The sequence below is a fragment of the Leptospira bandrabouensis genome, from assembly GCF_004770905.1.
Lineage (GTDB): Bacteria > Spirochaetota > Leptospiria > Leptospirales > Leptospiraceae > Leptospira_A > Leptospira_A bandrabouensis.
This window is the reverse complement of record NZ_RQHT01000015.1, coordinates 53,347-168,689: the sequence shown is the minus strand read 5'-3', so window position 1 is coordinate 168,689 and position 115,343 is coordinate 53,347. Positions and strand designations below refer to the sequence as shown.

Here is a 115,343-nt window from a genome sequence, read left to right as displayed (position 1 = left end):
ATTATTAATATCTGATTCAAAAGGAAACGACTATGAAATCCGTCCCAATAAAGGTGAATATTTCCGATTAAACAAACAACTTCCCTATGAAACTTTAGTTTATCCTTTGCCCATGAAGACTTCTACAGCATTGGGTGTTCATTATACTTTCCATTTGGGGGGAGATGCATACGCAGGCCCCAATTCAAATTGGGCTTCTTCAAAAGAAGATTATTCGATCAATACTCAAAGAAGTGTTTATTATGAGTCTTTGCGAAAGACCATAGATTTTTATAAAGAAGAAGATTTGAGTGAGGGATACGTAGGGTTACGGCCTCGATTGTTTTTGAATGGGGACGCAGTGAAAGATTTTGTGATTCATAAAGAATCTAATTGGATCCATTTATTAGGGATTGAAAGCCCTGGGCTTACTTCTTCTCCTGCGATTGCAGAGGAAGTAGTAAGGATGGTAGGTTAGGATAGGTTTGTGAAATTCTCTAGGTTGATTTTAGATGAACTATATCTTAGTTTTTGGAGTTCAATTAAGCCTCGCAGAAAACATCAATTATTTTTATTGTTCGTATTAATCATATTCACATCTTTTGCAGAAATTTTTAGTATAGGTGCAGTCGTACCTTTTTTAGCTGCTCTTACCAATCCCACTCAGATTTTTAAATTGGAAGAACTTCAGTTTTTGTGGAGGGTATTGGAAGTAAATGACGCTTCTACTGTATTAGTTTATGTGACTGCTGGGTTTATACTTGCTTCTTTGGTTTCTGGAGCAATGAGACTTTTATTAATTTACGCCACCACTAGATTGTCTTTTGGGATTGGTGCAGACATCAGTTACGAAATATACAAAAGAACACTTTTTCAACCTTATTATGTGCATATTAACCGTAATAGTGCAGAGGTGATCACAGGAATTACGTCAAAGGCCAGTAGCGTCGTTACTCAGATTGTTACTCCCATTCTGACTCTGCTTTCTTCGGTAGTTATTTTATTATTTATCATTGTTGGATTGTTGGTGATAGATACAAAGACTACTTTGATTTCTTTTTCGTTTTTTATAATACTCTATATTTTTGTTGCATTGTATTCAAAAACAAAACTCCAAAAAAATGGAGAAATTTTAACAAAAAATTTAACAACTGTTCAAAAATCTCTCCAGGAAGGTATGGGTGGGATCCGCGATATTTTGTTAGATGGAACACAAAGTTATTTTTTGAACACCTACCGTGTTTCAGATTCACTTTATAGAAAAGCTTCTGCGGAAAATTATTATTATAGTGCCAGTCCTCGGTATGTAGTGGAATCATTGGGAATGGCTTTGATTGGAATATTTGCATATCATTTCGGAAGATCAAATGATTCACTAATGTCTGCACTTCCGATTTTGGGATCACTAGCCATTGCTGCGCAAAGGGTTTTACCTATATTACAACAAAGTTATTATTCTTGGTCAAATCTTAGGTCTGGTCGGGAAAATTTGTCGAATGTGGTAGAGCTTTTGAATCAACCGATCAAGACGGCGAATTCAAATCGACCAATTGGAAAATTAGCTTTCAAACAAAATATAAAAATTGATAACATAAGTTTCGCGTATGAGGAATCTAAGAAAGATGTAATTTCAAATGTGAGTTTAACAATTCCTAAAGGAAGTAGGGTTGGAATTGTTGGACAAACGGGAAGTGGAAAAAGTACACTTATGGATTTACTGATGGGGCTTCTTGTACCTTCCAAAGGTAATATTCATGTAGATGGAATTGAGTTGAATGAAGAAAATCTAAGACTCTGGCAAAACAACCTAGCACATGTTCCACAAAATATCTTTTTGTCAGATTCTTCCATTGCCGAAAATATCGCCTTTGGTTATAGAAAAGAAGAAATCGATTTTGAAAAATTAAAAATTGCAGCGAAGAAAGCGCAAATTTCTGAGCACATCGAGCAGTTACCAGATGGTTATGATACGTTTGTCGGAGAGAGAGGTGTAAAACTATCCGGTGGACAAAGGCAACGAATAGGGATCGCAAGAGCATTATACAAAGATGCGGAAGTGATTTTTTTAGACGAAGCAACAAGTGCATTAGATAACGACACGGAAAAAGCAGTTATGGAATCAATTGATTCGTTAGATAAATCGATTACGATATTTATAATTGCACATCGGTTGTCTACGATAGATGGATGCGACCAAAAAATTGAATTATCCGAAGGGAAAGTGATCCAACAAACATGAAAAACCAAATACCTTATGGAAGACATAGTATTGATCAGTCAGATATCGATGCAGTAGTATCGGTTCTAAAATCTGATTTTCTCACGCAAGGACCACTTGTGCCGTTGTTTGAAAAGATGGTATGCGAATACGTAGGTGTAAAAAATGGAATTGCCGTTAATAGTGCCACCTCAGCCCTTCATCTGGCTTGTTTAGCACTGAATGTTGGCCCTGGTGATATTGTATGGACTAGTCCCATTTCCTTTGTTGCCAGTTCCAACTGTGCCTTGTATTGCGGCGCAGATGTTGACTTTGTCGATATTGATCCTGTTTCCTATAATATGTCTGCTGATGCACTTTCTTTGAAATTAGAAAAAGCTAAGTTAGAAAACAAACTACCTAAAGTGGTAATCCCAGTTCATTTTTCTGGTCAAAGTTGCGACATGGAGAAAATTTTCGCATTAAGTAAAGAATTTGGATTCCGTATTATCGAAGATGCTTCCCATGCAATTGGTAGTAATTACAAAAATCATAAAGTAGGTTCCTGTGAGTTCAGTGACATTACTGTGTTTAGTTTTCATCCTGTGAAGATTATTACCACTGGGGAAGGTGGTATGTGTACAACAAGTGATGACGAATTGGCAAATACCATTTACCGACTGAGAAGTCATGGAATCACAAGAAACCCTAAAGAAATGACAGAGCCACCCGATGGTCCTTGGTATTACCAACAAATCGATTTGGGTTATAATTACCGAATGAATGACCTGCAAGCAGCTTTAGGTGTTTCGCAATTAAAAAGGTTAGATTCGATAGTTCAGAGAAGGCAAGAAATTAAAAAATATTATGATAAGATATTAAATGATCTGCCTTTGATTTTACCAAAGCAAATGGAATACAATCATTCCTCCTTACATTTATACGTGATTCAGGTAAAAGAAAAAGAAATGTTAGCCGATCGCAAAGTAGTATTTGAAAGATTGAGAGCAGGGGGGATCCTTGTAAACGTACATTACATTCCGATTTATCGCCAACCTTACTATCAGAAAAAATATTCGTTTCTGCCTTCTTCTTTTCCGAATGCAGAATCTTATTATAATCAATGTATCAGCCTTCCCATATATCCAGAGTTAACGAATGAAGACATGGACCGAGTGAAAGAAACTTTGATTACTCCCATTGGGCATCAGGTATTGTTTTGACGAATATCTGTATCATTCCTGCGCGTGGCGGGAGTAAAAGAATCCCTCGCAAAAATATCAAATTGTTTCATGGAAAACCCATGATTGCCTATTCGATAGAAACTGCCATCCAATCGAAGTTATTTGATAGGGTGATTGTATCAACAGATGATTTAGAAATTGCAGAAGTATCCAGGCACTACGGTGCTGAAGTTCCATTTATGAGACCGAGTGAGTTGTCTGACGATCAGACAGCAACGATTCCTGTGATTGCTCATGGCATTCAATGGATGATAAGGGAAGGCATAACCACCGATTGTGTCGCTTGTATCTACGCAACTGCCCCATTTATTTTGAAAAATGATTTGATCAATGCTGAAAAGAGTTTCCGTGAAGGGGGATGGGAGTATGTATTTTCTGCCACCTCCTTTGGATTTCCTATCTTTCGAGGATTTAAAAAAGATACAGATGGAAATATAGAAATGTTTTTTCCGGAACATTTTGGTACTCGGTCTCAGGATTTGCCAGAAGCCTTCCATGATGCCGGTCAGTTTTATTTTGGAAAGCCAAGTGCTTGGCTTGAAGGCAAAAGGATATTTGACAATTGGTCTTCCATTGTTGAACTTCCGAGATGGAGAGTACAAGATATAGACACACAGGACGACTGGGAAAGAGCAGAAGTTTTATATAAGATGATTAGCTGTATGAACTAACTTTTGCATTGATCATTCAAAATATATCACAATGGCTACTTTGATTTTCACGGAAGCACTCCTTACCACGGGACTTGGTCATTTGGGAAGGTGTACGGCACTTGCCGAAAAACTTTTGGAAGAGGGTGAGTCTTCCATTCAAATGATCTTACATACAGATCATACATCTTCAAATTGGAGTTTTCCATGCCAGGTCCAGTCCATCAATTGGAAAGAAAAAAATCAGTTAAAAGAATTTCTGGATGAGTATAACCAAACAACAGATCTAAGTGGTTTCATTTTTTACGTCGATTCTTATTTAGCGGAATTAGAAATTTATAATACATTAAAGGATTATTGCTCTGAACTGATTTGTATTGATGACGACTGCCGTCTTAAGTATCCCGTCGGATCCACAATTTTAAATCCCGGTTATCCTGGCCTTTATTTAGAATACAATACTGAAAAATACAAAATTTTAACAGGTAAAGACAGGGTTTTACTGAGAAAACCATTTCGAGAGAAATTTGAAATACCAAAGAGAAATATTCCCCCCCAGAAGATTTTGGTGACACTTGGTGGGAGCGACCCACATTTATTTTCCGAAGAGATTCTTTCTCTTTTCGTGAAAAACTTTCCCGCACTAGAGAAACATTTGGTTGTTGGACCTGGTTTTACGAACGAAATGAAACTAAAAGAGTTATCTGATAAAAATACATTCTTTTATAAAAATCTTTCTGCCATTCAAATGCGGGACTTAATGGTTCAAATGGATTTTGCGATCACCGCAGGTGGGCAAACCACTTATGAATTGGATCGATGTAAAGTTCCGATGGTGATGATTAAAACCGCAGAGAATCAAGAAGGAAATATTCGTGGTTTTGTGGAGTTTCAAAAAGGCCAAGTCATAAGAGAACCAAATGAACTCTTAGAGATACTGAAAAACAACTTCTTTCACACAACGGATATCGATTAGGTATAAAAATTGGACCTTCACCTTCGACCTGTTTCCACTAGTGACAGCGAACTTCTATTTGGTTGGGTTAACGAACCTGAAGTTAGAAAAAATTCGTTTGATTCGAAGCCGATCGAATGGAAGAATCATCTAGTTTGGTTTGAAAATAAAATTAAAGATAAAAATTCAATAATACTTATTTTAGAATTTGAAAAAAAGCCAATCGGTCAGATCCGATTTGATAAAGAGAATAAAACAAAAACTTATAGAATTGACTTTTCAGTAGATGCAAGATACCGGGGCAAAGGATTGGGAAAGCATATAATTAAATTAGGATGCGAGTATTTAGAAAATCAGTTATTGAAGAACAAAATCTCTTTAATTGGAGAGGTTAAAACAGAGAATATTGCATCTCAAAAGAGCTTCCTTTCAAATGGGTTTAAAATTAACTCTAAAGGCTCGAATAAGATAGTATTTGAAAAAAATATTTAAAGCGGAAGAATACAGATATGAAGAAGACTATACTTACAATAGCCGCACACCCTGATGATGAGATTTTGGGCTGCGGTGGTACAATGGCTAGGCTCTCGGAGGAAGGTCACAACGTTCATATTTTAATTTTGGCAGAAGGATTGACTAGTAGGCAAGTAATTCGTGATAGAAATTCCAAAGTTACGGAGTTAGGTGATTTAGCTATTTCAGCAAAAAAATCTGCGGAAGTCGTAGGAGCAAAATCAATTGAATTGTTGGATTTTCCCGATAATCGAATGGATTCAATTGATAGATTGGATGTTATAAAGGTTATCGAAGAAAAATTAGATGAATTGAATCCATCGATCGTTTTTACCCACTTTGGAAATGACTTAAATATTGATCATAGAGTTGTTAACGAAGCTGTCGTTACAGCTTGCAGACCAATTCCAGGTCATTCGGTAAGAGAACTCTATTTTTTTGAAGTTCCTTCTAGTACTGAGTGGCAAATTCAGAATGGTATATATTTTCAACCTAATGTATTTTTTGAGCTAGGAAATTCACATTTTAAAAAGAAAAAAGAGGCACTTTTGTCTTACGATTCCGAAATGCGGAATTTTCCACACGCTCGTTCAATTGAAGCTGTTGAGGCTCTGGCAAAGTGGCGAGGAGCTTCAATTGGAGCAAATTTTGCCGAAGCGTTTATTGCAGGAAGAGTTATTAAGTAAACTATGTCATCATATTTGGTAGCAAGTGTTGGGAGCTGGAACAGGGAGCTTTACGAAAAATATTCTTCTAACATAGATGGAAATTGGCGATTTGTAGACACACCAGATAAATTAGTAACCGAACTTAAGGATTTCAGTCCAAAATTCATTTTCTTTCCCCATTGGCGCTGGATTGTCCCTGAGGATATTATAAATAATTATGAATGTGTTTGTTTCCATATGACTGATGTTCCATACGGTAGAGGAGGTTCTCCTCTTCAAAATTTGATCTTAGCAGGAAATCAAAATACTGTTTTAACAGCATTGAGGATGGAGAAAGGTTTAGATTCAGGACCAGTGTATCTCAAACTGCCACTGAGTCTAGATGGTTCTGCTCGGCAAATATACTTAAGAGCATCAGAGCTAAGTTGGGAAATTATTAAAAAATTAGTGACAGAATCACATCAGCCTTTTCCTCAAAAAGGTGAACCTACATTTTTTAAGAGAAGAAAGCCAGAAGAAAGCGAGTTACCTAGTGACTTAGATATTGGTAGACTTTATAACTTTATCAGAATGCTTGATGCAGATGATTATCCTTATGCATTTATTAACTATGGTAATTATAAGTTGTGCTTCAATGAAGCCGACTTTTCGAATGGCAAACTAACCGCAAAAGTAGAATTTGTTTTAAAAGGTAGTAACGATAAATGAGTCAATTTTCAATAGGGAAACATATCATAGGAAGTAACGTAAAACCATTTGTCATTGCAGAAATGTCGGGAAATCATAATCATTCAATTGAACGAGCATTTGAAATCGTTGATGCTGCCGCAGAAGCTGGTGCCCATGCGTTAAAAATTCAAACTTATACATCTGATACTATGACGATTGAGAAATCGGATGGAGATTTTTTTATTTCTGATCCAAAGAGCTTATGGAGGGGGAGTTCGCTATATGATTTATATAAAATAGCATATACTCCGTGGGAATGGCACAAGCCGATTATGGATAGATGTAAAGAGAAAGGAATTCTCTGTTTTAGTAGTCCCTTTGATTTTACCGCAGTTGATTTTTTGGAAGAATTAAATGTGCCTGCTTACAAAATTGCTTCTTTCGAAAACGTGGATCTTCCTCTCATCAAAAAGGTAGCAAACACCGGTAAACCGATTATCGTTTCTACTGGAATGGCAACTGTGCAGGAAATTGCTGATGCAGTGGAAACTATTAGAAGCACTGGGAACGAACAAATTATTCTTTTAAAATGTACGAGTACGTATCCTGCAACTCCTGAGACTACGAATATACTTACAATCCCGCACTTACGTGAATTATTCGGATGTGAAGTTGGTCTTTCCGATCATACAATGGGGATTGGTGTTTCTGTTGCAAGTGTTGCCTTAGGTGCGGTTGTGATCGAAAAACATTTTACCATAAGAAGAGAGGATGGAGGAGTCGATTCTACGTTTTCGATGGAACCAGCAGAGTTGAAAGCCCTCGTCATTGAGACGGAAAGAGCCTGGCAGGCAATGGGTAAAATTAATTACGGACCTACCGAAAAAGAGAAAGCATCCTTAGTGTTTCGAAGGTCTTTGTATGTCGTGGAAGATATAAAAGCTGGCGACGTGATCACTGAAAAAAATGTGAGGAGCATACGTCCAGGTTATGGATTGCCACCAAAATTTTTTGATGTCGTGATGGGTAAGAGAGTGAACCAAGATGTAAAGAGGGGAACTGGTTTAAGTTGGGAGATGTTGGGGTGACAAGAAATTTATTGAATGCGAGCTTAAACTAATATGAAGATAAAGATTCTAAATTTTATAGATAACTACTTTCGGAAAAAAGATACCAACCTTTTTTATGGAGATTTTTTAGCGGGTGCTGGAAATAAACTGGAAATCTTTCTTTTGGATTTACTAAAGAAAGAATTCTATAAAATCCATCTAAAATATTCCAGAAGAAAAACCTTTAAGAAAGTTGCACTAAATTCTAAACTTTCTAAGAAAGAATACGATTCCTATTTAAATGAATTTAAATCTAACGGTATTGTCGTTATAAAATCATATTTCTCACAGGAGGCCGAAGAAATCCTGAAAAACTATGATTATTTCTTCAAAAAGATTGAAAAAGACGATAAGGACTATAAGCGGATCTTTTCACTTTCGATTAAGGAACCTTTATTTCAAAGTGTGCTTGATTCAAATATTTTGCAAATGTTATGTGAATATACTGGCACCCAACAATATCTAAGGGCATCACCAGCATTAAATATTACTTATCCAGGGTTTTCTGACATTACATCTAAAAATATTGGAGAAACTAAATATAAAGATGGAGGTTTTGCAAACTTTTATCATCTAGATACTCCAAACTTAAGACAGTATCATATTTTGCTAAAAGATGTGGGAATGGATGATCCACACATGTTATTTGCAAGAAAGTCCAACAAAAAATATTTTGGACTTCATTACCGAATAGCTAGTGAAGAATATGTGAATGCAAATTATGAGATAACACATTGTATCGGTCCCAAGGGAACTGTTTATGTTTTTGATGGTGGCAGTGGGCTTCATCGAATGTATGCAACTGAAAAGAACTATAGAATGACTATGGATATAATGTTTACACCGGGTAATTCTATATTAAAGGATTCCTGCCCGATTGTCAATCTTGGTGAAATGAAGTTTGAAGGCTTCGATGATTTACAGAAAGAATCTCTTAGGTTTCTAAAATAAGTTTTGTGAAATTAGTTTTTTTTGATACAGAATTTACCGGGGAGAGAGCCGACACTACTTTGGTTTCTATTGGATTGGTCACTCTTTCAGGAGAAAGTGCATACTTTACTCTGAATGATTATGACCAATCCCAGGTTAGTGATTGGCTAAAAGAAAATGTCCTCTCGATGATCGATAGTTCTAAAAGCGTATCAAGTAAGGAAACCGCCGAAGGTATTCGTGTGTGGTTAGAGAAACAAGCTGGCGATGATAAAATATCCCTAGTTTCTTTCGGTAAAACAAACGATATTATTTTATTGTTTAATCTTTGGAAAAATTTCAAAGAGGATCCTTCTCAATTCCATTTCCTTTATGATCTTCCACCTTATCTAAATCATGCTGAACATATTGATTTTTGTACTCTACTTGTGGCAGCCGGAGTATCTTTGTCATCCTTTGATAAGGAAAAATATGCAATGTTAGATAAAGTAGGGAAAAAGCATAATGCGTTATATGACGCAGAATTGTTGAGAAGTTGTTTTTTAAGGTTAGTTTTAGAAAGCGATATTCTTTATCAATTTAGGAAACGAATCGGTTTGGCTTTGTTTGACGGAATTATTTTTTCTGAAGAAACGAACTTAATTTTCACCGCAAGTCACGTGGAGAATGAACCGCAGTTTTCTAATGCCATAGAAAACTTTTTATCGAATGATCCATTTTCTATTAAACAAATTTCCAAACAGAACCAACAAAGCTCTGTTTATATTGTAGAGCAGAAAAATCAAAAATACATTCTTAGGTCATTTCCTTTAGCTGAATCAAGAATAGTAGAAACTCAATCAGAATTGTTGAATTTCCTTCCGGAAGATATTATGATTCGGCCACTATCAGTATCAGGAGAGAAACATTATGTTTTTAATACTTCTGATCTTAGTTTTATAATGTATCCGTATCTGGACGGTCAGCCATTTAATGGACGGCCTGAAAAATTAACAAATATTATCGATTCAGCGATGAATCTATTTGAGTTACTTAATAGTATGCATTTGGATTCCAAATTGGTTACTTTAGACTATTCGGTATGGAATGTAGATGTTCTTAAACTCTGGAAAGATAAGGCCTTTTTTCTCGATATGATTGTAAGTGAAGTATCAGCTCCCATCGGAAATTATATAAAAACCTATTATGATGAAATCATCTTTGAATTGGAGAAGGTCATTGAAAATAGTGATAAATTCTCTTCGAATGCTTTTGTTCATGCTGACTTAAACCATTCTAATGTGATTGTTGATGATTCAAAAGTTAGGTTTATTGATCTTGAAGATCTTTGTTTTTCGAATGTAGGGATTTCTGTAATTCACTGTGTCTTTAAAATTTGTCGTCATAGTATTTTTACGAAACAAATGAATTTAAGTGAATTTAAGCGAAAGTTTGAAAGTGAGATTAGACCAATTTTAGAAAAAAGGAAAATATCGCAAGATATTCTGCTCGATTTTAATCTTTATGGTATTGCTAGGATTTATTTCGATTTATTTACAATTACCGAATATTTTTTCCTTAGAAGAGATAGAAGATATATGTATGATTTAAATAAGAAATTTTCGAATCTAATTGAGTTTAAAAGGATGTTTTATTAATGGATCTTGGTTTGAAAAATAAAAAGTGTTTTGTAATGTCCTCAAGTAAGGGAATTGGAAAGGGGATTGCAACTGCTTTAGCAGCAGAAGGAGCAAATGTTACAATTTCTTCTTCCAATAAGGCAAATTTAGAAATTGCATCTAGTGAAATTTATTCAATAACAAATATCAGGCCTAGTATACTAGAAGCTGATGCCAAAAATATAACTGAATATTTAAAGAAAGTATCGGATTTGTTCAATTCCTTAGACGGAGTAGATATCCTGATCACCAATTCACCGGGTCCTTCTCCGATTCCTTGTGAACAAATGACTGAGGAAAACCTGCAAGGCTCGTTGGATGTAAATTTGAAGATCCAGATTTTAACTTCACAATTGGCCTTACCCTTTATGGTCAAAAAAAAGTGGGGCAGGTTGATACACTTAACTTCTACTACCGCAAGAGAACCAGAAGAAGGTATGATTCTTTCCAATTTAACTAGGGCTGCTGTTGGTGCCTATAGTAAGACAGTTTCACGCGAGTATGGAAAACACGGAATCACCAGTAATTCTATACTAACTGGTGGTGTTTTAACTGATCGCACATATGAATTATCAAAGAGGGAGGCAATCGAGAAAAATGTATCAGTTGATGAAATTATCAATAATTCAAATCAGCTTTTCCCAACGGGTTATTTCCCGAAGCCATTAGAGTTTGGAGAAATTATTGCATTTTTATGTTCACCAAATGCCGGCTTTTTAAATGGTTTAAGTCTTCCTGTTGATGGGGGGCTTTTGAGGAGCCACTGATGACGTCTATGGTCGATCAAAGAAATAGCTTTTTCCAGTTTCGTCCTTTTGATGAAGAGATAGAATATAAATTTCATTCTGCTGGTTTCGATACGAATGAGTATTTTAGGACGTTGAAAAATGAAATTGTTCGGTTTGGGTTAACACAAGTAGATACTTTAGATGAGTTGCTTCATTCCATTGATAAGAAGCTAACTGATGAACCATACCAGAATTATATGAATCATCCGATTCGTGTGACAATGTCTTATGTTTCTCTAATATCAGAGCCTACGATTCAAGACGTTTTGTTTGGGTTAAGCCATAATGTAATTGAGTTACAAATCCAAGATGGCCTAAACATTAGTTCAGAAAATTTGAAAAAAATTCAAACTATTTCAATAGATAGGAAACGGGAAAAAGATAAAGAATATCGAAAAGAATTCTACGATCAAATTGAGTTTTATTCCCCTGAACTGCTATTGTTTAAAGCACTCGATAAATTAGATAATACATTGAGTTGGGTTTTCCTCGATCTTGAACAATATCATATAGATGTTGTGATAGATGAAGTATGTCCTAGACTACATAAGTATAATGAAAAGGTTTCAAGTTATTTAGAAAAACTAGTGTATTATACAATAGATGAGAAAAATAAAAAAAGGTTTAGATTGAAGTATGATAAATAATAAATCAGTTGTTTGTATCATCACAGCGAGAGGTGGGTCGAAGGAAGTTCCAGGTAAAAATATAAAATCGATACAAGGAAAACCTTTAATTGCTTGGACAATACTGGCTGCTATGAAATCGAATTACATTGATAGAGTGGTTGTAACTACGGATTCTGAGGAAATTATAAAAGTTTCGAAGGAGTTCGGTGCTGATGTACCTTTTAAGCGGCCAGATAATATTTCCGGTGATAAAGCAAAACAAGAAGATGCAATTTTCCATGCAATGGAATATTTCGAAAAACAAGAGGGGGTTAAATACGATTATATTGTTATTCTCACACCTACCCATCCATTACGGGATGAAATCGAAATTGATTTAGTGATTGAGGCTTTGTCTAATAATCCAAAAGCAAAAGCTTATGTAACAATGATGGAAGCAAAAGCAAATCCTCTTCATTGCAATACGATTCCTGAAAATAAGTCTTTGGCTGGTTTTTTATCCGAGGACGTAAAGTTAAAGAACCGTCAAGAATTACCGACATATTATCAACCTAGTGGTTCAACGTCGGTGATTGAATGGGATTGTTTTGCAAAGAATGGATCTATATTTACAGATGATTCCTATGCTTATCTTACGGATTCTATTTCGGGACATGATATTAATTCGGTGATTGATTTCAAAGTTGCTGAAGTTCTTATGAAAGAAAAATTTCACACATTATGAAATTTTGTAAATCTTGCCTACAACCAGATACAAGACCAAATTCTGTCTTTCATAGTGATGGGATCTGTCCTGCATGTAAATACCATGAATCGTTAAAAGACGTAGATTGGGAAGACCGTAAAAGTGAGTTGGAAGCGATTGTCAGCTTTGGTAAGGCAAATAATCATTCTGGATATGATTGTATCATTGGTGTTAGTGGTGGGAAAGACAGTCTAAGGCAAGCACTCTTTGTTAAAGAAACCTTAAAAATGAAGCCACTCCTGGTTTCGCTAGGTTATCCTCCGGAACAGGTCACACAGCGAGGAGTCGAAAATATATCCAATATGATTTCTCATGGTTTTGATTGTGTTACTATCAATCCTGCACCTGGGATTTGGAGAGACCTAAAGCGAAAAGGTTTTCGGCAGTATACCAATAGTTTTCGATCTACGGAATTAGCTTTATTTAGCAGTGTTCCCAAATTTGCGATAGCCTACCAGATCCCACTTATCTGGTGGGGGGAGAATTCTGCCTTACAATTGGGTGAAACAGCAATCTTAGGAAAAAGCGGAAGTGATGGTAACAACCTTCGAAAAATGAATACATTGAATGGCGGTGATATAACTTGGATTATTTCAGAGGAAATCAAAAAAAATCAAATCCTCCAGTATTGTTATCCGAGTCCTGAAGAAATGGAACAAGCTAACTTACGAATTACTTTTCTAGGTTATTTTTGGAAGGATTGGTCACTTGTCAATAATGGAATATTTTCAATGTTACGCGGTTTAGAAATAAGAGATGATAAACCTTGGGAAATTGGAGATCCGTATGGAGTTACCGCTTTAGATGACGATTTTGTGACTTTTAACCAAATGATAAAATATCTAAAATATGGTTTTGGTAGAGTGACTGATTACGTGAACGAAGAAATACGAAATGGATTAATGACTCGGGAAGAAGGCATTTCATTGGTTCAAAAATATGATGGAACCTGTTCTCCTTATTATATTGAAAAGTTTGCAAATTACATTGGCATCACTGTTAGGGAATTTTGGGAACAGCTGGATCAATCAGTGAATAGGGATCTATTTGAAAAAGTATCACTGGGTGAATACAAACCTAAATTTACGGTAGGTGTGGGACTTTGAATACCAAATTAAAAATTGGTATCATTGACTACGGAGTCGGCAATACCTGCTCCATTTTCAATGCACTTTCTTACTTAAATTATTCGAAAATATCGATCACAGACAAGGAAAGTGAGATTGAGGCAATGGATGCTCTCATCTTTCCTGGAGTTGGTGCTTTTGATGAGGCGTGCAAACAGCTTGCAAAGAGGCAATTAGCACCGGTTTTGAATGAACAAGTATTGGTGAAGAAAAAACCAATTCTTGGAATTTGTCTCGGTATGCAACTCTTTGCAACAAGTTCAGAAGAAAATGGACTTCATGAAGGTCTTAACTGGATTCCAGGACAAGTGAAAAAAATAGATACAAACAATCAATTTCCAATTCCACACGTAGGTTGGAATGATATAAATATCGCAAAGGAAGAGCCAATATTTAAAAATAATTCCGATCATGTTCACTTTTATTTTGATCACAGTTATCATTTCGAATGCGAATCGAAATTTATTTCTTCCTGGTGTGATTACGGAGCCAAGATCACAGCATCTGTTCAAAAGGATAATATATTTGGTGTACAATTCCATCCTGAAAAAAGCCATATCAGTGGTTTGAAACTTTTTAGAAGTTTTTTATCTTCCATATAAAACATGCTTAAAAAACGAATCATAGCAGTAGTCATCGTGAAGGACGATATCGTAGTACAGAGTATCGGCTTTCGTAAATATTTGCCTATAGGCAAACCAGAGATAACATTAGAATTTCTAACCTCATGGGGTATTGACGAAATCGTTTATCTCGATATTTCAGCAACAAAGAATCAAAAACTGCCGAATTACGAAATGATCCGGAGGGCAGCAAAAAAATGTTATGTTCCACTTACTGTTGGCGGTGGGATCAGGCGAATGGATCAAGTTCATGAGTTGATGAGTGCTGGTGCCGATAAAGTTTCCTTGAATCAGATTGCTTGGAGTGAGATTTCCTTCGTTAAGGAAGTTGCCTTAGCTTATGGAAATCAATGCGTAGTGGCATCAGTTGATGTCCTTAAAACTTCAAATGGCTATAAGGTTTACGATTACACAAAAAAACAAGCCACTGGAATGGATCCTACTGATTACGCAAAGAAACTTGCAGACTATGGTGCTGGTGAAATTTTTATAAACTCAGTGGATCGAGATGGAACTTATCTAGGTTATGATTTAGATTTGATTCAGTCGGTTACAAATTCAGTCCATATACCGGTAATTTGTTGCGGTGGTGCGAGAAATGCAGCAGATATGGTTCAAGTTTTTTCAAAAACAAATGTTTCTGCTGCAGCTGCTGCTAACTTTTTTCATTTTACCGAGCACAGCGTTAATGTTTCAAAATCTATTGTTTACAAAAATGAAAATATTCGTTTAGAAACTCATGCAAATTATTCAGAGAATACATTTGATTCTGATATGAGACTCACTAAAAAAGATGATAAGATTTTGGAGGAAATGCTTTTTCTCCGAATTGAAAAAGAGACTATATGAAGATTTGCAGTCGTTGTTTATATTCGGAGCTTCATCCACTCAACATTACATTTGATGAAGAGGGAGTCTGCAGTGGGTGCCGAATCCATGAAGAAAAAGACTTACTCGATTGGAATGCGAGATTTCAAAAATTAAAGCAGATAACAGAGAATTACCGTAACCAATCTGGAAATAACTATGATTGTATTGTTCCGGTTAGCGGGGCAAGGGATTCTTATTTTATCGTACACACTGTAAAAAATGTACTAGGTCTTAATCCTTTATTAGTTACATACAACAAACACTACAATACGGATCTGGGAATTCGCAACTTAGCCAATCTTCGAATCAAATTTAACCTTGATATCATGACACTTACTGTAAGTCCAGAGACGGTAAAAAAGATTACTCGTGGCACACTTCGAAAAATGGGAAGTATCTATTGGCATTGTATTGCGGGCCAAACTGTTTATCCAGTGCAGGTCGCAGTAAAATTTAAAATCCCACTGATCATTTGGGGTGCCCACCAAGGTATCGATCAAGTGGGGATGTTTTCTCATCTTAATGAAGTCGAGATGACTCGAAAATACCGAAAAGAACATGATCTAATGGGTTTCGAAGCGGAAGATCTAATTGATGAATTTGATGGAATTGAAGAATCAGATATTGTTCAGTTTCGATATCCACATGATAAAGAAATTGAGCGAATCGGGGTTCGTGGAATTTATCTAAACAACTATATCCGCTGGGACAGCAAAGCGCAACATGAGAAAATGATTGAGCTTTATGATTATGAAACTGGTGAACAAACACGAACCTTTGATACGTACAATGATGTTGATTGTTTTAATTATTCTGATGTTCACGATTATATAAAGTTTATCAAACATGGATATGGAAAGGTGACAGACCATGTTTGTCGTGAAATACGACTTCGCAGGCTAAGCAGGGAAGACGGAATTAAGTTAATAAAAGAATACTCAATAAAAGAACCTAAAAATCTGAATCAATTTTTAAATTGGATTGGAATGACTAAAAATGGTTTCAAATTCATTTTAGACCAACACCGAAGTCCTAAAATATGGTTTAGGAATGAAAATTGGGAATGGGAACTAAAGAATCCAGATCCATTTCAAAATGAAAATAGGAGAAAATCTGAAGTAGATCAGGTTAGATTGGCTCTCGTTGAAAACGAATGTAAGTTCCGGCATACTCCTAATAAAAGAACAGATTTTCAAGATGAAAAATACATTCTTATTGGAAAAGGATACTATCAGTAATTGTTCCATTTCTCATACGATATTATTTTTTCGGAACTGACCTATGTTAGTTCTTTCTTTGCAATACTAATCAGAGTTTTTTTTCAAAAGGTTTACTATGTAAAACTTACTAGTGGAAAAAGAGAAACCTTTGCAATTTTTCTGAGAAACGTTGGAATAAATCCCTTACCGGTTGCAGATTTAAAAACGATTTCAACTTTCGCAGATGCAGATAGTGACCCCAAAGGATACTCCTGGACCTGGTTAGATAAAAAAATAAAACACTTTCAATTTGATAAGTTGGGAAATTTATTTCCTGGTGTAAAAAATCTAGATGAAAAGGTATGTATATATCTCTTGGATTTTGTTGCATTAAAGCTTACTTCTTTAGGTAGTAAGTTGATTTTTTGGCATGAAAACTTTCCCGATAGAAAAATCATTTTTATTAGTTTCTCTGTTGATGATCTGTCGATTCCTAAACTTCCTGATAACTGTTTAAGGCTAGTGATACCAATTCCAGGTATTCTCGATTTTTTTCGTTTAGTTTTTAAAGTTGTCGTTCGTATCTTTTTAAAAGTTCGAAGTTTGGTTTCATTTAAACCAAAGTTACAAGAAAAATTACGTTCGGAACCTCATTTTGACTGGGGAAAATATGAACATGCTTATGTGACTCATTCTGGTTTAAAATATGGGAGTTTGTATGAAAAGAGTTTATACTATAGTGGAACAGATTCCTTTTTTGAGCCAAAAAATTTAGTTCATTTTGACTATTCTGGATGTAATTCACCTTCGGAAGAACTACCTTGGTTTCAGCTGACACCTGCGAAGAAATTAAGTTTAAAAGATGTGGTTTCCATTAGTCTTAAGTTGGTATTCGCACTAAATTTTCTATCAATAGAATTATCTTCTCTTCCTTTAAAGATTCGAATATTGATTCTTAGTTTAAAATTTCACGCGCATAGAAAAGATCTCTCCCATTTTAAACAACTGAAAAGAGCTTATATTGATTATGATATAGTTTGTCCAAAATCATTAATTTTGGCTTTTGAGTCGTATGGTGTTCTTACGATCGGAGTACAAGAGAGGTTTGTTTATACATATTATAAGTCAGCGACTGTTGTTTTAGACCATTATCTCGTATCCTCTAACGAGAGTCGATTGGTTATGGAACAATCAAGGAATTATTGGTTCACAAACTCTTTACCGGTTGGGCAATACAGAACAGATGAGTTTTTTAGAAAATTTCCCAAGATTACGAATGAAGATTCTGTAGGTGTTTATAATAAAAGAGTTCTGGTGTTAGGTTATCATAGCGACATGACTTGGGTAGAAAGCCAAGTTAACCCTCTTTTGAACTGGCAAGCCCAGGAGCATTTTTTAAATGAGATTATGGAACTTGCAGGTGAATTTAAGGATTCGCTTTTTACTTTAAGATATAAAATGATAGATTGGTTGGAGTTACCATATTTTTCAAAATTGAAATATAGGTTAAAGGAATTTCCTAATATCCAAATATCCCACGAATATGGAATCTCATTTTATAGTTACTATTTAGTGCAGAATTCAGATATAATCATAGGGAAACACACTTCGCTTTTGGATGAAGCGATTTCTATTGGAAAACCTGCATTAGTTCATGACTATTCTCATAACATTAAGTCGATTATTGGTGATACCTTTGATTATTTCGGATCGCGAGTTATTTGTAAAAACTTTGATAGTTTTAAAGAGCGGTTTAAACTTTTGTTAAACGGAGACTTGGATCTAGAACTTGAGATAAAGGAAGTATCCACAAAACTTTACGGTGACTTATCTGATGGTAAAGTGAAAGAGCGGGTTCATTCAGCTATCAAATCTATAAATTAGCCAAACTATGAATATTTTAGCTTTTATACCAGCAAGAGGTGGATCCAAGGGGATACCAGGAAAGAACTTATACCCAATAGCAGGGAATCCATTACTTTTTTATACCATTGATTTGGCAAAAAAATTAGATAAAAATGTCATTCCGTTTTTATCAACGGATGATAGCGATATTAAAGCTTATGGAAGATCCTTAGGTTTGAACGACGATTATCTTAGGCCAAAGGAATTAGCAAGTGATTCCTCCGCTACGATTGATGCGGTGATGCATGCTTTAGAGTGGTTTCAGAAATCGAATGAGGTGCAAATTGATTCTGTCTTACTATTACAACCTACGTCACCCATTCGAATTTTATCAGAAGTGCAAAGTGCTATCCTTAGGTTCAAAGAAAAAAAAATGGAGAGTCTTGTTAGTGTGACTTTAATGCGAGAACATCCATTTGAATGTATTAAGGCAGGTGAGGATTCCTGGTCTTTTTTAGAGAAACCTAGTGGAAAAGTTACGGGAAGACAGGGTTATACAGGAAATTATTACTTTCTGGATGGTTCTTTTTACTTAGCTTCCGTTGATTTTTTAAAAAACAATAAAGCTTTTGTAGTGGAAGGAAAAACCAAACTGTTTGAATCAGAGCTACGTTATTCGATAGATATTGATGAATTAGAAGATATGAAAATTGCCGAAAGCATTTTAGAAAGGAAACTAAAACTATGAAAAATATACTGTTAATTGGTGGAGCAGGGTACGTTGGATCAGTGATTACTGATTTTTTGCTTAGAAATGGCTATAAGGTTACTTGTTTTGACGGATTTTTGTATGATAACCAACGAACTGTACTTCCTTACATTTTGAATGAAAACTACAAATTTATTTGTGGTGACCTCTGTGATGAAGATGCAGTGAAGCAAGCATTAGTTGGTGTTGATTCTGTTGTATTACTAGCCGGATTAGTTGGTGATCCAATTACCAAAAAATATCCCGATTTATCTAAAAAAATAAATGATGATGGGATAATGAATCTTTTCCAAATTATGAATGGAAAGGGAATTGAAAGACTTATTTTCATTTCAACTTGTTCTAATTATGGACTGATTCAAAACGATGAGCTTGCAGATGAAAACTTTGAACTTTCTCCGCTTTCTTTATATGCAAAAGCGAAAGTTGCCGCTGAGAAAGAACTATTGAGTGAAAAAAATAATTTTGATTTTTCTACTGTCGTTTTGCGATTTGCAACTGCCTTTGGATTATCTCCAAGGATGAGATTTGATCTTACCGTTAGTGAGTTTACTAAGGATTTAATTTTAGGAAAAGAATTACTTGTATACGATGCTCATACATGGAGACCATATTGCCACGTAAAAGATTTCGCAAGATTAATTGACATCGTTTTGAAATCCCCTAAAGAAAAAACTCATAAAGAAGTTTTTAATGCAGGTGGCGAAATCAATAATTTTACAAAACAAGGAATTTTGGATATTATCTTAAAGTATCTTCCCAATTCAAAAGTTAGTTTTAAAGAACATGGAAGTGATCCGCGTAATTATAAAGTTAATTTTTCAAAAGTGAAGTCAGTTCTCGGTTTTGAACCTAAATACACAGTGGAAGATGGTGTAAAAGAATTAATTGAAGCGTTTCAATTGAACCTTTTTAAAAATTTAGAACAAGATATCAACTTTCATGGGAATTATACAATAAACTATCCATGATAAAATCGTTTTTAGATCTAGTTAGAGTTCATTACAATTCAGCTGATGAATTCATTCCCCTCCATGCGCCTGTATTTCGTGGGAATGAAATCAATTATGTGACTGAAACCATTAAGTCCACCTTTGTTTCTTCCGTTGGTGCTTATGTAGACCAGTTTGAAGTGATGATGAAATCGATCACTGGTGCGAAATATGCCATTGCAACAGTAAATGGAACAGCCGCACTTCACATTGCACTTCATAGTCTAGGAGTCAGTTCAGGTGATGAGGTCATTACCCAAGCTTTGAGTTTTGTGGCAACGGCTAATGCCATCAGGTATACAGGAGCAGATCCTGTTTTTCTTGATGTTGATTTAGATTCCATGAGCCTTTCACCAGTGGCTTTGTTAGCTTTTTTAGAATCTGAATGCGAATTTAAAGACCAAATTGTAACAAACAAACGAACAGGAAAACGAATCAAGGCCATTGTTCCTATGCACACATTTGGAAATCCTGGTAGGATCGAAGAAATTTGTAAAATAGCAGAAAAGTTCCGATTAGATGTTGTGGAAGACTCAGCAGAATCTCTGGGAAGTTATGTGAATGGTAAACATACTGGATCTTTTGGTCGTTTAGGTGTTTTCAGTTTTAATGGCAATAAAACCGTAACTTGTGGTGGTGGTGGCGCTGTGGTTACTGATGACGAAAGTTTAGGAAAAAGATTAAAACATATTACCACAACTGCAAAAGTTCCACATCCTTGGGAATATTCTCATGATGAATTGGGATTCAATTATAGGATGCCCAATCTAAATGCTGCACTTGCATGTGCACAGTTGGAGCAGTTAGATGATTTTTTAAAAGAGAAAAGAGAACTTTCTTTAAAGTATATTCAGTTTTTTGAAAATACAATGGTAACTTTCAAAAAAGAATTAAAAAATTCTGTTTCGAACTACTGGTTAAATACAATTGAATTTCAATCAAAATCAGATAGAGACAAGTTCCTAGCTGAAACCAATGGGGCAAAGGTTATGACACGTCCCTCCTGGAATCCACTGAACACATTACCCATGTACCAAAACTGTTTTTCTGATTCGTTAAAAAATACGAATCACATTGCAGATCGCTTAGTGAATATTCCCAGTGGAGTGAAATGGAAGGAATCATACTAATCGGAGGAGGCGGTCACTGCAAATCAGTGATTGATGTCATTCGAAAAGAGGGTAAGTTTGAAATTTTAGGAATTGTTGATTCCAATTTACCAGTTGGTCAATTGGTTTTGGATGTGAAAGTATTGGGAAAAGATTCCGATTTAAGTGAATTATCTAAAAAATGCAAAAACTTCCATATAACAGTGGGACAAATCCAATCAAACATAGTTAGGAAAAAAATAGCCAATGAATTAATGGCATTGGGCGCAGAACTCCCTAATATTATCTCTCCCAGTGCTATCGTTTCCTCCTATTCAAAGTTAGGTCAAGGAATCACAGTTATGCACCAGGCAACGATCCAAGCAGATGCTATGATAGGAGATTTTTGTATTATCAATGATCATGCACTCATTGAACATGAAGTTCATATAGGTAAGTTTTCTCATATTGCCACTGGGGCCATTGTTAATGGTAATGTGGAAATCGGAGAGAACGTCTTTATCGGAAGTGGTGCCGTCATTGTGCAAGGTTCGAAAATCCCAGATGGAACTTTTATAAAAGCAAACCAATTAGTCAAATGAAACAAAAAACAATAATTATAGCAGAAGCTGGCGTAAATCACAATGGTGATCTTAAAATTGCCGAAGAACTCATTCAAGTGGCCGCAAAAGCGGGTGCCGATTTTGTAAAATTTCAAACCTTCCAGTCAAATTCGATTTCTTCGAAACTTGCAGGCAGAGCGGAATACCAAAAGGCAAACATGAAAGAAGATGGTTCACAAATCTCTATGTTAAAGAAACTAGAGTTGAATTTTGAGATGCACCAACATTTAATTCAAGTTTGTAAACAAAATAAGATTCAATTTTTATCTACTGCGTTTGATTTACCTAGCATAGATTTACTCATCCAACTAGGAATCAAACTTTGGAAAATTCCTAGTGGCGAAATTACAAATTATCCTTATTTGAAAAAAATCGGCTCACTTAACGGGGAAGTGATCCTTTCTACAGGAATGTCTAATCTCGGTGAAATAGAAGCTGCTCTATCGGTTTTAGAAAATGCCGGAACTCAAAGAGAAAACATAACTGTCTTACATTGCACTACAGAGTATCCTGCTCCAATGAATGAGGTCAATTTGCGGGCGATGTTTGCGATTCAAAACGCATTTGGAGTTAAGGTTGGTTATTCAGATCATACGGTTGGAATAGAGATATCTTTAGCAGCAGTGGCTCTTGGGGCAAATATGATAGAAAAACATTTTACCCTCGATCGAAATTTGCCAGGTCCAGACCACAAGGCAAGTTTAGAACCAAATGAATTGAATGCATTGGTTAGCGGTATCAGAAATATTGAGCTAGCGTTAGGTGACGGTGTGAAAAAACCTTTTCCATCCGAAATAAGAAATATGACAATTGCACGTAAATCACTCATTGCTAAAGAGAACATTCGGAAAGGTGAAATTTTTACTGAACAAAATGTAACAACCAAAAGACCTGGAAATGGAATTTCTCCAATGAGGTGGGATGAGGTAATGGGAAAAACAGCGTTCAAAGACTTTTTAGAAGATGAATTGATTGAGATCTAAACTAAAGATTTTTTCCCATTTTAAATTTTTCAATTTAAAGAGTCATCTGCAATGAATAAAAAAATTTGCTTTATCACTGGAACTAGAGCAGAGTACGGCTTACTCAAAAGATTAATGAAATTAGTTTATGATGCGCCGAATTTTGAAATACAAATCATTGTAACAGGTATGCATTTATCCCCGGAATTTGGACTTACCTATAAGGAAATTGAAGGTGATGGTTTTCAAATCGATAGAAAAGTTGAAATTTTATTAAGCTCTGATTCTTCTGTAGCCATTGGAAAGTCTATAGGTCTAGCTTTAATATCTATAACAGAAGCACTAGAGCAGATGAATCCAGACCTGGTATTTCTAGTGGGAGATAGATATGAAACCTTGGCATGTGCTATAGCTGCAATGGTAACAAGGATTCCTATTGCGCATATACACGGTGGCGAAAGAACAGAAGGTTTGATTGATGAGGCAATTCGTCATTCAGTGACGAAAATGTCTTATTTGCATTTTGTGGCGAATGAGGAATATCGTAAACGAGTCATTCAGCTAGGTGAAAGTCCAGAGCGGGTAAAAGTATGCGGTGGTTTAGGTGTCGATATAATACAAAACACAAAATTATTCTCACTTCAAGAGTTGGAAAATTCTCTTAAGTTCCAATTCAAAGATAAAAATTTGATGGTTACCTTTCATCCTACCACATTGGAAAATGATACATCGGAGGTTCAATTCAAAGAGCTTTTGGAAGTGCTAAAGGAGTATGTTGGAGAGGGGAATGGGCTTATTTTTACAAAGGCTAACTCCGATACCAATGGTCGAATCATCAATCAACTGATCGATGATTTTGTGAGAGCGTATCCAGATTATGCGATTGCCCATACTTCACTTGGTATCCAACGGTATTTATCAGTTCTGAACTTTGTTGATGGAGTCATTGGAAATTCTTCTAGCGGTTTATTGGAAGTGCCAAGTTTTAAAAAGGGAACTATCAACCTTGGTGATCGTCAAAGAGGGAGAATTATGGCGACAAGCGTAATTCAATCAGATTGTGATTATACATCGATTCGGTCAGCTTTGGAAAAATTGTATAGTAACGAATTTCAAGAAAGTTTGAAAAATACAATTAATCCATATGGAGAAGGTGGTGCTTCGGAAAAAATATTCGAATATCTAAAGGAATTAAATTTCGACAACTTGGATGTTAAAAAACCATTTTTTGATGTTAGGTATCAGCTGTGAGAATTCTTTTTATAGGTTGTGTTATTTATTCAAAAAACATCTTAGAATTGTTAGTCGAAAATAAATATAATGTTGTGGGAGTTATTTCCAAGGACGATACAGGGTTCAATTCTGATTATTATGATACTTCTATCATTGCAAAGCAGTACAATATACCTTTTATTAAAACGAAAAATGTAAATGAATTACCTATTCTTGAATGGGTAAGGGAACTGAAACCGGATATCGTTTATTGTTTTGGTTGGAATAGTTTACTTGGAAATGATTTCATTCAAATCCCAAAGAAAGGGGTTGTTGGATATCATCCAGCTTCTCTTCCACAAAATAGAGGAAGGCATCCCGTTATCTGGGCATTAATATTAGGACTGACAGAGACAGCCTCAACATTCTTCTTTATGGGTGAGGGTGCCGATGATGGAGATATAGTCTCTCAGAAAAAGATAATGATAGAAAAAGAAGATACTGCAAGCACACTATATGAGAAGTTAATTCAGGAGTCTCGGACACAGGTGATTGAATTTACGAATCTACTTATAAATAACCAATTAATTGCAAAAAAACAAGACCATAGTCTGGCAAATTCCTGGAGAAAACGTTCCAAAGTTGATGGGGTTATTGATTTTAGAATGTCCGGAGAAAGTATTTATAATTTAGTCAGAGCATTAACTAAACCGTACCCCGGTGCTTTAATCCTTTATAAGGGTGAGGAGTATCCTGTTTGGCAAACAAAGATAGCAGAAACTCCTTATACTAACTTTGAACCAGGGAAAGTTTTAAAAATTTCTGAATCTTCTATTTTAGTAAAATGTGGTTTATCAACAGACGCGATATTACTTGAAAATCATGAATTGCCAGAGACAATACAAGTAGGTGATTATCTTTGAATAAAAAATCAATTATAGTTTTTACACCTCATCCCGACGATGAAACGTTAGGTGCAGGTGGGTTTTTATTATCGAAGAAAAAAGCTGGATATGATCTTATTTGGCTAATAATGACTCATATGAAAGAGGAGTTTGGTTGGACCAAAGACCAAATCAATCGGCGTGAAGCGGAAATTCAAAACGTATCACGAATGTATCCATTTGACTATGTGTATAACTTAGGTTTGGAGCCGACCGGGCTTGATAAATACTCATTTTCTGAATTAATAAGTCCAGTATTGGATATCGTTAAAAAACATCAGCCAGAGATTGTTCTATTACCATCGGCTCAGGATCCGCATACGGATCATAAGATCACTCATCAGATAGGGATTTCTGTTACCAAAAAATTTAGAAACTTAAATATAAAATCTATCCTTGAGATGGAGATATTATCAGAAACAAATTTTGGTGAAATTGATTCTATCGCTGCAAATTTATATGTAGATATTTCTGATTTTTTCGAAAGAAAAGTGGAGATTTTAAAAGAGTATGAAGGTGAATTGGGAGAGCATCCTTTTCCTAGAAGTTTAGATTCTGTGAAAGCATTAGCAATCTTGCGAGGATCACAGAGAGGCACAATGTATGCTGAAGCGTTCCGGATTCTTAAATCTTACGAGTAAGAGTAATAAATAAATGTCCAACCAATGGCATAAAGCACTACTTCGATCAAGTGATTCCATAGAAAAAGCGATACAAAATCTTGAATTAACAGCACTACAGGTTGTATTGGTTGTTGATGAAGGAAATTGTTTACTTGGAACCATCACCGATGGTGACATTCGCAGGGGACTCTTGAAAGGAATGGATATGAATACCCCTGTTCAGGGTATCTTAAACCCAAATTCTTTTGTAGTTACTCCTTCCATGAGCCGAGAATTGGTTTTGCAACTTATGAAAGCCAATAAAATTCATCAAATTCCCATTGTTGATGAAAATCGGAAAGTATTAGGTTTACATGTGTTAGATGAGATTCTCCTTCCTGAAAAAAGAGAGAATGTGTTTGTGATTATGGCAGGAGGGAAAGGTGTCAGACTTCGTCCTTATACAGAAAATTGTCCGAAACCTTTATTGCCGGTAGCTGGGAAACCAATCTTGGAACATATCATTGAAAGGGCAAAGGCTGACGGCTTTCAAAGATTTATTATTTCTGTTCATTATCTCGGACATATGATTGAAGAGTACTTTCAAGATGGGAAAAAATGGGATGTGGAAATTCAATATTTAAACGAGGATAAACCTTTAGGGACAGCAGGTGCTTTGAGCCTCATTCGTGAAAGAATTGAGCATCCATTTTTAGTTTCCAATGGGGATGTATTAACCCATATTCGATATAGTGATTTATTAGAATTTCACCATGATCATCAAGCAGTGGCAACAATGGCAGTTCGTATGCATGAATGGCAACATCCTTTTGGTGTAGTTCATACCAAAGGTGTTGATATCATCGACTTCGAAGAAAAGCCAATCTATAAAACTCATGTCAATGCGGGAATCTATGCTCTTAATCCTGAGATATTTAGTTATTTAAATCAGGATGAATATACAGATATGCCAACTCTCTTTAGTAAGATAAAAGCAACCAAAAAGAAAACAATAGTTTATCCGATGCATGAATCTTGGATCGATATTGGTAGACCAGATGATTATGAATCAGCTGATCAAGTTTTTCAGTAGAATTAGTAAGGATTATATGAATAAGAAAAAAGTTATCATTATTGGCGGAGGAACCGCAGGTATTGTTATTGCAAATCGACTTCAGGAGAAATTTGCGGTAACAGTCATTGATAAAAGTGAGTATAAAGCATATCCATGGCTTTATCGTGTTCCATTAATGATTGGTATTTTATTTAGAAGGAAAAATTCGGAGTATATTCATAAGACAGAGTTTGATTTAGCCAATGGACGTAAAATTCCATTTTATCAATCAAATTTGTTAGGTGGAGCCTCTGTGATGAACGGGGCAGTACATGTTTTTGGTTTTTTATCCAAATGGATACCAATACTTAAGCGATTCGAATTTGAAGTGTCTGATTTAAATGAGAGTCACGAACTACTTTATTCTGAAAACAAAGTAGTGAAAAATAAAATTACCATTAAAAAAGCTCCACTGAACTATATAGACAATTCATTTTTAGAGACTCTCAAAATTCGGGGTATTCCACTCGATAACATGAGTGTCTCTGAGAAGGAAGCATGTGGCCCGATTTTTAATACAGTTCGCACATTCTTTAGAACTTCGGTTCTATCAGTATTGAGTAAAAAGAAGTTTAAGACTGTTTTGAATGAAAAAGTCGAAAGGATTCTTTTTGATGAGAAAGGAAATGCCAAAGGAGTAAAAACGAATCGTTCCACTTATGATTCGGATTTTGTGGTTCTTTCCGCCGGTGTTATGGGTAGCTGTTCTTTATTATTACAACAACAGTTAGATCCAAACTCTCATATCAAAGATCTACATATAGGCAAAGAGATCCAAGACCATACAAACTTAAGAGTAAATGTTTTTGCCAATCATCCACTGAATTCCCTAAACGAGGTATATGCTAGTTTTTGGAAAAAAATGTTTTTGGGAATCAAACATTTTTTAGGAATACCAACTGTGATGAGAGGAACAGGTGCGACCTCTGCGGCTTACCTAGACCTTGATAAAGACGGTGAAATTGATACGAGGATTCAAATCCTTCAATTTTCCGAATCGGGAAGGCACGGAAGTAAGGGCTCTGTATTTAACACCTCTGAGCCAAGTTTTTCAATCTCGATCAATGCTATACATCCATTATCGAAAGGATATGTTTCATATAACAATGGTGAATTGAAAGTGGATCCAAAGTTTTTATCTACGGAAGCCGATATAACTCTCTTGAAACTTGCCATTAAGTATTGTATAGAGCTTTTAAAATCACCACCGATAAGGGATCATGTGAAAGAAATTGATCAACTAGATTTGATGGAGAAAGATCCAGACAAATACATTCAGGACACAATGTATAGTGGCCACCACTTGATTGGTGGATTACAAAATTCGATTACTTCGGACTTTGAATTAAAAAACTGTAAAGGTTTATATGTTTGTGATGCGAGCGTATTTGATCGATTTGTTGCAAGTAATATTCATTCCTCCGTCGTATTACTTGCAGACATGTTTGCAAAGAAATTTATAAATAAGCAAGGTTAGGGAATCAAAAGTGCCTGGATTTGAATTAGTCGGAAAAGAAGAACGAGAAGAGATCAATCAGCTTTTTGATGATGGTGGCATATTATTTGCGCATGGCTTTGATGCGATTCGAAATGGAAGATACCGTGTTCGTGAGTTTGAAAAAGCTTTCGCGGATAAAATTGGAGTAAAGTATGCACAAGCTGTGTCTTCCGGTACAGCCGCAATCAAAGTAGCTCTTTTTGCTGCGGGTGTTAGGCCTGGAGATGAAGTCATCACTCAAGCTTTCACTTTTATTGCAACTGTTGAAGCGATAATAGATTTGGGTGCAAAGCCGATTTTAGTGAATGTTAATGATACTTTAAACTTAGATCCAATCGAGTTAAAAAAGGCCATTACCCCGAGAACAAAGGCAATTGTTCCTGTACACATGTTAGGTGTGGCATGTGAAATGGATAAGATCCAGGAAATTGCCACTGAATTTAATCTCGCAATTATCGAAGATAATTGTGAGTCGCTCGGTGCAAGATGGAACGGTAAATACTTAGGAACAGATTCGCTAGCTTGTGCTTGGAGTTTTGATGCAGGAAAAGTTATTATCACTGGTGAAGGTGGGATGGTAACTACTAATGATGAAGAGGTTTACAAACTCGCTAGAGAATATCATGATCATGGCCATGAATACAATACAAAATTTCCGAGAGGAAGAGATACACATAGAATTCGTGGCTTCAATTATCGGATGAGTGAACTACAGGCTGCCATTGGCTTAGCTCAATTGAAGAAACTGGATTTCATTGTTTCAAAAAACATTGAAAACTATAATATTTACTTTGAAGCTTTAAAGGATCTTCCTAATATTTCTTTTCGAAGAATTCCATATAAATCCCAACCGCTATGTGATTGTTTGATCTTTCAATTGGATACCACAGAAAAGGCAAAATGGGTAGTAACAGAAATGAATCAACAAGGATTGGGAACAAAAAATGTTCCTGATGCGATTGAATGGCATTTTGCCCGTTATTGGGATCATATGTTAGTTGAGCTGGGGATGTCAAAGAAGGAATTAATAGATACTATGGAACCCTCTGAAAGAGAGTTAAGCAGAAGTGTTGCCATACCAATTCTTGTAAAGATGGATAAAAATACCATAACATCGAATGCAGAGAAATTGGTATCAATTTTAAAAAAAGTGAATTAACGAAGACAGATGCCCAAATATGAATCCATTATTTTTTTTGTAGAAACTCCATTTACAGACAGAGATGAAAAACGTTTTGGGATTAAGGAACTAAGTCAACAGGGATTTCAAGTTGAGGTTTTTCAGTTAGAAGATATATTTCATAAACAAAAATACGTAGCCTCAATACAGGGGAACCAAAAAGAGTATATCACATACTTCTCAACAATTAAAGAATTAGAGAATGAGTTACAAAAAAGAAGTAAAAGATTTTTGGTAATTCTATTAACGGGCTACTATTTAGAATTATTGAAATTATTTAATAAACAATGCATTGACTATGCTTTGTATTGTACAAATCGGATTCCAACACCAAAGGAAGTAGTAAATGATAGTAAATACATCAGAATTAAGCAGAAACTAGTTGAAGAAGGTTTATTATCGGTTTTGAAATCTATTGGACGAACTTTAAAGAAATCCTTAGAAGTAGTGAATGGGAAAACACCCTTGTCACCGACGTATGTGATTGCCGGTGGAAGTCGATCGATTGAACATTTATCAAAGAAAACACTAGATTCTGCGAGAGTAATTTGGACTCACGGTTTAGATTTTGATTTATTTTTGCAATCCAAACAAACAAATCGCATTTCGCATTCCTTTTTTGATATTTATGGAAACCTAGTAGAACAAAGTAAATTTAACAACTATATTGTTTTTTTGGATGAATATACTCCTTATCATCCAGATAATGATTTTTTTAAAATACCGCATGCAGATAAAAAAGAGACTTATTATCCAAGGTTAGAGAGTTTCTTTTTTTATCTTGAGAAAAAATACAATGCGAAGGTGGTGATTGCTGCCCATCCAAGGTCGGAATATGAAACGAAGACACATTTTAAATCATTCACTATCATTAAAGATCGGACTTTGGACTTAATTGAAAACTGTCAATTTGCACTGATTCATTCTAGTACAAGCATTAATTTCATAAATCTCTTTGAAAAGGAGGCTGTATTTTTTTATACATCAACCATGAGATATTTTTATAAAAACATGGTAGCTACGTTTGCAAATCTGCACGGAAAGAATCCAACTGAAATTGATTTTAATACTGATTATGATAGTCTAAACTTACTTGATGAAAAAATAGACCGAAGTAAATACCTGGAATACAGGAATGCGTTTATCAAAAGAAATGATTCAAGAATGGAATATTCTTGGGTTATCTTAGCCGATGAATTTAGAAATGAATGAAAGCATTGAATTTAAAGAATTTTCTTCTTTAGACTGGGAACGTCAAATTTTATTAGAAATTTCCCGAATTTTAAATCCTCCCTTTTCTGCAAACCAGGAAAGTGATGCGAAGTTTCATATATTGCTTTCCGGTGGAAATACACCATTACCTATCTATCGCAATTTTCAAAGGTTGAATCTAAATTGGTCAAACTTTCATATTTGGCTTGCTGATGAAAGATGTGTTGATTTACAGGATTCTGAAAGATCAGAGACCATGATAAAAAAATCTTTAGGTGATCCAATTCTCTGCCAAGCTAAATTTCACTCTCCTGGCACTGGAAATCCAACTCAAATGGCAAGTGAGTATAATCGGCAGTTGGTCGCTAACGAGAAGTTTGATTTAGCAATTCTTGGAATTGGGGAAGATGGTCATACAGCTAGTTTGTTTCCTGAAAATGATCTTGGGCAAAATTCTTCATCTGCCGATGTATTACCAATATATAATTCTCCAAAGTTTCCTAAGGAAAGAATTAGTTTATCCTTAAATAAAATCAATCAATCAAATCATGTATTATTTTTAGTTTCAGGAAATGGCAAAAAGGAAATCATTCAGAAAATTAAGGCTGGCTATGTTTGCCCTGCAACTAAAGTGCAGGGTCGCTATAGCACTAAAGTTTTCTACTGTATATATTAAATGAAGGTATTAGTATTTGGTGGGTCAGGTTTTCTCGGATCACATGTGGCAGATGCTTTGAGCGATGCCGGTCATGAGGTTACTATTTTTGATTTAGTTAAGTCGACTTGGCTACGCTCTGATCAGAAGTTTGTTTCTGGCGATCTTTTAGATGAAAAGATCGTTTCCGAAATTGTCTCTGGGTTTGATGTCGTTTATAATTTTGCAGCACTTGCAGATTTAAACCAAGCACTGGACAAGCCAGTGGATACAATTCGTATCAATGTTCTCGGGAATACTTACATTCTGGAAGCTTGCAAGAAACATAATGTGAAACGTTTCATATACGCAAGCACTGTCTATGTATATAGCCGTGAAGGTGGATTCTATAGGTGTAGTAAACAAGCATCAGAAAGTTACATTGAAGAATATCAGAAATGTTTTGGATTGGATTTTACCATTCTAAGATATGGCTCCTTGTACGGACCGAGGTCCGATGAATCGAATGGACTTTATCGCATTGTAAAATCTGCTTTGGAAACGGGCCGGATTACTTATGAAGGAAGTGCTGACAGTTTAAGAGAATACATCCATGTTGAGGATGCTGCTAGAGCAAGTGTTGTCGCAATGGGGGATGAGTTTAAAAACCAAAGTGTTGTTTTAACAGGGCAAGAACCTATGAGAGTCATTGAGTTACTCAAGATGCTCGCAGAAATCCTCGGAAGGCCCGATTCAGTTGAGTTTTTAGAGGGTGACCAAGTGGGGCATTATGTGAGAACTCCTTATGCATACCAACCAAAGTTAGGGAGAAAATATATTCCTCCCATGCATGTGGATCTTGGTCAAGGGTTACTCCAGCTGATTGATGAAGTAAAGTTTATTACAAATAGATAAAAGGTAAAAAGTGAAACGAATTATATTAGAATATATAAGAAAAGTCTTTAATTCAATCTATAAATTGTTAAGCCCGTTTAGACTTGGTCATGAGTTTATTGATAGTATTATCCAAAATTCTTGGCAAGATATTATCCGTGTTAAGCATAATGAATGCGATTTGCAATTTGTTGTTCCAAACTCGCTGAATCGATTTCGTGCACTTACTTTTTCTACTAAAGAACCAGAGACATTAGAATGGATTGATGGTTTAACAAAAGGATCCGTACTTTGGGATATCGGCGCTAATGTGGGTCTCTATTCCTGTTACGCAGCAAAGGCACGAAATTGTAGAGTTTTTGCTTTTGAACCTTCTGTCTTTAACCTCGAGTTATTATCAAGAAATATCTTTAATAATGGTTTGTCTGATAAGATAGTTGTTTTACCGATTCCGTTATCTGACAAGTTATCGATAAGTAAATTAAATATGACAAATACCGATTGGGGTGGGGCACTTTCTACATTTGGTAAAGAATACGGTCACGATGGAAAAACATTAAAGAAAACGTTTGAATACCAACTGGTAGGGTTATCTATCGATGAGGTAATCAAGTTACTAAAAATTCCAGCTCCTGATTACATAAAAATGGATGTAGATGGAATTGAACAATTGATTCTAGCTGGTGCAAAAAATAGTTTAAAAAAAGTAAAAAGTTTAAGCATCGAAATAAACGAAGATTTTACTGAGCAAAGACATAATTGTGAAAAAATCCTTACTTCTGCTGGATTGAAGTTTAAACAAAAACGTCATTCTGAAATGTTCGATAATGGTACGTTTAAGAATACATACAACCAGATTTGGGTTAGATAGATTTTAAATTCATTAAGACATTTTAAACTTATCTTTTGGGATTTTGATGGAGTCATTAAAGATTCTGTTGATGTAAAAACAGATGCATATCTTGCCTTGTTTCATGAGGCACCCAAAAACATTTTAGAGAAAATTAAATCCCATCATTTAGAATACGGAGGGATCTCTCGGTTGGAGAAAATTCCGATTTATTTGGATTGGGTTGGTATAAAACCTACAAACCAGGTGGTCAGCGAGTATCTAGATCAGTTTGCCAACTTAGTGGTCCAAAAGGTAATTTCTTCTCCCTGGGTTCCAGGCGTAGAACAAATGTTAAAACAAAAACAGAATCAGCAAAAGTTTGTCATTGTTACGGGCACACCACAAACAGAGATCGAAGAAATTTTAGTGCAATTGAAAATAAATTCTATTTTTGATCGTATTTTTGGAGCACCAACACAAAAATCAAAAGCCATAAAGTGGGCATTACAAAACTACAATATCAAAATGGAAGATTCCCTTTTGATCGGCGATAGCAAAACAGACTGGTTTGCTGCAGAAGAGACAGGGATTCAGTTTCTCCTTCGGGAAACGGATAATAGTGATTTTTTTAGTCAATACTCGGGAAATAAAATAAAGGATTTTATAGGTTTCATATGATAGTAGCACTCCTTCTTGGAAGAAAAGGTAGTATTGGTTTTCCTGGCAAAAATACATTCCCCATTATGGGAAAACCATTGGCCTGGTATCCAATGAATATTGCAAAACGGACAAGAGAGATTGACAAAGTTTATCTTTCTACAGATGACCCTGAACTAAAGAATTTGGCAATCGCAGAAGGTGTTGAGGTAATTGATCGTCCTCCTCATCTTGCAACCAAAGAAGCTTTAGGTGAACATGCGTATCAACATGGTTTTTCCGTGATTCAGGAAAGAAATCCTGGAGAGACAATCGAATTAGTGGTATTACTTTTTTGTAATGCAGCGACTGTAACTTCTGATACGATTTCCAATGGAATCAAACAACTAAGAGAAAATAAAGACGCAGATTCTGCTGTAACTGTATCCAAATACAATATGTGGTCACCGCTTCGAGCGCGAAAAAAAGATACCGATGGTTTTCTTAAGCCCTTTGTCCCTTTTGAAACGTTTGGGGATCCTAAAACTTTAAATTGCGATCGGGATTCACAAGGTGATGTTTTATTTGCCGATATGGGAGTATCCATTGTTCGTCCGAATAACTTACTTCATTTGGAAGAGGGAATGCTTCCACAAAAATGGATGGGACAGAAAATTTTGCCTCTTTATCAAGAAGCCGGCTGTGATGTTGACTATGAATGGCAAATCCCAGTGGTCGAGTGGTGGTTAAAAAAATACGGTGAGTTTAGGTAACTAGTATGAAAGAGATTGATCCAAAAGTTTACAAGAAACATCACAGTTTTCAGGATTTTAAAAGCCATAAAACTGGAATCATAGAATACCAAAAGGGCAGAGCCGTTCGTGTTTTAAAGGAATGGTCTGTGGGAGCTCTTGTAACCACTCATCCTATTCACCAAAAAGAAAATTTTAAAGAAACCTTAACGCAAGTATTAGCAGATTTAACATCTACTTCAGAAGAGGTTTTATTTAAAATCACTCCTTTTATTGCAGAGGAGATGTATACATATAACGATGAAGAACTTCTTCGTTTCTTTTATCATAGATATAGATACGATGTTTTTCCACAGTTAGAGAAGTTAGACGAGTATCCTCCATATTTGCAAATTGAACCATCTTCCATTTGCAATTATCGTTGTGTGTTCTGTTATCAAACAGATACAAATTTCTTTAAAAAAACAACCCCTGGCATGGGTCAAATGAGTTTGGAACTTTTTAAAGAGATTGTTGACCAAGCTACAAATAATATTGAATTTCTTTCACTTGCTTCGAGAGGAGAACCGCTACTCGCAAAAGAAATCGAAGGGATGTTGGTATATGCAAAAGGTAAATTTTTAAACTTAAAAGTGAATACCAATGCATCATTGTTAACAGAATCCAAGGTTCATGCCCTTCTTGCGGGAGGTGTAAAAACGGTAGTATTTTCTGCTGACGCAGCAGAGGAGCCATTATACAGTCAGTTACGAGTCAATGGGAAATTAGATAAGGTTCTGAAAAATATAGAAATGTTTCAGAATATAAGGCAAAAGGAATATTCTTCCGTTCCTATCATAACTCGTGTATCAGGTGTAAAAGTAACTGAGAAACAGGATATGGATTCTATGGAGAAAGTTTGGGGGAACCTTGTAGACCAAGTAGCATTTGTTAACTACAATCCTTGGGAAAATATTTATGAGGCAAAACCTAACGGTCAAACGAAAGTTTGTTCCGATTTGTTTCGTAGAATGTTTATCTGGCAAGATGGCTTAACCAATCCATGTGACAGTGATTACAGGTCTACTTTGCAAATGGGAAAATTTCCAGAAAATTCCATTTCGGAATTATGGAGAATGGAAAGATACGAAGGTTTACGGGCTGCTCATAAATCGGGAAATAGGCAAATAGTTAATCCATGTAAAGGATGCGCGGTAGTATAAATTTAAAAATGGGTAAAGTTGCAATAATTACGGGAGGGAGTTCTGATATTGGAGTTGCGATTGTTAAAAAATTTATTGAAGAGGGGACTAAAGTTTACTCTCAATATAATTCAAACCCAATCAATTTAGAAAATCCAAATCTATTTCAAATTAAATCAGATTTTTTAAAGTTCGAAGAAATTGATAGTCTTGTTGAATATGTTTTGAAAAAAGAATCGAAAGTTGATTATCTTGTGAATGCAGCAGGAACTATAGAAGGGCAAAACTTCCTTGTATGTAGCTCGGAGAAAATCGAAAATTTATTTCAGGTAAACCTCTTCTCGCATATCTATCTAATGCAAAAAATATTTCCCCTGATGTTAGAAAATAAGTTCGGTCGAATTATTTCGCTAAGTAGTATAGGAGTAAAATATAGTGGATCGATTAACTCTACTTATTATAGCGCATCAAAGAGTGCATTGGAATCTGTTACAAGGTCTTATGCTAAATTTGGAGCCGAATCGAATGTTTTATGCAATAATATCAGGGTTGGAGTAGTAGATACCAAGATACATAAGAACAAAGATCTTTCTGCTCGCACTCAATTGATCCCTGTAAAAAGACTAGGCAGACCTGAGGACATAGCTGGATTCGTTTTGTATTTGTGTTCGGAGAAAGGTGATTTTATCACAGGACAGGATATTGCTATTAGCGGAGGTGAATGAATTTTGCAATTGGAAAAGCTTCCGTCTCATTTAAAGAGGTATTTTGATCAGCTAAGTAAAGTTATTTCATATTCCAGTGAGTCTTGGTATTATTCAACCAGTCATTTTTTTTCAAAAGTCGGTGCCTATGAGGCTGTAATTAAATTTCAGAATGGTTCCAGGGTTAATGTTTGGTTAATATTTAGCCAGCTTTGTCGTTATACGTTTAAGGTTAGTTTTTTATTTCTGTTTTATATATTCTCAAAATTGATTTATAAGATTTTTGGTTCCAAAACAAAAATAGCAAGAAAAGAGACTATTTATTTAGATTCATATTTGTTGGTAAAGAACGCTTTGGAGGGGAAGGGGCTTGTTGAAAGTTACTTTCCCGGTTTAGTTGAGTTTTTAAACGTTAAGAATTATAATTGTATTATTCTGCCGAGACTTTATGGCTCACATAGCCTAAAGGAAATTTATCAGCTTTTTCGAGTTTTTAAAAAAAGTAAGGCTACAATTATAACAGAATTTCAGCTTTTGGATTATCAAGATTACTTTAGATTGATAATTTATTTAATTGTTTATCCAGTTAAAATGTTGGAGTTTTATTTTAAAATAATTCAAACACATCCAGGCAATGGTTTTTTAAAGTATTATTTTTGGTTAGATATGAATGGCTCTAATTTTTATGGCGCTGTTCGTTACCTTTATGCAGAGAAATTGGCTAAAATCTTCAGAGAAGGTGATCGGATAGTTCAATGGTTTGAGAATCAGCCGTATGAGAAATGTCTCAACCGCGCTTTGAATTCTAGTACTAAAAATATCAGAATTTTTGGTTGTCAGCTTTTTTTATATCCACAAGAGCTTTTTAACGCATATATTGATCCTAATGAGTTGGAGTTACATAAGCCAGGAAAGATTTTGGTTAATGGCGAATTCTATTTAGAAAAGAGTGGCTCTGGAAATGCAGTTGGACCTTCATTAAGATATAAAAAATTGTTTGAAACTGTAGTTCACAGGAATTTAACTACGGCTAGGTTAATTTTATTATCTTACTTTGATAATGCTAATCAATCGATAATAAAGCTAATTAATTCATTGAATCAATCGGGTGTCCATCTGGTAAAGTTGCACCCTTCTGCTTCAGAGTCTCAATTGAAAGATTTGATCAATTTTGATTACAGTCTTGCACTTGAAGATATTTATTCACTTTTTAATAACGTGAGTATAGTTGTTGGAGCAGCCTCTGGCTCACTAATTGAGGCTATTGCTTGCGGAATTCCAGCCATTATAGTATCTGAAAATGGCGGAACGGAATATAATTATCTTCCAGATTTTTGTAAAGGTGTCTTATGGGATGTTGCATTTGATAAAAATAGCTTTTTAATTGTTGAGGAAGTGTTGGCTAGTAAAGTAAGGACTAACGATCCTTTAAGATTAAACATGATTCAAAGAGTCAGAAGCGAATTGTTTACTGAACCTACCGAAGAAAGAATTTTAGAAGCATTTGAGTTAAGTTGAATTTTTAATAACATCTAATTAATATTTTCATTGAATTTTCCCAAGCTAAATTAAGGAACCTGATATAATTATAAAAATGAGCATTTCAAAACATTATAAAAACAAAAAAGTTTTAATCACTGGTCATACAGGATTTAAGGGAGCTTGGCTTACTGCATGGCTTAAAATGATGGGAGCTGAAATTTGTGGGATTTCACTGGATCCCTTAACTACTCCGAATCATTTCGAAGTAGCCAATCTAAAGAAGGGTATCATTGATTACAGAATTGACATTCGAGACCGGGCCTTTTTAGAAAAGGCAATTCTTGATTTCAAACCTGATTATGTTTTTCACCTCGCAGCGCAAGCCCTTGTTCGAAAATCCTATAATGATCCTTTGGATACTTGGAATACCAATGTTATGGGAACTTTGCATGTATTGGAAGCACTAAGGAAATTAGACAAACCTTGTTCTGCAGTTCTTATCACAAGTGACAAATGTTACGATAATGTTGAATGGATTTGGGGTTATCGTGAGAATGATGCCTTGGGAGGACCTGATCCTTATAGTGCCTCCAAAGGTGCGGCTGAACTTGCTATCAAATCTCATATTAAGTCTTACTTCCCCAAGGATACGAGTAAGGTGAGAATTGCCTCTGCAAGGGCTGGAAATGTAATTGGTGGTGGTGATTGGTCTGAAGACCGTATTGTACCTGATTGTGTGAAAGCCTGGGCAAACCATGAAACGGTTGAACTTAGAAATCCAATGGCAACCAGGCCTTGGCAACATGTATTAGAGCCTTTGAGTGGGTATCTAAGTTTAGGTGTTCATTTATACCAAAATAAAGATCTACATGGTGAACCCTTTAATTTCGGACCATTAGCAAACCAAAATCATAGCGTTCTTGAATTGGTTAAACAAATGTCTATTCATTGGAATCAGGTAAAATGGAAAGATATATCAGGGGAAACAAAAGGTCCCTACGAATCTGGTTTGTTAAAGTTAAACTGTGATAAGGCGCTTGCTCATTTAAAATGGGTGGCAGTCATGGGATTTGAAGAAACAGTGCAGTTTACTTCCGAATGGTATAACGCATATTATAGTAATCCATCGGAAATTCAAAAAATGACAGATAAACAAATTGGACAATACCAAGAGAAAGCAAAGTCCAAAGGTTTGGCTTGGGCAAATGACTAGTAAAGAAATTCTTGTAACTCCATTAAAGGAGATAGAGACTCCGGGTGGAAATGTATTACATGCTATCAAATCTGTGGAATCAACTTTCAAGGGATTAGGGGAAGTTTACTTTTCTTGGATCGAATTTAATTATATTAAGGCCTGGAAAAGACATAATCGAATGTTTATGAATTTAGTGGTTCCTGTGGGAAATGTGAAGTTTGTTTTTTTTAATGAATCAACAAATGAATTTCGAGTTGAAACTATCGGCGAGAAAAACTACTGCCGTATCTCTGTTCCACCTGGTATTTGGTTTGGGTTCCAAGGGATAGATTCGCCAAAAAGTTTGGTAGTAAACATTTCCGACATTCTTCATGAACCGACTGAGTCTGACAGGTTAGATTTAAAAAGTATTAACTATAATTGGGAGTCTTATTGATGAAAGTAATCATTTTGGCAGGTGGGTTTGGGACAAGGCTTTCCGAATACACAGATGTGATTCCGAAACCAATGGTTCCCATTGGTGGTAAGCCAATCCTATGGCATATCATGAATCACTTTGCGCGGTTTAATCACAATGATTTTTACATCGCACTTGGTTACAAAGCAGAAGTTGTAAAAGAGTATTTTTTAAACTACCGATCTTTAAATTCTGATTTCACTGTGAATTTAGAAACAGGTAAAATTACCCATTATAATTCTCCTAAAGTAGATTGGAACGTTACCTTAGTCAATACAGGAGCTAACACCATGACAGGTGGGAGGCTTTTAAGAATGAAAGAGATCATTGGAAATGAGACCTTTTTACTCACTTATGGTGATGGACTTTCGAATGTTGATATTGATAAATTAATTCAATTTCATAAATCTCATAAAAAAATGATTACAGTGACTGCGGTGCATCCAGGTGCAAGGTTTGGTGAATTGGAAATCGAAACAGGTAGAGTGATTAGCTTTCAAGAAAAACCCCAAACAACACAAGGATGGATTAATGGTGGCTTTTTTGTGATTGAACCTAGTTTTTTTGATCTTCTCGAAAACGACCAAACAATACTTGAAAAGTCTCCATTGGAAACAGCATCTAAAAATGGCGAACTTATGGCATACCAACATGAAGGTTTTTGGCAGTGTATGGATACAAAGAGGGATAAGGATCATCTTGAAGAATTATTTCAATCGGGAAGGGCACCCTGGCTAAATTAAAACTATTAGTCATTGGGGGAACTGGTTTTATCGGGTCTCATATGGTCCAAAAAGGGATCGATAGTGGACTTGAAGTTACATCTCTCTCTCTAAAGAAAAATCCAAATATTGATAAGGTAATTTCGATACAAGCGGATCTATCGGATCACGCATCGCTTCACTCTGTCCTATCCAAGGAAAAGTATGACTATGTAATTCATTGTGGTGGTTACATCGACCATACATTGTTTCAAAATGGTGGTCAAAAAGTAATTTCCGATCACTTAACTTCTCTTTTTAATTTAGTTTCCTCTTTAGATAGATCAAACTTAAAAAAGTTTTTATATTTGGGAAGTAGTGATGAGTATGGAAATTCTCCTTCGCCTCAAAAGGAAACTTTTCGTGAAAATCCAATTTCACCATATTCTTTTGCCAAAGCTTCCGCTTCTCATTTTTTACAAATGCTTTGGAGGACTGAAAAATTTCCAGCTTCGGTTGCTAGATTGTTTTTAACTTATGGTCCAGGGCAAGATGATAAAAGATTTTTACCTCAAATCATCAAAGGTTGTTTAAAAGATACAGTGTTTCCGTCATCTCTTGGAGAACAAAGTAGAGACTTTTGTTATATAAGTGATACTGTGGAAGGATGTTTTAAAATATTAGAAACAAGTGAAGCCAATGGAGAAATTTTTAATATTGCCTCTGGCGAAAAAATTACGATACGGCAAATCATTGAAAAGGTAGTATCGATCATTGGAAAAGGTAAACCTGATTTTGGAAAAGTTTCTTACCGCATTGGTGAAAATATGTCTTTGGTAGCTGACATTTCAAAAGCGAAGCGAATGCTTCATTGGAATCCAAATACGAACCTTGACCTAGGTCTTAAAAAAACAATCGAATACTATCAATGAAAAAAACAAATTTAGGGACACCAACCCCTTTAGTAAGTATTTTAATGAATTGTTACAATGGAGCTGAATTTTTAAGAGAAGCCATTGATAGTGTGATCGCTCAGACATATCAAAATTGGGAATTAGTCTTTTGGGACAATCAATCAACAGATAAAAGTGCAGAAATTGTTCGCTCTTATAACGATTCTAGAATTAAATATTATTACGCACCAGAACATACAAAGCTTTATAAAGGTAGAAATTTAGCAATAGAGAAGGTTACTGGTAATTACATTGCCTTTCTTGATACAGACGATGTTTGGAAAATAAATAAACTAGAATTGCAAATGTCAGCATTTGCTAATTCTGATTATGATCTAGTCTGTTCAAATTACGATTTAATTGATCCGAAATCCAGATTTATCAAAAGAGCAAATCGGTTTAACAAACCCTCTGGGTTTATCACCAAATATTTGATAGATGAGTATTATATCGGAATTTTAACAGTCGTTTTTAATGCTAAACTATTAAAAGAGAATAACTTAAACTTTAATCAATCCTATAATCACATTGGCGATTTTGAGCTTTTTTTGAAATTATCTGAAAATCATAAAATTCTTTATATGAGTAACTCTCTGGCATGTTACAGAATCCATGATAATAATTTATCTTCTAAAAAGGAATTGGAGCTTTTACGCGAAATCAAAAAAATGATTAGGGAAATTTCAAGTAGAGATTTCTATTCTCGCAATTTGAATTTAATTTCAAAACTCAAATTAGTTAGGCAATTTATGTTGCTAAAGTTAGTCATTAGAAAAGGAAAACCAGTCAAAATAGGTAATTTCTTTCGATTCTTGAGTTATGATTTGGTAAAATTTGTAAAACTCCTAATTTTGTTTTTTGTATATAAAGTAAAAAAATAACCGTTTGGTGGAAAACGGGTAGGCTTGTTTACCTAAAGGATACTTAGTGAATGAAATAAAAGTTTTACTCCTCTCTCCTTTGCCGCCGCCATCTGGTGGAGATTCAACTTGGACCGTTATGTATTTGGAAAATACACCAAAACTTGGTATCACTGTTTCTCTGGTGAATACTTCGTTAATTGGACAAAGGTCTGAATCTGCTGGATATACTTACTCTCTATTTGATGAATTGAAGAGAGCATTTTCAATATGGATCAATTTGTTAAAGATTCTAATTCAGTGGAAAAAAACTAATATAGTCCATTTTAACTCTAATTGTTCCCCGAAAGGTTTAGTTAGAGATTATTTGAGTGTTCTTTTGATAAAATTGTTTTCTATACCAATCGTTTTTCATTGTCATTGCAATGTGCCTGATCAGTTGAGCGAAAGTAGGGTTGGGTTTTATTTTTTAAAAAATATAATAAAATTGGTGGATAGAGTCATCGTACTTAATTCGCGATCTAGAAACTTTATTTCCGCAAATTTTCAAGTAGCACCAGATATAGTTCCCAACTTCATCAATTTAGATTTGGTAGATTTGAAGCGAAAACGAGTTGTAAGGAAATTAAAAAAACTAACTTTTACGGGTCATATTCGACGATCAAAAGGGATTTTAGAAATTCTTAAAGTGGCAAAGGATTTCCCCGAATTGACATTTTATTTAATTGGACCAATGACAGAAAATCTGGAAGCAGAGGAGCCGATTGGCTCCAATGTGAAACTACTCGGGAGTATGGATCATGAACAGGTATTAGATTTTTTAAGAAAATCCGATCTTTTTGTGTTCCCATCACATACTGAGGGTTTTTCGGTTTCAATGCTCGAGGCTATGGCTTCTGGTCTTCCTGTCGTTGCAACTGATGTTGGTGCTAATGCAGATATGATCGAAAGTAAAGGCGGCATTATCATTCCAACGAACGATGTGTTCGCCCTTAAAAAAGCTATTGAAAGAATGAAAGATGTTAATTTGCGTAAGAAAATGTCTATTTTCAATATTACAAAAGTTAAAAATAATTATACATCAGAAATAGTTCTTAATAAATACTTAAATATCTATAAGTTGTTAGTATAATTGAATTCATTTTATTAATTTGGAAAAAATTTCATGAACAAAGCATACCAAATCTGTACAAAAACTGTAATTGATTCAACCCTTCCTGATGTAACATTTGATAAGGATGGAATTTCCAGTGTATACTGGGACTTCCAAAACAATGTAAAGCCAAATTGGTTCCCAAATGAAAAAGGACATAAAATTCTAGAGACTTACGTTGATCAAATCAAAAAGTCTGCGAAGAATAAAGATTTTGATTGTATATTAGGACTAAGCGGTGGAGTCGATAGTTCCTATATGCTTCACACGATGGTAAAAGAGTATGGACTTAGACCGCTTGTTTTCCATGTAGATGGCGGTTGGAATTCCGAAATGGCCGTGAATAATATAAGTAAACTTGTAGATAAGTTAAACTTAGATTTATTCACAGAGGTAATCAATTGGAATGAAATGAGAGATTTTCAATTAGCATGGTTTAAGGCGGGAGTGCCCCATATAGATATTCCCCAGGATCATGCATTTGGAGCAGTGCTTTATAAATTTTCAGACAAATATAATATCAAATATATACTCAATGGCGGTAATATCGCAACTGAATGTGTCATTATGCCGTATAAGTATTATTACTGGGGTACTGATTTAGTTCATATACGAGATATTATCAAAAAATTTGGTACAATCCCAATGAAGACTTATCCTTTCAGTTCGGTCTATAGGCATAAAATCTATCAGAAGTATATCAAAGGGATGAAAGTTCTAAAACCATTAAATTTTATGCCTTATTCCAAAAACTTGGCAATTGAAACTTTGGAGAAGGAATACGGATGGAAATCATATGGCCAGAAACATTTTGAGTCCAGATTTACGCGATTTTATGAAGGATATTGGTTACCTACTCGTTTTAATTTTGATGTAAGAAGGAATCAACTATCAAGTCTGATCTTAACGGGTCAAACAACGCGAGAGGAATCACTAGAGACTTTAAAAAAACCATCGTATGATCCAGAATTACTCAAACAAGATTTTGAATTCATCGCTACAAAGCTTGGGATTAGTGCAGATGAATTAGATCATTACCACAAGATGGATTTAAAATTTTACTGGGATTATAAAAATGATCATAAAAAACTTAAATTTTTGGAAAATGTAATTACATTTTTAAACTTAGGTAGAAGGGGTGGAGCTTTTTAGCTAATACTCATATTTATGCTAACAATTATTGATTATGGTTTAGGGAACATACTTTCATTTCAGAATGTTTACAAAAGGATTAATGTTGAAACTCGGATTGCAAAATCTGTAGATGATTTAGAAAACGCAACTAAACTAATCCTTCCCGGGGTCGGTGCTTTTGACCATGCAATAGACCTTTTAAATGCATCTGGTATGCGAAGTAAAATAGAGGAATTGGTATTCCAAAAAAATACACCTATCATTGGAATTTGCGTAGGCATGCAGATTTTGGCCAATTCAAGTGAAGAAGGCGTTAAATCGGGGTTAGGTTGGATCTCCGGTTCTGTTAAAAAATTTGATTTTCGTAAGTTAGAAAAAAAAATTCCCATGCCACATATGGGATGGAATGACGTACAGCCAAATCAAGATGGCTCAAAATTGTTTCGCGGGTTGGAGTCGGATTCACGGTTTTATTTTTTACATTCCTATTATTTTGAATGCACCGATAAACAAAATGAAATTTCTAAAACAGACTATGGAACTAGTTTTTCAAGTGCTATCAAAAAGAATAATATCTACGGTGTGCAATTCCATCCGGAAAAGAGTCATCACTATGGCCAAATACTTTTAAAAAATTTTGCTGAGATATAAATGCTGAGACCAAGAATTATTCCTTGTTTGCTTGTGAAAGATGGCGGTCTTGTGAAAACGCAAAAGTTTTCAGACCCGAAATATGTAGGTGATCCAATTAATGCTGTCAAAATCTTTAATGAAAAAGAAGCTGATGAGTTGATTGTAATTGATATTGATGCTACTCGATATGCAAAAGAACCTGATTTAAAACTTTTACAAAACCTTGCTAATGAAAGTCGGATGCCTTTGTGCTATGGAGGCGGTGTAAAAACTGTAAGTCAGGCTAAGGCAGTTGTTTCTATGGGTATAGAAAAGGTGGCTTTAAGTTCTATTGTAGTGGAGAATCCAAATATCATTTCTAATATTGCAGAAGAAATCGGAAGTCAAAGTGTTGTCGCTGTGCTTGATATAAAGAAAAAAAAGTTAAGCTCTAACTATGAAATTTGGACTCATAACGGGACAAAAAATTCTAAATTAGATCCGGTTGAATTTTCACTTAAACTTCAAAGTTTGGGCGCAGGAGAAATCGTCATAAACTCAATCGATCATGATGGTATGATGAATGGTTTAGATTTTCCTATCCTTGAAAAAATATACAATCAACTTTCAATTCCCATGACAATTATCGGAGGAGTTGGCAGCCTAAAAGATATAGAAGTTGCCGTGCAAAAATTTAAGTATATTGGTGTTGGTGTTGGTAGCTTCTTTGTTTTTAAAGGGAAATATCGAGCAGTGATGATAAATTACCCAACAATTGAAGAGCGAGATAATCTTTCTAAAGACCAATAGAGTTTTCGGAATGATACAATAACGAAATGCAAAAATCGAAAAGTTTTTTTTATCCTAGTTTTAATTTGCCACTAGTGATTTCGTTTTTCGGTATTTGCTTAGTTTTGTTTAAACTGCTGTATAAATTTGAGAATGTATGGGAATTCATGTCATACGATGAAGCGTATCATATACACTATACTATAACTGGACATCTAGGAAGTGACGGCATTTTTTATCGATTCTATTTGACTCTATTGAATCAGTTCATCACTAATCCAATAAATCTTTATAGAACCAATTTTGCTCTGGTAACAATCATTTTTGGTATTTCTTTGTTTGTTTTTACTTACAAGGTAACTAAGTCAGCTTTTTTAGCTTTTTTGTTTTCCTATTTTTTTCTAATAGTAAATCCTACTTTTTCCATGTCACCTTCCTATATAACGCATTTTAATGCCTCGGTGATGATGTTGGTTTTTACTTTCGCTTTAGGTAGAAAAAAAGATCAAATGCTTATTATTTTGCTCATTGGTGCAGTAATTCTGACATTCATCAGACCTGAATATTCACTTACCTTATTATTAAGCATCATAGTAGTGAGTTTCTATGTTTTATACCAATACCTTACATTCCAACATTTTAAATATCCTTTCATCATAACATTGTTAATTGCTTCGTTTTTACTCATCAAATACAATCCAACTGATGGACATAGGAGTTCTATAGCCTTTTGTCAGCATTATGCTTATGGGTTATTCCAATTTGATCTGTGGAAAGAAGATCCTTGGTCTTATTGTGAATTGGCTATGAGTAAAGACTTCGGCTCTGCTAAAACTATCTCTGAGGCATTAATTGCAAATCCAAGTAAATTCTTGGGCCATGTACTGCGTAATATTTTTATTCTCCCAAAGGAGTTAGGAAGTTTACTGATTCCTTTTTTTATTGGTGAGCCGGGAAACAATACTGTTCCTGTGCAAGTGGCAGCATACTCTGTAATTTTAATTGTTTTATTTTGGTTTATTGGATTCTTTTTTAGTTTGTATCAGGGACAAAGGAATTTGCTCCAAAAGTGTTTCGTATTGATCTACGCGATGCCAGTATTAGTTTCAACGATTCTAATTTATCCAAGACCTCACTATCTTTTGATGGTCGTACCATTTTTACTTATTTTCGGGATACAGAATTTAAGGGAAAAATTTGGATTACTTCGGTATAAAGCAAAATTCTCTTTTCCAATAAAGTCGATTCTGGTAGCTTCAATTTTAATTTATGTCACGCCTTGGAGACTGAGTGGAAAGTCTGGACTAACAATTCCGGAAGGTCAGGCTGGGATTCATGGGAAGGGACTTTGTACAAGTGTTGATAACTTGAATTTTTTAAACCACTTAAACTTTGAGAATAAAGAAATGGTTCTTCTGAGTAATCTTGGTTTTATTTCGACGTTTTTGCCAAAGGAGATGCTTGTATATCACCATTTTGATAAAAATTCCAATTTTGATGAATTTATTTTACGAAATAAAATAAATTTAGTATGGATAAATTCAGCATTATTAAATGATTTAAATTTCAGAAACGATAACGAATTTAAAAAATTGGTTATTGGTAAGAGTAAGGGATGGAAGAGAATGAATATTCCAAACTGCCCGAATGATTTTTTACTTTTTAACTTTTAATAACAAATAACAAACATGTTTAAAAATAATACACTACTCATTACAGGTGGAACTGGTTCTTTCGGGAAGGCAGTTCTGAATCGTTTTTTAAGTTCAGAAATTAAAGAGATTAGAATCTTTAGTCGCGATGAAAAAAAACAAGATGACCTTAGAAAAAAATATAACAATCCCAAAATTAAATTCTTTTTGGGAGACGTGAGGGATGCTTCCTCTTTAACAGGTGCCTTTTCGGGAGTGGATTATATTTTTCACGCCGCAGCATTGAAGCAGGTTCCCTCTTGTGAATTTTTTCCTATGGAAGCATTTAAAACCAATGTGATTGGAACAGAAAATGTTTTGCAGGTTGCATACGAACTTGGTGTAAAAAAAGTCATTTGTCTAAGTACAGATAAGGCAGTTTACCCCATCAATGCGATGGGAATTTCGAAAGCCATGATGGAAAAAGTAATGGTGGCTAAAACAAGAAATTTTGACGAATCACGTATGATTGTTTGTGGGACCAGGTATGGAAATGTAATGGCATCCAGAGGTTCAGTAATTCCACTTTTTGTCGAGCAACTCTTAAAGAAACAACCCTTTACCATTACCGATCCAAATATGACTCGTTTTATGATGACATTGGACGATGCAGTAGAACTTGTGTTATATGCATTTGAAAATGGAAATAATGGTGATATATTTGTTCAAAAATCTCCTGCAGCGACGATAGAGATTCTCGCAAAAGCAATTCTAGATCTTTTTAACAAAAAGGATCATCCAATTAAAACAATTGGTACTAGACACGGCGAAAAATTATTTGAGACTCTTTTGAGTAGGGAAGAAATTACTTCTGCAGAAGATAGGGGAGACTATTTCCGAATCCCGCCCGATTTACGGGATTTGAACTACGATAAATTTGTAGAACAAGGTGAAGGAAAAATTTCGATTACAGAAGATTATAATTCGCACAATACAAAGAGACTCAATTTGGAAGAGATGAAAGCTCTCCTATTAAAACTTTCATTTATTCGAGACATTTTGGATGGGAAAGAAGCGGAAACCTGGGATTAAGGTTCTTTGTATTTTGATTCAGAAAAGAAAAGTCGCTAAATTTCCTTAGGATCAGTCATTTAAATGAAAATACTCATAACAGGAGCAGATGGATTTGTTGCATCAAACCTCCGAATCCATATTTCTCAAAACAAAAATCATGAACTGCTTTTGCAAAATAAAAATACCACTGAAAGTGAGCTATTTCAATTTTTAGAAAATGCAGACTTTATCTTTCATTTAGCGGGTGTAAATCGTCCCTTATCGGAGAGTGAATTTTTTATCGGAAACACTGATTTAACAAAAAAGATTGTTACTCATTTAGAGAAATTAAATAAAAAAACTCCGATAGTTTTTTCTTCCTCGATCCAAGCACTGCTAACAAACCCTTATGGAATTTCTAAAAAACAAGGAGAAGATTGTATCTTTGAGTATGGTAAAAAAACGGGAGCTTCCACTTTTATTTACAGGTTACCAAATGTATTTGGTAAGTTTTCCAAACCAAATTATAACTCTGTAGTAGCAACTTTCTGTCACAATATAGCAAGATCTTTGCCAATTGTTGTGAATGACAGAGAAAAAGAATTAAATCTATGTTATATCGATGATTTGGTAGCTAGTTTTTTGGAGACTCTGGACGGAAGGAATTCATCCGGATATATTGATGTAACACCTGTTTACACAATTACGCTAGGAGAATTAGCAGATTTAATTACAAGTTTCAGAGACAATAGGGAAAAAATTTGGATAGAAAATGTAGGCCAAGGTTTCCTTCGAGCAATCTATTCTACATACATTAGTTTTTTACCGATCACTTCCTGCAATTATACCATACCCAAATATGAAGATCCAAGAGGTTCCTTTGTTGAGATGTTAAAAACAAAGGAAGCTGGGCAGTTTTCATTCTTTTCCGCACTACCTGGAGTTACACGGGGAAGACATTACCATCATACCAAAACTGAAAAGTTTTTAATTATAAGGGGTAAAGCAAAGTTTCGGTTTCAACATTTAATCACAAAGGAATACTATGAGTTAGTAGTAACTGATGAGAATCCAACAATAGTTGATACGATTCCTGGTTGGACTCATGATATTACAAATATTGGCGAAAATGAATTGATAGTTATGCTTTGGGCAAACGAAGTTTTTAATAGAGAGTTACCTGATACTATTTCGGCTGAAATCACAAAATGAAAAAATTAAAAGTTTTTACTGTAATTGGAACTAGACCAGAAATCATTCGGCTTTCGCGGGTAATGATTGCACTTGATGAAGTTTGTGATCATAAAATCATTCATACTGGTCAAAACTATGATTTTGAGCTGAACGAAATTTTTTTCCAAGATTTGGGAATCAGAAAGCCTGATTACTTTTTAGAGGCAGCAGGGGGGACAGGAGCCGAGACAATAGGAAAAATCATTATTGGTTTTGACGCATTGTTGTCTAAAGAGATTCCTGATGCCCTTCTTGTGTTAGGTGATACAAATAGCTGTTTAGCGGTCATTCCTGCCAAACGACGAAAAATTCCGATTTTTCATATGGAAGCAGGAAACCGTTGTTTTGACTTACGAGTCCCCGAGGAAATTAACCGTCGGATTGTAGATCATACATCCGATATCAACTTAACTTATAGTTCCATTGCTCGGGAGTATTTGTTACGCGAAGGATTACCTCCAGACCAAATCATCAAAACTGGAAGTCCCATGTTTGAAGTTTTAAATCATTATAAAAATCGAATCCAATCTTCAAAAATTTTAGAACAATTGAATCTAAAAAGTAATGAATACTTTTTGGTATCCACTCATAGAGAGGAAAATATTGACTCCGAACAAAACTTTCGGTCGTTAGTAGATAGTCTTAATACCATTGCTGATAAATATAATCTCCCTGTGGTGGTATCAACTCACCCAAGGACGCAGAAAAAAATAGATCAATATAAGATTCAATTCCATAAAAATATTTTGTTATTAAAACCATTAGGTTTTATGGATTATAACAAACTCCAAATTGAGTCGAAAGTAGTGCTCTCTGATAGCGGAACTATCACAGAGGAATCCTCTATTTTAAAATTTTCTGCTTTAAATATTCGAGAAGCCCATGAAAGACCGGAAGGAATGGAAGAGGCTGCTGTAATGATGGTCGGGCTTAACAAAGAACGAATCCTTCAAGCACTTGCTTTATTGGAAACGCAAGGTAAAAATTTCCTAAATCAAGCAAGACTCGTAGGAGATTATTCCATGCCCAATGTTTCTGCAAAGGTTGTTCGTATTATATTAAGCTATACGGATTATGTGAACAGAATCGTATGGAAACGATACTGATAAATCATTTTTATATAAATGAAAGTTCTCATCATAGTAGACGACTATTTACCGAAGAGTATTAAGGTAGCTGGTAAAATGATGCATGAACTTGCATTAGAGTTTTTGCATTCTGGTCATGTTGTCACTGTGGTGACTCCAGATCCGGACCTAAAAGATTCTTATAAAATAGATGTCTTAGATGGAATTAAAATTCTTAGATTTCGGTCGGGAAGAATTAAAAACGTTTCCAAACCCATTCGACTCATCAATGAAATCCTATTGTCATTTCGTGCGGTAAAGGCTTTATCGCATTGGTTTAACTCAAATCCTCATGATTTGATTGTATTTTATTCTCCTACTATTTTTTGGTCAGGGTTAGTTAAATATTTAAAGAAAATTTGGGAATCTCCTTCCTACTTAATTCTTCGAGATTTTTTTCCACAATGGGTCATAGACAATGGAATCATTAGCAAACACTCAATCCTTGCTTATTTATTTCGTTTTTACGAAAGAAAGTTATACGCAACTGCTGATGTAATTGGTATCCAATCACCTGCCAATTTGAAATGGTTTTCAGATACCAATCCAAACTTACGGAATACTCAGCTATTATACAATTGGGCCTCTCCTTTAGAAGATAACAAAAACATAGTTCCAATTGATATTAGAAAGAAATACAATCTGAGTGATCGTATCATTTTCTTTTATGGTGGAAACATCGGTCATGCACAGGATATGAAAAATCTTTTGATTCTTGCCGAACGAATGTTAACTTTCCCGAAAGTACAATTTTTATTTCTTGGGGCTGGGGATGAATTTCAATTAGTCCAAGACACGATTAAGAACAAGAACTTATCTAATTGCTTATTGTTAGAATCTGTTTCACAGGATGTGTTTACATCAATACTGACTCAAATTGATATAGGACTTTTTACTTTGCATCCAGACCACAAAACACATAACTTTCCAGGGAAAATTCTTGGATATATGCAAGTCGGGATTCCGATTCTTGGGGCAGTGAATCAGGGAAATGATTTAAAAACTGTGATCGAAGAGGGAAAAGCAGGGTATGTTTCCCTTGCCGGAGATCATGAATCTTTGTACCAAAATGCAGTAACTTTACTTGATACTAATCATCGTAAATCAGTGGGAAAAAATGCTAAAAAACTATTGGATACAACATTTTCTGTTAAAACCACTGTTGAAAAGATACTTCATTCATTCACTAAGGAAAAGGTTTTGCCTTAAATGAATGAAATCACCCGCCGCCATTCTAGATGGTTTGAGCGTATTTTGTTAAGTTATTTGTTTCAGTTTATTTCCGGTGGGATCGTTTTGATAGTGACTTCAGCGATTCCTATTTGGGGTGTTAAATTTTGGAATTCAAATGATCCCAATTTATACACTTCCTTAGCTACTAGTTTATTTTCTTTTCTGATAGCTACCTTTAGTTTACGTAAGTTATTTAGATTACCGGCTTCTGAATCAGTTTCATATGTTTTACCAATATCTTTAATTTGTTTTGCCTTTCCTATTGGTATTATTTTATTTTTACGCACTTCTTATTCGATTCAAATCTATGTTATTGGTTTCCTTGTAACTTTGTTATGGTGCTACGCAGGTTTCTTCTTGGGAAGAAGGTATCGATTAATCCGATATGCAATATTGCCCTCTAATTCCAGTGCAGATTTGATAAGTTCACATGGGGCATTATTTTCAGTTTTGAATTCTCCAGATTTGAATGGACAGAGATATAATGCCATCGTGGCTGACTTTAGTAGTCCTATGTTGTCGCCTGAATGGGAAAAATTTTTGGCCAAATGTACATTAGCAAGAATCCCTGTTTATTCTGAGAAAAAAATTAGGGAATTTGTAACGGGTAGAGTTAAGATAGACCACCTTTCCGAAAATGTTTTTGGATCACTTTTGCCATCGGAGTTTTATGAAACTGTAAAACGATGGATAGATATATTTACTGCCGTAGCTTTAATTCCAATTTTTTTGCCATTATTTCTAGTGATTGCTATATTGATTAAACTTGAGTCTAAAGGACCTGCATTTTTTATTCAACCACGAATGGGTTTTCGTGGAGAAGTATTTCCAATGTTAAAGTTTCGAAGTATGTACATAGATAAAAAAGGAAGCGGTTTTACGAATCCGATTGATGATCCTCGAATCACAAAAATTGGAAAATTTATCAGAAAATACCGAATTGATGAATTGCCACAATTATTTAATATTTTAATCGGACAAATGTCTTTTATTGGTCCTAGGCCTGAATCATTTGAACTTTCAACTTGGTATGAAAAGGATGTTCCATTTTTTGCATACCGACATGTTGTCAGACCTGGTATAAGCGGCTGGGCACAGGTGGAACAAGGTTATGCGGCAGAAGTAGAAGGGATGAAGGTAAAGTTGGAATATGATTTTTATTATATTAAAAATTTCTCCTTTTGGTTGGATTTGTTAATTACATTCAAGACAATCAAAACAGTTTTTACTGGATTTGGAGCAAGATAGTTTATCGATCTATTTTTTTAATCTATCATCTTGTTTTCTAAACAGAGATAGTATGTTTATAATTCTTTTGATTTTATATAAATTTAAATTTATACAGACAGTTGTATGAAATTCTATTTAGCAATTGTTGATTTTTTATGATTAAAATTTGATTATCTTGGAGAATAAATACCTTTTATTAATAAACTTATGATTACAAGTCTATCGATTCAAATAGTGTTCGTTTGGTTTTTTATCGTTTACTTTTTACGTGAAAGGCTTGGAAAGCGTGGATTGTTGTTAATATTTGCAATATCTTGGTTTTTCTTTTGGAATTTATTATCATCTTTTTCAATTAGTGGGATCAATTCTCCAAAACAGTCTACGCAATTTGTTTATTTCCTATTTTACTTATCAGTTCTATTAGGTGTTTACCTGGATTATACAAGCGAGAGAAATAATACTACTAACAAACTTGAGAACGCCGGTTCAATAGAGGTCATTGAACAGAAATATTCACAATTACTAAAATACTTTGTAGTCCCTGTAATGGTTTCGTTTTTACTCCGTACAATCTATTTACTTATAACTAGATATTCAATTGCTCAAATGAGAGCCGAAGTTTTTGGATTGAATACAGGAACCTCTGATTTATTTTACCGCTCCATTTCGGTAACAAACTTTTATTGGTTAGTGATGCACCCCATTTTATGGGCAAGTTTACTTATCGGTTTTGCTAGGTTTATTAGAACAGGGAAATTGAATATTCTTATGTGGGCGATAGCACTGTTCGTTGTAGATAGTCTTACTACGATAGGTAGGTTTGGGATTCATTATGCAATTATTTCTCTTGTAACAATGTATGGATTATATTTATTGAAAGATCAAATTCCGAATAAAAGAAAGATTTATGTTGGTCTCTTTTCTTGTGTTTTGATTTTGATTTTGGTATTTTTAATGATTCAAATAAGAAAGGGAAAAAGTTTGGAATATATTTTTGGATATTTTCTGTTAGGTTATCATACAAATTCATTCGCTCTGTTTGATATGGAGTTACATAATCCCAACTCGCTAATCTACGATTATACTTTTGGATTATCCTTTTTTTCTGGATTATTTGAATTACCTATTTTTTTATTAAACTCATTTTTAGGTTTTTCAATTCAAAGTATTTCTGGTGAAATCGGAAGTTATTTAAATGCAGATCGACTAGTCGGGCATAATGAAATTTTGGGAGATCTGTATTATAACGCCTTTGGATCAAATTTTTTTGTTATGTTTCGGGACGGAGGGCCTTTTTTTGTAGGTGTATATGGCCTTTTGTTTGGGTTTCTTTATTCTAAATTTTCTTCTTCTCTAAAAGAATTTAATCCTATTTATTCTACACTTTTAATCGGTTTGTATTATATATTAATTTATGGAATATTTAAGCCTTTTACTACCGGCGAAATTCTGCCTGGAATCCTGATAGCATTTTCGGTCTATAAGATACCTGAAATTTTCATTTTTAGGAAAAAGTGAAGAGAGTATAGGGCAGTTTATGAAGGTCATCGTATATAATTTCCTTTGGATGTTCGGCGATCGAATATTCAAAATGTTACTGGCGTTATTCGTTGGTATATGGATTGTTAGATACTTCGGTCCTGCTTATTACGGGAAGTTTAATTATGTAACTGCTTGGTTATCCATTTTTTCGATTTTAATCCCTCTTGGCACTGAAAGTATTCTTGTTAGTGAATTCGTAAAATACGAATCAGATCGAGACAGTCTTCTTGCTTCTGGGTTTCTAATGTATTTAGTATCGAGTATTTTCTTTTCGGTTCTAGCTGTAATCATTATCTATTTTGCGCGTAGCAATGATAATGAATCTTTAAGTATATGTTTGGTATTGTTAATGCCCAATTTTTTGAGAAGTTTTACAATTCCAAAATATTATTTTGAATCTGTTTTAAAGGTAAAGAAAATTGTTATTATAGAAAATTCCTATTTAATCCTCTTTTCAGTGATTAAAATACTTTTATTATATTTTAAGGTAAAACCAATTATATTTATTTGGATGTTCGCTCTCGAAGGAATTTTTATTTCTTTAACTATCTTTATTTATTACAATCTTAGTCATTCTTTGTTTCGAATTGCTGGATATTCTATTGTAAGAATCAAAGAATTGATCAGTAAATCCTTTCCTTTGTTGCTCGCTAATTTGTCCGTTATTGCTTATATGAAGATGGATCAAATTATGGTCGGGAATTTAGTTGGAGATAGGAATTTAGGAATTTATAGCGTAGCTGTCCGTATCAGTGAAATGTGGTATTTTATACCAATGGCAATTGCCTCTTCATTTTATCCAATGCTTATAAGAACTTATGCTGATAATTCAGTAAAATATTTTAGGATTTTGCAGACATTACATTGTTATTTGTTTTTACTTTCGTTATGTTTGGCAATTTTTATCCAATTTTTTGGAACAAGTATCGTACATATACTTTATGGAGAACAGTTTCGTATGTCCGCTGAAATTCTCAAAGTCCATATATGGACTGGTGTTTTTGTTTTTTTAGGAGTTGCTGGTAGTAATGATTTAATTATAAGAGAACTACAAAAACATTCTTTATACAAAAGTTTATTTGGATTATCAATAAATTTAATTTTAAATTGGCTATTAATCCCTGGATATGGGATTTTTGGCGCGGCTATCGCTACATTAATTTCTCAGGTAGCATCCAGTTGTTTGTATTATTTAATACCTTCTGATACCAGAGTATTGTTTTATATCCAGTTCAATTGTTTGAAAATTTGGAAATATCCATCAATGTTGCGAGTGTTATGATTTGTTAGCACCAATTATTTTATTCGTTTATAATCGGCCTGAACATACACGCAAAGTGATTGAAGCGCTGGCTTCGAATTCTGAAGCCAAAAGATCTAAATTGTTTATTTTTTCAGATGGTCCGCGCGGTAATGTTGATATCGAAGAAGTCAGTGAGGTTAGAGCAATTTGTAGAAAGGCTGAGGGATTTGCTTCTGTCGATTTAGAATGTAGTGACAGTAATTCTGGTCTTTCTGTTTCTATCATTCGTGGTGTTAGTAAAATAATATCTAAATATGGTTCGGCGATAATTTTAGAAGATGATCTCGTAGTTAATGGCTATTTTTTGGAGTATATGAATCACTCTTTACTGAAATATGAAAATGAAACTAAAGTAGCAAGTATTCATGCATATCAATATCCGATAAATTATAAGAACTTACCAGATACTTTCTTTATTAAAGGAGCAGATTGTTGGGGTTGGGCAACTTGGGAACGTGCATGGAATTTGTTCCAAGCGGATGGTTCTTTGCTCAGAGATCAATTAGTGGAGAGAAATTTAGTCCGTGAATTTGATTTTAATTATTCTTATCCTTACTTTCAAATGTTAGAGGATCAAATAGCTGGAAAGAATAATAGTTGGGCTATTCGTTGGTATGCATCTGCGTTTTTAGCTGACAAATACACTTTATATCCGAAAATTTCATTGGTAAAAAATATTGGTTTAGATGGAACTGGAACACATTCGGGATTTTCTGAATATCTAACAGGTAACCTTAATGATTTCAAACCAAAGCAGTATCCCACAATAATTCAAGAAGATTTTGTTGCTAGAAAGAAAATTGAAAATTTCTTTGGGAGAGGTAAGGGATTAACGCGGATTAAATTTATAATTTTGAAGTTTTTAAGGTTACTTTGTAAGCTATGTTAAGAATATTTTTTACAAGATTTCTTAACATAATTAAGTATATACTAAATGATAAATCAATATTTTGGTTTCAGGGTAAATATGATTCTTGGGAACACGCAGTAGCAAATACAGACGGATATTCTAATGCAGTGATATTTGAAAAAGTTAAGGAATCTGCACTTAAAGTAAAAAATTGTGAAGCTCTCTTTGAAAGAGATTCTTGTTGTTTTGATTTAGAGGAATTTTCATTTCCTCTATCTACATATTTGTTGTATATAGCTTCTAGGTTTCAAAGCAGTCTTTCGATAATTGATGTAGGTGGATCTTTAGGTAGTACATATTTTCAACATAAGAGACTCTTCCAATATTTAAATAACTTAAAATGGCATATAATTGAACAGAAACATTATGTTGAATTCGGTAGAAATGAATTAGAAAATAAAGTATTGAAATTTTCTGAAAATTTATCCGAAAGTTTGAAAAATACAAAATTCGATGCAGTTCTCTTTTCCGCTTCGCTTCAATATTTTGAGCATTGGAAGATATTTATTGAAAATGTTGTAAATGCTAAAGTTGAATTTATTATTTTGGATAGAATCCCTATTTTGCAGTCAAAAAATAAAAGTTTTGTTACGATTCAATACGTTCCTGCTTACATTTATGATGTAAGTTACCCTTGTCATTTATTTAGCCAAAACGATTTAGATGAATGTTTATTAAATAAATATGAAAAAGTTTTTGAACTACCAGCAATGGATCATCTTCGTTTGAAAGGTGTTCCCTTACAATACAAATCGATTCTATATAGGAGAAAGTTCTGAAAAGCATACAACTTTATGTAAAAAATTCTAGTATAATCACTTTGCCGAAAATTAAAGATAATAGGGATGGTAATTTAATTATTGCTAATTCCTTAAAGGAAATTCCTTTTGAAATCAAAAGAGTTTACTACATCAACCAATTAGAGAATTCGGTAAGTGTTAGAGGAAAACATGCTCACAAAGAATGTGAGCAGGTAATTTTTTGTATCAACGGAAGTTTTTTATTAGGTCTTGATGATGGTACTACCCAACAAAAAATACTCATGAATCAAGATAATGTTGGAGTATTGTTGGGAAAGATGCTTTGGCATACTATGGAGGATTTTTCTCCAGGTTGTGTTCTGTTAGTTTTGGCTTCAGACTATTATGATGAATCTGATTACATTCGAGATTACGAAGAATTTATTAAATTAAGCGCAAAAACATGATAGATTATGAAAATTTAAGGAAATTAAATGCACCGTTTGAAGAAGAATTCCAACGGGAATTTATCGAGTTTTTGAATTCAGGTTGGTACATTCTAGGTGATAGAACAAACCTTTTTGAACATGAATTTTCAAGTTATTTGAATGCTCCGTTTTGTATTGGGGTCGGAAACGGACTCGATGCGATGATAATTGCTTTAAATTCACTTGAGTTACCAAGTGGTTCAGAGGTCCTTGTTCCATCTAATACATACATTGCATCGATTCTTGCTATTTTAAAAGCAGGTTATAAACCAGTTTTAGTTGAGCCTGATATTGAAACATATAATATTGATCCTCTTCGGATAGAAGAGTTCATAACAGAAAAGACAAAAGCTATTCTTGTTGTACATTTGTATGGAAAATCCTGTCAGATGGATAGTATTTCTGAAATAGCTTCAAAGAATGATCTTTATATTATTGAAGACTGTGCGCAGTCTCATGGCTCCGAATTTAAAGGCAAGAAAACGGGAACTTTTGGCGTTGGATGTTTTAGTTTTTATCCTACAAAAAATTTAGGAGCATTAGGTGATGGTGGTGCTATTGTAACTCATGATGAATCTTTGGCATTAAAATTTAAGACAATTCGAAACTATGGATCAATCCGTAAGTATGAAAATGATTTGATCGGAGTAAATTCTAGGTTAGATGAAATTCAATCTTGTTTTTTGCGTGTTAAACTAAAATATTTAGATATAATTAATAACCATAAGCGAACATTAGCAAATATATACTTTAGTCATTTAACTTCTGATGTTATTAAACCTGTAGAACACAAAGATTTTTACGATGTATTTCATATTTTCAATATCAGAACAAATAAAAGAAATGAATTGAAAGAATTTCTTCTAAAAAATGATATTAAAACAGAGATTCATTATCCAATCCCTCCCCATAAGCAAAAAGCAATGAAAGGAGTGTTACACGGAAGTTACCCGATTTCGGAAGAAATTCATAAAACAACACTGAGCCTTCCAATTTCATATTTCCATACTGAGTCCGATGTAATAAAAGTTTGTGAAACTATAAATTCTTTTTTCCGATGAACCATTACTGTACATTATTCAATTCAAGCTACCTTTTACGCGGTACTGCAATGATTTCCTCTTTATTAGAGCATGACACGAATTCCCATATATATGTTCTATGTATGGACGAAAACGTAAAATTCGCTATCGAGAAAATGTATGCTGATCGAGTAACCGCAATTTCTTTAGATATGGTTGAAAATCAAACTTTGCTTGAAATCAAACCAAGTAGAACATTGGGCGAATATTGTTGGACTTTGACACCTTGGATCATCAAGTTTTGTATTGAAAAATATCAACTACCAAGCTGTACGTATGTTGATGCTGACTTATTCTTTTTTTCAAATCCTGATTTGTTGTTTCCTGAAGATATAGCTAAATCTGTATTTTTAACTCCTCATAACTATCATCCCAAATATGATCAAACGAACACATCTGGTATTTTTTGTGTTCAGTTTATTAAATTTAAGAAAGATGATATAGGCCTTAGTGCACTAAATTGGTGGGCAGATCGGTGTATAGAATGGTGCTATAATCGCATTGAAGATGGAAAATTCGGAGATCAAAAATATTTAGATGATTGGCCCTCAAGGTTTGAAGGAGTGTATGTTCAGGAAAATTTAGGAGCCACTTTAGCTCCTTGGAATTCTGAAAAGTATGAGGTTTTTCGATCTGATAAACTTATACTTGTAAGTGACAATGAAAATCAAAGAAAGACAAATTTGATTTTTTATCACTTTCATGAAATTAAATTATCAAAAAGTTTTTTAGCTTATTCTTCTGATTATTCGATTCATGCGGAAATAATCGATGTAGTATTTGAAATTTATTTTAAACAATTAAAATTTACTGCAGACTTACTCTATAAATTAAATATTTCTAATTTTGAGAAACTATCCTCTCTACCAGTCCTTTTTTATAATGCGTTATTGGTTGAAAAGGAAGAAAAAAAGCGAATTATTTCAGATTACTCAGTTAAAGCTAGATTAAGGAAATTGTTCAGATTTTGAGATTAACTTTTGTAATATTATTAGTTTTTTTAACGATATTGAATGTTCTACCACATCTTTCGCAGGATTTATCGCCATATGATACTGGTCTTTACCACCAACATATTGTCGAAATTATAAAGCAAGAGGGGTTAATTATTGGTTCGGCGAATCTTCATGACCGAATTGGATTTAATAATTCTAATTTTTACTTAGTTGCAGTTTTGGAAAAACTTATTCCCTTTGTCCCTGGCCATTATCTTTTAAATCCAATTGTATATTTTGGAACGATCGCATATTTAATTAGTTTAATCTTTTATCTTCCACACTATAAAATAGCTTATAAAATAATCGCTTTAGGAGTTATAATTTCTATAAGTTTGCATCCGCTTTTTATAGTGAGTATATCTCCAGACACAATTGCCTATTGTTTGTCTATTGTATTTATTTTTAAAATTCTTTTGAAATCACCAGGAAAATCTCTTCACTTTGAGTTTCTCTTATTTGCCATACTGATTACCGTAAAATTTTCCTCTATTTTTTTAGCATTGATGTTTGTTCCTTTTTTTCTAGGAAGAAACAGAAGGATATATTTTAAAAAATTATCCGAATATATATTTATTTGCCTGTTTGTTATTGCTCCTTGGATCCTTTCGAATTATTTGATTTCTGGTTTCGTTGTATACCCGGTTCTTCAGTTAGATTTTTTAAGTCCTGAATGGAAGTTGCCACTTTCTCTTGCGCAGTCCCACATGGAGACCATTAAATCTTGGGCTTTATCGCAGGGTTTAGGTAATGCAAAATATACTAACGTGTGGCAGTATTTTTTTAATTGGTATGAAACATATAGTGTAAATAATATCCATGGGTCGTTTTATCTAATTAGTTTATATAAATTAATGTTACCGTTTTTATTTATTTATGTATTAAGTTTTTTGTTAAATGCTAACAGATATCAAAAGCTATTTGAATTTGTATTTATACTCTTTTTGATTAATAGTCTTTGGTTTTTTTCTGCACCGGATCCACGTTTTTCTTATGCAACTTTGCTGATTTTTCCATTTACAATTTTTTCTTATTCTATTACAAAACTTTTTAACAAAAAATCAGTAGCCCTAAGTAAAACAATCATTTTGCTATTGATCCTTTTTTCGATGGCTAGGATTTGTTTTATTGATTTTGGTTTCATTGATAAAATGAAAGCTCCTAAAATTCAAACTGAAGGAAATTGGGTTCCTACAAAGTATGGGTTTATGACTTTTGAGCCAAAGGCTGACCAATGTTGGGATGTTTCTATTTTCTGTAATCCTTATAAGAATCGAAATTTAAAATTGATCGATGGAGATTGGAAGAAAATTATAGAGCTTTAATGTTACTTTGATAAGTTTCTTTAGGCTTTATATTAATTGTAAAAGTATGCAGTGCAATTATTAGAGATTTACATTTGTAATTAATAAATATATTTTTTTAAAATAACGAATATACATTTTTAATTTGGTTACCAAATTTTCCAGCCCCACTTATTAAAATATTGAATCATACTTTTTGCAAAGTAAAGTAAGTGTTTGAATGATGTATGTGCTCCACGAGTCCATAGATGAGTAATTTCTGCCTCTGGGCTGTACACGATTTGTTTTCCAATGGCTCTTACTTTTCGACAAATATCAAAATCTTCAAAGTAGAGAAAATATCTTTCATCGAAACCACCAATTTCATTCCATACAATTCGCGGAATTATAAAGAAACATCCACTTACAATGGGTATTTCGACTTCCCTTAGATATAAATCATCACTTACTAAAAAATTTTGAAGTGCTTTATTAAAAATAGGGATATTTTTTAAAAATGGAATTCTTCTTGTGATTAAAGCAAATAAATTCGGGTCCTTTTTTAGTAATTTTTGTATGCTACCATCGGGATTTAAAACTCTGCATGTAATTAATCCAATTTTTGGATTTGCTTCGAGTTTTTGGATTAATGTATTTATACATCCAGGGTCAATGAAGACGTCAGGATTTTGGATGATGATATACTTTTCATTTTTATCCTTATTTGAATCGATGATTTCACTATGGGCAAGATTGTGACCTGCGCCAAATCCAGGATTCGATGGATTGTGATAATAAGTAATTTGAGAGTTTGATGCTAAATTGGATAGGGTTGGTTCAGGGGAGTGATCAACGAGGACCATTCGTCTGTTTGGTTGGTTTTCTAAAAATGAATCAATAGCTTTAATAACTACATCCTTGGGGTTGCGATAAAGTACAATAGAGGAAACCAATTTCATCACTCTAGGCTTTAAAAATTCGAATTCTTTTCAACATGTTTTTTTCCTTATAATGATAATAACAATTTTGTAATTTCAAAGAATCAATAGTATTACCAAATTACGGATTTTATAAAAAATTGATCAGCAGCTATTTGTATTCTAACTTTGATATTTTGCAGCTGAGAAATAATTTCTATTTTTCTTGTCGAAGAAGACGATTTGAAAAACAGTGATTCCAATGGATGTCAAAACCTTTGCCATTGAAGGCCCCCTTCTTTTAGTCCCTTCTGTGTTAACCGATTCCCGTGGTTATTTTTTGGAGTCATATAAGGCTTCACGTTTTGCAAGTTTAGGTATCCCATCCATATTTAATCAGGACAATCAATCACGTTCCGCTAAAGGTGTTGTTCGCGGACTTCATTTTCAGAGTCCTCCGATGGATCAAGGTAAACTAGTGCGTGTTATACGTGGTAGTGTCCTGGATGTTGCTGTCGATATTCGGAAAAAGTCACCTACTTATGGTAAGTTTGTAAAGGCTCTACTCACAGAACAAAATAAACATATCTTTTGGATTCCTCCCGGTTTTGCTCATGGTTTTTTGGCATTAGAAAATGATACTGACTTTTTATATAAAGTAACAAATGAATATTCCAAAGAACACGAAGGCGGCCTTCGATTCGATGATGTTGATTTGGGAATTGACTGGGAAATGGATATTCACCAGATGATCGTTTCTGAAAAAGATTTGCTTCTTCCAACTTTAAAAGATTTTTCATCTCCGTTTTAGGTAAGGTATTTATGGTTTTTACTTTAACCCATTTATCTTTCATGCAAGTGTTCAAATTTTTGTTCAAACTATTTTTATAAAGGCAAGTATCTAATGAATACTAGAAAACTTCTCATTACTGGCGGTGCTGGATTCATCGGATCTAATTTTGTTCATTATATACTAGAAAATTATAGTAATATAGATGTCGTTGTATTGGATAAATTGACTTACGCTGGCAACTTAAACAATTTAGATCGTTGGAAAACAGATTCTCGATTTCAATTTTTAAAAGTAGATATAGCAGATAAACAAGCTCTATCTACAACATGTAAAGATTTGGAGTTTACAGAGATAGTTCACTTTGCTGCGGAATCTCATGTAGACCGCTCCATATTAGGGCCAGAAGAGTTTGTAAAAACAAATGTAATGGGAACATTTTTTCTATTGGAGATAGCACGAGAAAGGCACCAACAATCGAAACTTAATCGATTTCTGCATGTATCTACAGATGAAGTATATGGAACTTTAGGTAAGGAAGGTTTTTTTACCGAATCCACCTCTTATGCTCCAAACTCTCCTTATTCTGCATCCAAGGCGGGCTCAGATCATTTGGTAAGATCATATTTTCATACTTATGGGCTTCCCACAATTACTACAAATTGTTCAAACAATTATGGTCCATTTCACTTTCCTGAAAAGTTAATACCTCTTATAATTCTAAATTGCATTCAAAGAAAACCTCTTCCAGTTTATGGAAAGGGAAACAATATACGAGATTGGCTCTATGTGAAAGACCATTGTTCTGCGATATTTACTGCGTTGGAAAAAGGTAAACTAGGTGAAACCTATGTAATTGGTACAAGAAATGAAAAAACTAATTTAGAAATTGTTTATAAAATTTGTGAACTTATGGATCAGAAACATCCAGAAGGAGCACCACATAAAGATCTCATTCAATTTGTGAAAGATCGTGCTGGACATGATTTCCGCTATGCCATTGATCCCACAAAAATTGAGTCTGAATTGGGATGGAAACCTAAATACAATTTTGAAAATGCAATAGAAGAGACCGTAGATTGGTTTTTAGAAAATCAAAGTTGGTGGAAAGATATACTTTCCGGTGAATATAAAAATTATTATGAGAAAGTTTATCAGGAATTGAAATAAAAATGAAAGGAATTATTTTAGCAGGCGGGTCAGGTACTCGGTTATATCCGGTTACAAAAGTTATCAGTAAACAGTTGTTACCAATATATGACAAACCGATGATATATTATCCTTTGAGTACGTTGTTGTTGGCTGGAATTAGGGATATTCTAATCATTTCAACGCCTGATTCAACTCCTCTTTTTAAGGAAATGTTAGGTGATGGATCACAATGGGGTATTTCTATTCAGTATGCAATTCAACCTTCGCCAGATGGGCTGGCTCAGGCTTTTTTAATAGGTGAAAAGTTTTTAAATGGTGGAGAGCCATGTTCACTTATTTTGGGAGATAACATTTTTTTTGGTCATGGGATGGAAGACATTCTACGAGAAGCTGTTGCCAAAAAAAATGGCGCAACCGTTTTCGCTTATCACGTAACTGATCCTGAACGTTACGGAGTAGTTGAGTTTGATAAAGGCAAACGTGCAATATCAATTGAAGAAAAACCATTAAAACCAAAGAGTAATTATGCAGTCACCGGACTTTATTTTTACGATGCAAATGTGGTGGAATTTGCCAAACAAGTAAAGCCATCCAAAAGAGGCGAGCTCGAGATTACTGATTTGAACCGTATTTATTTAGAAAAAAATCACTTGGACGTGCAATTAATGGGACGAGGATTTGCTTGGTTAGATACAGGTACTCATGAATCACTTTTAGAAGCATCTACCTTTGTGGAAACAGTGGAGCGAAGGCAAGGGCTTAAGATAGCATGCCCGGAAGAAATTGCATATCGAAAGGGATATATCTCTGCAGATGAGTTACGAAAACTTGCAGAACCACTTCAAAAGAATGGATATGGTCAATATTTACTACGGATATTGACCGAGACTGTTTACTAGTTCGAAAAAAAAGATAAATCATGAAAACTATTTTAGTAACAGGATCCAACGGTCAAGTTGGGAATGAGTTGAAAGTTTATTCTAATCAAGTTCCAAATTACAATTTTATATTTTTAGATAGAGAGTTATTGGATATTGCTGAAGAAGGTGCATTAAGTGAATTTATATCTAAGAATCAAATTGAATCAGAAATAATCGCTGTCATAAACGCAGCTGCTTATACAGCGGTTGATTTGGCTGAAAAAGAAGAAGCTCTTGCATATGCTGTAAATACTTTGGGGCCGTATTATCTAGCTAAAGAAACTAAAAAACTTGGAATTAAATTTGTACATATTTCGACAGATTATGTTTTCGATGGAAAGAATTGGTTACCTTACCTTGAAACAGATGTAAAAAATCCTTTATCTGTTTATGGAAAAACCAAATCAAAAGGTGAGGATTTAGTAATGCAGGAAGATGCTGATGCTATAATAATCAGAACATCCTGGGTATATTCTAAATTTGGAAAAAACTTTTTCAAAACTATTGCTAAGTTGGGTAGAGAAAAAAAACAACTCAATGTCGTGGATGATCAAATCGGGACTCCAACTTGGGCTGGCGATATCGCACGGGCAAGTTTTCTTGCTGCTATTTCTAAACAAAAAGGAATTTATCATTTTACGAATGAAGGAATTGCTAGTTGGTATGATTTTGCCTTTGAAATTATTAAGGAATATGGATTGAGTTGCTCCGTTATTCCTGTTTCTACTAAGGATTACGGTGGGAGCTTGGTTGATAGACCTCATTATAGTGTTTTAAATAAACAGAAATTTTTTAAAGATTTTGAATTCGAAAAATTTCACTGGCGCACTAGGCTTTCACAGTTAGTTTTAGATAGTGCTGTATTATAATGAATATATTTCAAGTTAAAGAGAAATATAAGTTCACTATAATAACAATAAATAAGAATAACTTAGATGGTCTAATAAAAACCATTGATTCTATAAGAAACCAAACATATAAAAATTTTCAATTAGTAGTCGTTGACGGAGGTTCCACGGATGGGTCCTACGACTTTATAAAAAGTCAGTTAAACTCAATTAACTGTATTATACATGAGCCTGATAGCGGCATATATGATGCTCAGAATAAAGGTATTAAGCAAGCTTTGGGAGAATATATAATTTTTCTTAACGCAGGTGATAGCTTTTCGGGACCAGATGTTTTGGAATCTTTTGTGCAACATAATTACGTTGGGGATGTAGTATATGGAAATGTGAATTTGGTATATCCTGACCAAGTAGTCGAGAGGATATATCCGGATCAAATTACTTTTGACTATTGGTTAAACAGTGTATTGTGTCACCAAGTTGTCTTTTTTAAAAAAGATTTGTTTCCTGTTTTTGGTTTATTTGATTTAAAGCTAAAGTTTTGTAGCGATCATAAAATGTTTTATACATTATGGAAGGATGAAAAAATTAAAAAAAATCATTTTGATAAAACAATTGTAAACTACGATATGACTGGTTTATCTTCCAATCCTAAAAATCTAAAATTACTTACCAAAGAACTTTTGAAAATAAAGTTAATTCATTTTCCGACTGTATATAAATTTAAACTAATATTGCATTCGCTTTTTCTGAAAGTGAAGGTTATCTTTAAATTAATATTTTCCTAGATATATAATTCAAATCTATGACTAATCAAAAAAGAAATATACTGTTTGTGAATCATAATTGGGGCGGTGGAACTGAGAAACATGTAGAAGATTTGGTAAAATGCTTTAGAGAGGAAGATGAGTTCGCAATATTTTTAGCAAAATTAACTGAAGATGGAATATATATTCACGAATTTCTCGCAAACGGAGTCACTCAATCATATTTTTTTCGATACAATTTAGAAATTAACCCAATCAGTTCATTGATTTTTAAAGAACCGAATACTCTTTTTCGTTTGGTATGCAATATTTTCAAAATAGATTTAATTCATTTTCACCATTTTCTACATACAGGAAATTTGTTTAGTGTAATTAGTCCATTTGAGGTTCCTTATGTAGTTACTTTACATGATTATTTCTCCGTATGCCCAACAATAAATTTGTTAAATACTAAAGGCGTTTTTTGTGGTGCTTGTTTACCAAATTCTGATCAGTCAGATGAATACTTTGGATGTATGAGAAAATTAAAATTAGCACCTAAATACCTATTTGAACATAGGTTATTGTATCTAAAAGTTTTGAAAGCATCGAAACGAATTTTTATACCAAGTATATCTATGGAGAATTATATTTCCAAAGTTTTTGGTTCGTTTCCTTCCCTTCGTGTTTTTGAACATGGCCATGAAAAGTTAGTTAAGGTCGATTGGACAAAAAGTATTTTTTTGCCTGAAAAATATGGAAAAAAACTCAAGATACTTCTTTTGGGAAATATAACCGATCATAAGGGTTTAAAGATATTAAAAGGTATTTGTAGTGAGAAAAAAGTTTTAAATTTTTGTGAATTTGAACTTTGGGGTTCTACTCCATCTAGAATACCGAATGTAATATATCGTGGTAATTATACCCAAGAAACTATACATCAAATACTTACAGAGAATCAATATGATATTTCTTTACAACTATCGATAACAGCTGAATCATTTTCTTATACGATTAGTGAGCTTGTCCAAAACAGGATTCCTGTTATATGCTTTAATTTGGGTGCCCAGGCGGAAAGAATATTGAGATACAAGGCTGGGTGGGTAATTGAGTCGATGGATAAAAATTCTCTAATATTGAAGTTAGTAGAATTGAATCAAAAAAGAGATCAAATCGATTATGTTAAAAAAACGATGGATGTCGAAAGTTTAAATTCAATGGCTGCGATGAAATCGTTTTATAAAAAAGAATATCTAGAGGTTATGGATGGAAATTTAGATGAAACTAAATTGGATAATGATTTTAAAATTAGCGATGTATCCGGTTTTTTGGCTTCTGCTTCGTTAGAATATAAAAATAAATCGAGTAAGTTTAAAAGCACATTGAAATTTAAAATTTTGGATGGTTTGAAAACTTTGCTTAAGTTGTGTTATTTTTCTCTAAAAGCGATTCATCTGAAAATAGTGAATCGAAAATCATTTATTAAAGGCTTTCGTATTGTATGAATAACCAATCAGTTGCAACTATAATTGTTACATTTAATCCGAACTTAGATGTATTAGAAAATTTAATAAGAAACATATACAAAAAGAGTGAAAAGATTATTGTTGTCGATAATTTTTACAAAGATACTTCTTATTCAGATTTGGAAAGTATCGTTAAAAAATATTCTATAATTCTTGAGAAGTTAGATAAAAACTATGGTATCGCAAAAGCACAGAATGTAGGATTAAATATTTCTTCTAAGTTTGATGTAGGATATGTACTTTTTTTCGATCAAGATAGCTCGCCAGATCAGCACCTAATTGAGAATCTATTGAAGGCACATCAAAAATTATCATTAGATATTGGCTTTGATAAAATAGGAATTTTAGGTGCAAGGTATTTAGATTCTAGGCAGAATAATCCACCTCCGTTCATTAAGTTTGGATTTTTGACATTAGAGAGATGTAATTGTGAATCCTTTGATAGTATTGTGGAAGTAGATTATGTAATTTCTTCTGGAAGTTTAGTATCTATGTTTGGGGTAAATATTATTGGTGGAATGAGAGAAGATCTCTTTATTGATTATGTGGATATTGAGTGGGGATTGAGGGCTCGGAATAAAGGGTTATTAAATTTCGGAGTTTGTTCTGCATTGATGGAGCATAGTTTGGGTGATAATCCTATTAAATTTGGAAAGAAATTCATACCAATACATTCACCTTTAAGGCACTATTATCACTTTAGGAATGCAATCCTTTTATATAAAGAGTCATGGGTTCCTGTAAACTGGAAATTCATAGATGCCTACCGTCTAGTACTGAAATTTGTTTTTTATTCATTATTTACGAAAAATCCTCTAAGTCATAGTTATAAGATGATTTTGGGGATATATCATGGTATCATAGGGAAAAGCGGACAATTAAGCGAAGATTAATTTTCTTGGTGTATGTTTAATTGTAGTTACAATTGGAATCGAATTTATAAAACTTGATTTTTGGGAATCCTTACAAAATAAGAAAACCTGTACCAATTGTATTTTATAAAGAAACGAATGTTAATTGAGTCAAACTGTCAGAAATACATTTGGGTCAATTTTGAGGCAATTTCATTGTCTTTGTTCAAAAATTAATTGTTGAACTAAATATTGGATACTTAATTCAAAAGGATGCTGAATGAAAGGTTACTTTTACAGACTATTACATAAATACATTTCTCTTTATTGTTTGTCAGATAATATTCTGATGGAAATTTCTGAACGGAAAAGTCCGCTAGAAAGTTATTTTAGAGGAAACTATTTTAATCTAAAAAAAGACGGATTAAAAGATATTAAAAAGGCTGATTATGTACTGTTGAATGGTTCTTTGCATTATGAAAATGACATTCAGAGTTACCTAGAAAATTTAAGTTTACATTTTCAGCCAAAGACTCGGTTAATGATCGTTTATTACAGCTCACTTTGGAAACCCATTGTAAAATTAGGTACTTTTTTGGGTTTGAGATCTAAAACCGCAGAACAAAATTGGATTAGCCATGAAGATATGGAAAATTTTCTTTTACTTTCCGGTTTTGAATTAGTAAGAAACGATCAGAAAGTATTATTACCAATTTACATTCCGTTAATTAGTAATTTAATTAATCGGTATGTTGCACCTCTTCCTCTGTTTAAAAACTTAACGTTGGTTAATCTGAGTATCGCCAAGTTAGTTTATAGCGAAAAAAAATCTCCGGCAAAAAAACCTTCAGTTTCCATTGTAGTGGCTGCAAGAAATGAAGAGGGAAATATAGAAGAAATTTTGAGGAGAATTCCAAAGATGGGACCTCATGATGAGTTAATTTTCATCGAAGGACATTCTAAGGATAAAACTTGGGATAAAATATGTTCAGAGACAAAAAAATATAGAGGGCATTTAAAAATCAAAAATTCCCAGCAAGATGGAAAAGGAAAAGGGGATGCAGTAAGGAAAGGATTTCAAATGGCATCAAATGAGATATTGATGATATTGGATGCAGACTTAACTGTACCACCAGAAGAATTACCTAAATTTTACAAAGCTATTGTTGAAGGAAAAGGTGAATATATAAATGGTTCTAGGTTAGTGTATCCAATGGAAAAGAGAGCTATGCGTTTTTTTAATATTCTTGGTAACAAATTTTTTGCTGTAGCTTTTTCTTTCGTCTTAGGGCAAAGGTTTAAGGATACTTTGTGTGGTACGAAAGTAATTTCGCGAGAGAACTACATACAACTTTCTAAAAATAGAAAATTTTTCGGTGATTTTGATCCGTTTGGTGACTTTGATTTAATCTTTGGTTCAGCAAGAATGGGCTTAAAGATTGTTGAAGTTCCTATTCCTTACCGGGAAAGAGTATACGGTGACACAAACATCTCCAGATGGAGACATGGAGCCATATTGTTTGCAATGTTAATCTTTGCGGCTAGGAAAATCAAATTCGTATAGGTAAGTTTAAGGATAGGTAGTCTTAACAAAATGTTTGTTTTATTTAGAATTTTTAATTCTCTTTTTAAAAAGAAAATGTATTTCCTTTATGTTCCATTATATTTTTTATACAAAAGATTTTTTGAGCGAAAGGAAATTGCATATTTTCGAAAAATTATTAAAGAAGGTGATGTTATAATCGATGGTGGAGCAAACATAGGGTTTTATACAGATTTATTTTCTGAGTTAGTTGGAGAAAATGGAATTGTTGTCTCTATCGAACCAGATTTAATTAATTTTAATCTTCTTTGCGTTAGATACGGTAATAGAAAAAACATTATTCCTATCAATGCTGCCTTATCAGATAAAACTGGTGTTATGAATTTATACTTATCGAGTGATTTGAATGTGGATCACCGGGTATATAAAACTGACGAAAATCGAGATTTTGTTTCAGTGAAAGCTTATTCACTAGATGATTTATTGGATGAAATTCAGATAAAAAAGGTTCGGCTTATCAAAACCGATTTTCAAGGTTATGATCCAGTTGCTATAAGAGGAATGCTTAAAACCATTAAAAATAATTCAGCACATCTTGTTTTATTTTCTGAATTTTGGCCTTCCGGAATGAGACAGGTTGGAGTAAATCCGGATGAGTGGTTAGTGGAGATGTCGAAGTTAGGCTTTCATTATAAATTACTTGATAATCCGGAGCAAGCAGTAAACGATCATTTCTATACAACTTTAATTATGAGCCATTCAAACGAGGTGTTACTAAATTTTCAGTAACGGTTTCCTTTCAGTATGTTTTTTATCTTGGTTATTTAATTGAGGAAATACTTTCCAAGTATTTTAAATCATTTTGGTCATTGAATTTTATCAATCTGAGATTTTTTGGATCGCAGGTTAAATTACTCGTCGGTTTTAAAATCTTTAAGGTGAAAAACAGTTGGTTTTCATCTCCATGTCGGTAAAATAAGTAATATACTTTTGAAGCAAGTTTTGGTTGAAAGTATGGCGATATGATTATTGTAGCGTTTGAAATAACTATGATAATCAGGATAGCTGTTTTTATTTTATCGGAAACTTTATCTTTTAATGCAAAACCAAGGACATAAGCTGCAATAAAGCCTTGGTATATTCTTGCTATCCAGTCCCCACGAAAATCCCATTGGCCAGTACCTTTGCCTTGGTAAATATTGATTACAACGAATAGTAAAGTAATACTAATGAATATTGCTAGAAATGCAAAGTGCTTTCTTATAAATCGAAAATCTCTTTTTACTAAGAATATAATACAAAAATATAGAGTTAATATGCTAGGTATAATAATGAATGTGCTGGAAAGAAGTATTTTTCCAAAAGTCATTATGAAATTTGAGATAAAATCATAATCAATTGCTAAGTTAAAAATACTTTTAAGGCCATCCAGCGTGTTTGCATAGATGTTTGTGTTTGAATTTTCAAGTTTAATCCCAAATACATTTGATAATAACAAGTTTACTGCAAAGCTAGGGATGAGCAGTAGAATTGTGCCTTTGATCCAAGTAGAAAATTTATAATAAAATATTGTCAATAGAAATGGTATTAAAAACCAAATATGAAAATCGTAACCTGTAAATAAAATACCAATTATAAAGGAGATTTTTAAAAACTTAAAATTTGAAGTTTTCTGGTAAAGAGTATAGATTAAGTATCCAATGATTATACTTCCAATTACTGTTAGGTTATAAGAGTATGGTAATCCTATAAAATAATAAATTCCGGGATAGGTTACTAATAGGAATGAAGTGTAATATGGATTGAATTGTTTGCTAAAATTTGAAAAATAAAGAAAATAATAGAAGAGAAGGTATATCAAAAAATTGGATAATACGCCACCTAAGAAGAATCCAAAAACTTTCATAAATGGATACGCAATAAGGTAATATAGTATCCGTCTTAGAACGACGCTAAATGAAATTTCGTATATGGGGGCGCCGTCTAGAAATTTGAAGACCGCTTCAAAGTGTGTATGGTCTATGTTTGCAATTTGGTTGCATTCGGAGTCATATAAGAACCAGCCACAGGTAGATCCGTAAGGTGTGACTGTCCCAGTATTTAAAATAGAAAGAACTAGGTGTAGGGAGATAACGACAGAAAAGGCAAATAATTTCATAATATAGCGTAGAGAAGTTACTTTCTAAATTAAGTTCTCAGTCCATTTGACCAAAGTTAACTAAATTAAATAATAAACAATTGCCGAAAAGAAAAAATAGTACAAGTAAAAAGATTTTTTAGGAATTTGCAGTTTGGTAATATCTATTATTGATAAACAAGTATTGGCTATATTTCAATAAACCGTTGACTCAAATGAAACCTTAACAATTCTAGAAACCTAGGTATGGCTAATCAAAAAGTTGCAACTAATTCTAAGGGGACGATGTCGACATCCCTAATTATTCCTATTTATAATGAGTCCGCACATTTGCAGGATTTTTTGGAAAAAATTGATGCCTTAAAACTGCCCTCTCAAAAAGAGCTAGTGTTCATTGACGATGCTTCCAGAGATAATTCGCTATCTATACTGCAATCGTTCAAATTTCAATCAAAATATAAAATTCTTGTTCAAGAGAAAAATCAAGGGAAGGGCGCTGCTTTACATAGGGGAATTGCGGAAGCAACAGGTGATGTAATCATTATTCAAGATGCAGATTTTGAATATGATATGGACGAAATTCCACTTTTGATCGAGCCGATATTACGTGGAAAAGCAGATGTTGTTTTTGGTTCACGTTTTAAAAAAGATGGCCGGCAAGTACATCGAACTTTTCATTATTTGATCAACAGAGTATTGACTATTCTATCTAATTTTCTTAGCGGCTTGTATTTGACGGATATGGAGACATGTTATAAAGCATTTAAGGCTGAGATTATACAGAATGTTAATCTTGAATCAAAACGCTTCGGTTTTGAGCCTGAAATTACCGCAAAACTAGCAAGACTGAAGATTAGAGTTCAAGAATTTCCTATTTCTTACTACCCTAGGAATTATCTTGAAGGAAAGAAAATTACTTGGAAAGATGGAGTCGCAGCGTTAAGACACATTTTATACTTTAATTTGTTAGTTTCTAAAAATGATTTTTTCCTTAAAGGAATGCCTGAAAAATATATACCTAAAACCGCCAATTGGCTGTAAGATGAAATCAAAGTTTTCTATTTTTTTTGATATCTTCTATCTAGTTTTATTTTTCTTTCAATTTTTTGGTGAAACTAATCAAAGATTTTTTCGAAACGATGCCGTTGGTATTGGCTGTTTATTTGTAGTCATCTACGCAATCTGGCTTCGGAAGAAAAAGCATTTTAGTTTCTATTCTTTAGGTCATCTTTTTCTTATCATTCTTTTGAGTAATTTTGTATTTTTCAAAATTGCTGAATATGATCCTATCCAATTATTTCCAGAGAAGTTGGTTATAAAATTAACCATGATTATTTGGAATTCCATTATTTTATTTCAGCATTTTCGATCCAATGAAGCTGAATTTAATATGTTTGGTCCATTGTTGGCTATATTACCTTGTTTTGCCTGTATCAATTTTATGTTGTATCCTGTTGTTCCGATAGGATTTGCAATCGGCCTTATGATTCGAAATAGTGATATAAAAGAAATTCAATTTTCTAAATCATTTATTCTATTTTTTCTCATAGTTTTACTTTGGATTTTTAGAGATTGGAGTGATGACTTTGCTTTAGTTCGTATCTTGTTATTTTCCGAAGTGGTTATTATCCTTTCTTTGGTTAATTCATTAGGTCGGGAATTCAGGCAAAAGCTAATAGATCATATATTAATTATTTTTTTGATCAATTCAGTAATACTTTTAAGCAAAATGTATTTAGATAGCGAATTTAAGATAAATTCTTATCGTGAGGATCTTTTTTTAATTCCAGTTAGTCTATTGGGTTCTAATTCTTTTTTAATTCTTGGATTATTAGCATTAAGTTTTCATGAGAGTAACTGGCGTTTCAGAGTTTTCTATCTAACGGTTTTGTTTGTCTCATGTTTTTTTCTTTTATTGTCGCTTTCAAGGATTTCAATTATTTCCACTGGTCTTCTTTTTCTGTATATTGTCTGGGAGCAGCAAAAGGAAAAAATTAATCTTAAGTTTGTGGCTTTTGCATTCATTTCTTTATTACTTGCTTTTGTATTTTTGTTACTCTCTGAGAAATCGTTATTGAATGTAGAAACTATTGGAGTGCGTTTTTCCATTTGGAAGTTACATATGCTTTCAACTATTTACAATAAGCCTATTTTTGGTTTTGGATTTAATTCGGAAAAGTTAATTCCCTTTGTTGAAAATCTCAAAATATCAGCTCTTGATTTTGCTTTAGTAGAAGACTACATGTCTCATTTTAAAACATTTCCGCTAGCACATAATTTGTATTTCCAGATTTTCAGTTCTACTGGAATCTTCGGATTTTCAGTTTTTTTGATTTGGATTTTTAGTTTTTTTAAGTATTCACACAAAAATGTAGCTGTTGTTAATTTGAGGAAGAATTTACCTAAAGCAATTTTGTTAATTTGGTTAATACATGAAATATTGGATTTTAGTAGTCTTGAAATTGCAAATATATTAATATTAGGTTTATTAGCCCTCGATGTAAAGAATGCCGGGAAAAGTAATGTGAAAGATAAAGAATCTCAGCAGGTTTCAAAGACTATTATGGTTTTTATGGGTTTCTATTTTTTTCTATTTCTGTTTTTTTCCTATCGTTTTAGTAAAATTGAACAACAAATTTTTAAAAATCATAAAAATATTCACCTTTCTACGTTTTTGGAATTTACTCCTACAGGTATCATTCCGAAGGGAATCAATTTGGATTCAGATTCCAAAGGATTAAGTAGATCTGAAATTTTTATGTTTGGAGAAAGATATTTCTTTCTTCAGTTAGCTTTGGCTTATTCAACGGCGAATGAACCAAAAATTTTGCAGCAATGTTTCGATTTTGTCTCTAGGAAAGAAATTTGTTATGCGAAACTTATGAATTATATTGTAAATGAGGAACCGTTAGCGGAGTATTCTGATTCAATAAAAATTTTGCTTTCAATAAGCGATCCTTTTGGAATATACCTACGTAATTTTTTATGAAAAAACCAAACGTTAGTTTTGTAATCCCCTGTTTAAATGAAGAAAGAACCCTTCCTTATGTTTTGGAAAAATTGGTTAGAATTAAGGAAGAATATTCCAAAAAAATGGATATAGAAATTCTGGTTTCTGATAATGGCAGCACTGATAAATCGATATCCATCGCAAAAAAATTTGGTGTAAGAGTTGCTCCGGCTAAGGAACGCGGGTATGGAGCGGCACTTGATTCTGGGATTAGAAATGCAAAAGGGGATATCATCGTTTTTGCGGATGCTGATGATACTTATGACTTTTTAGAGGCTCCTGCTCTAATTCTAAAACTTGTTGAAGGCAATTATGATATGGTAATTGGCTCTCGCCTTGATGGGGAAATTCATAAGGGTGCAATGCCTTTTTTGCACCGATATTTAGGAACTCCTGTTATTAACTGGATTATCAATTTATTATATTCAAAGAAATTTAAAATTCGTGATAGTAATTCTGGTTTTCGATGTTTTAGAAAAGATAAGTATCTTTCTTGGGACATTAGAAGTAAAGGAATGGAATTTGCTTCTGAACTTCTAATCAAAGCACTTTTGCACGAGTCGAAAATGGAACATGTGCCAGTTTCACTTTACCCAGATAAAGAGGGTAGGATTCCACACTTAAAAACATGGCGAGATGGAATGCGCCACCTTTTGAGGATCCTTTTTTATGCACCACATTTGTTTGAACGATGTGGACTTGTTTTGTTTACCTTTTTCTGGTTGCAGTTGTTAGTTGGTTTTTTCGTAGGAAAAGTTATTTCCATAGCTGGAATGAATTTGTATGGAATTCATTCTATGGTATTCTTTTCTTTTTTATCGATACTTGGTTTAAGTCTCTGGGGAACTGGATTGTTAATTGCAACGAAACAACCTAGAATTAGTAAAATGTATCAAAATATTTTGTCCATGGAAGAGGATCGTCTCTTTTTTGTTTTGCTAAGTGGTCTTGGCATTATTGCCCTTGCCATTGTTTTGGTTTTTTTGCAATGGCAAAAGAGCGGATATGTTTTTATCAATTTAGAACGTGAATTTATTGTAGCTACAAATTTGAGTTTAACTTTATTCATTTTTGCACTTCAAGCGGTAACTGCTCACATTATCAAACGAGATTAGGAATGAATTTTTCCAAAAGACTTGGTATATATTTCCTTATCCTATTAATTCCGTTCTTCTACCGTTGGAAGTGGAATGAGAATTCTGTATTTATATCGAGTGATCCAGAGATCAAGTATTATCAAGTCATCAATAGTCAAAATGACGGTAACGCCGAAGATTGTTTTTTCCCTGCAAGAAATTTGGGTTTTTCCCAATCGATGATTCCATTTGGTTATCCTTGGGCTTTTGAGTTAAAGGACGGACGTTGTGTCTTTCAATATCCGGTTCTTTTTGTTTGGCTTCAAAAGATTCTTTTCATTGGAATTTTAAAAAAATGGGTAATTTATTTTCCGATTCTTATTTTCTTTTTTAATTTTCTTCTTTTGGATCGGATTTTTTCAAGATTTGATTCGAAAGAAATTAGAATTTTATTGTCTGTAGTGCTGATTCAGTGTTTCACACCGATATTTTTATCCTCACTTGACTATTCTGAACTTACCATCACAAACTTCTTTTTTTTAGCATCGATACTTTCATACCATAAGTTAATTGAGCAAAACCAGTTTAGGTTTGGGATATTACTTGCTGTATCTATTGTATTTAATTTTCAGCTTAGACCAGAATCGACAATTGCATTGCTACTGTATTTGAGCATTTCTTTTCTATATGAAAAAAACAAAGTAGGCCTTCTCAAAAACTTGTATCCGTATGTTTCACTAAGTATTTTCTTAATGGTGATTTTCTCTCTATGGAATCAAGCGGTCTATGGCCACTATTTAGGAATGCGTGGTTTAAATACGATGATGGATATGGAAAGTGGTCAGCTTTCCAGGAATTTATTAGGGGAATGGATCGCGGATCTTTGGGGAAATGAATTTAAGATTGGAATCTTCAAGGGATACCCAATTTTATTTTTAGGCTTTATTAGTTTAGGTTTAAAAAAAGACAAAAGAATTTTGTCCTTTTTAATGGCAGGGCTTGTTTTTCTTTTAATACTTCCATTAATTTCTCCCTATCGAGCCGGAGTTGATATATTTGGAATGCGCTACTTTGAAAGTGGAATTTATCTACTTATGATTGGTGTTTTTCTAACTTTTGGAAATCAAAATTCAAAATTAAAGTATTTCCTACTTGTATTGCCGTTTTTGTATTTTTGTTATAAATCTGATTTACGAGCCATTAAGCAGTGGTCTTCTTCGGCAAAATTATACCATCAAGTGATGAATACATTTGATCATTTAAATCCTGATTTGATTGTTCATAGAGGGTTATCACTTTCTTATCTCATTGGTATAAGTTATTTAAAGTATCCGCAGATAGCCATATACTCGAATAAAGATTGGTTAAACGTTGAAAATGTATTAAGAGACCAGAAAAAAAAGATTTTATATTTGGAGTGGGAAGGTAACAAACTCGTAAATAATGAATTTCCTGAGAAAATCTGGAAACAAAAGTTTGATATTAATTTTAAACTAGATCCTAAAGCCTATGTTATTCAATCGGAACAGAAGATTGCGCATTTCAAAGGTTATATATTGGAAAGGCCATAGTGAATCAATTTAAAGTTTGGTTATTTCAATTTTTGAACTTTGTAACTCGAAAACAAGTTCTTGTTATACTGTTATTCGCGTTGGTTTCTTTTTTTATTTATAAAAGAATTGTTTGGGACTCTGGTATAAGTCCACTGATTCAATCTGATTCACAAATAAAACTTTATCAGACAATTCAATACAAAGAAAAAGGGATTCAACAACACGAGTGTTATTCCAAAAATAATGACATTGATCCTGAATATCGATTTTATCCTTTTAGATATCCTTGGGTTTATTTTCTTCAAAAGGATAGCGGAAAAGAGTGTGTTTTTCAATACCCAACATTTTTTGCACAGGTTTTTTCAATTCTTCCTTTGCCTTATCGGCTTTTCAATGGAGTCATTTTATTTTTATATTTTTTACTAACGGCAGCCATTGTATCTTTTATTCGTTCTCTTTTTGGGGTTCGTAAAGTTGAGATCCTTTTTTTGACATCCCTTTTATTTTTAGTTGGTTACTGTGTTTCCAGTGCAATCGAGTTTTCGGAAAGTATTCCTTCGCATATTTTTTTATTAATCTTTTTTTACGGTGTTTTGGCATTAGAAAGTTCAAAAAAGATATCACGTGTTTTGGAAGTTCTAACTGGATTATCAGGTGCTATCTCCATTTTTCTTCGTTCTGAATCGGCTATTTATATTGGAATTTTAGGTTTCTTAATCTTATTATTAAACCGTTGGAGAATGCTTTTTCTTATTAAAAGATATTCTCTTATTTTGTTTGGACTAACATTTGCTGGAATTTTGTTAGGCGCTTATAACTTAAATGAATTTGGCGAAATATTAGGTGTAAGAAGTAAGGTTAGTTTCAACGACTTTAACCGGTTACAATTAAGTGATCGATTGTATTTTTTTAAAGAGTTTATGTTTGGAAATACATTTCGGACTGGATTTGTATCCTATTGTTTTCCATTTATATTCTTCATTAGTTTTGCGATTTTTCGCATAAAGCTTTCAAGTTTACAAAAGATATTACTATGGGTGGGAGTTATCTCACTTCTTCTTGTTGTTTTACTTAGCCCTTATTCGCAAGGAGGATTGTATCTTGGATTACGATATACTGAGTTTTCGTATGTATTGTTATCCATATTTGTAATTTCAGTTTTTGCGGACCAAGAAAGTTCAGAAAGACGGCAGTGGTTACTATTATTCATTGTTTTACAAATTGGTTTGGGTTTTTACCACGTGAAACGTAATTTTAAAACCATCGATTTTGTAAAAAAGTACCATGAAATTTTGCAGTCCGAGTGGCTAAAATATCCGTATGCACCAGTCATTCATTTAAGTACTTTTGATTTGTTATTAATTTCTGACTCCTTTCTGAAAAAACCACATTTAATCGCAAATAAACAAAGTGAATTTGCGGCTTTGGAAAGTCGATTGTACAATCAAGGAATTTCGAAATTTCAAGTTTTCGTTTATGATTTTAAACCACCTAAGGATGAAAATATTTCCAATGAATTTTATGAAGAATGGGTGAACTCAAAGTATGAGATCGAATCTAAATTCTATAAAAAAACATCGGACTCAAACACTGCGGGCTACCGGTATATGTTGTGGGAAAAAAAATAAAACATAGAGTTTTACTTTTTTTCTAATTTAGTTCGTTTCCATAATTGGTTTATGGAATTCAAAATAGAACTTAAACTATCTGAAATTTTTTCTTCATTATCCTTTGTGAATTTCCAAAAAATAACTAGAGGTATTAGGTATAACTGGAAATGAATGCGGTCATATGCCTGTTCTAAATGCATTTGCGGATCCAGTGAAGTCAGTAGAAAAATCCCTGTGTAAATAGAAATGGAAATCAAATAGAATAAGACAGTGATTCTTAAATTCATACTTCCCCATATAAAGACAAGAAACAGTAGGACAAAAAGTAAACCTTTCGTGAGTGAAAGATAGAATTTAAGAAAAAACTGGATTACCAAAAGCCAAAGGTTTCCACTTAACAATCGTTCTAAGATGAAATTTGTTTCTGGCGAAGCCTGGTTTATTGATTTAAAATCGGAAGATAGGAAACTTCCTTTGGCTAATAGAAACCAAGTGGGAGCACCAAATACAGCCAGTAAAAGAAAAGTAAGAATTAGAATTTGTTTTGAAATTCTTTTTTCTAAATAGTGAAAGAAAAATACAAAAGCCAAAAGTACTACCGTAATTAATAGTGCTTCACTTTTTAAATTGATAAGCAACGAAAGTGATAAAATTAGTATGTAATGCGAATACTTTTTATCTCGCTCCATTAGAAAATAGGTAGCGACTGCAAATATTACCGAGACAGGAAAGTCTGCACATAAATCAGAAACTACCAACAAATAATTTGGGTGAAATAGAAAAGTGCCAGTAAGGATTAAAAATCCCCATCTTAGTGAAGGTTTCTTTAACTCAAGTGACCTTTCTGTAACAAAAAAATACAATAGAGTCAGATATAGATAATTTGGAATTTTGGCCGTGATGAAAAAACTGTTTAAACTTGAAAAGGCAAGGGACAAATTTGCATGGAGCAGTGGGATCCCCAGTGGATAATTGGGCATCCTCCAATATTGGTTCCAGAGTGGGATTGGATCTCCATCCAAAATAGAAAGAGCTAACATTCGACCTTTTCCGATCCACATCGCATACGCATCTAACATTCCGAAGGGGTTTAAACCCAAACGAATTTCAGATATATAGGCAACCATCGCAAAAAGAAAAAAGAAAGTAGTTATAGAGACGAAACCCTGTTTTTTGTTTTGATTGGTTTTTACTTTTTTGAGGATTGCGAAAGTACATAATACAAATAATGTTACAAGAAAGTATAATAGTCCTTTGTAAAATTCCGGATAGAAACCAAGCACGATAAAAGATGCCAAATTTGTTATGAGAAGTGTGATTAATAAATAGGTCATTGTTTCTCCCAAAAACAGATGGAGTAAAACTCTCCCTTTATGTTTGGTTTACAATTTTGGAAAAGTTCGGAATTTTTATTTTCAATTTTTGAATTAGGATTGGCAAGGACTATGTGACCTGACTTTGGGAGTTTCCTCTCAAATGAATTTAGCTTTGTTGGTGCAGCTGCCATTTGCAAAACATCAAATTGAAAAACTTGGGTATCTACATAAAATAGTTCTTCTTTGCCTTTTAGTTCTCTAAATTTTGTAGAAAGTGTAGTTATATCCGTAAAATGATTGGGATAAAACATATGTGGATAAGCCTGGACAAGTTGTTTCATGGAATCCATACTTTTTTTTGTGGTTCGTATTTGTTTTGTTAACTCACTCCAAATTTGAAACGATACTAAAATTAAATAAATACAAAGACCAATCGTTAGAATTTTTTTCGTTTTTTCTTTCATAGGGAGTCGTGATTCGAATGGGAAAGATAAACCAATTTTTCTTTTTGCTTAAAAACTGAAAAGATATTTCTCCATTAGTTATTTAACCGATTCATTTTTTTTAGGCATACTTAAGTTCGAATAGAATCGCTTGACTAAATTGGCAAATTATTAATCTTTATGAGTTAACCTGCATTACTTTTAATTCGATATATTTCATGAAAAAATTATTCCCTTCTACTTTGTATACCTCTGGTCCGATCCGTAATGGATTAGTTTTCCTGCTTTTCACTTTATTAGCGTTTTTTCTACGATATCCATCTTTTGGATATACTGCTATCGATTGGGATGAGATCACCTATTCATTAATAGGAGAGGGATGGTTACAAGGGAAACTTCCCTTTCGCGATTTATGGGACATCAAACCAATTGGTATATATATCATTTATTTTATCATTCATGGTCTTCTAGGGTTTTCTATCTTTGCAATCCGCCTTTCTACGTTGTTTGTAGTCGTTTGTTCTGCATTTATTATTTGGCTTCTGTTAAGACATTCCAATCGAACTTTTGCAATCGCTGCGGGTTTTGGGTTTTTAATTCTTTTTAGTTTTTTTCTGAATGGACTTTCCGGAAATACAGAATTATTTTATCTTTGCTTTGAAACGATTGGGGTTTGGTTTTTATTTTACGGAAAAAAACAATACCGATTGTTAAGTCCTTTGGCTTTTGGTTTTGCATTTATCATCAAATACAATACAGCCTTTGATATTCTGGGTTTTTATTTACTCCATCTTTACTTACATAGAAGGATACTTTTTAGAAACCCGAAATCTTTTTTAGGATATAGTCTTTTTTATTCCGTTGCAATTTTGCCTTTTTTAGTTAGTACCATTTGGGTATTTTCTGTTGGACTTGGAGATTCTTTTTTAGAAACACACAAAATTCTCTTTTCTAATTACGCGAAAAAAGTAACCTTTCTTGAAAAAATTGGTTCACTGCAAACATATCCAATCCTTGCAATTCTTGTTTCTGTTCAAATGGGAACCTTTGTTTTATACCTATGGAAAAAGAAAGTTCCTAAAATTTTATTGATAAGTTTTCTCTGGACATTGACTGCCTTCCTTGCTGCCACTTGGACTGGATATTTTTTTGAACATTATTATCTTCCAATGATTGTTCCAACAGTGATAGGCTCTTCGTTTCTTTTTCGTTTTATTAAATCTAATTTTTTTCCTAAATACAAACAGGAAATCATTGTGTTAATTGCTTTTTTAATTTTAATTCCAGTAGCTGTTTTCGTTCGTAAAAGAGTGATTAAACTTTCTAAGGTTTATCCAGATATTGCAAAAGAGATTTATGTAGATATAGAAAATCAAAAAGTGGATCCTCGTCCCGTGTTTGTGGCTAAAGGTACACATGGAATTTATTCTTTATTCAAACAGATCCCCATTAATCGTGTCATTCAACCAGGGAACTTTACGGATCAGTCAAATGCGAAAGCTATGTTTATTGATAATGAAGAAATCAAACTGAAAGTAATCGAAAACAAACCTGGTTTAATTTTATTCTGCGACATGGATGTATTCCAGAATCCAATCAGTAGTTATGATGCTTCGTGGAATCAGGATTTACTTGTTTTTTATTATGAGTATATTCGAAAGGAATATCAGTATTTTAAAACTTATTTCCCTAATTGCCACGTTTATTTGAAGAATGGGTTACTTTCTCGTTGAAGCCAATGGTTTCTTTTGCGATATAAATCGGACGACCTTTGACTTCGATAAAGATTCTTGCAATGTATTCGCCAAGAACTCCGATTCCAATGAGTTGGATTCCACCCAGAAAGAGAATGATAACTAAAGTTGAGTCGTAACCAGGCACATCGACGCCTTTGAAAATGACACGAATGATTCTATAAATTAAATATACAAAAGCACTAAAGGATACAAAGAATCCAAAATAACTCCATATCTTAAGAGGCATAGTGCTAAACATTAAAATCCCATCCAATGCAAAGTTCCAAAGTTTCCAATAGTTCCACTTGGAGGAACCTTTGAACCTAGCATGTCTTTCGTATTCCACGTCGATCTGCTTAAATCCCACCCAAGCAAACATACCTTTTAAAAAACGATTTTTTTCTTTCATGGTGGAAAGTGCTTTTACTACTTTTTTATCCATGAGTCGGAAATCCCCCACATCAACAGGAATTTCTACTTCGCTCATGTAACGAATGACTCGGTAAAAGTGTTTTGCCGTAAACTTCTTTAAAAAAGATTCACCTTGCCTGCTGGATCTTTTGGCTGTTACTACATCGTAACCTTCTTTCCATTTTTCAATGAGAGTGGGTATGAGTTCCGGCGGGTCTTGTAAATCGGAGTCAATCGGAATAACCACATCGCCAGTGGCATATTCCAAACCTGCCGAAACTGCGGCTTCTTTCCCAAAATTTCTAGAAAAGTCTACAATCTTAACATTTGGATTTTTTTTATGATGAAACACTAGTTTCTCAATGGTTTTGTCTCTGCTACCATCGTTTACACAAATGATTTCGTAACTTGTTTTTAAGGATAACAGGTGCGGAACAATTCGTTCAAAGAATTCATCGGCTCCTGATTCTTCGTTGTAAAAAGGAGTGATAATAGAGATCTTCTTTAGTTGACGATTCATTGTTTCTTGTCAACGATCCTTCAAAATATGCCTAAGGCAACTTTTTTTACTGGTTTTTTTGTGGTCATTTCGTTTATTTCCTTTTAGTATCTCTTAATTTATTTTGATTAAATATCTCTTATGCATTACTATCTAGTTCCCAGAAAGAATCCGAAATTATTGTCCATTATTATTCCTTGTTATAATGAAGAGTCCTCACTTCCTTTTTTAAAAGAAAGGTTAGAGGATTTAATTAAAATTTTACCGACAAAAGTCGAAGTAATCTTTGTCAACGATGGAAGTTCTGACCAAACTATTTTTCAGTTGGTATCATGGGCTGAAAAAGATCCCCAAATTCAAGTGGTTAGCCTTTCCCGAAATTTTGGGCACCAGTTAGCGGTGACTGCTGGAATGGATTATGCGAAAGGTGACGCGGTCGTTGTTATGGATGCCGATTTGCAGGACCCACCAGAAGTGATTCTAGAGATGCTAACAAAATACAGAGAAGGATATGATGTTGTTTATGGTCAGCGTTTAGCCCGATCTGGTGAATCCTTTTTTAAGAAAGCCACTGCCTGGGCTTTTTATCGATTAATGAAAATTTTAGTTCATAAAGATTTACCTTTGGATTCTGGTGACTTCCGCCTAATTTCAAGAAGGTGTTTGGACGCTCTGAATGGACTCCGAGAAAACCATCGTTTCCTTCGAGGAATGAATGCTTGGATAGGATTTCCGCAAACTCCCGTATTTTACAAACGTGATCCAAGGGTTGCTGGAGAAACAAAGTATCCTTTAAGAAAAATGTTGAAATTAGCAATGAATGCAGCTGTTTCTTTTTCTCCGCTTCCTTTACGTTTTAGTTTAGCACTTGGAATTATTGTGGCAATTATCGGATTTGCTGTGGGTTTTTATGCTTTGTTTCGAGCATTCCAACACTTTATTTTAGAAATGCCAATTGTTTACAACCCCGGTTGGGCCACCATTGTCACTCTGATATGTTTGATCGGTGGTTCCATTCTCATTTCCATAGGAATTTTAGGGGAGTACATTGCTCGCATTTTTGAAGAGTCTAAAGGGCGTCCTCTGTATGTGGTCGAATTTGTAAAAGGTTCGTCCTTAACCGAAAAATCTAAAAAACTTTCTTGATGAATCGAATTTTCCGAATAGCTCTACCGTTTGTTTTTTTAGCGATAACGCTAACTATTACCAGTTTTACTCGGCCGAGCCATAGTTTTGTTAGTGATAGTTTAACAAAAGTTTTACAGTCCATTTTTTGGATCGACAATGGATTTGAGGAACAGGGGATCCATTATCCCGGGAAAAGTATCGACCCTGATTATAAATTCTTTTATTTTAAAGAATCCTACCAATTACAGGTAAATAAAAATGGAAGTTTAATTGCACCTTTCCCTTTTTTAAATACGGTGTTGATCACACCTCTGGTAAAGTTACATTGGTTAGATGGGATCGTGTATTTGGGTGCTATTCTTTTTTGGTTATATTCTTGTTTAATTTACCGTATAACAAAAAGTTATTGGTCCTTTGTTGTGGTTCTTTTTTTTACACCCCTATTACAACATTTTCTCGCATTTTCTGACATTGCCTTCGCTTCTTTTTTCATTTGTATTTTTCTAACATCATCATTCAAAAAACCCGGATTCAATCTCACCACAATGTTTGTCATTGTCTTCGGTCTGTTTTCTTTGTTTTTAAGGACTGAAATCCTATTACTTTTCTTAGTTTTGCTATCATTCTATCTGTATTCTTTCTTTAAAAATGGGAGAGACTCAATTCAAATCCACGCGCATTGGAAACGAATTTTTGTTATTTCTATTGTCCTAGTTCTTTTTGTTGTTTCTAACTATTTGGTTTATGGTTCGATTCTGGGACCCAGGTTCGATAACAATAAAGCGGGGATCTTTCGTTTAGAAATGGATGTTTTTCTCAAGTGGAAAAGTCTCCTTCTTGGTGGCAATGGAAGGTTCGGTCTATTCGGTTATGCACCTTGGTTATTTGTTCTTTCAGGTTTATATATTTTTTTGAGTCCAGGTAGAAAAAATACATTAGGGCGAAACTTATTTTATCTTTGGGCCCTTATAATTCTTTTTGTTACTTTCCTTTCACCTAATGATTCGAATATCGATTGGGGAACTAGGTATTATTCAAGTTTCAGTATTTTTCCCATTTTACTTCTCTTCCATTTTCAATGGAGAAGGCTCGTTGGAATTAAAAAATATGTCGTAATAGTTTTTCTTTTGTTATCGTTTTCCTATTCTGTTTATATTAACTTTAAGGTTTGGAAAGAAATGAAAAAAATTTCTGTTCAAATCGAAGACTTAGTAAACAGGCTTATGGAAGATCCCGCCGATGGTTATGTTGTTGAAGACCCGACCATTGCCAATGCCTTAGGGATTATGCATGTTCAAAGTCCCATTTTTTATGGTAACCCAATGGATGTTTTCAATGAATTGGGCAGTGCCTTAAAAGGGAAACGGGTTCAGTTTTTACTTCTTCCATTGTCAAAATTAGTTAGTCCTGAAAATCCATTTTGGAAAAAGATATCTGAAACGCCAGGTTGTCAATTTGTACCAGTAAACCTGAAAAAAATATCTATTTTTTCTGTATCCTGTAAGATCAAATAAAACCTTCAAGATTGGAAGGCAGTGATCAGTCCTTCTTTTAGTTTTGATCTTGTTACTTCTGCTTGTTTAGGCAAAGTTAATTCATCTAATAGTTTTAATAAAAATCCTTCATCTACAAGTTTTCCTTCCAACACCTTTCCGATCATTCCCGCCACAATGGCTAAAATCTGCTCTAGATTTAAGTATCCTTCATTTTCTAAAATCATAGCCATTCCCAAAGCCCCCTCAGTGCCGTAGAATGCCTGTTTGGTTCCAAAAACAGTCTCATACATTCCTGCCGGAAGTGCCTCCTTTACTTTTTCTCTCATATCCACTTCACTGGGACCGTGACTTGTTCGGTTGATGAGACTGATTGCCACAGGATTTATGGTTCCATGAATTCTATGAATTTCTTCGGCAAGGAGTCTGATTTTTTTGGCGGCGTCTCTTGTGATGGCATCACGACCTAGGAAATTGAGTTTGTATAAATACTCTTCTAATTCATCACCTGTGAGTTTTCCCATACAAATGATTTGGTAGAGAGTAAAGATCATATAATCCGATTCAGTATTGTCACCCAGAAGAATCTCTTTGGCTTCTGTGGGAAGATACACTCTATCATAGAGTAGGATGGAAAGTTTATAAGACATTTGGTCAAATAAACTCTGATAGGAAGCACCTAAGAATTTTTTTGTCCGTGACCAAGCGGGTTTAAATCCATTTTGTAAAAATTCGATGGGGTTAAAGATAGTTCCGAGTACTTTATCAAAAACTCCTTTGATCGTTCCTTCTAAATATTTTAGATGTAAGGATTCAATTTGGATTCCGTCTTTTGCGATGGTAGCAAGCATGGTGCGGCGAAAAAAATGAGGACTGGCAGAGATAAAGGCTAGGGGAGCATTGGACAAAGAACTACGAAGTTCCCTGTAAAGTTCTGGCATTCCAGGTAGCGCCTGTTTTTGGTTAGGTGTTTCAAATAAAGCGGTGAACTTACCTTTGCCCGAATGGATGTCTGTGGCAAGATAGGTTTGGTCTATGTCCGAGGTTACTACCATTCCTTTATAGTCTTCGGCTAGGATTCGAAGTTTTCCCTTTCCTACAATGGTTGTTTTTCCCAAAATAGAATCTTCTGTGGAATTTAGATGGGCTAGGTCTTTGGAGTATTGGCGAAAACTATCCAGACCTTCGAGTATGACTTGAAAGTCATGAAACCCAACGGGAAGTTTGTCTCGGATCTCGCAGGAAAAAAATCCGTCTTCATCCGCTTTGATTTTTCCTGAAGTGTAAATTTTATTTCCACCAGCATCATAGACTTCTAATTTTAAAACCGGTTTTCTCACAGGAGCCAAAGAGAAATCTAGGAAAGGTGTGATTTTTGTTTCTTCCCCAATAAAAAGTCCCGTCATTAAATCCCAAAGGCCTTCTGCTTTCATGAGATCGGTAATTCCCACATCCACCACTTGGCCTCGTACGTAAGAGCGCCTCTCTCTTCCTAAAGATCCTCCGCAGACAGCAATTCTTTTGATATCGGTAATGATTGGTTGTGTGGTATTTGGTTCTTGGGACATAGAATTTATGCCCTTAAGAGTCTAAGAAAACGAGGAGCCGTCCATTCCTTTTTATGGTTTCACTACGATCTACTAATGATTTTGTCCAACTTTTGCAAAGAGAGGGTGAACTCCATGTGATTTCTGATCTCGTGGACCCCCATCTGGAACTAGCAGAAATCCAGAGACGAGTTGTGGCCAAAAAAGGCCCAGCCCTTCTTTTTACCAATGTCAAAGGGACTAAGTTTCCCGTTGCTACCAATCTTTACGGCTCTGAAAAACGAATTCACTTGGCCTTTGGCCCAAAACCTGTGGCAACCATCCAGCGCCTTGCCAAACTCGCAAAAGAGATCTTTCCCCCTAGGTTTTCCAAACTTTGGAAAGAACGATCCCTGGGACTTTTGCCTTTCCAAGTGGGCTTAAAACAGGTGAGAAGGGCCCCAGTTCTCGCTGGTAGCGTTTTATCCACAAACGAGTTACCCCAAGTGGTTTCTTGGCCAAAAGACGGAGGAGCCTTTGTCACTCTCCCTCTCGTATATACCCAACATCCAGAATCGGGAAATGGAAATTTAGGAATGTACCGGGTGCAACTTTTCGGCGACAAAACGGTAGGGATGCACATCCAAATCCACAGGGGTGGTGGCTTTCATTATTATGAAGCAGAAAAAAAAGGGGATTCACTTCCAGCTCATGTGTACATTGGTGGGCCACCAGCTTTGACCATTGCAGCGGTCGCCCCACTACCTGAAGAAATTCCGGAACTTGTTTTTGCTTCCTTTCTTATGGGAGAAAAACTGCGGATGAAAAAAGACAAAACGATTTCTCCTTATCCCATCGTGGCCGATGCTGATTTTGCTCTCATTGGTTCCATTCCTCCTCATAAGAGAAAACCGGAAGGCCCTTTCGGCGACCATTACGGATACTATTCTTTGTTACACGATTATCCTTACTTAGACCTAAAACATATTTTGCATAGAAAGGATGCCATCTGGGCGGCTACGGTTGTGGGAAGGCCTCCCCAAGAAGACCATTATATCGCTGAGTTTTTACAAGATTTACTTTCTCCCATGTTTCCACTCGTGATGCCACAAGTGCTAGGTGTCTGGGCCTATGAAGAATCGGGTGTTCATTCCCTTGCGGCAGCTGTTGTCAAAGAAAGGTATTTTCGCGAAGCCTTTATGGGGGCACTTCGCATTTTAGGTGAAGGGCAACTTTCACTTACAAAATGTTTACTTGTCACAAATGAACGTGTGAACTTAAAAAACTTTTCAGAAACGTTCAAAGTTATCACAGAAAGATCAGATCCAAAAACTGACTTTTTTATCTTTAGTCATATTAGCCAAGATACATTGGATTATACGAGTGGAACTGTCAACAAAGGTAGTAAACTTTTATGGATGGGAATTACCGATGCCAATGCACCTATTAAGTTTCCAAACCTACCAAGAGAGTTTACTGGAAATCTAAAAGACAAACGATTCACAAAACCAAAAGTTTTTTTACCGGGAGTTCTTGTGATCGAAGGATCTGCTTTCACTCCAAATGATCAATTGGCAAATCGTCTGCTCGGAGAAGACCTTGGTCGTTTCCATTATGTATTTCTTGTGGATGATTCCGAGGATGCCGTAAAAACTGATTCTGATTTTATTTGGACTATGTTTACTCGAATGGAACCTGCCTCCGATGTTTATGCAAGAACGGAAATCAAAGGGAACCATATCGCGTATCAAGTTCCTATCGTTTTTGACTGCAGGATGAAACCTTGGATCCCTGAAGTCCTAATGCCTCTTCCAGAAACGGTAAAACAAGTAGATACAAAGTTTGGAAGGATCATCGATTCTATCTGAGATAGTCTCTGTTGGAATCGGCAATCATCTAATCAAATTCCATTAGGAATGGATTTGGTTTTCTTCGTGAATGTAAAAAAGTGTATAGAAAGAATCTCTAGGGATAAAAAACTAAAACGAAACCAATGGCAAAAAAACTCACTCTCGTCACTGGAGGCGCAGGCCTCATCGGATCACAAATTATTGAAGATCTCAATCACAATGGGAACACCGATATTTTAGTTGTGGACCATTTGGGAACCACAGAGAAATGGAAAAACTTACAAAGAAATTTTTTCCTAGATTATTATGAAAAAGATAAATTCGAATCCATGTTGGATGTAAGACATCCTCTTTTAAATGAAATTTCGGAAATTTACCATTTGGGTGCATGTTCTGCCACCACAGAAAAAGATGCCACCTACCTAATGCAAAATAACTTTCATTATACGAAAAAAATGGCAGAGTTTGCTGTCACAAAAAACATACCCTTCCTTTATGCTTCCAGTGCTGCTACTTATGGAGAAGGTGAGTATGGTTATGACGACAAAGCTCCTATCGAAAATTTAAAACCACTGAATATGTATGGGTATTCCAAACAACTATTTGATCTGTATGCCAAAAAAGTGGGGATCGCAGACAGACTTGTCGGACTCAAATATTTTAATGTTTTTGGTTACGGGGAAGCCCATAAGGGAGATATGCGTAGCCTTGTTCTAAAAGGTTATGAACAAATCAGAGACACTGGAAAATTAAAATTATTTAAATCCTATAAGCCAGAATACAAAGACGGGGAACAAAAACGGGATTTTTTGTATGTAAAGGATGCAAGTAAAATTAGTATTTATCTTCTTTCTGAACGAAAGTATGGATTGTACAATGTAGGCCGGGGAATTGCGGAAACTTGGAACGATTTAGCGAACGCCTTGTTCACTTCGATGAACCAACCAATAAATATTGAGTATGTAGATATGCCCGAATCTTTAAAGGGCAAATACCAATACTATACTTGTGCAGAGATGGAAAAAATAAATCAAACAGGATATCCCTTTGGTTATACAAACCTCCGGGATGCTGTTGGGGAATATGTTAGTCTTTTATTAAAAGACCAAACCTAGTGTTTACTTTTTATACACTTTGACAATCGTTTGAATCAACTCTTTAAACTTAGGATCCTTTAGGCTATAGAACACTTGGTTTGAAGACTTACGTGATTCTAAGATTCCGTTGTTTTTCATCTTACTCAAATGTTGGGAAGCTGCCGATTGACTTGTGCCAAGAAGTTCCACAAGTTGGCCTACGGTTTTTTCTTCTTTTGCTAGGGTATATAAAATCAATAAACGAATAGGGTGCGCAATGCCTTGTATTCCTTTAATGGCTTGTTCCAATTGTTGTTTAGAAAGTTCTGTTTTTATTTTCATCACTAAGGATTCCGTTATATCCTTATGACGAATCTATACTGATTTTACCTACGAAATTTTTTTCGTTTGAAAAAAAAATGACAAAACTTTTTGGGTTGGTAAGGTTTTAAGCCCTCAATGGATACATGAGGGCACAGTCATTAATCGAAGTTAGATTCGGACTCCACCAGAAATTTCTAAGACCACTCCGGTTACCAAATCATTGGTGATAATAAACTCAGCAGTGGACGCAATCTCATCTGGTTCACCAAGTCTTCCGACAGGAATGATAGACTTCCATTTTTCCAAAGCCTCCGGATTCATATCTTTTAGAACCATTTCAGTTCCAATAAAACCAGGGGCAATTCCTGCCACTCGGATTCCAAACTTAGCAAGTTCTTTTGACCAAGTCACAGTCATAGCAGCGACACCAGCTTTGGCAGCACTGTAGTTGGTTTGGCCAGAATTTCCATGCATAGCGATCGAAGCAATGGGAATGATCACTCCCTTCTTTTGTTCCACCATCTTTGCGGCCGCTTCTCTTGCCGTTAGGAATACACCGGTTAAGTTTACATCAATGACGGATTGCCATTGGTCGATTCCCATTTTCCCTTTTACTTTTCCTGTTTCTTTGTCTACGCGGATGAGTAGGCCATCACGTAAAATTCCTGCGTTCAAAATAGCAGCATCTAGGCTTCCTTGAAAAGCCGCTGCTTCCTCAATCAGTCGAATGCTGTCTTCCTCTTTTGCCACATTGGCAACTACACCTGTGGTTTTGATCCCTTCTTTTTGGAAGAAGGAGACAGTTTCGTCCAATTTCTCTTTTTGAATGTCTGAGAGAATGATATTAGCTCCAGCCTTACCCAATCGGTAAGCCATTGCCTTTCCGAGTCCACCGGCAGATCCGGTGACGAGAATATTTGCACCTTTTAATTCCATGACCGCCATTTTTGAAAATGGCGGAATGGTGGTCGATACAATTAAGGTCTATTATTTTACAGTTAGATTTCGGCTAACTCTGCGCTACGAAACGACACATAATTGTCGTTAAATGGAATTTCGACTCGTGCGACTGTTCTATCGGGGTGGGTGATGATTCGGAATAGGTTGGGGTCAACCCCTTCGTTTTTGAGTAAAATCATAATCAGCGCAATTCCAAGACCTGCACCTTCTGTGTTGTCCATATTATCCATATAGAATTCGGCTATGTCATTGTAGTTCATTGACTTTTTCATTTTTTCCCGCATCCGAGCTTCTTCGGTTTTGATGACGGGGGTATTGTTTGTGACTTCCACAAGAAGCCCATCCAAACAATAATGAAATTTGATTTGGACATATACGCCACGTGCCAAACAACGTTTCCCGTATTCGTCAGCCATTTTCTCTGAAAACTTTTTGGAATACTCTTTAATCCCTTGGAGGTAGTCATTTTCATCAGTGATATCTAGGCCCTCATCTTCAAAAAAAACCCGCTTTTGATTGGCTTTGATTCCATTGATGGTGAGTTCTTTCGAGATTGTATAAAGCATCTCCACAAAATGACTCTGGTTGACCTCAGAAAGAATGTTGGTAATGAGTCCGAGAACGTATTGTTCTAGTTGGCGATTCATTCGAGAGGATCGTACGACAATTTTGGATTTTGCCTTTACTAAATCGGGAATTTGTGTTTCTAATTCTACAAAAGGTTTCGCCACGAATCATTCCTTAAAGTGGGGGACTATTCCCACATGGTTCTATTATCGAACCGGGAAATCCACAACTAAAATCTCAAGGGAAATTCACCGTTTTTCCTGTTTTTTTACCATTTCCAGGAAATAAACTCATTTTCCATTGACCAAAGAGCCTCATTTAAAATAGTGTAAAAAACCTAGCCTCGCTTGGAAACCCGCGCTTGGGTGGGAAACGTTTGCCCTCTTAGCTCAGTGGTAGAGCACTTCCATGGTAAGGAAGGGGTCACCAGTTCAAGCCTGGTAGAGGGCTTGTTTAGGGCTGTAGTTTAATGGTAGAACTAGGATCTCCAAAGTCCTTGGTGGGAGTTCGATTCTCTCCAGCCCTGCCAGACTACAGAATATAGAATTAGAGAACAGGACAAGGATCAATGAAAGCTACGAGTTTCATTCAGGAATGTAAAGCAGAACTTGAAAAAGTACATTGGCCTACGCGCCAGGAAGTAGTGAGTTCTACCGTTGTAGTCCTAGTTACAGTATTTATCTTTTCCCTATTTTTATCAGCTTCGGATTTTGTTTTTCTGAAACTGTTAAAGTGGTTCTGGGCATTAGGAACATAGGTAAAGTAGTGGGCGAATCTTTAGATAAAAAATGGTATGTGCTTCAGACTTATTCCGGTCACGAGAATAAGGTGAAAACTAACATTGAAAAGATGGTCCAACAACAAAAGCTGGAAGACCAGATTTTTGCGGTAAAAATTCCTTCGATGGAAGTTGCCGAAATGAAAAACGGCAAAAAGAAGGTCACAAAGAAAAAACTCATGCCGGGTTACGTTCTCGTTGAGATGAACATGACCGATGACCTTCGATTTAAAATCCAGAACTTACCTTCTGTGTCTACGTTTGTAGGCGGAAAAGGAAAGGGTCCGGAGCCACTTTCACTGGATGAAATTAAAAACTTATTCAGCGATGTGGGAAGTGTGGAATCGGAAGAAGTTTCGAGACCGCGTTTCCTTTTCAAAGTGGGCGAAACATTGAAAATTATAGATGGTCCGTTTGCAAATTTCGCAGGGGTTGTGGATGAGATTTTTCCTGATAAAGGAAGGCTCCGCGTTCGTGTAGAAATTTTTGGAAGATCTACTCCTGTGGAGTTGGATTACCTCCAAGTAAAATCGGAACAATAGAACTGATAGATTGACTTTTAGTAAGGAACTTTAAACGAGATGGCTGCAAAGAAAGTAGTAAAACAAATTAAACTCCAAGTGGAAGCAGGGAAAGCAAACCCAGCTCCTCCAGTAGGTCCCGCTCTTGGTCAAGCCGGACTCAATATTATGGAATTTTGTAAACAGTTCAATGAAAGATCTAAAAACCAAATGGGACTCAAGCTCCCAGTGGTGATCACTGTTTATTCCGATAGAAGTTTTACATTTGTAACTAAATCTCCTCCAGCTGCTCTTCTTGTGATGAAGGCGCTAGGTCTCCAAGGTGGATCTGCTACTCCACACACTGTAAAAGTGGGAACAATCAAACGAGCTCAACTAGAAGAAATTGCAAAAACTAAGATGGAAGACCTAAATGCGAACGATATGGAAGCAGCAATCAACATCATTGCTGGAACCTGCCGTTCCATGGGTGTAAACGTCGAGTAATCATTAGGAAACGGTAACCGAAGTCATGAAACGCGGCAAAAAATATATCCAACTCAAAGAGAAAGTCGATCGCACAAAGGCTTATACCCTTGGTGAAGCAGTCGGTTTGGCAAAAGCTACTAGTTTTTCCAAATTTGATGGAACTTTAGAGATTTCGACTAAAATCAATTATAAATCTCTCCAAAACGTAAGAGGGACTATCTCTCTTCCACACGGAACTGGAAAAACGATCAAAGTTTTGGTTTTCTGCAAAGGAGACAAACAAAACGAAGCAAAGGAAGCTGGTGCTGACTTTGTAGGTGATATGGACTTAATCGAAAAAGTTTCTGGTGGTTGGACTGATTTTGACGCTTGTGTGGCTACTCCTGATATGATGAAGGAAGTAGGTAAACTGGGTCCAGTTCTTGGTCGTAAAGGTCTTATGCCAAAACCAAAAGCAGGAACCGTAACTACTGATGTAGCAAAAGCGGTTAAAGAACTCAAAGCCGGTCGAATTGAATACCGCCCTGACAAAGGGGGAGTGGTTCACTTAGGAGTGGGAAAATGTTCCTTCTCTGACGACAAACTTTCTGACAATATCAATGCTGTCGTAGCAGCTCTTATGAAAGACAAACCTTCTGATGCGAAGGGTGATTACCTTAAGTCTTTCTCTGTGGCGGCCACTATGGGAATCGGCGTTAAAGTCGATGTAAAAGAACTAGTAAACGCGAACATATAACGAGTAAGAACAATGGCAAATCCATCTAAAATTGAAGCAGTAGCAGAACTTAAAAGTCGTTTGGAAAAACGACCTAACTTTATTTTAGCATCTTACAGCGGTTTAACTGTTGAAGATATGTCCAACCTTCGTGCGAAGCTTCGCAAGGAAGGATCGGAGATGAAGGTGATTAAAAACAACCTATTCCTCCGTGCATTAAAAGAGTCTTCTGAACATAAAAACAACTCCATTGACTTTGGGGATGTTTACAAAGGACCACTTGCAGCGATTTTCTCTCTGGATGCACTTCCAGCAGTAGCGAAAGTTTGTAAGGACTTTGCAAAAGATAAGAAGGAACTCGAAATCAGAACCGGCTATATGGACGGGGAAGTTTTGGGTAAATCCGGAGTAGAGGCGATTGCTGGACTTCCGTCCAAACAAGAACTTCTTTCGCAAGTGGCGCGTGGGCTCAATGCTCCTGCAACGCAAATTGCGTCTGGAATCAATCAAATCATGGCATCATTGGCTCGCGCCATCAATGCTGTAGCCGAGAAAAACGGCAATTAGTAATCATAGTGATTAGTAGGATAAGGAGAATATAGGATGTCTGTTGACGCGCTATTAGAACAAATTGGAAGTCTTACATTAGTTCAGGCAGCTGATCTAGTGAAAAAGATGGAGGACAAATTCGGGATTTCTGCTGCTGCACCGGTTGCGGTAGCGGCTGTTGCGGGTGCAGGTGGTGGCGCAGCTGCTGCTGAAGAGCCTGCAACTTTCAATGTAATCTTGAAAGCACACGGTGACAAAAAGATCGACGTTATTAAACTCGTTCGCGAAATCACTGGTCTTGGATTGGCAGATGCGAAAACGCTTGTAGAAGCTGGTGGAAAATCAGTGAAAGAAGGCGTTTCTAAAGACGAAGCTGCTGATATTAAGAAAAAACTCGAAGGTGTTGGGGCTCAAGTAGAAGTTGCTGCTGCCGGTTAATCGGTTGCCAATTTTTAAACCCAGTCTTCAAAAACTTAGAGGCAGGGAGGCCGTAGGCGTCCCCACCTCTATTTTTTCGTTTATCATATCATCTATTATTTTGTTGTCTCTAGGGAGAGTATTCCATGCATACCCGAATGCAAATTAGAAACCGGGTAAATTTCGGTAAAATTACCGACCTCAATTTACTTCCTAATCTTATCTACGTACAAAAAAAATCCTTTGATTGGTTTCTCCAGTCGGAAGTGAAAGATCCGACGAAACGTTTGAACCAAGGGTTGGAAGCAGTATTTCGTGAGTCCTTCCCCATTGAATCACCAAACAACGATATGGTCATGGAATATGGCCATTATATCTTGGGAGAGCCGAAACGCGATCCGCAAGAGTGCAAAGACACTGATTCTTCTTTTGCCGTTCCCCTAAAAGCAGTCATTCGACTCATCATCAAAGATACCGGAGAGATTCGGGAACAAGTTGTCTACATGGGAGACCTTCCTGTGATGACAGACCACGGAACTTTCATCATCAATGGTGCAGAAAGGGTAGTGGTAAGCCAGCTTCATAGATCCCCTGGTATTTTCTTTTCTTACGACCAAGTGCGTGATACTTTTTCTGCCCGAGTGATTCCATACCGAGGTTCTTGGTTGGAATTCGAAATGGACAATAAAGGGATCCTTGTTGCCAAAATCGACCGTAAGAAAAAATTCCCAGCAACCCTTCTTGTGAAAGCAATGGGAATGGGAACTAACGAAGAAGTACTTCGTTTATTCTATGGTTCTAGCAAAATGAAAATAGCCGGTGCCAATCCAAAAGACCTCAAACGTCTCATTGGCCGCCGAACTATCGCTGATATCATCAACATGGAAACGGGCGAGGTTATGCTCGATGCCGGTTCTAAAATCAATGAGGACAATATCTCCATCCTTCGTGAAATGAAGGTAAAAGATGTGGATGTCATTGAATTTCCGAAAGGAAAGGACAACCCAGTTCTTATCAATTGCCTTGAAAAAGACGGTGTGAACGACTACGAAGATGCAGTGAAAAAATTTCACACCATCATGCGTCCGGGTGAACCTTCTACAATTGAAAATGCAGAAGCAGAACTAAAAAGGCTCTTTTTCTCTCCTAAAACTTTTGATTTAGGAATTGTGGGTCGTTATAAAATCAACAGTAAGTTCGAATTCAACAATCCAAAAGAATTCTCAAAAGCAGAAGACCGAGTTTTAAGAAAACAAGATATTATCGAAACCGTTCGTTACCTTGTGATGCTTATGTCGGAAGCGGAAAACTATTATCCAGATGATATTGACCACTTAGGAAACAGAAGGATCCGTTCAGTGGGTGAGCTTATTGCCAACCAATTGAAACTTGGATTCTCTCGTGTGGAACGAGTGATCAAAGAAAGGATGACAGTACAAGAGCCGGAACAACAAACTCCGCAGCTTCTTATCTCCATCAAACCGATCACTGCGGTGATCAATGAGTTTTTTGGGTCTTCGCAACTATCTCAGTTTATGGACCAAACCAATCCTTTGGCGGAACTTACCCACAAACGTAGGTTAAATGCTCTTGGACCAGGGGGACTTTCTCGTGACAGAGCAGGTTTTGAGGTTCGTGACGTTCATTATTCACACTATGGTCGTATGTGCCCGATTGAAACACCGGAAGGTCCAAACATTGGTCTCATTCTTTCCATGTCTAGTTTTGCAAGGGTCAACGATTATGGGTTTATTGAAACTCCATACCGCCTTGTGAAAAACGGAAAAGTCCAAAAACAAGTAGAATATCTTACTGCGGACAAAGAAGAATACCACTATATGGCGCAGTCCAATTCAACCGTGGATGAGAAGGGAGAATTTACTTCTAAACTCATCTCCACTCGCCATAGAGGGGATTTCCCTTTCCGTAGTCCATCTGAGATTCAATATATGGATCTGGCTCCACTCCAAGTTGTATCGGTTTCTACAGCACTCATTCCGTTCTTAGAACATGATGATGCGAACCGCGCCCTAATGGGTTCGAACATGCAACGCCAAGCGGTGCCACTTCTCACAGAAGAAGCTCCTTTTGTGGGAACAGGGATGGAAGCTCGTGCGGCTTATGACGCAGGGGTTTGTATCGTTGCCAAAAAAGACGGTGTGGTTTCTAAAGTGGATGCAACAGGTGTTTGGATCAAAGAAGACCAATCCAAAGAGATTGTTCATTACCCACTCATTAAATTCAAAAAAACCAACCAAGGAACTTGTTTTAATCAAAAACCGAACGTTTCTATGTTACACACCACAACTGGTGGTAAGGTAGCTAAGGTTTCTAAGGAACGTGTGGAGATTACAACTCCAAACGGTGAAAAAGAAACTCATGAACTTTTCCACTCGGAAGAAGTGCAGTTTGTCGCAGTAGTGAAGGAAGGCCAAGACTTAGGAATTGGTGCTCCTGTTGCGGGACAGCTGATCAAGGGCGAAAAATACGGAGAGTTTGGACAAATCCTGCAAAAAGGAACAGTCCTTGCGAACGGACCTTCCACTGACGCTGGTTACTTGGCTCTCGGACGTAACGTTCTTGTGGCATTTATGCCTTGGGAAGGTTACAACTTTGAGGATGCGATTCTAATTTCAGAACGAATTATCAAAGACGATGTTTTCTCATCGATCCATATTGAAGAGTTCGAAATCCAAGCTCGGGAAACCAAACTCGGACAAGAACAAATCACTCGTGACATTCCAAACCTTTCGGACAAAGCGTTCCGTGATTTGGATGAGTCAGGTGTGATTCGTGTGGGTGCAGAAGTAAAACCTGGTGACATCCTGGTTGGTATGGTGACTCCCAAAGGAGAAACCGACCTCACTCCTGAATACAAACTATTACACTCCATCTTTGGAGAGAAGGCAAAAGAAGTAAGAGATTCCTCTCTTCGTATGCCAAACGGTTTTGAAGGAACTGTGATCGATATCAAACGTTATTCCCGGGAAACAGGCGATGAACTCGCAGCTGGCGTGGAAGAAATGGTGAAAGTGTATGTGGCTCGTAAACGTAAACTCCTCGTGGGTGATAAGATGGCGGGTCGTCACGGAAACAAAGGGGTAGTTGCCCGTGTGATGGCACAAGAAGATATGCCATACATGGAAGATGGAACTCCTGTTGATATCGTGCTAAACCCACTAGGGGTTCCTTCAAGGATGAACCTCGGTCAGATTTTTGAAACACAACTTGGTTTCGCTGCCAAAAAACTAGGAATCAATTTTGAAACTCCTGTGTTTGATGGAGCTACCGAAGGTGACGTTCATGAATTCTGCAAAAAAGCGGGATTACCGGAAAACAGCAAATTTCAGTTATACGACGGAAGAACGGGAGAAAAATTCATCAACCAAGTATTCTGCGGATACATTTACATGTTGAAACTGGCTCACTTGGTGGATGACAAAATCCACGCAAGATCTACTGGACCTTACTCACTCGTAACGCAACAACCACTCGGTGGTAAAGCACAGTTCGGGGGACAAAGGTTAGGGGAGATGGAAGTTTGGGCTCTTGAAGCGTATGGTGCATCACACACCTTACAAGAGTTACTCACCATCAAGTCAGACGACATGTTAGGACGTGCAAGAATTTACGAAGCGATTGTGAAAGGAATCCACTCGATCAAACCGGGAATTCCTGAATCATTCAACGTTCTTGTGCAGGAACTCCGAGGTCTTGCCCTCGATATCATCATCAAAGACTCCGAAGGATTGGAAGTGGATATCTCTGATTACGAAGATGAATTCTCGAAAAACAAAAAGAAAATCAAATTCGAGACCATTGAAAACGTTTAGGAAAGGGAAAAAGTATGAGAAATTACAATAGTTTTGAATCGATTACGATCCGTTTGGCTTCACCCGAGCGGATCAAAGAGTGGTCTTTCGGGGAAGTGAAAAAACCTGAAACGATCAACTACCGTACCCTAAAACCGGAACGAGATGGTCTTTTCTGTGAAAAAATCTTTGGAACCACAAAGGATTGGGAATGTTACTGCGGTAAGTTCAAATCCATCCGTTATAAGGGTGTGGTTTGCGACAAATGCGGGGTTGAGGTAACTCACTCCAAAGTGCGTCGTGAGAGAATGGGCCATATTGAACTTGCGGCTCCAGTATCGCATATTTGGTACTACCGTTCGGTTCCATCACGTATGGGACTCCTTCTTGATATGACGATCAACCAACTCAAAAGTGTTCTTTACTTTGAGAAGTATGTGATCATTGACCCAGCTGATTCCGGAAGGAACAGAGGGGAACTCATCGATGAAGATGAATACCATAATTATTTAGATGAATACGGTGATAAGTTTATCGCAGGAATCGGTGGGGACGCCATCAAAGAACTTCTCGCACGCATTGATGTGGATGCAGAAGCTCGTGTGATCCGCCAAAAAATCCAAGATAAAAATAAAATCTCTGACAAACGTATTTTTAAACGTTTGGAAGTTTTGGAAGCGTTCCGGGATTCCGGAAACCGCCCTGAGTGGATGGTTCTGGATGTAGTTCCGGTCATCCCACCTGAACTTCGCCCTATGGTTCAACTCGAGGGGGGACGTTTTGCCACCTCCGACCTCAACGATTTGTATCGTCGTGTGATTAACCGTAACAACCGTTTGAAACGCCTACTTGCTTTGAAAGCTCCTGAGATCATCGTTCGTAACGAAAAACGTATGTTACAAGAAGCAGTGGATGCTCTTTTTGATAACAGCCGTCGTAAACGAACTGTAAAAGGAAAAGGAAATCGTCCGCTTAAGTCGATCTCCGATATGCTCAAAGGAAAACAAGGTCGGTTCCGACAAAACCTACTCGGAAAACGGGTAGATTACTCTGGTCGTTCCGTAATCGTTGTAGGTCCTGAACTAAAATACCACCAAATGGGTCTTCCTAAAAAAATGGCTTTGGAACTTTTCAAACCATTCATTATGAAGCGCCTTGTGGATTTGGAACTAGCACCAAACATCAAATCTGCGAAGAAAAAAATCGAAGCGGAAGACAAAGAAGTTTTTGATGTATTGGAAACCGTTGTCAAAGAACACCCAGTGTTACTCAACCGTGCTCCAACACTCCACAGACTTGGAATCCAAGCATTTTTACCAGTCCTTGTAGAAGGAAAGGCAATCAAACTCCACCCACTCGTTTGTCACGCGTTTAACGCCGACTTTGACGGGGACCAAATGGCGATCCACGTTCCGCTGGCTCCAAAAGCACAGCTTGAAACTTGGATGCTTATGTTATCACCGCATAACATTTTGAATCCTGCGAACGGACAACCGATTTGTGGACCAACGCAAGATATCGTTCTTGGAATTTACTACCTCACTTCGGAAGTAAAAGATGCGAAGGGTGAAGGTAAATTCTTCACAGGGCTTGAAGAAGTCATGTATGCGATTGAAACAAAAACAGTTGAGATTCGCTCCAAAATCTCCGTTCTACACGAAGGGAAAATCATCGAAACCACACCGGGAAGACTTATCTTCAACCAAGTGATGCCAAAAGGGTATGTTTATATCAACAGAACCCTCGGTGATAAAGAAACAAACAAAATCATTGCAGACGTATACGAGAAGTTTGGACCAGGGATCACTGTTGTGATGTTAGATGAGATCAAACGACTTGGTTACCGTTACGCGACTGTATTTGCTCCTACTATCTCGATTGATGACATCCGAGTTTCTCCTCAAAAAGAAGGTCTAGTAAATGATGCCAACAAAGAAGTGGAAAAAGCGGATATGGAGTACCGTAAAGGTATCATCACAAACGAAGAACGTCGTAAAAAAGTAATCGAAATTTGGACCAAAACCAATGACCGCATTACCGAAGGGATGTTCAAGGAACTCGAAAAAGACCAAGCGGGATTTAACCCGGTTTATGTCATGGCAGCTTCTGGTGCTCGTGGATCCAAACAACAGATCCGTCAGCTTGCTGGGATGCGGGGCCTTATGGCGAAACCGTCTGGGGAAATCATCGAACTTGCGATACGTTCCAACTTCCGAGAAGGTCTTGGGGTATTAGAATTTTTTATCTCCACACATGGTGCGAGAAAGGGTCTTGCGGATACGGCGTTAAAAACTGCCGATGCCGGTTACCTCACTCGTCGTCTTGTGGATATTTCTCAGGATGTGATCGTATCGGAAGATGATTGCGGAACGAAACAAAACATCACGCTCGGAATCGTAAAAGAAGGGGAAAATGTCATTGTTTCTCTTGCGGACAGAGTGTTCGGTCGTTATACTGCAGAAGACCTAGTTGACCCTGTGACAGAAAAAGTGGTATTTCCAAAAGACACTCTCATTACAAGAGCACTTGGTCAACAGATCGAAAACCTTGGTTACGATAAAATCAAGGTAAGATCACCTCTTACTTGTAGGTCTCGCCACGGAATTTGTACAAAATGTTACGGTATGGACATGGCACGCCTTGTCCCTGCTGAGATTGGGGAAGCGGTGGGAACCATTGCGGCTCAGTCCATCGGTCAACCAGGAACGCAGCTGACAATGAGAACCTTCCACGTGGGTGGTGCGGCATCTGCTACCATTTCCGAAAGAGAACATAAAGTGCCTTATCGTTCTATCGTAAAATCAATTAACGGTCGTCTTGTGACTAATGCAAACTCTGCAAAAGTATTTGCTCGTCGCGGAACCATCATCGTCAACCGACTCATCCAAGAATTCAATACAGATTCACTTTCCAGTGTTCGTGTTGTGGATGGACAAAGATTGGAAAAAGGGGAAGTATTTGCGACCCAAGTTGGTGAATCAACAGAACAGCGAATCACTTCAGACCAAGCGGGAACTGTTTCTCTTGTAGGAACCACTCTTCGCATTCTTGGGGATGATTTTGTAATTCCAGTCAAAATTGGAACGATCTTAAAGGCAGAAGAAGGCCAAATCGTAGAAGAGAACAAAGCACTCGCTGAGTTTGACCCTTTTAACGAAGTGGCAGTATCAGAAGCCGCAGGAACTATCCAATGGGAAGATTTAGAAATCGGTAAAAACGTTCGTCGTGATGTGGATCCAAAAACTTCCAATATCATTTTGAAAGTAGTAGAACAAAAGAAAGACCGATTAGTTCCAAAAGTTCTCATTGGCTCTGATGAATATTCAGTTCCAGTGGATGCTCTTCTCCAATTCCAAGATGGAGACAAAGTGAGAGAAGGGGATATCATCTTCAAAATCCCATCAGTGGCAGAAAAAACTCGTGATATCACGGGTGGACTTCCTAGGGTAGATGAACTTTTTGAAGCTCGTCGTCCGAAAGATGCCTGCACACTCGCTGAAATTGACGGAAAGATCGAAGACAAAGGGGAAATCGTAAAAGAAAAACGTATCCTCTACATCATTCCAGAAACAGCAGAACAAGAAAAAGTAAAAGTAGCCATCCCTGTCGGAAAACAAATCCGTGTGCGCCAAGGGGACTTCGTGAAACGGGGAGACCAGTTGGATGAAGGAAACTTTGATCCACATGATATCCTTGCCATTAAAGGACCAAATGCCCTTCATGAGTATTTAGTTTCTGAAGTTCAAGAAGTTTACCGTCTGCAAGGGGTGCATATCAACGATAAACACATCGAAGTTGTGGTTCGCTCCATGTTACGTAAGGTGGTTATCACTGATAGTGGGGACACATCTTTTGTGAACCAACAACAAGTGGATAAATTCCTCTTTGATGAAGAAAATGATCGAGTGGAAAAAGAAGGGGGATCTCCGGCACAAGGAACTCCTGTTCTTCTCGGACTCACAAAAGCATCTCTAAACACTGAGTCGTATTTCTCAGCAGCATCTTTCCAAGAAACTACTAAGGTTTTAACAGATGCGGCCATCAAAGGAAAAACAGACAATCTAGTGGGACTCAAAGAGAACGTAATCATCGGTCATATGATCCCTGCGGGAACCGGTATGAAAAAATACCGTGACATCGAAGTCTTCAAGGACCTTCCAGGAGACTTGGATTGGGATCTAGAATCAGAAGAAGAGGAAGAAGAAGTTTCTGAACTTTCTGAGTCGGCTCCAGTTTCCACTGCCACTCTTTCCAGACTTGTTGCCGAAGAGGACGAGGATGAGGATGAGTTGGAAGAAGAATCTGACGACTCCGATGATGAGGACGATGACGATTAGCCGAAAGTAGAATTTTCTAGAAATCATTCAAATTGGATGGTTTCTAGGGACAAAAATCGTGTTTTCGTTTACAAAATGTCCCTATCTGGAATTTTGGACGAAAACGTCATTATTTTTTTAAAGACAGAGAAGTAGAAGAAGGAATCGAATGCCTACAATTAACCAGCTCATCCGCAGAGGAAGAGAAGACCAAAAGAAAAGAACTAAATCTCCTGCCCTTAAGGCTTGCCCACAAAGACGTGGAGTTTGCACAAGGGTAATGACCTTTACTCCTAAAAAACCGAACTCAGCTCTTCGTAAAGTAGCAAGGGTTCGTCTTACCACTGGAATTGAAGTGACTGCTTACATTCCGGGCGAAGGTCACAACCTCCAAGAACACAACGTGGTTCTCATCCGTGGGGGAAGGGTAAAAGATTTACCAGGGGTTCGTTATCATATCATTCGTGGAACACTGGATACACTCGGTGTGGACAAACGTCGCAAAGGACGTTCAAAATACGGCGCTAAGCGTCCTAAAGCGTAATCGGAGAAAGGTATATGTCTAGAAGAAGAGGAAAAGTTGAACCGCGCCATATCGAAGGCGATCCTAAATACAATGACAAAGTGATTTCTAAATTTATCAACTGCCTAATGGTAGATGGTAAAAAGAGTGTTGCTGAAGCCGTTTTCTACGATGCGTTAGAAGTAATTGCTAAAAAAACAGGACAAGATCCGTTTGCAGTTTTCCAAGAAGCATTGGAAAATGCAAAACCACAAGTAGAAGTAAAATCTCGCCGTGTGGGTGGGGTAACTTACCAAGTTCCGATCGAAGTTCGTCCAGAAAGACGTCTTGCTCTTGGTATCAGATGGCTAATCAAATATAGCCGTGGAAGAAACGAAAAGTCAATGAAAAACAAATTGGCTGCAGAATTCATGGAAGCACAAAAAGGCACAGGATCTGCGATTAAGAAAAAAGAAGACATCAGAAAGATGGCAGACGCCAACAAGGCATTCTCCCACTACCGCTGGTAGTTTTTATCATTCGATTCCAAACATTGATAAGCCAGGTTTACGCCTGGCTTTTTTATTTTAACCATAGAAAATTATGAAATACCGAACTGTTGGAATTTTTGCACATATCGATTCGGGTAAAACCACTCTCACCGAACGGATCTTATTCGAGTCTGGAAAAATTGCCGCAGTTGGTTCCATTGAAGATGGAAACACCGAATCGGATTCCTTACAGGAAGAAATCGAAAGGGGGATCTCCATCCGTACGACTTTTCATTCCATTCCTTGGGAAACTAAGTTTGGTAAGTTTCAGATCCAACTTGTGGATACACCCGGTCATATTGATTTTCGTAACCAAGTCACAGACCTATTGCCAGCGATGGATTCGGCCATTGTGGTTTTGGAGGCGGGGACAGTGGTCCAATCTCAAGCACGCCTTGTGATCGAAGAACTTCGGAAAGCAAATGTGCCTATGGTTTTTTTTATCAACAAACTCGACCGTTTTGATGAAGACTACTTGGATGCCCTGGTCTCCTTGGAAGAAATTTTAGGTGGTGCCCCCGTTTCTCTTTTCCAAAAGAATCCAGAGGGAAAATTAGAATACTACCTAAATACCCCTGGGCATTTTCCGAAAACGGTAGGGGAAGAGCTCGTGGCTTGGAATGATGAAATTCTTTTGTCTTCTTGGAATGACCCTTCTGGCCAAACTGATTATTCCTTGGTTGGATTGCAAGGTGGACCTCGTTTTGGAAAACTTTATCCAGTGTATGGAGGTTCTGCAAAAACGGGGGAAGGGGTTCGGGAACTTCTAGACTTAGTTCTTTGGGTAGAACCCAAGGAACCAGAAAACTTTGGTGATTCCTCTCTTCCACTTCTTGTTCTTTCCAGAAGGTCAGCCGAAGGGGTGGGAAGGTATGCGGTTGTGTATCCTACAAAAAATATCCATCTTGCGGAGGTTGAGGCAATTTGGAAAAAAAACGCTCCGAAGTTAGAGGCAAACCAATCCGGTTCAGCTATAGAAATAGAACCTAGAGGCTCCATCTTTCAATTTTTGGATCCAGAATCCGAAGAGGAAATTTCCGAGTTAAATCAGGGAAAACTGGTTTTACTAAAAAACCAGAAAGGCTTAGTTTTACTTCCTGGCCAAACTGTGGCTCGTGCTTCGGAACGGAACTCCAAAGAGGTCGGCCTATTTTCCGAAAAAACACCTAGTCCTTTTTCTGTAGTTTTGGAACCAGAAGAATCCACCGACAAAGAGTTTTGGTTATGTCGCCTGGAGGAATTGGTATGGGAAGATCCAGGATACCAAGTCCATAAGAAAGAAGAGACCGGTCAGTTAGTACTTCTTGGCAGAGGAGAGCTTCATTTAGAAATCGGAATCCGACGAATCACCGAGAGAACCGAAAAAAAACTCAATTTTAGTTCGATAAACATTGCCAAATTAGAGCTTCTTAAAAAAATGTCTCATAAGGTTGCCCTAGAGCATCGTGCCTTTGAAGACCAAAAATCAAGCGGCGCGCTCATCGCAGTCCTGGAAGATACTGCCGATTTTTCGAAGCATATTGCCTTCGAGGTAAGTCTTCCGGAAGAAGTAAAAAATTCGATAGAAACATCCTTTATGGAGGCCTGCTTACACGGGTTTTACGGAGAGGAAGTTGTAGGTCTCAAGTTTCGTGTTCTCTCGTATGAGATACCGAAGGGAGATTTGCAAACCACTTTAACGCTTTTGAAAGTAGCGATACTTGCGGGCGTAAAGGAATTGTTTTCTTCAAACACATATTTGGTCGGACCCCTCACAGAAGTAGAAGTGATGGTGGACGCAGACCACTTAGGTGTAGTTCTTTCTGATCTAAGTCGCAGAAACGCTAAGGTGATCTCCATCTTTGAGGCTGTGGCAGGGAAGAGTCACTTAAAAGCCAATGCACCGGCCCAAAACCTGCTTGGCTTTTCAGGGGCTCTTAGAAACATGACCAAAGGCATCGGCATTTCTTGGGAAAGGACTGCTTTTACCTATGAATTTCATGCATTTTTAAAGGAGTAAAGAACCGAGGATCGGGTCTTGCACCACGATTGAGGAGTAGATTCTAACAATGGCTAAAGAAAAATTTGACCGTTCAAAACCACACTTAAACATCGGAACAATTGGTCACGTTGACCACGGTAAAACAACCCTTACAGCAGCGATCACAACGACGCTTGCAAAGTTAGTGGGTGGAAAAAACAAAGCGATTGCTTACGACCAAATCGACAACGCGCCCGAAGAAAAGGCTCGTGGGATTACTATTGCAACGTCTCACCAGGAGTATGAAACTCCAAACCGTCACTACGCACACGTAGATTGCCCGGGACACGCGGACTATGTTAAAAACATGATTACTGGTGCTGCTCAGATGGACGCTGCGATTCTCGTAGTATCTGCTACTGACGGTGCAATGCCACAAACGAAAGAACACATCCTTCTTGCTCGCCAAGTAGGGGTTCCTTACATCGTGGTTTACTTAAACAAAGCGGACATGCTCGCTGCTGATGAGAGAGACGATATGGTTGAGATGGTTAAAGAGGAAATCAAAGACCTTCTTAACAAATACAACTTTCCTGGTGATAAAACACCTTTCATCTCTGGTTCTGCATTAAAAGCTCTTGAAGGTGAAGATTCCGACCTAGGAATGAAATCCATTTTGAAACTTATGGAAGCTGTTGATACTTACGTTCCAAACCCTACACGTATTGTTGATAAACCTTTCCTTATGCCAGTTGAGGACGTATTCTCAATCACTGGTCGTGGAACTGTTGCAACTGGTCGTGTGGAGCAAGGGGTTCTTAAGATCAACGACGAGATCGAAATCGTTGGTATCCGTGATACATCTAAATCAGTTGTTACTGGTATTGAGATGTTCCGTAAACTACTCGATCAAGCAGAAGCTGGAGACAACATTGGTGCTCTTCTTCGCGGAACTAAAAAAGAAGACATCGAAAGAGGTCAAGTTCTTGCGAAACCGGGTACAATCACTCCACATAGAAAATTTAAAGCAGAAGTTTACGTTCTTACAAAAGACGAAGGTGGACGTCATACTCCATTCTTTAACAACTACCGTCCTCAATTCTATTTCAGAACTACAGACATCACTGGTGTTTGTAACCTTCCTGGTGGAATGGAGATGGTTATGCCGGGAGATAACGTTACGATGTCAATCGAACTTATCCACCCAATTGCTATGGACCAAGGTTTGAAGTTCGCTATCCGTGAGGGTGGAAGAACGATTGGTTCTGGTGTTGTTGCGGAGATCGTTGAGTAATCGCAATGGCTGGACAAAGAATTCGCGTTAAGTTAAAAGCTTTCGATCATAGGTTGATTGACCAATCAACCTATGAAATCGTTGCGACTGCGAAGAGGACCGGAGCTACTGTCTCCGGTCCAATCCCACTTCCAACGAAAAAAGAAATCTACACGGTATTACGTTCTCCGCACGTGAATAAAAAAGCTAGAGAACAATTTGAAATGAGAACTCATAAGAGACTCATCGATATTTTAAATACGAATGAAGATACGGTAGAAGCCCTGATGAAGCTTCAACTCCCTGCTGGAGTTTCCGTAGATATTAAATCCTAAGGATAGGATCCATGGCTAAAGGTTTAATCGGCGAAAAATTGGGCATGGCCCACATATTCAATAACGAAGGTAAGATGGTTACTGTAACCGTTTTACGCGTGGGTCCTTGTTTTGTGTCCCAGGTAAAAACATCTGCAAACGACGGCTACGAAGCGGTTCAACTAGCATTTGGTGATGCCAAGGAAAAACACATGACGAAGGCCGAAGTTGGACACATCAAAAAAGCTAACATTGCCGCTCCTAAAAAAACTCTGATTGAATTCAAAGGTTTTGAAGATGTAGCTGTTGGTGCTGAGGTAAAACTCGCTGATGTGTTTGCTTTAAACGACACGGTGAAAGTGACCGGAACATCTAAGGGAAAGGGAACACAAGGTGTTGTAAAACGCCACGGTTTTGCCGGTGGTCCTGCTGGACACGGTTCCAGATTCCAAAGACATCCTGGTTCGATTGGTTCTAATACAACTCCTGGACGTGTGTTCAAGGGTTTGAAGATGGGTGGAAGAATGGGTTCTGAACAGAGCACTGTTCGAAACCTGAAAGTAGTAAAAATTGATGCAGACGCCAACTTGGTATTTGTATCCGGTCCGGTTCCAGGAAGGGAACGCGGTATCGTTACGATAGAAAAAATCGGATAAATAGATAGGTAGAACATGAAAGCGCGTAAATACAATAAAGAAGGCGTATTCGTAAGCGAAGTTGAACTTCCGGCAGAATTATTTGCTACCGGCATTTCGCTTGGAGCCATCTATGATGCGGTTAAAGCTGAAAATGCGAACAATAGACAAGGAACACATTCTACTAAGGATCGTTCCGAAGTTCGCGGTGGGGGAATCAAACCTTGGGCTCAAAAAGGAACTGGTCGTGCAAGACAAGGATCCATCAGAGCTCCACATTTCGTTGGTGGTGGTATCATTCATGGACCAAAACCAAGAGATTATTCCTCTAACTTGTCACGCAGCGTTAAGAAAAAGGCTGTTCTCTCCATCCTTAACAAAAAGGCAGAAGAAAACAGAATCGCGATCATAGAAGACGTAGAACCTTCTTCTTACTCTACAAAGTCCATCTACAACATTTTGAAGAACATGGAAATTGCAGAGAAGGGTAACGTGGGTTTTGTGGTATCTGGTGAAAACCAATTCCTCAAAAAATCCACTCGCAATATAGAGAACCTCAAATATGTGAACAGCAAACGAGTCGTTTGCCGAGACATCCTCTATAATAACAATTTAGTAATCTCTGAAAGCGCTTTAAAAGAGCTTCAGGCTCAGTATTCTAAGAAAGGATAAGACAGTGAACCTAGAGAATGTAATCTTATCACCGGTTGTTACAGAAAAGTCGCAAGACCTTCAAACAATTGGAGAACGTATGGGAAAAAGAACTGTCAAGTATACGTTCAAAGTCCACCCGGATGCGAACAAAACTTTGATCAAACAGGCTCTGAAACAAATGTATAACGTAGTTCCAACAAATGTAAACGTAGCCGTTTACCGTGGGAAAATGAAACGTTTTAGAAACATGCCGTCCCCAAGACCTCACTACAAAAAAGCCGTAGTGACCTTTGCTGACGGAGCAAATTTGGATTTTGCTAAGGTTTAATTATGGGAATTAGAAAACTTAAACCCACAACACAGTCTAGCCGGTATTATTCCGTTTTAGATTTCAAAGAAATCACAGAAGTGGTTCCTTATAAACCTCTCACTGCCAATTTCTCTTACAAGGCAGGTCGTGATAATAAGGGACGTATTGCTGTTAGACGCAAAGGTGGACGTAACAAAAGAAAGTTCCGTATCATCGATTTCAAACGTAATAAATTTGGAATCCCTGCAACTGTAAAAACAATTGAATACGATCCAAACCGTTCGGCATTCATTGCACTTATCTGTTATGCAGATGGGGAATACCGATACATTTTAGCTCCTAACGGTCTGAAAGTTGGGGACAAAATTGAATCTGGTGCCAATGCAGAGATCAAACTAGGAAATACACTTCCTTTAGATAAAATCCCTGCTGGAACTAACGTTCACAACATTGAACTACATATCGGAAAAGGCGGTCAAATCGCACGCACAGCAGGTTCTTTTGCTGTGATCTCCGCTAAAGACGGTGACTATGTGTCTCTCAAACTCCCTTCTTCGGAAATCCGAAAAGTGCGTAAAGAGTGTTTAGCAACGATCGGAGAACTTTCCAACAAAGACCATAACTTGGTCATCATTGGAAAAGCGGGACGTAACCGTTGGTTAGGAAAAAGACCGAAAGTAAGAGGGGTCGTTATGAACCCTGTGGACCACCCACTCGGTGGTGGTGAAGGTAGAACTTCCGGAGGTCGTCACCCTGTGACTCCTTGGGGTAAACCTACGAAAGGATTTAAAACACGTAAGACTAGACCGTCTGACCGTTTTATTGTCCAAAGACGTAAGAAAAACAGGAATAGGTAGGATCTAGATAATCATGGCTAGAAGCTTAAAAAAAGGTCCGTTCATTGACGACCACCTCATGAAAAAAATTACGAGCCTAAACTCTGAAGGGAAAAAAACTCCCTTCAAGTCTTGGTCAAGAAGAAGTACCATTTATCCAGATATGATTGGTCATACAGTCATGATTCATAATGGCAAAGCGTTTGTTCCTGTTTATGTGAATGAAAACATGATCGGTCACAAACTCGGTGAATTTGCTCCCACTAGAACCTTCAAAGGTCATGGTGGAGACAAAAAAGTAGCGAAGAAATAGGTAGAGAGATGGAAGCAAAAGCAGTAGGAAAACACCTCAGAATTTCTGCCAGAAAAGCTCGCCTGGTTGCTGATGAAGTTCGTGGATACGATTACAAAGAAGCGATTGATATCTTACGTTTTACAAACAAAGCGGCAAGTTCAATGATCATCAACTTGTTAAACTCGGCAGTTGCGAACGCAGTACAAATGAATGAAAGTTTGGATCCAAGTTCACTTTATGTTAAAAAAATCTATGTGGACGACGGCCCTATCATGAAACGTTTCCGCCCAAGAGCACGTGGTCGTGCTTCTAGGATCCGTAAACGCCTAAGCCACATCACTGTTGTCGTATCTGAAATCGAAAAGAAGGTTAACTAATTTATGGGTCAGAAAGTAAATCCAATCGGACTACGAATCGGAATCACACGTAATTGGGATTCGGTTTGGTATTCCAAACAAGATTACATCAAAAATCTTCACGAAGATATCAAGATCCGTAGATTCCTTCAGAAGAAATTTAAAAATGCATCCGTTGTAAAAATCGTAATCGAAAGATTCCCTGAAAAAATCAACGTAAACCTCCATACTTCTAAACCAGGTATGGTCATTGGTCAAAAAGGCCAAAACATCGAAGCGGTAAAACAAGAGCTTAAAAAATACGCTGATAAACCGATTGGGATGAACATCATCGAAGTGAAAAAACCAGAAGTGATTGCACAAGCGATTGCCGAAACGGTTGCCCTTCAAATCGAACAAAGGATGCCATTCCGACGAGTGATGAAAGCAGAACTTCGTCGTGCTATGCGCGGTGGAGTGGAAGGTGTGAAAATCCAAATCTCCGGACGATTGAACGGAGCAGATATGGCAAGAACAGAGAAGTATATGGAAGGACGAGTTCCTCTTCATACTCTTCGTGCCAAAATTGACTTTGGATTCAAAGAAGCCCTTACCACTTTCGGTCAAATCGGTGTGAAAGTTTGGACTTATACTGGTGACTACTTCCCAACCAATAAGGAAGAGACCGATGAAGATAAATACGCTGTAAAACGTAGAACGAGTTAAGAAGTACTAAAGAGAAACTATCATGTTAGCACCTAAACGAGTAAAATTTAGAAAACGCCAAAGAGGGCGCTTAAAAGGTAAGGACGAAAGAGGTTCTTACGTTGCGTTCGGTGAGTATGGTTTAAAAGCCATCTCTTCCGGTCGTATCACTGCGCGCCAAATTGAAGCTGCAAGGATCACTATCAACCGCCAAGTAAAACGTGGTGGGAAATTGTGGATCAGGATCTTCCCACATTTACCAATCACTAAAAAACCTGCTGAAACTCGTATGGGTAAAGGTAAAGGTAACCCGGAATTTTGGATTGCGGAGATCCGTCCTGGTCGCGTTCTTTTTGAGATGGCTGGTATTGATGAAGAAACAGCAAGAAAGGCACTTCACCTAGCAGCATTTAAACTGCCAGTAGAAACTTCATTTGTTAAGAGGAACGTTCTATGAAAGACGATTTTAAATCACTTTCTCCAGAAGATTTGAAGAAAGAAATTCTTTCCTCTTCCGAAGAAGTAAGAAAAGCAAGATTCCAATTTGGTGTCACAAGATCTCTTGAGAACCCAAAAGTAATCCGCAATCATAAGAAGAGAATTGCCCAAGCATTAACTGTCCTTCGCGAGAAGGAATTATCTGCTAAAGGTAAACTCAAACAAATCGCACCGAAAGCTGGTTCGGCTCCAAAAGTCGCTAAAACAAGCAAAGGTAAGAAGAAGTAGGTTATGGAAGATAAAAACTCTAAAAAGTCTTTAACCATTCAAGGTGTAGTAGTGAGCGATGCTATGGATAAAACTGTAGTAATCGAAATCATCACAAGAAAAGTGCACCCACGGTTTAAGAAGATTATGACCAGAACTTCCCGCGTGAAAATTCACGACGAGAAGAACGAGTGTCAAGTTGGTGATCGAGTCATCGCTGTGGAAACAAGACCACTTTCTAAGCAGAAACACCATAAACTTGTAAAGGTAATTGAGAAGGCGAAATTAGTATGATTCAACAAGAAACTATTTTACAAGTAGCCGATAACTCGGGTGTGAAAAAAGTCATGTGCGTTAAAGTGCTTGGCGGTTCCAAAAAACGCTACGCAACGCTTGGTGACGAGATTATCGTCGCTGTGAAAGAAGCACAACCTGCATACGGTCTTCGTGACGGGCAAGGTAAAAAAGTGCATAACAAAGCGGTTCAAAGAGCAGTTGTTGTGAGAACGAAAAAAGAAGTTCGTCGTCCCGATGGAACTTACATTCGTTTCGATGACAATGCCGTTGCCATCATTGATGACAAAGGGAATCCAAAAGGAACCAGGATCTTCGGACCTGTTGCCCGTGAACTACGCGATAAAAAATACATGAAAATTATATCTCTAGCTCCGGAGGTTCTCTAAAATGGCGACTAAGTTAGCATACAGAGGCTCCGAGCCCACTAAATTCAAAAAAACGAAAATCAAAAAGGACGATGAAGTTCTAGTGATTTCCGGTAAAGAAAAAGGAAAAAAAGGGAAAGTTCTAGCAATCGATAAACGCAAAGACCGCGTTTATATCGAAGGTGTGAACAAAAGAAAAAGATTCGTTCGCCCAACCCAAGAGAACCCTCAAGGTGGTGCGATTGAGATCGAATTCCCAATCCATATTTCCAATGTGATGTTTCACGACGCAAAAGCAGAGAACAAAGCGAAGCCTAAGAAGAAAATTAAGGCTGTACGATTGGGCTTTGCCAAGAAGGATGGTAAATCCGTACGAGTGACTCGACCAGAAGGGAAAGAAGTATAGTTATGGTACCTAGGCTTAAATCAAAATACGAAGCGGAAATCCGCCCTACACTCCAAAAGTCACTCGGCTTTCAAAGTGTGATGCGAGTTCCCAAACTAGAAAAAATCGTGATCAACGTTGGTATGGGTGAAGCTCACACGAACCCAAAAGCGATGGAAGCATGTCTTGCAGAAATTGGTCAAATCACAGGCCAAAGACCAGTG

General features: G+C 35.9%; 116 protein-coding genes and 2 tRNA genes (2 of these 118 only partly in view). 109 read left to right on the top strand and 9 right to left on the bottom strand.

Translation table 11 applies throughout. From position 1 onward, the window contains the following. The 62 genes from EHR07_RS18375 to EHR07_RS18070 form a co-directional block, all read left to right on the top strand. Positions 1 to 457: the end of an NAD(P)/FAD-dependent oxidoreductase gene (locus EHR07_RS18375; RefSeq protein ID WP_135746493.1), read on the top strand. The gene continues 623 nt to the left of window position 1, outside the view; the window shows 457 of its 1,080 coding nt (coding positions 624-1,080); the start codon falls outside the window, past its left edge; the stop codon is at positions 455 to 457. 9 nt (positions 458 to 466) lie between these two features. After that, positions 467 to 2,218, top strand: coding sequence for an ABC transporter ATP-binding protein (locus tag EHR07_RS18370; protein ID WP_135746492.1), 1,752 nt, complete (start codon positions 467 to 469; stop codon positions 2,216 to 2,218). Beyond that, a complete protein-coding gene (gene pseC / locus EHR07_RS18365; protein WP_135746491.1) occupies positions 2,215 to 3,399 on the top strand; it encodes a UDP-4-amino-4,6-dideoxy-N-acetyl-beta-L-altrosamine transaminase in 1,185 nt (394 codons plus the stop codon). The genes EHR07_RS18370 and pseC overlap by 4 nt, the downstream gene beginning before the upstream one ends. Further along, complete coding sequence (gene pseF, locus EHR07_RS18360; protein WP_208739879.1) at positions 3,396 to 4,091, top strand: pseudaminic acid cytidylyltransferase; 696 nt, start codon at positions 3,396 to 3,398, stop codon at positions 4,089 to 4,091. Before pseC ends, pseF begins: the two co-directional genes overlap by 4 nt. A 31-nt stretch (positions 4,092 to 4,122) precedes the next feature. Beyond that, on the top strand, positions 4,123 to 5,046 hold the full coding sequence (locus tag EHR07_RS18355) for a glycosyl transferase (RefSeq protein WP_135746489.1): 924 nt from the start codon (positions 4,123 to 4,125) through the stop codon (positions 5,044 to 5,046). Between the two features lie 9 nt (positions 5,047 to 5,055). Continuing rightward, positions 5,056 to 5,517 (top strand): GNAT family N-acetyltransferase, encoded by a 462-nt coding sequence (locus EHR07_RS18350; protein ID WP_135746488.1) that lies wholly within the window; start codon positions 5,056 to 5,058, stop codon positions 5,515 to 5,517. A 17-nt stretch (positions 5,518 to 5,534) separates the two neighbouring features. Beyond that, positions 5,535 to 6,224 carry a PIG-L deacetylase family protein gene (locus EHR07_RS18345; RefSeq protein WP_135746487.1) on the top strand — a complete coding sequence of 230 codons (690 nt, stop codon included), beginning with the start codon at positions 5,535 to 5,537 and terminating at the stop codon, positions 6,222 to 6,224. A 3-nt stretch (positions 6,225 to 6,227) separates the two neighbouring features. Further along, positions 6,228 to 6,914, top strand: coding sequence for a formyl transferase (locus EHR07_RS18340; protein ID WP_135746486.1), 687 nt, complete (start codon positions 6,228 to 6,230; stop codon positions 6,912 to 6,914). Next, the gene (pseI, locus tag EHR07_RS18335) at positions 6,911 to 7,963 is read left to right on the top strand and encodes a pseudaminic acid synthase (RefSeq protein WP_135746485.1); all 1,053 of its coding nucleotides are present in this window, start codon (positions 6,911 to 6,913) and stop codon (positions 7,961 to 7,963) included. The genes EHR07_RS18340 and pseI overlap by 4 nt, the downstream gene beginning before the upstream one ends. A gap of 144 nt (positions 7,964 to 8,107) precedes the next feature. Then, the gene (locus tag EHR07_RS18330) at positions 8,108 to 8,935 is read left to right on the top strand and encodes a hypothetical protein (RefSeq protein ID WP_135746484.1); all 828 of its coding nucleotides are present in this window, start codon (positions 8,108 to 8,110) and stop codon (positions 8,933 to 8,935) included. Between the two features lie 5 nt (positions 8,936 to 8,940). Further along, entirely contained in the window at positions 8,941 to 10,551 is a 1,611-nt protein-coding gene (locus EHR07_RS18325; RefSeq protein WP_167483396.1) for a 3'-5' exoribonuclease domain-containing protein, read from the top strand. A gap of 11 nt (positions 10,552 to 10,562) precedes the next feature. Further along, on the top strand, positions 10,563 to 11,339 hold the full coding sequence (locus EHR07_RS18320) for an SDR family oxidoreductase (protein WP_167483395.1): 777 nt from the start codon (positions 10,563 to 10,565) through the stop codon (positions 11,337 to 11,339). Positions 11,340 to 11,347: 8 nt separating this feature from the next. Then, complete coding sequence (locus tag EHR07_RS18315) at positions 11,348 to 12,007, top strand: hypothetical protein (protein WP_135746481.1); 660 nt, start codon at positions 11,348 to 11,350, stop codon at positions 12,005 to 12,007. Continuing rightward, positions 11,997 to 12,713, top strand: a complete 717-nt coding sequence (locus EHR07_RS18310) for an acylneuraminate cytidylyltransferase family protein (protein WP_135746480.1) — start codon at positions 11,997 to 11,999, stop codon at positions 12,711 to 12,713. The genes EHR07_RS18315 and EHR07_RS18310 overlap by 11 nt, the downstream gene beginning before the upstream one ends. Continuing rightward, the gene (locus EHR07_RS18305) at positions 12,710 to 13,840 is read left to right on the top strand and encodes an N-acetyl sugar amidotransferase (RefSeq protein WP_135746479.1); all 1,131 of its coding nucleotides are present in this window, start codon (positions 12,710 to 12,712) and stop codon (positions 13,838 to 13,840) included. The genes EHR07_RS18310 and EHR07_RS18305 overlap by 4 nt, the downstream gene beginning before the upstream one ends. After that, positions 13,837 to 14,463 carry an imidazole glycerol phosphate synthase subunit HisH gene (gene hisH / locus EHR07_RS18300; protein ID WP_135746478.1) on the top strand — a complete coding sequence of 209 codons (627 nt, stop codon included), beginning with the start codon at positions 13,837 to 13,839 and terminating at the stop codon, positions 14,461 to 14,463. The genes EHR07_RS18305 and hisH (EHR07_RS18300) overlap by 4 nt, the downstream gene beginning before the upstream one ends. Positions 14,464 to 14,466: 3 nt before the next feature. Beyond that, positions 14,467 to 15,333 (top strand): imidazole glycerol phosphate synthase subunit HisF, encoded by an 867-nt coding sequence (gene hisF, locus EHR07_RS18295; protein WP_135746477.1) that lies wholly within the window; start codon positions 14,467 to 14,469, stop codon positions 15,331 to 15,333. After that, a complete protein-coding gene (locus EHR07_RS18290; protein ID WP_135746476.1) occupies positions 15,330 to 16,592 on the top strand; it encodes an N-acetyl sugar amidotransferase in 1,263 nt (420 codons plus the stop codon). The genes hisF and EHR07_RS18290 overlap by 4 nt, the downstream gene beginning before the upstream one ends. Further along, positions 16,593 to 18,437 carry a hypothetical protein gene (locus EHR07_RS18285; RefSeq protein ID WP_135746475.1) on the top strand — a complete coding sequence of 615 codons (1,845 nt, stop codon included), beginning with the start codon at positions 16,593 to 16,595 and terminating at the stop codon, positions 18,435 to 18,437. It begins immediately after the preceding gene. A 7-nt stretch (positions 18,438 to 18,444) separates the two neighbouring features. Continuing rightward, a complete protein-coding gene (locus EHR07_RS18280; protein WP_135746474.1) occupies positions 18,445 to 19,146 on the top strand; it encodes an acylneuraminate cytidylyltransferase family protein in 702 nt (233 codons plus the stop codon). Further along, a complete protein-coding gene (locus tag EHR07_RS18275; RefSeq protein WP_135746473.1) occupies positions 19,143 to 20,138 on the top strand; it encodes an NAD-dependent epimerase/dehydratase family protein in 996 nt (331 codons plus the stop codon). Before EHR07_RS18280 ends, EHR07_RS18275 begins: the two co-directional genes overlap by 4 nt. Beyond that, positions 20,135 to 21,289 (top strand): LegC family aminotransferase, encoded by a 1,155-nt coding sequence (locus tag EHR07_RS18270; protein WP_135746472.1) that lies wholly within the window; start codon positions 20,135 to 20,137, stop codon positions 21,287 to 21,289. The genes EHR07_RS18275 and EHR07_RS18270 overlap by 4 nt, the downstream gene beginning before the upstream one ends. Next, positions 21,271 to 21,849, top strand: coding sequence for a NeuD/PglB/VioB family sugar acetyltransferase (locus EHR07_RS18265; protein WP_135746471.1), 579 nt, complete (start codon positions 21,271 to 21,273; stop codon positions 21,847 to 21,849). The genes EHR07_RS18270 and EHR07_RS18265 overlap by 19 nt, the downstream gene beginning before the upstream one ends. Continuing rightward, positions 21,846 to 22,853, top strand: a complete 1,008-nt coding sequence (gene neuB / locus EHR07_RS18260; protein ID WP_135746470.1) for an N-acetylneuraminate synthase — start codon at positions 21,846 to 21,848, stop codon at positions 22,851 to 22,853. Before EHR07_RS18265 ends, neuB begins: the two co-directional genes overlap by 4 nt. Positions 22,854 to 22,904: 51 nt before the next feature. Beyond that, positions 22,905 to 24,083: a UDP-N-acetylglucosamine 2-epimerase gene (neuC, locus tag EHR07_RS18255; RefSeq protein ID WP_135746469.1), complete on the top strand. Its 1,179-nt coding sequence runs from the start codon at positions 22,905 to 22,907 to the stop codon at positions 24,081 to 24,083. Next, positions 24,080 to 24,967, top strand: a complete 888-nt coding sequence (locus tag EHR07_RS18250; RefSeq protein ID WP_135746468.1) for a methionyl-tRNA formyltransferase — start codon at positions 24,080 to 24,082, stop codon at positions 24,965 to 24,967. Before neuC ends, EHR07_RS18250 begins: the two co-directional genes overlap by 4 nt. Further along, positions 24,964 to 25,629, top strand: a complete 666-nt coding sequence (locus tag EHR07_RS18245) for a PIG-L deacetylase family protein (protein ID WP_135746467.1) — start codon at positions 24,964 to 24,966, stop codon at positions 25,627 to 25,629. Before EHR07_RS18250 ends, EHR07_RS18245 begins: the two co-directional genes overlap by 4 nt. 13 nt (positions 25,630 to 25,642) lie before the next feature. Further along, entirely contained in the window at positions 25,643 to 26,683 is a 1,041-nt protein-coding gene (locus tag EHR07_RS18240) for a nucleotidyltransferase family protein (RefSeq protein WP_135746466.1), read from the top strand. 16 nt (positions 26,684 to 26,699) lie between these two features. Beyond that, the gene (locus tag EHR07_RS18235) at positions 26,700 to 28,181 is read left to right on the top strand and encodes a GMC oxidoreductase (protein WP_167483394.1); all 1,482 of its coding nucleotides are present in this window, start codon (positions 26,700 to 26,702) and stop codon (positions 28,179 to 28,181) included. A gap of 10 nt (positions 28,182 to 28,191) precedes the next feature. Then, a complete protein-coding gene (locus EHR07_RS18230) occupies positions 28,192 to 29,361 on the top strand; it encodes a DegT/DnrJ/EryC1/StrS family aminotransferase (RefSeq protein WP_167483393.1) in 1,170 nt (389 codons plus the stop codon). Positions 29,362 to 29,370: 9 nt separating this feature from the next. Then, positions 29,371 to 30,594, top strand: a complete 1,224-nt coding sequence (locus EHR07_RS18225) for a hypothetical protein (protein WP_135746463.1) — start codon at positions 29,371 to 29,373, stop codon at positions 30,592 to 30,594. Further along, positions 30,575 to 31,270, top strand: a complete 696-nt coding sequence (pgl, locus tag EHR07_RS18220; RefSeq protein ID WP_238778007.1) for a 6-phosphogluconolactonase — start codon at positions 30,575 to 30,577, stop codon at positions 31,268 to 31,270. Before EHR07_RS18225 ends, pgl begins: the two co-directional genes overlap by 20 nt. Further along, positions 31,271 to 32,143, top strand: a complete 873-nt coding sequence (locus EHR07_RS18215) for an NAD-dependent epimerase/dehydratase family protein (protein ID WP_135746462.1) — start codon at positions 31,271 to 31,273, stop codon at positions 32,141 to 32,143. A 10-nt stretch (positions 32,144 to 32,153) separates the two neighbouring features. Further along, positions 32,154 to 32,993, top strand: a complete 840-nt coding sequence (locus EHR07_RS18210) for an FkbM family methyltransferase (RefSeq protein WP_135746461.1) — start codon at positions 32,154 to 32,156, stop codon at positions 32,991 to 32,993. Next, entirely contained in the window at positions 32,994 to 33,632 is a 639-nt protein-coding gene (locus EHR07_RS18205; RefSeq protein WP_135746460.1) for an HAD family hydrolase, read from the top strand. Beyond that, positions 33,629 to 34,363: an acylneuraminate cytidylyltransferase family protein gene (locus EHR07_RS18200; protein ID WP_135746459.1), complete on the top strand. Its 735-nt coding sequence runs from the start codon at positions 33,629 to 33,631 to the stop codon at positions 34,361 to 34,363. The genes EHR07_RS18205 and EHR07_RS18200 overlap by 4 nt, the downstream gene beginning before the upstream one ends. A 5-nt stretch (positions 34,364 to 34,368) precedes the next feature. Further along, the gene (locus EHR07_RS18195) at positions 34,369 to 35,544 is read left to right on the top strand and encodes a radical SAM/SPASM domain-containing protein (protein WP_135746458.1); all 1,176 of its coding nucleotides are present in this window, start codon (positions 34,369 to 34,371) and stop codon (positions 35,542 to 35,544) included. An 8-nt stretch (positions 35,545 to 35,552) separates the two neighbouring features. After that, positions 35,553 to 36,248: an SDR family oxidoreductase gene (locus tag EHR07_RS18190; protein WP_167483392.1), complete on the top strand. Its 696-nt coding sequence runs from the start codon at positions 35,553 to 35,555 to the stop codon at positions 36,246 to 36,248. A 9-nt stretch (positions 36,249 to 36,257) separates the two neighbouring features. Next, complete coding sequence (locus EHR07_RS18185; protein WP_135746456.1) at positions 36,258 to 37,745, top strand: glycosyltransferase family 28 protein; 1,488 nt, start codon at positions 36,258 to 36,260, stop codon at positions 37,743 to 37,745. 76 nt (positions 37,746 to 37,821) lie between these two features. Beyond that, positions 37,822 to 38,922: a CDP-glucose 4,6-dehydratase gene (gene rfbG, locus EHR07_RS18180; protein ID WP_135746455.1), complete on the top strand. Its 1,101-nt coding sequence runs from the start codon at positions 37,822 to 37,824 to the stop codon at positions 38,920 to 38,922. Beyond that, entirely contained in the window at positions 38,915 to 39,340 is a 426-nt protein-coding gene (locus EHR07_RS18175) for a dTDP-4-dehydrorhamnose 3,5-epimerase (protein ID WP_135746454.1), read from the top strand. The genes rfbG and EHR07_RS18175 overlap by 8 nt, the downstream gene beginning before the upstream one ends. Beyond that, positions 39,340 to 40,104 carry a glucose-1-phosphate cytidylyltransferase gene (gene rfbF / locus EHR07_RS18170; protein WP_135746453.1) on the top strand — a complete coding sequence of 255 codons (765 nt, stop codon included), beginning with the start codon at positions 39,340 to 39,342 and terminating at the stop codon, positions 40,102 to 40,104. The genes EHR07_RS18175 and rfbF overlap by 1 nt, the downstream gene beginning before the upstream one ends. After that, entirely contained in the window at positions 40,068 to 40,994 is a 927-nt protein-coding gene (locus tag EHR07_RS18165; RefSeq protein ID WP_322113261.1) for an NAD-dependent epimerase/dehydratase family protein, read from the top strand. Before rfbF ends, EHR07_RS18165 begins: the two co-directional genes overlap by 37 nt. After that, positions 40,991 to 41,896, top strand: coding sequence for a glycosyltransferase family 2 protein (locus tag EHR07_RS18160; RefSeq protein WP_135746451.1), 906 nt, complete (start codon positions 40,991 to 40,993; stop codon positions 41,894 to 41,896). The genes EHR07_RS18165 and EHR07_RS18160 overlap by 4 nt, the downstream gene beginning before the upstream one ends. 46 nt (positions 41,897 to 41,942) lie before the next feature. Beyond that, complete coding sequence (locus EHR07_RS18155) at positions 41,943 to 43,007, top strand: glycosyltransferase family 4 protein (RefSeq protein WP_135746450.1); 1,065 nt, start codon at positions 41,943 to 41,945, stop codon at positions 43,005 to 43,007. A 33-nt stretch (positions 43,008 to 43,040) separates the two neighbouring features. Further along, positions 43,041 to 44,180: an N-acetyl sugar amidotransferase gene (locus EHR07_RS18150; protein ID WP_135746449.1), complete on the top strand. Its 1,140-nt coding sequence runs from the start codon at positions 43,041 to 43,043 to the stop codon at positions 44,178 to 44,180. Positions 44,181 to 44,195: 15 nt separating this feature from the next. Next, positions 44,196 to 44,813, top strand: coding sequence for an imidazole glycerol phosphate synthase subunit HisH (gene hisH / locus EHR07_RS18145; RefSeq protein WP_135746448.1), 618 nt, complete (start codon positions 44,196 to 44,198; stop codon positions 44,811 to 44,813). Beyond that, a complete protein-coding gene (locus tag EHR07_RS18140; RefSeq protein WP_135746447.1) occupies positions 44,814 to 45,584 on the top strand; it encodes an AglZ/HisF2 family acetamidino modification protein in 771 nt (256 codons plus the stop codon). 26 nt (positions 45,585 to 45,610) lie between these two features. Next, positions 45,611 to 47,236, top strand: coding sequence for a hypothetical protein (locus EHR07_RS18135; protein ID WP_135746446.1), 1,626 nt, complete (start codon positions 45,611 to 45,613; stop codon positions 47,234 to 47,236). 15 nt (positions 47,237 to 47,251) lie between these two features. Next, entirely contained in the window at positions 47,252 to 48,286 is a 1,035-nt protein-coding gene (locus EHR07_RS18130) for a polysaccharide biosynthesis protein (RefSeq protein WP_135746445.1), read from the top strand. 63 nt (positions 48,287 to 48,349) lie between these two features. Further along, positions 48,350 to 49,459 carry a UDP-2-acetamido-2,6-beta-L-arabino-hexul-4-ose reductase gene (gene wbjC / locus EHR07_RS18125; protein ID WP_135746444.1) on the top strand — a complete coding sequence of 370 codons (1,110 nt, stop codon included), beginning with the start codon at positions 48,350 to 48,352 and terminating at the stop codon, positions 49,457 to 49,459. Next, positions 49,456 to 50,586: a non-hydrolyzing UDP-N-acetylglucosamine 2-epimerase gene (wecB, locus tag EHR07_RS18120; protein WP_135746443.1), complete on the top strand. Its 1,131-nt coding sequence runs from the start codon at positions 49,456 to 49,458 to the stop codon at positions 50,584 to 50,586. The genes wbjC and wecB overlap by 4 nt, the downstream gene beginning before the upstream one ends. Positions 50,587 to 50,604: 18 nt before the next feature. Next, positions 50,605 to 51,816, top strand: a complete 1,212-nt coding sequence (locus tag EHR07_RS18115; protein ID WP_135746442.1) for a glycosyltransferase family 4 protein — start codon at positions 50,605 to 50,607, stop codon at positions 51,814 to 51,816. Continuing rightward, positions 51,817 to 53,088 carry an exopolysaccharide biosynthesis polyprenyl glycosylphosphotransferase gene (locus tag EHR07_RS18110; protein WP_135746441.1) on the top strand — a complete coding sequence of 424 codons (1,272 nt, stop codon included), beginning with the start codon at positions 51,817 to 51,819 and terminating at the stop codon, positions 53,086 to 53,088. 189 nt (positions 53,089 to 53,277) lie between these two features. Beyond that, the gene (locus EHR07_RS18105) at positions 53,278 to 54,588 is read left to right on the top strand and encodes an O-antigen polymerase (RefSeq protein WP_135746440.1); all 1,311 of its coding nucleotides are present in this window, start codon (positions 53,278 to 53,280) and stop codon (positions 54,586 to 54,588) included. A gap of 19 nt (positions 54,589 to 54,607) precedes the next feature. Next, entirely contained in the window at positions 54,608 to 55,894 is a 1,287-nt protein-coding gene (locus EHR07_RS18100; RefSeq protein WP_135746439.1) for a flippase, read from the top strand. Between the two features lies 1 nt (position 55,895). After that, positions 55,896 to 56,804, top strand: a complete 909-nt coding sequence (locus EHR07_RS18095) for a glycosyltransferase family 2 protein (protein WP_135746438.1) — start codon at positions 55,896 to 55,898, stop codon at positions 56,802 to 56,804. Continuing rightward, positions 56,798 to 57,604 carry a methyltransferase, TIGR04325 family gene (locus EHR07_RS18090; protein WP_135746437.1) on the top strand — a complete coding sequence of 269 codons (807 nt, stop codon included), beginning with the start codon at positions 56,798 to 56,800 and terminating at the stop codon, positions 57,602 to 57,604. The genes EHR07_RS18095 and EHR07_RS18090 overlap by 7 nt, the downstream gene beginning before the upstream one ends. A gap of 5 nt (positions 57,605 to 57,609) precedes the next feature. Beyond that, entirely contained in the window at positions 57,610 to 58,032 is a 423-nt protein-coding gene (locus EHR07_RS18085) for a sugar 3,4-ketoisomerase (protein ID WP_135746436.1), read from the top strand. After that, the gene (locus tag EHR07_RS18080) at positions 58,029 to 59,114 is read left to right on the top strand and encodes a DegT/DnrJ/EryC1/StrS family aminotransferase (protein ID WP_135746435.1); all 1,086 of its coding nucleotides are present in this window, start codon (positions 58,029 to 58,031) and stop codon (positions 59,112 to 59,114) included. The genes EHR07_RS18085 and EHR07_RS18080 overlap by 4 nt, the downstream gene beginning before the upstream one ends. 104 nt (positions 59,115 to 59,218) lie before the next feature. Continuing rightward, a complete protein-coding gene (locus EHR07_RS18075; protein ID WP_135746434.1) occupies positions 59,219 to 60,106 on the top strand; it encodes a glycosyl transferase in 888 nt (295 codons plus the stop codon). After that, complete coding sequence (locus tag EHR07_RS18070) at positions 60,103 to 61,455, top strand: DUF8201 family protein (protein ID WP_135746433.1); 1,353 nt, start codon at positions 60,103 to 60,105, stop codon at positions 61,453 to 61,455. The genes EHR07_RS18075 and EHR07_RS18070 overlap by 4 nt, the downstream gene beginning before the upstream one ends. 128 nt (positions 61,456 to 61,583) lie before the next feature. Here the strand turns inward: EHR07_RS18070 and EHR07_RS18065 are convergent, their stop codons facing one another. Beyond that, positions 61,584 to 62,372 (bottom strand): glycosyltransferase family 2 protein, encoded by a 789-nt coding sequence (locus EHR07_RS18065; RefSeq protein WP_135746432.1) that lies wholly within the window; start codon positions 62,370 to 62,372, stop codon positions 61,584 to 61,586. Positions 62,373 to 62,592: 220 nt separating this feature from the next. Here EHR07_RS18065 and rfbC point away from each other — a divergent pair, with 220 nt between their 5' ends. The 9 genes from rfbC (at position 62,593) to EHR07_RS18020 (ending at position 71,495) form a co-directional block, all read left to right on the top strand. Beyond that, entirely contained in the window at positions 62,593 to 63,141 is a 549-nt protein-coding gene (gene rfbC, locus EHR07_RS18060) for a dTDP-4-dehydrorhamnose 3,5-epimerase (protein ID WP_135746601.1), read from the top strand. 93 nt (positions 63,142 to 63,234) lie between these two features. Continuing rightward, the gene (rfbB, locus tag EHR07_RS18055) at positions 63,235 to 64,290 is read left to right on the top strand and encodes a dTDP-glucose 4,6-dehydratase (protein WP_135746431.1); all 1,056 of its coding nucleotides are present in this window, start codon (positions 63,235 to 63,237) and stop codon (positions 64,288 to 64,290) included. 2 nt (positions 64,291 to 64,292) lie between these two features. After that, positions 64,293 to 65,171 (top strand): glucose-1-phosphate thymidylyltransferase RfbA, encoded by an 879-nt coding sequence (gene rfbA / locus EHR07_RS18050; protein ID WP_135746430.1) that lies wholly within the window; start codon positions 64,293 to 64,295, stop codon positions 65,169 to 65,171. A 20-nt stretch (positions 65,172 to 65,191) separates the two neighbouring features. Then, on the top strand, positions 65,192 to 66,061 hold the full coding sequence (gene rfbD, locus EHR07_RS18045) for a dTDP-4-dehydrorhamnose reductase (protein WP_135746429.1): 870 nt from the start codon (positions 65,192 to 65,194) through the stop codon (positions 66,059 to 66,061). After that, positions 66,061 to 66,828, top strand: a complete 768-nt coding sequence (locus EHR07_RS18040) for a glycosyltransferase family 2 protein (RefSeq protein ID WP_135746428.1) — start codon at positions 66,061 to 66,063, stop codon at positions 66,826 to 66,828. The genes rfbD and EHR07_RS18040 overlap by 1 nt, the downstream gene beginning before the upstream one ends. Positions 66,829 to 66,875: 47 nt before the next feature. Next, positions 66,876 to 68,291, top strand: coding sequence for a glycosyltransferase family protein (locus EHR07_RS18035; RefSeq protein ID WP_167882466.1), 1,416 nt, complete (start codon positions 66,876 to 66,878; stop codon positions 68,289 to 68,291). Continuing rightward, the gene (locus EHR07_RS18030; RefSeq protein WP_135746426.1) at positions 68,288 to 69,205 is read left to right on the top strand and encodes a glycosyltransferase family 2 protein; all 918 of its coding nucleotides are present in this window, start codon (positions 68,288 to 68,290) and stop codon (positions 69,203 to 69,205) included. Before EHR07_RS18035 ends, EHR07_RS18030 begins: the two co-directional genes overlap by 4 nt. 238 nt (positions 69,206 to 69,443) lie before the next feature. Continuing rightward, a complete protein-coding gene (locus tag EHR07_RS18025; RefSeq protein WP_135746425.1) occupies positions 69,444 to 70,727 on the top strand; it encodes a glycosyltransferase family 2 protein in 1,284 nt (427 codons plus the stop codon). A 30-nt stretch (positions 70,728 to 70,757) separates the two neighbouring features. Continuing rightward, a complete protein-coding gene (locus tag EHR07_RS18020) occupies positions 70,758 to 71,495 on the top strand; it encodes an FkbM family methyltransferase (protein WP_135746424.1) in 738 nt (245 codons plus the stop codon). A gap of 31 nt (positions 71,496 to 71,526) precedes the next feature. On the opposite strand, the gene EHR07_RS18015 is transcribed toward EHR07_RS18020, so the two are convergent. After that, positions 71,527 to 72,612 carry a hypothetical protein gene (locus tag EHR07_RS18015; RefSeq protein WP_135746423.1) on the bottom strand — a complete coding sequence of 362 codons (1,086 nt, stop codon included), beginning with the start codon at positions 72,610 to 72,612 and terminating at the stop codon, positions 71,527 to 71,529. A gap of 516 nt (positions 72,613 to 73,128) precedes the next feature. Between EHR07_RS18015 and EHR07_RS18010 the strand changes: the two genes are divergently transcribed. From EHR07_RS18010 to EHR07_RS17990, 5 genes are read left to right on the top strand one after another with little or no spacing between them, the layout of a single operon-like run. After that, entirely contained in the window at positions 73,129 to 73,884 is a 756-nt protein-coding gene (locus EHR07_RS18010; RefSeq protein WP_135746600.1) for a glycosyltransferase family 2 protein, read from the top strand. A 1-nt stretch (position 73,885) separates the two neighbouring features. Then, positions 73,886 to 75,832 carry an O-antigen ligase family protein gene (locus tag EHR07_RS18005; protein ID WP_167483389.1) on the top strand — a complete coding sequence of 649 codons (1,947 nt, stop codon included), beginning with the start codon at positions 73,886 to 73,888 and terminating at the stop codon, positions 75,830 to 75,832. Continuing rightward, positions 75,829 to 76,968 (top strand): glycosyltransferase family 2 protein, encoded by a 1,140-nt coding sequence (locus tag EHR07_RS18000; RefSeq protein ID WP_135746421.1) that lies wholly within the window; start codon positions 75,829 to 75,831, stop codon positions 76,966 to 76,968. The genes EHR07_RS18005 and EHR07_RS18000 overlap by 4 nt, the downstream gene beginning before the upstream one ends. Before the next feature lie 2 nt (positions 76,969 to 76,970). After that, positions 76,971 to 78,500, top strand: coding sequence for an LA_3751/LA_3752 family putative glycosyltransferase (locus EHR07_RS17995; protein WP_135746420.1), 1,530 nt, complete (start codon positions 76,971 to 76,973; stop codon positions 78,498 to 78,500). After that, positions 78,500 to 80,110, top strand: coding sequence for an LA_3751/LA_3752 family putative glycosyltransferase (locus tag EHR07_RS17990; RefSeq protein ID WP_135746419.1), 1,611 nt, complete (start codon positions 78,500 to 78,502; stop codon positions 80,108 to 80,110). Before EHR07_RS17995 ends, EHR07_RS17990 begins: the two co-directional genes overlap by 1 nt. A gap of 11 nt (positions 80,111 to 80,121) precedes the next feature. On the opposite strand, the gene EHR07_RS17985 is transcribed toward EHR07_RS17990, so the two are convergent. Beyond that, positions 80,122 to 81,426, bottom strand: a complete 1,305-nt coding sequence (locus tag EHR07_RS17985) for a hypothetical protein (protein ID WP_135746418.1) — start codon at positions 81,424 to 81,426, stop codon at positions 80,122 to 80,124. Then, the gene (locus EHR07_RS17980; protein WP_135746417.1) at positions 81,423 to 81,872 is read right to left on the bottom strand and encodes a hypothetical protein; all 450 of its coding nucleotides are present in this window, start codon (positions 81,870 to 81,872) and stop codon (positions 81,423 to 81,425) included. Before EHR07_RS17980 ends, EHR07_RS17985 begins: the two co-directional genes overlap by 4 nt. A gap of 197 nt (positions 81,873 to 82,069) precedes the next feature. Here EHR07_RS17980 and EHR07_RS17975 point away from each other — a divergent pair, with 197 nt between their 5' ends. After that, positions 82,070 to 83,584, top strand: coding sequence for an ArnT family glycosyltransferase (locus EHR07_RS17975; protein WP_135746416.1), 1,515 nt, complete (start codon positions 82,070 to 82,072; stop codon positions 83,582 to 83,584). On the opposite strand, the gene EHR07_RS17970 is transcribed toward EHR07_RS17975, so the two are convergent. Next, on the bottom strand, positions 83,541 to 84,518 hold the full coding sequence (locus EHR07_RS17970) for a glycosyltransferase family 2 protein (RefSeq protein WP_135746415.1): 978 nt from the start codon (positions 84,516 to 84,518) through the stop codon (positions 83,541 to 83,543). The genes EHR07_RS17975 and EHR07_RS17970 overlap by 44 nt on opposite strands. Before the next feature lie 120 nt (positions 84,519 to 84,638). On the opposite strand from EHR07_RS17970, the gene EHR07_RS17965 reads away from it, so the two are divergent. Together EHR07_RS17965 and EHR07_RS17960 are read left to right on the top strand one after the other, a co-directional pair. Then, complete coding sequence (locus EHR07_RS17965; protein WP_135746414.1) at positions 84,639 to 85,643, top strand: glycosyltransferase family 2 protein; 1,005 nt, start codon at positions 84,639 to 84,641, stop codon at positions 85,641 to 85,643. Continuing rightward, entirely contained in the window at positions 85,643 to 87,139 is a 1,497-nt protein-coding gene (locus tag EHR07_RS17960; RefSeq protein WP_135746413.1) for an LA_3751/LA_3752 family putative glycosyltransferase, read from the top strand. The genes EHR07_RS17965 and EHR07_RS17960 overlap by 1 nt, the downstream gene beginning before the upstream one ends. A 5-nt stretch (positions 87,140 to 87,144) precedes the next feature. Here EHR07_RS17960 and EHR07_RS17955 read toward each other — a convergent pair whose 3' ends face one another. Continuing rightward, positions 87,145 to 88,686: a phosphatase domain-containing protein gene (locus EHR07_RS17955; RefSeq protein WP_135746412.1), complete on the bottom strand. Its 1,542-nt coding sequence runs from the start codon at positions 88,684 to 88,686 to the stop codon at positions 87,145 to 87,147. A gap of 53 nt (positions 88,687 to 88,739) precedes the next feature. Between EHR07_RS17955 and EHR07_RS17950 the strand changes: the two genes are divergently transcribed. Together EHR07_RS17950 and rfaD are read left to right on the top strand one after the other, a co-directional pair. Then, entirely contained in the window at positions 88,740 to 90,512 is a 1,773-nt protein-coding gene (locus EHR07_RS17950; protein WP_135746411.1) for a UbiD family decarboxylase, read from the top strand. 125 nt (positions 90,513 to 90,637) lie between these two features. Then, a complete protein-coding gene (rfaD, locus tag EHR07_RS17945) occupies positions 90,638 to 91,609 on the top strand; it encodes an ADP-glyceromanno-heptose 6-epimerase (protein WP_135746410.1) in 972 nt (323 codons plus the stop codon). Between the two features lie 3 nt (positions 91,610 to 91,612). Here rfaD and EHR07_RS17940 read toward each other — a convergent pair whose 3' ends face one another. The 3 genes from EHR07_RS17940 to EHR07_RS17930 all read right to left on the bottom strand — a co-directional run bounded on the left by EHR07_RS17940 (position 91,613) and on the right by EHR07_RS17930 (position 93,585). Then, the gene (locus EHR07_RS17940; RefSeq protein WP_135569095.1) at positions 91,613 to 91,912 is read right to left on the bottom strand and encodes an ArsR/SmtB family transcription factor; all 300 of its coding nucleotides are present in this window, start codon (positions 91,910 to 91,912) and stop codon (positions 91,613 to 91,615) included. Positions 91,913 to 92,062: 150 nt separating this feature from the next. Next, the gene (locus EHR07_RS17935; RefSeq protein WP_135746409.1) at positions 92,063 to 92,830 is read right to left on the bottom strand and encodes an SDR family NAD(P)-dependent oxidoreductase; all 768 of its coding nucleotides are present in this window, start codon (positions 92,828 to 92,830) and stop codon (positions 92,063 to 92,065) included. A 62-nt stretch (positions 92,831 to 92,892) separates the two neighbouring features. Continuing rightward, complete coding sequence (locus tag EHR07_RS17930; RefSeq protein ID WP_135746408.1) at positions 92,893 to 93,585, bottom strand: histidine kinase; 693 nt, start codon at positions 93,583 to 93,585, stop codon at positions 92,893 to 92,895. A 214-nt stretch (positions 93,586 to 93,799) separates the two neighbouring features. On the opposite strand from EHR07_RS17930, the gene EHR07_RS17925 reads away from it, so the two are divergent. The 28 genes from EHR07_RS17925 to rplE form a co-directional block, all read left to right on the top strand. Further along, positions 93,800 to 93,871: transfer RNA gene (locus EHR07_RS17925), tRNA-Thr, on the top strand. A gap of 5 nt (positions 93,872 to 93,876) precedes the next feature. Then, positions 93,877 to 93,950, top strand: a tRNA-Trp gene (locus tag EHR07_RS17920). A 39-nt stretch (positions 93,951 to 93,989) separates the two neighbouring features. Further along, positions 93,990 to 94,178, top strand: a complete 189-nt coding sequence (secE, locus tag EHR07_RS17915) for a preprotein translocase subunit SecE (protein WP_002973751.1) — start codon at positions 93,990 to 93,992, stop codon at positions 94,176 to 94,178. A gap of 8 nt (positions 94,179 to 94,186) precedes the next feature. Next, positions 94,187 to 94,741 (top strand): transcription termination/antitermination protein NusG, encoded by a 555-nt coding sequence (gene nusG / locus EHR07_RS17910; RefSeq protein ID WP_135746407.1) that lies wholly within the window; start codon positions 94,187 to 94,189, stop codon positions 94,739 to 94,741. Positions 94,742 to 94,780: 39 nt separating this feature from the next. Continuing rightward, positions 94,781 to 95,206 (top strand): 50S ribosomal protein L11, encoded by a 426-nt coding sequence (gene rplK, locus EHR07_RS17905; RefSeq protein ID WP_135746406.1) that lies wholly within the window; start codon positions 94,781 to 94,783, stop codon positions 95,204 to 95,206. A gap of 25 nt (positions 95,207 to 95,231) precedes the next feature. Next, on the top strand, positions 95,232 to 95,924 hold the full coding sequence (gene rplA, locus EHR07_RS17900) for a 50S ribosomal protein L1 (protein WP_004783789.1): 693 nt from the start codon (positions 95,232 to 95,234) through the stop codon (positions 95,922 to 95,924). Positions 95,925 to 95,936: 12 nt separating this feature from the next. Next, the gene (rplJ, locus tag EHR07_RS17895; protein ID WP_135580121.1) at positions 95,937 to 96,470 is read left to right on the top strand and encodes a 50S ribosomal protein L10; all 534 of its coding nucleotides are present in this window, start codon (positions 95,937 to 95,939) and stop codon (positions 96,468 to 96,470) included. Positions 96,471 to 96,506: 36 nt separating this feature from the next. Beyond that, positions 96,507 to 96,890, top strand: a complete 384-nt coding sequence (gene rplL, locus EHR07_RS17890) for a 50S ribosomal protein L7/L12 (RefSeq protein WP_004783509.1) — start codon at positions 96,507 to 96,509, stop codon at positions 96,888 to 96,890. A gap of 125 nt (positions 96,891 to 97,015) precedes the next feature. Continuing rightward, positions 97,016 to 100,702: a DNA-directed RNA polymerase subunit beta gene (gene rpoB / locus EHR07_RS17885; protein ID WP_135746405.1), complete on the top strand. Its 3,687-nt coding sequence runs from the start codon at positions 97,016 to 97,018 to the stop codon at positions 100,700 to 100,702. A gap of 14 nt (positions 100,703 to 100,716) precedes the next feature. Beyond that, complete coding sequence (gene rpoC, locus EHR07_RS17880) at positions 100,717 to 105,018, top strand: DNA-directed RNA polymerase subunit beta' (protein WP_135746404.1); 4,302 nt, start codon at positions 100,717 to 100,719, stop codon at positions 105,016 to 105,018. 148 nt (positions 105,019 to 105,166) lie between these two features. Beyond that, positions 105,167 to 105,541 carry a 30S ribosomal protein S12 gene (gene rpsL, locus EHR07_RS17875; protein ID WP_135569107.1) on the top strand — a complete coding sequence of 125 codons (375 nt, stop codon included), beginning with the start codon at positions 105,167 to 105,169 and terminating at the stop codon, positions 105,539 to 105,541. A gap of 14 nt (positions 105,542 to 105,555) precedes the next feature. Next, positions 105,556 to 106,029, top strand: a complete 474-nt coding sequence (rpsG, locus tag EHR07_RS17870) for a 30S ribosomal protein S7 (protein WP_015678186.1) — start codon at positions 105,556 to 105,558, stop codon at positions 106,027 to 106,029. 73 nt (positions 106,030 to 106,102) lie between these two features. Continuing rightward, complete coding sequence (locus EHR07_RS17865) at positions 106,103 to 108,049, top strand: elongation factor G-like protein (RefSeq protein WP_135746403.1); 1,947 nt, start codon at positions 106,103 to 106,105, stop codon at positions 108,047 to 108,049. A 49-nt stretch (positions 108,050 to 108,098) separates the two neighbouring features. Continuing rightward, entirely contained in the window at positions 108,099 to 109,304 is a 1,206-nt protein-coding gene (gene tuf / locus EHR07_RS17860) for an elongation factor Tu (RefSeq protein ID WP_002974170.1), read from the top strand. 5 nt (positions 109,305 to 109,309) lie between these two features. Beyond that, entirely contained in the window at positions 109,310 to 109,618 is a 309-nt protein-coding gene (gene rpsJ / locus EHR07_RS17855) for a 30S ribosomal protein S10 (RefSeq protein WP_108973166.1), read from the top strand. Positions 109,619 to 109,629: 11 nt separating this feature from the next. Further along, on the top strand, positions 109,630 to 110,253 hold the full coding sequence (gene rplC, locus EHR07_RS17850) for a 50S ribosomal protein L3 (RefSeq protein ID WP_002974191.1): 624 nt from the start codon (positions 109,630 to 109,632) through the stop codon (positions 110,251 to 110,253). Positions 110,254 to 110,268: 15 nt separating this feature from the next. Beyond that, entirely contained in the window at positions 110,269 to 110,904 is a 636-nt protein-coding gene (gene rplD, locus EHR07_RS17845; RefSeq protein ID WP_135659756.1) for a 50S ribosomal protein L4, read from the top strand. A gap of 4 nt (positions 110,905 to 110,908) precedes the next feature. Beyond that, a complete protein-coding gene (locus tag EHR07_RS17840) occupies positions 110,909 to 111,214 on the top strand; it encodes a 50S ribosomal protein L23 (RefSeq protein WP_100790764.1) in 306 nt (101 codons plus the stop codon). Positions 111,215 to 111,216: 2 nt separating this feature from the next. Then, positions 111,217 to 112,053, top strand: coding sequence for a 50S ribosomal protein L2 (gene rplB, locus EHR07_RS17835; RefSeq protein ID WP_135746402.1), 837 nt, complete (start codon positions 111,217 to 111,219; stop codon positions 112,051 to 112,053). A 13-nt stretch (positions 112,054 to 112,066) separates the two neighbouring features. After that, positions 112,067 to 112,345, top strand: a complete 279-nt coding sequence (gene rpsS, locus EHR07_RS17830) for a 30S ribosomal protein S19 (protein WP_100743125.1) — start codon at positions 112,067 to 112,069, stop codon at positions 112,343 to 112,345. 8 nt (positions 112,346 to 112,353) lie between these two features. Then, complete coding sequence (gene rplV / locus EHR07_RS17825) at positions 112,354 to 112,704, top strand: 50S ribosomal protein L22 (protein WP_135746401.1); 351 nt, start codon at positions 112,354 to 112,356, stop codon at positions 112,702 to 112,704. A 3-nt stretch (positions 112,705 to 112,707) separates the two neighbouring features. Beyond that, positions 112,708 to 113,388: a 30S ribosomal protein S3 gene (rpsC, locus tag EHR07_RS17820; RefSeq protein WP_100729138.1), complete on the top strand. Its 681-nt coding sequence runs from the start codon at positions 112,708 to 112,710 to the stop codon at positions 113,386 to 113,388. A 22-nt stretch (positions 113,389 to 113,410) separates the two neighbouring features. Continuing rightward, the gene (gene rplP / locus EHR07_RS17815; protein WP_002974545.1) at positions 113,411 to 113,824 is read left to right on the top strand and encodes a 50S ribosomal protein L16; all 414 of its coding nucleotides are present in this window, start codon (positions 113,411 to 113,413) and stop codon (positions 113,822 to 113,824) included. Then, positions 113,821 to 114,093: a 50S ribosomal protein L29 gene (gene rpmC / locus EHR07_RS17810; protein ID WP_100729137.1), complete on the top strand. Its 273-nt coding sequence runs from the start codon at positions 113,821 to 113,823 to the stop codon at positions 114,091 to 114,093. Before rplP ends, rpmC begins: the two co-directional genes overlap by 4 nt. Before the next feature lie 3 nt (positions 114,094 to 114,096). Then, positions 114,097 to 114,366, top strand: coding sequence for a 30S ribosomal protein S17 (gene rpsQ, locus EHR07_RS17805; protein ID WP_012388932.1), 270 nt, complete (start codon positions 114,097 to 114,099; stop codon positions 114,364 to 114,366). Beyond that, positions 114,363 to 114,755 (top strand): 50S ribosomal protein L14, encoded by a 393-nt coding sequence (gene rplN, locus EHR07_RS17800; RefSeq protein ID WP_002974152.1) that lies wholly within the window; start codon positions 114,363 to 114,365, stop codon positions 114,753 to 114,755. Before rpsQ ends, rplN begins: the two co-directional genes overlap by 4 nt. A 1-nt stretch (position 114,756) precedes the next feature. After that, positions 114,757 to 115,140: a 50S ribosomal protein L24 gene (gene rplX / locus EHR07_RS17795; RefSeq protein WP_135569113.1), complete on the top strand. Its 384-nt coding sequence runs from the start codon at positions 114,757 to 114,759 to the stop codon at positions 115,138 to 115,140. A gap of 2 nt (positions 115,141 to 115,142) precedes the next feature. Beyond that, positions 115,143 to 115,343, top strand: partial view of a 50S ribosomal protein L5 gene (gene rplE, locus EHR07_RS17790; RefSeq protein ID WP_135746400.1) — the beginning only. The gene runs 351 nt beyond the window's last position; 201 of the gene's 552 nt are visible here — the first part of the coding sequence; its start codon is at positions 115,143 to 115,145; its stop codon lies beyond the right edge, outside the window.

What these genes read in the sequence shown, in the direction of transcription:
- rplA (WP_004783789.1), top strand. Translation starts at nt 95,232, where the DNA reads ATGAAACGCGGCAAAAAATATATCCAACTCAAAGAGAAAGTCGATCGC.
- EHR07_RS17970 (WP_135746415.1), bottom strand. Translation starts at nt 84,518, where the DNA reads ATGAATCGTCAACTAAAGAAGATCTCTATTATCACTCCTTTTTACAAC.
- EHR07_RS17935 (WP_135746409.1), bottom strand. Translation starts at nt 92,830, where the DNA reads ATGGAATTAAAAGGTGCAAATATTCTCGTCACCGGATCTGCCGGTGGA.
- secE (WP_002973751.1), top strand. Translation starts at nt 93,990, where the DNA reads ATGAAAGCTACGAGTTTCATTCAGGAATGTAAAGCAGAACTTGAAAAA.
- hisF (WP_135746477.1), top strand. Translation starts at nt 14,467, where the DNA reads ATGCTTAAAAAACGAATCATAGCAGTAGTCATCGTGAAGGACGATATC.
- EHR07_RS18355 (WP_135746489.1), top strand. Translation starts at nt 4,123, where the DNA reads ATGGCTACTTTGATTTTCACGGAAGCACTCCTTACCACGGGACTTGGT.
- EHR07_RS18140 (WP_135746447.1), top strand. Translation starts at nt 44,814, where the DNA reads ATGCTGAGACCAAGAATTATTCCTTGTTTGCTTGTGAAAGATGGCGGT.
- EHR07_RS17955 (WP_135746412.1), bottom strand. Translation starts at nt 88,686, where the DNA reads ATGTCCCAAGAACCAAATACCACACAACCAATCATTACCGATATCAAA.
- rpsL (WP_135569107.1), top strand. Translation starts at nt 105,167, where the DNA reads ATGCCTACAATTAACCAGCTCATCCGCAGAGGAAGAGAAGACCAAAAG.
- rpsG (WP_015678186.1), top strand. Translation starts at nt 105,556, where the DNA reads ATGTCTAGAAGAAGAGGAAAAGTTGAACCGCGCCATATCGAAGGCGAT.
- EHR07_RS18150 (WP_135746449.1), top strand. Translation starts at nt 43,041, where the DNA reads ATGAACAAAGCATACCAAATCTGTACAAAAACTGTAATTGATTCAACC.
- pgl (WP_238778007.1), top strand. Translation starts at nt 30,575, where the DNA reads ATGAATTTAGAAATGAATGAAAGCATTGAATTTAAAGAATTTTCTTCT.
- EHR07_RS18080 (WP_135746435.1), top strand. Translation starts at nt 58,029, where the DNA reads ATGATAGATTATGAAAATTTAAGGAAATTAAATGCACCGTTTGAAGAA.
- EHR07_RS18025 (WP_135746425.1), top strand. Translation starts at nt 69,444, where the DNA reads ATGAAAGGTTACTTTTACAGACTATTACATAAATACATTTCTCTTTAT.
- EHR07_RS17985 (WP_135746418.1), bottom strand. Translation starts at nt 81,426, where the DNA reads ATGACCTATTTATTAATCACACTTCTCATAACAAATTTGGCATCTTTT.
- pseI (WP_135746485.1), top strand. Translation starts at nt 6,911, where the DNA reads ATGAGTCAATTTTCAATAGGGAAACATATCATAGGAAGTAACGTAAAA.
- neuC (WP_135746469.1), top strand. Translation starts at nt 22,905, where the DNA reads ATGAATAAAAAAATTTGCTTTATCACTGGAACTAGAGCAGAGTACGGC.
- pseC (WP_135746491.1), top strand. Translation starts at nt 2,215, where the DNA reads ATGAAAAACCAAATACCTTATGGAAGACATAGTATTGATCAGTCAGAT.
- EHR07_RS18130 (WP_135746445.1), top strand. Translation starts at nt 47,252, where the DNA reads ATGTTTAAAAATAATACACTACTCATTACAGGTGGAACTGGTTCTTTC.
- wecB (WP_135746443.1), top strand. Translation starts at nt 49,456, where the DNA reads ATGAAAAAATTAAAAGTTTTTACTGTAATTGGAACTAGACCAGAAATC.
- EHR07_RS17995 (WP_135746420.1), top strand. Translation starts at nt 76,971, where the DNA reads ATGAATTTTTCCAAAAGACTTGGTATATATTTCCTTATCCTATTAATT.
- EHR07_RS18240 (WP_135746466.1), top strand. Translation starts at nt 25,643, where the DNA reads ATGTCCAACCAATGGCATAAAGCACTACTTCGATCAAGTGATTCCATA.
- EHR07_RS18305 (WP_135746479.1), top strand. Translation starts at nt 12,710, where the DNA reads ATGAAATTTTGTAAATCTTGCCTACAACCAGATACAAGACCAAATTCT.
- rfaD (WP_135746410.1), top strand. Translation starts at nt 90,638, where the DNA reads ATGGCAAAAAAACTCACTCTCGTCACTGGAGGCGCAGGCCTCATCGGA.
- EHR07_RS18075 (WP_135746434.1), top strand. Translation starts at nt 59,219, where the DNA reads ATGGACGAAAACGTAAAATTCGCTATCGAGAAAATGTATGCTGATCGA.
- EHR07_RS17975 (WP_135746416.1), top strand. Translation starts at nt 82,070, where the DNA reads ATGAAAAAATTATTCCCTTCTACTTTGTATACCTCTGGTCCGATCCGT.
- rpmC (WP_100729137.1), top strand. Translation starts at nt 113,821, where the DNA reads ATGAAAGACGATTTTAAATCACTTTCTCCAGAAGATTTGAAGAAAGAA.
- EHR07_RS18215 (WP_135746462.1), top strand. Translation starts at nt 31,271, where the DNA reads ATGAAGGTATTAGTATTTGGTGGGTCAGGTTTTCTCGGATCACATGTG.
- EHR07_RS17940 (WP_135569095.1), bottom strand. Translation starts at nt 91,912, where the DNA reads ATGAAAATAAAAACAGAACTTTCTAAACAACAATTGGAACAAGCCATT.
- rfbB (WP_135746431.1), top strand. Translation starts at nt 63,235, where the DNA reads ATGAATACTAGAAAACTTCTCATTACTGGCGGTGCTGGATTCATCGGA.
- EHR07_RS18015 (WP_135746423.1), bottom strand. Translation starts at nt 72,612, where the DNA reads ATGAAAGTTTTTGGATTCTTCTTAGGTGGCGTATTATCCAATTTTTTG.
- EHR07_RS18235 (WP_167483394.1), top strand. Translation starts at nt 26,700, where the DNA reads ATGAATAAGAAAAAAGTTATCATTATTGGCGGAGGAACCGCAGGTATT.
- EHR07_RS18135 (WP_135746446.1), top strand. Translation starts at nt 45,611, where the DNA reads ATGCAAAAATCGAAAAGTTTTTTTTATCCTAGTTTTAATTTGCCACTA.
- rplP (WP_002974545.1), top strand. Translation starts at nt 113,411, where the DNA reads ATGTTAGCACCTAAACGAGTAAAATTTAGAAAACGCCAAAGAGGGCGC.
- EHR07_RS18040 (WP_135746428.1), top strand. Translation starts at nt 66,061, where the DNA reads ATGAATATATTTCAAGTTAAAGAGAAATATAAGTTCACTATAATAACA.
- rplL (WP_004783509.1), top strand. Translation starts at nt 96,507, where the DNA reads ATGTCTGTTGACGCGCTATTAGAACAAATTGGAAGTCTTACATTAGTT.
- EHR07_RS18005 (WP_167483389.1), top strand. Translation starts at nt 73,886, where the DNA reads ATGAAATCAAAGTTTTCTATTTTTTTTGATATCTTCTATCTAGTTTTA.
- EHR07_RS18105 (WP_135746440.1), top strand. Translation starts at nt 53,278, where the DNA reads ATGATTACAAGTCTATCGATTCAAATAGTGTTCGTTTGGTTTTTTATC.
- EHR07_RS18010 (WP_135746600.1), top strand. Translation starts at nt 73,129, where the DNA reads ATGTCGACATCCCTAATTATTCCTATTTATAATGAGTCCGCACATTTG.
- rpoB (WP_135746405.1), top strand. Translation starts at nt 97,016, where the DNA reads ATGCATACCCGAATGCAAATTAGAAACCGGGTAAATTTCGGTAAAATT.
- EHR07_RS18270 (WP_135746472.1), top strand. Translation starts at nt 20,135, where the DNA reads ATGATAAAATCGTTTTTAGATCTAGTTAGAGTTCATTACAATTCAGCT.
- EHR07_RS18310 (WP_135746480.1), top strand. Translation starts at nt 11,997, where the DNA reads ATGATAAATAATAAATCAGTTGTTTGTATCATCACAGCGAGAGGTGGG.
- rpsQ (WP_012388932.1), top strand. Translation starts at nt 114,097, where the DNA reads ATGGAAGATAAAAACTCTAAAAAGTCTTTAACCATTCAAGGTGTAGTA.
- rpsJ (WP_108973166.1), top strand. Translation starts at nt 109,310, where the DNA reads ATGGCTGGACAAAGAATTCGCGTTAAGTTAAAAGCTTTCGATCATAGG.
- EHR07_RS18190 (WP_167483392.1), top strand. Translation starts at nt 35,553, where the DNA reads ATGGGTAAAGTTGCAATAATTACGGGAGGGAGTTCTGATATTGGAGTT.
- hisH (WP_135746448.1), top strand. Translation starts at nt 44,196, where the DNA reads ATGCTAACAATTATTGATTATGGTTTAGGGAACATACTTTCATTTCAG.
- rplJ (WP_135580121.1), top strand. Translation starts at nt 95,937, where the DNA reads ATGGCAAATCCATCTAAAATTGAAGCAGTAGCAGAACTTAAAAGTCGT.
- EHR07_RS18115 (WP_135746442.1), top strand. Translation starts at nt 50,605, where the DNA reads ATGAAAGTTCTCATCATAGTAGACGACTATTTACCGAAGAGTATTAAG.
- EHR07_RS18265 (WP_135746471.1), top strand. Translation starts at nt 21,271, where the DNA reads ATGGAAGGAATCATACTAATCGGAGGAGGCGGTCACTGCAAATCAGTG.
- EHR07_RS18225 (WP_135746463.1), top strand. Translation starts at nt 29,371, where the DNA reads ATGCCCAAATATGAATCCATTATTTTTTTTGTAGAAACTCCATTTACA.
- rfbA (WP_135746430.1), top strand. Translation starts at nt 64,293, where the DNA reads ATGAAAGGAATTATTTTAGCAGGCGGGTCAGGTACTCGGTTATATCCG.
- EHR07_RS18345 (WP_135746487.1), top strand. Translation starts at nt 5,535, where the DNA reads ATGAAGAAGACTATACTTACAATAGCCGCACACCCTGATGATGAGATT.
- EHR07_RS18315 (WP_135746481.1), top strand. Translation starts at nt 11,348, where the DNA reads ATGGTCGATCAAAGAAATAGCTTTTTCCAGTTTCGTCCTTTTGATGAA.
- EHR07_RS18275 (WP_135746473.1), top strand. Translation starts at nt 19,143, where the DNA reads ATGAAAAATATACTGTTAATTGGTGGAGCAGGGTACGTTGGATCAGTG.
- EHR07_RS17980 (WP_135746417.1), bottom strand. Translation starts at nt 81,872, where the DNA reads ATGAAAGAAAAAACGAAAAAAATTCTAACGATTGGTCTTTGTATTTAT.
- rplC (WP_002974191.1), top strand. Translation starts at nt 109,630, where the DNA reads ATGGCTAAAGGTTTAATCGGCGAAAAATTGGGCATGGCCCACATATTC.
- rfbG (WP_135746455.1), top strand. Translation starts at nt 37,822, where the DNA reads ATGAGCATTTCAAAACATTATAAAAACAAAAAAGTTTTAATCACTGGT.
- EHR07_RS18175 (WP_135746454.1), top strand. Translation starts at nt 38,915, where the DNA reads ATGACTAGTAAAGAAATTCTTGTAACTCCATTAAAGGAGATAGAGACT.
- EHR07_RS18110 (WP_135746441.1), top strand. Translation starts at nt 51,817, where the DNA reads ATGAATGAAATCACCCGCCGCCATTCTAGATGGTTTGAGCGTATTTTG.
- EHR07_RS18290 (WP_135746476.1), top strand. Translation starts at nt 15,330, where the DNA reads ATGAAGATTTGCAGTCGTTGTTTATATTCGGAGCTTCATCCACTCAAC.
- EHR07_RS17865 (WP_135746403.1), top strand. Translation starts at nt 106,103, where the DNA reads ATGAAATACCGAACTGTTGGAATTTTTGCACATATCGATTCGGGTAAA.
- EHR07_RS18195 (WP_135746458.1), top strand. Translation starts at nt 34,369, where the DNA reads ATGAAAGAGATTGATCCAAAAGTTTACAAGAAACATCACAGTTTTCAG.
- EHR07_RS18000 (WP_135746421.1), top strand. Translation starts at nt 75,829, where the DNA reads ATGAAAAAACCAAACGTTAGTTTTGTAATCCCCTGTTTAAATGAAGAA.
- rfbF (WP_135746453.1), top strand. Translation starts at nt 39,340, where the DNA reads ATGAAAGTAATCATTTTGGCAGGTGGGTTTGGGACAAGGCTTTCCGAA.
- rplB (WP_135746402.1), top strand. Translation starts at nt 111,217, where the DNA reads ATGGGAATTAGAAAACTTAAACCCACAACACAGTCTAGCCGGTATTAT.
- rplX (WP_135569113.1), top strand. Translation starts at nt 114,757, where the DNA reads ATGGCGACTAAGTTAGCATACAGAGGCTCCGAGCCCACTAAATTCAAA.
- tuf (WP_002974170.1), top strand. Translation starts at nt 108,099, where the DNA reads ATGGCTAAAGAAAAATTTGACCGTTCAAAACCACACTTAAACATCGGA.
- EHR07_RS17960 (WP_135746413.1), top strand. Translation starts at nt 85,643, where the DNA reads ATGAATCGAATTTTCCGAATAGCTCTACCGTTTGTTTTTTTAGCGATA.
- EHR07_RS18160 (WP_135746451.1), top strand. Translation starts at nt 40,991, where the DNA reads ATGAAAAAAACAAATTTAGGGACACCAACCCCTTTAGTAAGTATTTTA.
- EHR07_RS18090 (WP_135746437.1), top strand. Translation starts at nt 56,798, where the DNA reads ATGTTAAGAATATTTTTTACAAGATTTCTTAACATAATTAAGTATATA.
- EHR07_RS17965 (WP_135746414.1), top strand. Translation starts at nt 84,639, where the DNA reads ATGCATTACTATCTAGTTCCCAGAAAGAATCCGAAATTATTGTCCATT.
- EHR07_RS18340 (WP_135746486.1), top strand. Translation starts at nt 6,228, where the DNA reads ATGTCATCATATTTGGTAGCAAGTGTTGGGAGCTGGAACAGGGAGCTT.
- rpsS (WP_100743125.1), top strand. Translation starts at nt 112,067, where the DNA reads ATGGCTAGAAGCTTAAAAAAAGGTCCGTTCATTGACGACCACCTCATG.
- rpoC (WP_135746404.1), top strand. Translation starts at nt 100,717, where the DNA reads ATGAGAAATTACAATAGTTTTGAATCGATTACGATCCGTTTGGCTTCA.
- rplD (WP_135659756.1), top strand. Translation starts at nt 110,269, where the DNA reads ATGAAAGCGCGTAAATACAATAAAGAAGGCGTATTCGTAAGCGAAGTT.
- rplK (WP_135746406.1), top strand. Translation starts at nt 94,781, where the DNA reads ATGGCTGCAAAGAAAGTAGTAAAACAAATTAAACTCCAAGTGGAAGCA.
- rfbC (WP_135746601.1), top strand. Translation starts at nt 62,593, where the DNA reads ATGGATGTCAAAACCTTTGCCATTGAAGGCCCCCTTCTTTTAGTCCCT.
- rpsC (WP_100729138.1), top strand. Translation starts at nt 112,708, where the DNA reads ATGGGTCAGAAAGTAAATCCAATCGGACTACGAATCGGAATCACACGT.
- EHR07_RS18065 (WP_135746432.1), bottom strand. Translation starts at nt 62,372, where the DNA reads ATGAAATTGGTTTCCTCTATTGTACTTTATCGCAACCCCAAGGATGTA.
- EHR07_RS18200 (WP_135746459.1), top strand. Translation starts at nt 33,629, where the DNA reads ATGATAGTAGCACTCCTTCTTGGAAGAAAAGGTAGTATTGGTTTTCCT.
- EHR07_RS18280 (WP_135746474.1), top strand. Translation starts at nt 18,445, where the DNA reads ATGAATATTTTAGCTTTTATACCAGCAAGAGGTGGATCCAAGGGGATA.
- rplV (WP_135746401.1), top strand. Translation starts at nt 112,354, where the DNA reads ATGGAAGCAAAAGCAGTAGGAAAACACCTCAGAATTTCTGCCAGAAAA.
- neuB (WP_135746470.1), top strand. Translation starts at nt 21,846, where the DNA reads ATGAAACAAAAAACAATAATTATAGCAGAAGCTGGCGTAAATCACAAT.
- EHR07_RS18100 (WP_135746439.1), top strand. Translation starts at nt 54,608, where the DNA reads ATGAAGGTCATCGTATATAATTTCCTTTGGATGTTCGGCGATCGAATA.
- rfbD (WP_135746429.1), top strand. Translation starts at nt 65,192, where the DNA reads ATGAAAACTATTTTAGTAACAGGATCCAACGGTCAAGTTGGGAATGAG.
- rplN (WP_002974152.1), top strand. Translation starts at nt 114,363, where the DNA reads ATGATTCAACAAGAAACTATTTTACAAGTAGCCGATAACTCGGGTGTG.
- wbjC (WP_135746444.1), top strand. Translation starts at nt 48,350, where the DNA reads ATGAAAATACTCATAACAGGAGCAGATGGATTTGTTGCATCAAACCTC.
- EHR07_RS18020 (WP_135746424.1), top strand. Translation starts at nt 70,758, where the DNA reads ATGTTTGTTTTATTTAGAATTTTTAATTCTCTTTTTAAAAAGAAAATG.
- EHR07_RS18030 (WP_135746426.1), top strand. Translation starts at nt 68,288, where the DNA reads ATGAATAACCAATCAGTTGCAACTATAATTGTTACATTTAATCCGAAC.
- EHR07_RS17950 (WP_135746411.1), top strand. Translation starts at nt 88,740, where the DNA reads ATGGTTTCACTACGATCTACTAATGATTTTGTCCAACTTTTGCAAAGA.